Source organism: Paracoccaceae bacterium (genome assembly GCA_033344815.1).
GTDB lineage: Bacteria > Pseudomonadota > Alphaproteobacteria > Rhodobacterales > Rhodobacteraceae > Roseobacter.
On the sequence record JAWPMR010000001.1, the window covers coordinates 2880941 to 2996283 of the forward strand.

The 115343-nt window shown below is 54.7% G+C and carries 85 protein-coding genes and 3 pseudogenes (1 of these 88 cut by a window edge); 33 read left to right on the top strand and 55 right to left on the bottom strand.

Annotation, left to right across the window (positions count from 1 at the left end):
• Positions 1-457, bottom strand: partial view of a hypothetical protein gene (locus tag R8G34_13385; protein ID MDW3223857.1) — the 5' end (the start) only. Its footprint begins 725 nt before the window's first position; only the first 457 of its 1182 coding nucleotides appear in the window; the start codon lies at positions 455-457; the stop codon falls past the left edge of the window.
• A 147-nt stretch (positions 458-604) separates the two neighbouring features.
• Here R8G34_13385 and R8G34_13390 point away from each other — a divergent pair, with 147 nt between their 5' ends.
• Together R8G34_13390 and R8G34_13395 are read left to right on the top strand one after the other, a co-directional pair.
• Positions 605-1090: an Hsp20/alpha crystallin family protein gene (locus R8G34_13390; GenBank protein MDW3223858.1), complete on the top strand. Its 486-nt coding sequence runs from the start codon at positions 605-607 to the stop codon at positions 1088-1090.
• Positions 1091-1161: 71 nt separating this feature from the next.
• Positions 1162-2001, top strand: a complete 840-nt coding sequence (locus tag R8G34_13395; protein ID MDW3223859.1) for a universal stress protein — start codon at positions 1162-1164, stop codon at positions 1999-2001.
• 208 nt (positions 2002-2209) lie between these two features.
• Here the strand turns inward: R8G34_13395 and R8G34_13400 are convergent, their stop codons facing one another.
• Complete coding sequence (locus R8G34_13400; protein MDW3223860.1) at positions 2210-2584, bottom strand: hypothetical protein; 375 nt, start codon at positions 2582-2584, stop codon at positions 2210-2212.
• 635 nt (positions 2585-3219) lie between these two features.
• On the opposite strand from R8G34_13400, the gene arcC reads away from it, so the two are divergent.
• On the top strand, positions 3220-4131 hold the full coding sequence (gene arcC, locus R8G34_13405; GenBank protein ID MDW3223861.1) for a carbamate kinase: 912 nt from the start codon (positions 3220-3222) through the stop codon (positions 4129-4131).
• 104 nt (positions 4132-4235) lie between these two features.
• Here arcC and R8G34_13410 read toward each other — a convergent pair whose 3' ends face one another.
• The 3 genes from R8G34_13410 to R8G34_13420 all read right to left on the bottom strand — a co-directional run bounded on the left by R8G34_13410 (position 4236) and on the right by R8G34_13420 (position 6176).
• The gene (locus R8G34_13410; GenBank protein MDW3223862.1) at positions 4236-4568 is read right to left on the bottom strand and encodes a hypothetical protein; all 333 of its coding nucleotides are present in this window, start codon (positions 4566-4568) and stop codon (positions 4236-4238) included.
• 382 nt (positions 4569-4950) lie between these two features.
• Positions 4951-5247 carry a chaperone modulator CbpM gene (locus R8G34_13415; protein ID MDW3223863.1) on the bottom strand — a complete coding sequence of 99 codons (297 nt, stop codon included), beginning with the start codon at positions 5245-5247 and terminating at the stop codon, positions 4951-4953.
• 2 nt (positions 5248-5249) lie between these two features.
• Positions 5250-6176 carry a DnaJ C-terminal domain-containing protein gene (locus R8G34_13420; protein MDW3223864.1) on the bottom strand — a complete coding sequence of 309 codons (927 nt, stop codon included), beginning with the start codon at positions 6174-6176 and terminating at the stop codon, positions 5250-5252.
• 217 nt (positions 6177-6393) lie between these two features.
• On the opposite strand from R8G34_13420, the gene R8G34_13425 reads away from it, so the two are divergent.
• The 3 genes from R8G34_13425 to R8G34_13435 are packed head-to-tail and all read left to right on the top strand — an operon-like array spanning position 6394 to position 7973.
• On the top strand, positions 6394-7176 hold the full coding sequence (locus R8G34_13425; protein ID MDW3223865.1) for a universal stress protein: 783 nt from the start codon (positions 6394-6396) through the stop codon (positions 7174-7176).
• Positions 7177-7197: 21 nt separating this feature from the next.
• Entirely contained in the window at positions 7198-7689 is a 492-nt protein-coding gene (locus R8G34_13430) for a ClbS/DfsB family four-helix bundle protein (GenBank protein MDW3223866.1), read from the top strand.
• Positions 7689-7973, top strand: coding sequence for a hypothetical protein (locus tag R8G34_13435; GenBank protein MDW3223867.1), 285 nt, complete (start codon positions 7689-7691; stop codon positions 7971-7973). Before R8G34_13430 ends, R8G34_13435 begins: the two co-directional genes overlap by 1 nt.
• Positions 7974-8340: 367 nt before the next feature.
• On the opposite strand, the gene R8G34_13440 is transcribed toward R8G34_13435, so the two are convergent.
• The 5 genes and pseudogenes from R8G34_13440 to R8G34_13460 form a co-directional block, all read right to left on the bottom strand.
• The gene (locus tag R8G34_13440; GenBank protein MDW3223868.1) at positions 8341-9000 is read right to left on the bottom strand and encodes a hypothetical protein; all 660 of its coding nucleotides are present in this window, start codon (positions 8998-9000) and stop codon (positions 8341-8343) included.
• A gap of 190 nt (positions 9001-9190) precedes the next feature.
• On the bottom strand, positions 9191-9415 hold the full coding sequence (locus tag R8G34_13445; GenBank protein ID MDW3223869.1) for a hypothetical protein: 225 nt from the start codon (positions 9413-9415) through the stop codon (positions 9191-9193).
• Between the two features lie 122 nt (positions 9416-9537).
• Complete coding sequence (locus R8G34_13450) at positions 9538-9657, bottom strand: hypothetical protein (GenBank protein MDW3223870.1); 120 nt, start codon at positions 9655-9657, stop codon at positions 9538-9540.
• A 204-nt stretch (positions 9658-9861) separates the two neighbouring features.
• Positions 9862-10667 (bottom strand): annotated as a pseudogene (locus R8G34_13455) (MBL fold metallo-hydrolase).
• Positions 10668-10775: 108 nt separating this feature from the next.
• On the bottom strand, positions 10776-10931 hold the full coding sequence (locus R8G34_13460) for a hypothetical protein (GenBank protein ID MDW3223871.1): 156 nt from the start codon (positions 10929-10931) through the stop codon (positions 10776-10778).
• 832 nt (positions 10932-11763) lie between these two features.
• Here R8G34_13460 and R8G34_13465 point away from each other — a divergent pair.
• Positions 11764-12177: an STAS/SEC14 domain-containing protein gene (locus R8G34_13465; protein MDW3223872.1), complete on the top strand. Its 414-nt coding sequence runs from the start codon at positions 11764-11766 to the stop codon at positions 12175-12177.
• Positions 12178-12411: 234 nt separating this feature from the next.
• On the opposite strand, the gene R8G34_13470 is transcribed toward R8G34_13465, so the two are convergent.
• The gene (locus R8G34_13470) at positions 12412-12687 is read right to left on the bottom strand and encodes a hypothetical protein (GenBank protein MDW3223873.1); all 276 of its coding nucleotides are present in this window, start codon (positions 12685-12687) and stop codon (positions 12412-12414) included.
• A 135-nt stretch (positions 12688-12822) separates the two neighbouring features.
• On the opposite strand from R8G34_13470, the gene R8G34_13475 reads away from it, so the two are divergent.
• The gene (locus R8G34_13475; GenBank protein MDW3223874.1) at positions 12823-13251 is read left to right on the top strand and encodes a c-type cytochrome; all 429 of its coding nucleotides are present in this window, start codon (positions 12823-12825) and stop codon (positions 13249-13251) included.
• Between the two features lie 396 nt (positions 13252-13647).
• On the opposite strand, the gene R8G34_13480 is transcribed toward R8G34_13475, so the two are convergent.
• The 18 genes from R8G34_13480 to pncA all read right to left on the bottom strand — a co-directional run bounded on the left by R8G34_13480 (position 13648) and on the right by pncA (position 36397).
• Complete coding sequence (locus R8G34_13480; GenBank protein MDW3223875.1) at positions 13648-15174, bottom strand: glucan biosynthesis protein; 1527 nt, start codon at positions 15172-15174, stop codon at positions 13648-13650.
• 705 nt (positions 15175-15879) lie between these two features.
• Positions 15880-17823: a multiheme c-type cytochrome gene (locus tag R8G34_13485; protein MDW3223876.1), complete on the bottom strand. Its 1944-nt coding sequence runs from the start codon at positions 17821-17823 to the stop codon at positions 15880-15882.
• Between the two features lie 21 nt (positions 17824-17844).
• Positions 17845-19104: a hypothetical protein gene (locus tag R8G34_13490; protein ID MDW3223877.1), complete on the bottom strand. Its 1260-nt coding sequence runs from the start codon at positions 19102-19104 to the stop codon at positions 17845-17847.
• Positions 19101-20639: a VWA domain-containing protein gene (locus R8G34_13495; GenBank protein MDW3223878.1), complete on the bottom strand. Its 1539-nt coding sequence runs from the start codon at positions 20637-20639 to the stop codon at positions 19101-19103. Before R8G34_13495 ends, R8G34_13490 begins: the two co-directional genes overlap by 4 nt.
• Positions 20636-21523 carry a VWA domain-containing protein gene (locus tag R8G34_13500; protein ID MDW3223879.1) on the bottom strand — a complete coding sequence of 296 codons (888 nt, stop codon included), beginning with the start codon at positions 21521-21523 and terminating at the stop codon, positions 20636-20638. The genes R8G34_13495 and R8G34_13500 overlap by 4 nt, the downstream gene beginning before the upstream one ends.
• A 92-nt stretch (positions 21524-21615) precedes the next feature.
• Entirely contained in the window at positions 21616-22098 is a 483-nt protein-coding gene (locus R8G34_13505) for a DUF4381 domain-containing protein (GenBank protein ID MDW3223880.1), read from the bottom strand.
• The gene (locus tag R8G34_13510; protein MDW3223881.1) at positions 22095-23084 is read right to left on the bottom strand and encodes a DUF58 domain-containing protein; all 990 of its coding nucleotides are present in this window, start codon (positions 23082-23084) and stop codon (positions 22095-22097) included. The genes R8G34_13505 and R8G34_13510 overlap by 4 nt, the downstream gene beginning before the upstream one ends.
• Positions 23085-23094: 10 nt before the next feature.
• Positions 23095-24090: a MoxR family ATPase gene (locus R8G34_13515; protein MDW3223882.1), complete on the bottom strand. Its 996-nt coding sequence runs from the start codon at positions 24088-24090 to the stop codon at positions 23095-23097.
• A 15-nt stretch (positions 24091-24105) separates the two neighbouring features.
• Positions 24106-25806, bottom strand: a complete 1701-nt coding sequence (locus tag R8G34_13520; GenBank protein ID MDW3223883.1) for an alkaline phosphatase family protein — start codon at positions 25804-25806, stop codon at positions 24106-24108.
• A 211-nt stretch (positions 25807-26017) separates the two neighbouring features.
• Positions 26018-27562, bottom strand: coding sequence for an arylsulfatase (locus tag R8G34_13525; protein ID MDW3223884.1), 1545 nt, complete (start codon positions 27560-27562; stop codon positions 26018-26020).
• Positions 27563-27895: 333 nt separating this feature from the next.
• The gene (locus tag R8G34_13530) at positions 27896-28285 is read right to left on the bottom strand and encodes a Na+/H+ antiporter subunit G (protein ID MDW3223885.1); all 390 of its coding nucleotides are present in this window, start codon (positions 28283-28285) and stop codon (positions 27896-27898) included.
• On the bottom strand, positions 28282-28569 hold the full coding sequence (locus R8G34_13535) for a K+/H+ antiporter subunit F (protein MDW3223886.1): 288 nt from the start codon (positions 28567-28569) through the stop codon (positions 28282-28284). Before R8G34_13535 ends, R8G34_13530 begins: the two co-directional genes overlap by 4 nt.
• Entirely contained in the window at positions 28566-29066 is a 501-nt protein-coding gene (locus R8G34_13540) for a Na+/H+ antiporter subunit E (GenBank protein MDW3223887.1), read from the bottom strand. Before R8G34_13540 ends, R8G34_13535 begins: the two co-directional genes overlap by 4 nt.
• A gap of 1 nt (position 29067) precedes the next feature.
• The gene (locus R8G34_13545; GenBank protein MDW3223888.1) at positions 29068-30612 is read right to left on the bottom strand and encodes a monovalent cation/H+ antiporter subunit D; all 1545 of its coding nucleotides are present in this window, start codon (positions 30610-30612) and stop codon (positions 29068-29070) included.
• Positions 30609-30947 (bottom strand): Na+/H+ antiporter subunit C, encoded by a 339-nt coding sequence (locus tag R8G34_13550; GenBank protein ID MDW3223889.1) that lies wholly within the window; start codon positions 30945-30947, stop codon positions 30609-30611. Before R8G34_13550 ends, R8G34_13545 begins: the two co-directional genes overlap by 4 nt.
• 1 nt (position 30948) lies before the next feature.
• Positions 30949-33828, bottom strand: a complete 2880-nt coding sequence (locus tag R8G34_13555) for a monovalent cation/H+ antiporter subunit A (GenBank protein MDW3223890.1) — start codon at positions 33826-33828, stop codon at positions 30949-30951.
• Between the two features lie 675 nt (positions 33829-34503).
• Positions 34504-35796 (bottom strand): nicotinate phosphoribosyltransferase, encoded by a 1293-nt coding sequence (gene pncB, locus R8G34_13560; protein MDW3223891.1) that lies wholly within the window; start codon positions 35794-35796, stop codon positions 34504-34506.
• Positions 35789-36397, bottom strand: coding sequence for a bifunctional nicotinamidase/pyrazinamidase (gene pncA / locus R8G34_13565; GenBank protein MDW3223892.1), 609 nt, complete (start codon positions 36395-36397; stop codon positions 35789-35791). Before pncA ends, pncB begins: the two co-directional genes overlap by 8 nt.
• A 135-nt stretch (positions 36398-36532) precedes the next feature.
• On the opposite strand from pncA, the gene R8G34_13570 reads away from it, so the two are divergent.
• From R8G34_13570 to R8G34_13595, 6 genes are all read left to right on the top strand, one after another.
• Positions 36533-37423: a rhodanese-related sulfurtransferase gene (locus R8G34_13570; protein ID MDW3223893.1), complete on the top strand. Its 891-nt coding sequence runs from the start codon at positions 36533-36535 to the stop codon at positions 37421-37423.
• 741 nt (positions 37424-38164) lie between these two features.
• Positions 38165-39001: a flagellar motor protein MotB gene (locus tag R8G34_13575; GenBank protein MDW3223894.1), complete on the top strand. Its 837-nt coding sequence runs from the start codon at positions 38165-38167 to the stop codon at positions 38999-39001.
• A gap of 100 nt (positions 39002-39101) precedes the next feature.
• Positions 39102-40442, top strand: coding sequence for a flagellar hook-basal body complex protein (locus R8G34_13580; protein ID MDW3223895.1), 1341 nt, complete (start codon positions 39102-39104; stop codon positions 40440-40442).
• A gap of 40 nt (positions 40443-40482) precedes the next feature.
• A complete protein-coding gene (flgK, locus tag R8G34_13585; protein ID MDW3223896.1) occupies positions 40483-41928 on the top strand; it encodes a flagellar hook-associated protein FlgK in 1446 nt (481 codons plus the stop codon).
• A gap of 2 nt (positions 41929-41930) precedes the next feature.
• Positions 41931-42935, top strand: a complete 1005-nt coding sequence (locus tag R8G34_13590; protein ID MDW3223897.1) for a flagellin — start codon at positions 41931-41933, stop codon at positions 42933-42935.
• Positions 42932-44035, top strand: coding sequence for a flagellar basal body P-ring protein FlgI (locus R8G34_13595; protein ID MDW3223898.1), 1104 nt, complete (start codon positions 42932-42934; stop codon positions 44033-44035). The genes R8G34_13590 and R8G34_13595 overlap by 4 nt, the downstream gene beginning before the upstream one ends.
• Before the next feature lie 323 nt (positions 44036-44358).
• Here the strand turns inward: R8G34_13595 and R8G34_13600 are convergent.
• The 3 genes and pseudogenes from R8G34_13600 to R8G34_13610 form a co-directional block, all read right to left on the bottom strand.
• Positions 44359-44547: pseudogene (locus R8G34_13600) on the bottom strand (IS3 family transposase).
• Between the two features lie 372 nt (positions 44548-44919).
• Positions 44920-47640 carry an EAL domain-containing protein gene (locus R8G34_13605; GenBank protein ID MDW3223899.1) on the bottom strand — a complete coding sequence of 907 codons (2721 nt, stop codon included), beginning with the start codon at positions 47638-47640 and terminating at the stop codon, positions 44920-44922.
• Positions 47641-47666: 26 nt separating this feature from the next.
• Positions 47667-48644, bottom strand: a complete 978-nt coding sequence (locus tag R8G34_13610) for a FecR domain-containing protein (protein MDW3223900.1) — start codon at positions 48642-48644, stop codon at positions 47667-47669.
• Between the two features lie 400 nt (positions 48645-49044).
• Between R8G34_13610 and R8G34_13615 the strand changes: the two genes are divergently transcribed.
• From R8G34_13615 to R8G34_13625, 3 genes are all read left to right on the top strand, one after another.
• A complete protein-coding gene (locus R8G34_13615) occupies positions 49045-50757 on the top strand; it encodes an HTTM domain-containing protein (protein MDW3223901.1) in 1713 nt (570 codons plus the stop codon).
• Positions 50758-51689: 932 nt separating this feature from the next.
• Positions 51690-52892 (top strand): extracellular solute-binding protein, encoded by a 1203-nt coding sequence (locus R8G34_13620; protein MDW3223902.1) that lies wholly within the window; start codon positions 51690-51692, stop codon positions 52890-52892.
• A 21-nt stretch (positions 52893-52913) separates the two neighbouring features.
• Positions 52914-54866 (top strand): hybrid sensor histidine kinase/response regulator, encoded by a 1953-nt coding sequence (locus tag R8G34_13625; GenBank protein MDW3223903.1) that lies wholly within the window; start codon positions 52914-52916, stop codon positions 54864-54866.
• Here the strand turns inward: R8G34_13625 and R8G34_13630 are convergent.
• On the bottom strand, positions 54863-55507 hold the full coding sequence (locus R8G34_13630; GenBank protein MDW3223904.1) for a response regulator transcription factor: 645 nt from the start codon (positions 55505-55507) through the stop codon (positions 54863-54865). The genes R8G34_13625 and R8G34_13630 overlap by 4 nt on opposite strands.
• Positions 55508-55711: 204 nt before the next feature.
• Here R8G34_13630 and R8G34_13635 point away from each other — a divergent pair, with 204 nt between their 5' ends.
• Positions 55712-56197, top strand: coding sequence for a DUF6647 family protein (locus tag R8G34_13635; protein ID MDW3223905.1), 486 nt, complete (start codon positions 55712-55714; stop codon positions 56195-56197).
• A 172-nt stretch (positions 56198-56369) separates the two neighbouring features.
• On the opposite strand, the gene R8G34_13640 is transcribed toward R8G34_13635, so the two are convergent.
• The 8 genes and pseudogenes from R8G34_13640 to R8G34_13675 form a co-directional block, all read right to left on the bottom strand.
• Positions 56370-56510 carry a hypothetical protein gene (locus R8G34_13640; protein ID MDW3223906.1) on the bottom strand — a complete coding sequence of 47 codons (141 nt, stop codon included), beginning with the start codon at positions 56508-56510 and terminating at the stop codon, positions 56370-56372.
• A gap of 53 nt (positions 56511-56563) precedes the next feature.
• Positions 56564-56797, bottom strand: a pseudogene (locus tag R8G34_13645) (transposase).
• A gap of 60 nt (positions 56798-56857) precedes the next feature.
• Positions 56858-56998 (bottom strand): hypothetical protein, encoded by a 141-nt coding sequence (locus R8G34_13650; protein MDW3223907.1) that lies wholly within the window; start codon positions 56996-56998, stop codon positions 56858-56860.
• A gap of 108 nt (positions 56999-57106) precedes the next feature.
• Positions 57107-57175 (bottom strand): transposase, encoded by a 69-nt coding sequence (locus R8G34_13655; protein MDW3223908.1) that lies wholly within the window; start codon positions 57173-57175, stop codon positions 57107-57109.
• Positions 57176-57368: 193 nt separating this feature from the next.
• Positions 57369-58472, bottom strand: coding sequence for a cellulase family glycosylhydrolase (locus R8G34_13660; protein MDW3223909.1), 1104 nt, complete (start codon positions 58470-58472; stop codon positions 57369-57371).
• A 61-nt stretch (positions 58473-58533) separates the two neighbouring features.
• Positions 58534-59808 (bottom strand): extracellular solute-binding protein, encoded by a 1275-nt coding sequence (locus tag R8G34_13665; GenBank protein MDW3223910.1) that lies wholly within the window; start codon positions 59806-59808, stop codon positions 58534-58536.
• Between the two features lie 21 nt (positions 59809-59829).
• Complete coding sequence (locus R8G34_13670; protein ID MDW3223911.1) at positions 59830-60663, bottom strand: carbohydrate ABC transporter permease; 834 nt, start codon at positions 60661-60663, stop codon at positions 59830-59832.
• Entirely contained in the window at positions 60663-61745 is a 1083-nt protein-coding gene (locus R8G34_13675; protein MDW3223912.1) for a sugar ABC transporter permease, read from the bottom strand. Before R8G34_13675 ends, R8G34_13670 begins: the two co-directional genes overlap by 1 nt.
• Positions 61746-61835: 90 nt before the next feature.
• Here R8G34_13675 and R8G34_13680 point away from each other — a divergent pair, with 90 nt between their 5' ends.
• The 4 genes from R8G34_13680 to R8G34_13695 all read left to right on the top strand — a co-directional run bounded on the left by R8G34_13680 (position 61836) and on the right by R8G34_13695 (position 66496).
• Positions 61836-62858 (top strand): LacI family DNA-binding transcriptional regulator, encoded by a 1023-nt coding sequence (locus R8G34_13680; GenBank protein MDW3223913.1) that lies wholly within the window; start codon positions 61836-61838, stop codon positions 62856-62858.
• 845 nt (positions 62859-63703) lie between these two features.
• Positions 63704-64813: a hypothetical protein gene (locus R8G34_13685; protein MDW3223914.1), complete on the top strand. Its 1110-nt coding sequence runs from the start codon at positions 63704-63706 to the stop codon at positions 64811-64813.
• Positions 64814-65300: 487 nt separating this feature from the next.
• Positions 65301-65897: a HupE/UreJ family protein gene (locus R8G34_13690; protein ID MDW3223915.1), complete on the top strand. Its 597-nt coding sequence runs from the start codon at positions 65301-65303 to the stop codon at positions 65895-65897.
• Positions 65898-65917: 20 nt separating this feature from the next.
• Positions 65918-66496: a HupE/UreJ family protein gene (locus R8G34_13695; protein MDW3223916.1), complete on the top strand. Its 579-nt coding sequence runs from the start codon at positions 65918-65920 to the stop codon at positions 66494-66496.
• 48 nt (positions 66497-66544) lie between these two features.
• On the opposite strand, the gene R8G34_13700 is transcribed toward R8G34_13695, so the two are convergent.
• Positions 66545-66871, bottom strand: coding sequence for a hypothetical protein (locus tag R8G34_13700; GenBank protein MDW3223917.1), 327 nt, complete (start codon positions 66869-66871; stop codon positions 66545-66547).
• A gap of 247 nt (positions 66872-67118) precedes the next feature.
• On the opposite strand from R8G34_13700, the gene R8G34_13705 reads away from it, so the two are divergent.
• The 3 genes from R8G34_13705 to R8G34_13715 all read left to right on the top strand — a co-directional run bounded on the left by R8G34_13705 (position 67119) and on the right by R8G34_13715 (position 71319).
• Positions 67119-67295: a hypothetical protein gene (locus R8G34_13705; GenBank protein ID MDW3223918.1), complete on the top strand. Its 177-nt coding sequence runs from the start codon at positions 67119-67121 to the stop codon at positions 67293-67295.
• Between the two features lie 529 nt (positions 67296-67824).
• Positions 67825-69285: a hypothetical protein gene (locus tag R8G34_13710; protein ID MDW3223919.1), complete on the top strand. Its 1461-nt coding sequence runs from the start codon at positions 67825-67827 to the stop codon at positions 69283-69285.
• A gap of 9 nt (positions 69286-69294) precedes the next feature.
• Positions 69295-71319: a CHAT domain-containing protein gene (locus tag R8G34_13715; protein MDW3223920.1), complete on the top strand. Its 2025-nt coding sequence runs from the start codon at positions 69295-69297 to the stop codon at positions 71317-71319.
• A gap of 92 nt (positions 71320-71411) precedes the next feature.
• Here R8G34_13715 and R8G34_13720 read toward each other — a convergent pair whose 3' ends face one another.
• From R8G34_13720 to R8G34_13730, 3 genes are all read right to left on the bottom strand, one after another.
• Positions 71412-76484, bottom strand: coding sequence for a hypothetical protein (locus tag R8G34_13720; GenBank protein ID MDW3223921.1), 5073 nt, complete (start codon positions 76482-76484; stop codon positions 71412-71414).
• Between the two features lie 204 nt (positions 76485-76688).
• Complete coding sequence (locus R8G34_13725) at positions 76689-77243, bottom strand: hypothetical protein (GenBank protein ID MDW3223922.1); 555 nt, start codon at positions 77241-77243, stop codon at positions 76689-76691.
• 455 nt (positions 77244-77698) lie between these two features.
• Positions 77699-77884, bottom strand: a complete 186-nt coding sequence (locus R8G34_13730; protein ID MDW3223923.1) for a DUF899 family protein — start codon at positions 77882-77884, stop codon at positions 77699-77701.
• Between R8G34_13730 and R8G34_13735 the strand changes: the two genes are divergently transcribed.
• Positions 77861-78115 carry a hypothetical protein gene (locus R8G34_13735; GenBank protein ID MDW3223924.1) on the top strand — a complete coding sequence of 85 codons (255 nt, stop codon included), beginning with the start codon at positions 77861-77863 and terminating at the stop codon, positions 78113-78115. The two genes, R8G34_13730 and R8G34_13735, sit on opposite strands and share 24 nt — an antisense overlap.
• A gap of 49 nt (positions 78116-78164) precedes the next feature.
• On the opposite strand, the gene R8G34_13740 is transcribed toward R8G34_13735, so the two are convergent.
• The 4 genes from R8G34_13740 to R8G34_13755 form a co-directional block, all read right to left on the bottom strand.
• Positions 78165-78518, bottom strand: a complete 354-nt coding sequence (locus R8G34_13740; GenBank protein MDW3223925.1) for a DUF1428 domain-containing protein — start codon at positions 78516-78518, stop codon at positions 78165-78167.
• A gap of 499 nt (positions 78519-79017) precedes the next feature.
• On the bottom strand, positions 79018-79200 hold the full coding sequence (locus R8G34_13745; protein MDW3223926.1) for a hypothetical protein: 183 nt from the start codon (positions 79198-79200) through the stop codon (positions 79018-79020).
• 1017 nt (positions 79201-80217) lie between these two features.
• Positions 80218-84516 carry an ExeM/NucH family extracellular endonuclease gene (locus R8G34_13750; protein MDW3223927.1) on the bottom strand — a complete coding sequence of 1433 codons (4299 nt, stop codon included), beginning with the start codon at positions 84514-84516 and terminating at the stop codon, positions 80218-80220.
• A 383-nt stretch (positions 84517-84899) separates the two neighbouring features.
• A complete protein-coding gene (locus R8G34_13755) occupies positions 84900-85229 on the bottom strand; it encodes a hypothetical protein (protein ID MDW3223928.1) in 330 nt (109 codons plus the stop codon).
• A 179-nt stretch (positions 85230-85408) separates the two neighbouring features.
• Here R8G34_13755 and R8G34_13760 point away from each other — a divergent pair, with 179 nt between their 5' ends.
• Positions 85409-85732 carry a hypothetical protein gene (locus R8G34_13760; protein MDW3223929.1) on the top strand — a complete coding sequence of 108 codons (324 nt, stop codon included), beginning with the start codon at positions 85409-85411 and terminating at the stop codon, positions 85730-85732.
• A gap of 142 nt (positions 85733-85874) precedes the next feature.
• On the opposite strand, the gene R8G34_13765 is transcribed toward R8G34_13760, so the two are convergent.
• Entirely contained in the window at positions 85875-86078 is a 204-nt protein-coding gene (locus tag R8G34_13765; GenBank protein MDW3223930.1) for a hypothetical protein, read from the bottom strand.
• 951 nt (positions 86079-87029) lie between these two features.
• On the opposite strand from R8G34_13765, the gene R8G34_13770 reads away from it, so the two are divergent.
• The 5 genes from R8G34_13770 (at position 87030) to R8G34_13790 (ending at position 108078) form a co-directional block, all read left to right on the top strand.
• On the top strand, positions 87030-102770 hold the full coding sequence (locus R8G34_13770) for an Ig-like domain-containing protein (GenBank protein MDW3223931.1): 15741 nt from the start codon (positions 87030-87032) through the stop codon (positions 102768-102770).
• A 63-nt stretch (positions 102771-102833) separates the two neighbouring features.
• The gene (locus tag R8G34_13775; GenBank protein MDW3223932.1) at positions 102834-103436 is read left to right on the top strand and encodes a VPLPA-CTERM sorting domain-containing protein; all 603 of its coding nucleotides are present in this window, start codon (positions 102834-102836) and stop codon (positions 103434-103436) included.
• Between the two features lie 2088 nt (positions 103437-105524).
• The gene (locus R8G34_13780; GenBank protein ID MDW3223933.1) at positions 105525-106376 is read left to right on the top strand and encodes a peptidylprolyl isomerase; all 852 of its coding nucleotides are present in this window, start codon (positions 105525-105527) and stop codon (positions 106374-106376) included.
• Positions 106373-107383, top strand: coding sequence for a HupE/UreJ family protein (locus tag R8G34_13785; protein MDW3223934.1), 1011 nt, complete (start codon positions 106373-106375; stop codon positions 107381-107383). Before R8G34_13780 ends, R8G34_13785 begins: the two co-directional genes overlap by 4 nt.
• A gap of 533 nt (positions 107384-107916) precedes the next feature.
• A complete protein-coding gene (locus R8G34_13790; GenBank protein MDW3223935.1) occupies positions 107917-108078 on the top strand; it encodes a hypothetical protein in 162 nt (53 codons plus the stop codon).
• Positions 108079-108843: 765 nt separating this feature from the next.
• Here the strand turns inward: R8G34_13790 and R8G34_13795 are convergent.
• From R8G34_13795 to R8G34_13805, 3 genes are all read right to left on the bottom strand, one after another.
• A complete protein-coding gene (locus R8G34_13795; GenBank protein MDW3223936.1) occupies positions 108844-109449 on the bottom strand; it encodes an N-acetyltransferase in 606 nt (201 codons plus the stop codon).
• A gap of 76 nt (positions 109450-109525) precedes the next feature.
• Entirely contained in the window at positions 109526-110194 is a 669-nt protein-coding gene (locus tag R8G34_13800) for a hypothetical protein (protein ID MDW3223937.1), read from the bottom strand.
• 104 nt (positions 110195-110298) lie between these two features.
• Positions 110299-111237 carry a homocysteine S-methyltransferase family protein gene (locus R8G34_13805; protein ID MDW3223938.1) on the bottom strand — a complete coding sequence of 313 codons (939 nt, stop codon included), beginning with the start codon at positions 111235-111237 and terminating at the stop codon, positions 110299-110301.
• A 148-nt stretch (positions 111238-111385) separates the two neighbouring features.
• Here R8G34_13805 and R8G34_13810 point away from each other — a divergent pair, with 148 nt between their 5' ends.
• Complete coding sequence (locus R8G34_13810; GenBank protein ID MDW3223939.1) at positions 111386-112957, top strand: winged helix-turn-helix domain-containing protein; 1572 nt, start codon at positions 111386-111388, stop codon at positions 112955-112957.
• On the opposite strand, the gene R8G34_13815 is transcribed toward R8G34_13810, so the two are convergent.
• Together R8G34_13815 and R8G34_13820 are read right to left on the bottom strand one after the other, a co-directional pair.
• Positions 112914-113936: a hypothetical protein gene (locus R8G34_13815; GenBank protein ID MDW3223940.1), complete on the bottom strand. Its 1023-nt coding sequence runs from the start codon at positions 113934-113936 to the stop codon at positions 112914-112916. The genes R8G34_13810 and R8G34_13815 overlap by 44 nt on opposite strands.
• Positions 113937-114343: 407 nt before the next feature.
• Entirely contained in the window at positions 114344-115117 is a 774-nt protein-coding gene (locus R8G34_13820) for a class I SAM-dependent methyltransferase (GenBank protein MDW3223941.1), read from the bottom strand.
• Positions 115118-115343 lie beyond the last annotated feature (226 nt).

The window sequence follows — 115343 nt, forward strand, 5'->3', positions numbered from 1 at the left end:
CCCCCTCGATCACAGCATTCACGATCACATCGCGCGCAGTGACCATGAGGGCACCCTTAATCGGACCTTCGATGATTACGGAATTTCCAAACAGCCGGGCGTTTCCTTGCGTGAGAGACGTTTTTTCTGTTCGCAATGAAAAACCTGCGGCGGTCAGGTCTTGAGCAATTGCGCCGCGGATCACAACTGTGGCACCCGCAGCATATAGATCCTTGTCAGTGTCCGCGCTGATTGAGAGATCAAATCCAGAGACATGCAAATCCCCGCCCGCCGTACCGCGCGCCGCAATGGTGCGTGCGGCCAAAAAGGCATCACCATCGGCAGAGATTGCCTCATTGACCTGTGAACCGGCTATGAAGGTATCCCCTCCATGTGTGACCGATGCAGCATCGGCAAACGCTATACCGTTCAGGCCAAAAACGGCGGCAACAGCTATCTCGCGGGCGAATTTGAACATCTATCCGTTCCTTGCAGCATCTTTTGTCGCCCCAAGCTACGCCGGTTAGGAAGAGATCAATTGACGGGGATCAATCAGCACTGCGCGCGGTCGCGTAACTTGGCGAGGACACATTTGGGTGTCGATCATTCTGAAAGGAGAGATGATATGTCACGTCAACCCCTGCAGCGAACACGGGACAACACTGCCGGATCTGCCTTTTTCCCAACCTTCCAAAAAGAAATGAACCGGTTTCTGGATCAGTTCAGATCTGGATTTCCCATGATGGAAAACGACAGCCGCGCGATGTTTTCCGAACCGTCGTTCCCCGCAATTGATGTCGTCGAGACAGAAGACGCTTTTGAAATCAGCGCTGAGGTGCCTGGCGTCAGTGAAGGCGATCTGGATGTCACGGTCTCAGGAACAACCCTGATCCTCAAGGGGGAGAAAAGCGCTGAAGACGAGAAGACGGAAGACAGCTATCACCTGATTGAACGTCGTTACGGAAGTTTTTGTCGCCGCATACCGCTCGGGTTCACGCCCGAAGACGGTGCCGTGGATGCGCAATTTTCAAACGGGATCCTGAAACTACATATTTCCAAACCGGCGGCAAACAAATCCGACGTGCAAAAGATCGATATCCGGAAAATCTGAGACTGGTCTGGGCGTGCATGTGCGCCCTGATCCAACACGCGAGAAAAAAAGCTGCAAGAAGGAAATTTGCCATGAGTCCGAAAACCATTCTGGTCTGCCTGACCACACCAGACCATGTAGAAACGCTCTTGAATGTAGCTGTTCCCATGGCACGAAAACATGGTGCGCATCTGATCGGGCTGCATACCATCGAAGCGTTGTTGGTCTATCCCGGAATCGCCATGCATATTCCTGAGCCTGCCTTTTCAGCGTTCAATGAAAGCCAGCGAGAGGAAGCGGAAGCGATCAAACATGTTTTTTCCAAGCATACCGAAAATGAAGACTTCGTCAGCGAGTTTCGTCTTGTCCGCGCGGAGGCTCAATCCGCCACCGAGCGTATGATCGAAAGTGCCCGCGCGGCTGATCTGGTTATCATGGCACATGAAGACAAGAACAGTGATCGCTATGATCAGCGCCACGCGCAGACACAAGTCATACGTCAGAGCGGTCGACCGGTAATCGTTGTGCCGCTTGACTATGACGGCCCGGAAATCGGTCAAAGCATTGTACTGGGCTGGAGCGACACCAGAGAAGCGGCTCGCGCTGCACATGATATGCTGGGTCTTGCCGATCCAGGCGCCGATTTAACCGTTTTGCGTGTTGGGTCCACCCATCAAGACGCTCTCAAGGACGCCGATGCCATTGACATGTCCGAGATGTTTGCCCGACACGGGTTAAAACCAACTCTGGAACATCGGGATGCCATGGGGGACAGCATAGCTGAAGTATTGGGCTCGGTCGCTTTTGAAAAGGGTGCCGATCTGATCGTGACAGGCGCCTTCGGTCACTCCAAAGCATATGACTTCGTCCTTGGCGCAACCACCTATGCGCTGCTCAGAGACCAAAAGATCCCCGTTATGTTCAGTAAGTAGCGGCAGAGTCAGGAGGGGCAGACGAGACAGCAAGCGGTCCCGCGCTATCCTGAAAAGGGGGCCTTGTTTAACGCTGCAATCACGGGGCCTTGTGCCGTCGGTCAGTGCGCGGCGATCAAGCGCAGCACTCGGTTGTTTGGTATGACAGATCGTCCGGGCTGAAATTATAAGACCGGTCCGTCACAGGTTCAAACACACGATGAAACGTTCATTCGTTGAAACCATGCGCGATGACGTAGGTGTTAGTGTTCGCCGCGGCCTCTTTTGACACCGCCAGCGGGAATGTATTCGAATACAACATGGTTTTTTCGTTGTAGGTTGACCGTGCAGAAATCCGGGCCGGATAATAGGATGGGAGCGCTTGCGGTGCATCCAATTGCAGGGTTGATCGCACGTTCTCCCGGTTGTTGCTGCCCACGCCAAATGTTGCCAAGCCTATCGGAATGCGTTTTGTCTCAATCCAATCCAATCCAATCAACTCGGCGCAAGGCCGTATCGAAAATACAAGAAACGCCCAAGGAAATGAAGTAAACCAGACCCGCAATTGACCAATCTCAATTGTGTGACTTCCGTTCCAAGTCATGCTGGCACTCGAGACATCCAAGTACCAACGGAGAAAAAATTGCCAGCCATGGTCGCAAAATGCCCATCATGCCAGTGTGCTGATTTCTCAGAAGATGTAGGATGTTCTTTTTGTTGGTATCGTTGCAGCGTCTCACAGACTGATCGTCTTTTCCGGTGAATGAGCGGGGTAAATATGAGTATCGTGATTTCACAATTGCTACTTATTTCTGTGATCGTTGCTTTTGCGTTGGCCATCTGCGGACTATTGAAAAGCCCGCGTGGTCAGCGCGGGTGTGAAGGAGTGAAGAAGAACCGGGAGTTGAAAAAATGCAATGTCATGCGAAACCACGTTTGGGGTCTGATAGGTAGGCCAACACAAGATTGGGATGATAGGAGAGGACTGCGAATGCCCCGTCAGAAGCAGCTTGAAAAAACGACGGCAAATCGACATCCGCGAGCGGATTTTTGCCTCTGTGCGCCCGCATTCTGCGACGACGAAACCGGGGGCCATACAGACATCATTAAAACCTTGGCGTGGATATTTGGGAAGATACAAAGGCAATATTCGCAAACTCGACTACCACCGTCTTTAACCATGTGGAAAACCGGATACGCACGACGTGGGTCATTTTCGCGGCAACGCTGGGGTCTTTAATGCGTATCGTAGTCGCGCTGGGCGGAAATGCCCTTTCAAAGCGCGGAGAACAGCTCTCCGCCGACAGTCAGCGCGCCAGTATTCGCGTAGCCGCCAAATCGCTCGCGGGTCTCCTGGACGCAGGTCATGAAGTGGTCATCACACATGGTAACGGTCCCCAAGTGGGATATCTTGCACTGCAGGGCGGCCCATTCCCTCTGGACGTTCTTGGCGCAGAAACCGACGGTATGATAGGCTATGTCCTGCAACAAGAACTTGATAATGCTTACCTTCCTGACGCGCGGTATGCGACGCTTCTGACCCAAATTGAGGTCGATCCCGATGATACGGCATTTGAGCAACCAACCAAGTTCATTGGTTCGATCTATGCAGAAGATGAAGCGGCAAAATTGAGCGCAGAAAGAGGCTGGAGCATGGGAAAAGACGGGGCGCATTTCAGGCGAACCGTCCCTTCGCCACGCCCGAAGCGGATTTTGGAACTGGATGTCATAAAACTGCTGTTGGAACAGGGAGTTATCGTGATCTGTGCCGGGGGTGGCGGCATTCCAGTGTTTGAGAAAACCGACGGTACAATGATTGGAATCGAAGCGGTGATTGACAAAGATCATGCAAGCGGCTTGCTGGCACGCGAACTGCAGGCGGATGCCTTTTTAATGCTGACGGACGTGGCGGGTGTTTTTGAAAACTGGGGGACGCCGACACAACAGATTATCGGTCAAGTCACACCAGAAGAGATAAGCAAAACATCATTCCCGGCAGGCTCCATGGGCCCCAAGGTTGAAGCTGCCTGTGATTTTGCCCGCGCCACGCAAGGTTTTGCAGCTATTGGTCGATTGTCCGATTGTTTGGACCTGATCGCAGGCAAGACCGGCACACGCGTGGCTCAGATGCCCACACATCCAAGAGCGTAGCACAACCGAGAAAAGCGGATCGCCACAACGACAGTGGCAGTTCACACGCGTGGCCAAGACCCATGGCCCAGTCAGGACCAGAACCAGATGCCCCAGATAAAATCTCATTGTCCAGAGCGGCATTCTGTTTTGGGGTGAAGCTGATCCATCTCGGTCGTTGTGAAGCGAAGGCGGGAGTGTCCATTTTCGTATGGATGCCGGCAACGAGCCTCTTCAAAAATAAGTTTTCCGCTAACGGTCTGGGCAAAAGGTTGAAAGCCCACGCCTTCGCATGTAGCCGCGGCGCTCAAGAGGCGCGCGTCGGACGCGGATTTCGGTTGTTGGCAAATCGACTGGTTCGGTGCGGTCGCTTCAAACAAGGGCGTCACCGTTGCCTGAAACGCGATGTCGAATCCGAAAGTTTGCTTCGTCAGACATGTTTTCGAGTCGCCATCCATCCTGACGCCTTTACAGGAATGATCATGTTTTTGGCTGTGGACCCTGGCCAAAAAAGGTGATCGTGTGGGTTCAGGACTTTTGCGCCAACTTGTGTACGATAGAATAAAGGCGTGTTCTCGTCTCTGTTCTGCCGGACAGAAGCGCTCGTCACAGTGCCACGTCTTCCGCCTGTGCACCAAGCTTTGGCCAACAATCCTACCCGATACCACCGAGTACTGTGTTCGTTCGTGATGGCATCACTTTTCCTTTGACGACCGGCGTTTCTGTCTGGTCGGAAGGTCCCGGCGTAAACAGGCTGTTGTCACATCTTGCGCGCCAGAAAACTGGCTTTTGCCGCCGCCCAATCTTCATCGAAGCTTCAACTTCAAATGAACGGCGCGACTATGCTTCGTATTGCGCCAAACGGCGGAGCACGGTATCTCGCTCTTCAAGCAACTCAAGCACAAGGGCGACGCCCGCTGTGTTGATGCCCAGATCCCGATTCAGCCGGCGGGCCTTCTTTGCGCGCACGATGTTAGTGCCTACAAAACGCCAATTGACAGGCTGACCGCCGAGCGGGTCTAACACGCCGTGCTCAACCAGCTCGATGACCCATGCTTCATCAGCCTGACAAAACTGACATAGATCCCGCAGGGAAAGAGCATCTATGATCTCGCTCCTTTTCGTTGTCTTCTTCATAACTAGTCTCCTAGATGTGCGCGCGGATCAAAGGGCAACGTCTCTGCCATTTGTCGGAAAAAGGCGCGCGCTTCTTCTGTCTCAACTTTGGGATTGATAATCTTGAGCGTGGCATAGATATCCCCTGCAGGTTGCCCGGGAAGCCCTTTGCCCTTGAGGCGCATTTTCTGTCCGGTTCGTGCATTTTTGGGAATGCGCAGATCAACTTTGCCGTCCGGTGTTGGCATCACAACATGACCACCCAAAGCGGCTTCCCAAGGTGCAATGGGCAATTCCAGATAGAGGTCTTTGCCATCCGGGACGAAAACAGGATGAGGGGCAAAGGTGACTTCCAGAAAGAGATCACCGGCTCCGGCCTCGCCTGCCTGCCCCTGGCCAGCCAACCTGATGTGTTGACCCGCACCGATGCCCTTGGGCACGTGAACAGAAATGCTGCGGTCTTGCAGTGTGATTTGCCCATCCCGACCCAGAACAGGCGCGCGCAGGCTCAATGTGCGTTCAGCGCCGCGATAGGAATCTTCAATTGATATTTCAATGCGCCCGTGACTGTCTGCCCCCTGGCGGTGATGCATGCCTTCACCCGATCCCGCCCCGCGCCGGAACAGTGTTTCAAAAAAGTCGCTGAACGGCTCTTGTCCTTGTGCGCTTGCGTCTGAAAAGGCAAACTCTTCGCTCCAATCCGGGGGCGGTTGGTAGTGCCCCTGGCTATGTTGTTGTCCCGGACCAAGCTGGTCATAGGCGGCACGCCGTTCAGGGTCATTCAGAACCTCATAGGCTTCTGTTACGTCCTTGAATTTGGCCTCAGCCCCGGCATCAGTGTTGACATCGGGATGATATTTTCGCGCTGCCTTGCGAAACGCTTTCTTGATCGTGCTTGCATCGGCATCCTGGGTAACGTCAAGAATTCTGTAGTAGTCTTTAAAATCCATCCGCCTCTCGCTCACGCCATTTCGGTCGTTACAAAATGCCATGGACCAAACTGATGTCGGTTGATCTTTGTCAGTCGGGTGGCGGCCAGCCATGCAAAAATGCATGCCAGCGATCCGATTGGAACATCGGGACCACCTCGGACTGGAGAAACCTATGAAGCACCGCACAATTCTTTTTGTAATGAATTCAAAAACGCCTGATTCAGCAATATCTGACATGGCTGAAACGGCCGTAAGGCAGGATAATCATTTGATGTGTCTGCTTTTGGACGCTGCTCCAGCTTTGCCGGTTTATGCCTATGGCGTTCCTCCTTACGGAGGCATGAACATCCCCCATAACTGGGAAGAGGCAGTTCGCGAAGCGCAACGCGTGCAAGAGACGCGCGTAGACAGTGTAGAACAGCTTCTTGCAAAAACGGGCGCATCTGGCACGGTTCTGGCCATATTTACAGCAACAACTGATGCAAAGCACCACGTCGCTCGATGCGCATGCGTAAGCGATGAGGCGGTCATGGCGGACAACCTCCGTGATACACCAGAGTTTTTGCGCGAAACGGCCTCGGGTGTTCTCTTTCACTCGCCAATTGGGCTTCGGGTCAATGCCGCACTGCTCCAGAAACCGGAGTGTGTGTTTGTTGCGTGGGACAGCAGCAAGGCGGCATCCGCTGCGGTGCATGCCTCTTTGCCCTATCTGAAAGAAGCGCGCGATGTCGTGATTGGATGCATTGACCCGGTCATGACCACGGATCGCGATGGACAGGCTCCCGGAACTGACGTGGCAGCATGGCTCAGTCACCACGGCTGCCGCGTGACGGTGTCGCAATTCCCGAGTGGCGGACGACCGATATCAGATTGTATTCAGGACCATGCGAAAGAGGCAGGTGCCGATCTGGTGGTCATGGGAGCATACGGACATGCACGGATGATCCAGGCCGTGATGGGTGGCACAACCCGCTCCATGATCGAGCAAACGGCTCTTCCCGTATTTTTCGCGCACTAATTCAGAAAATTCAGAGACACAATGGCCTGCACAGACAAACAAGACTTGCTTGATCTTTCGCAAAAGGAATACGGAAAGCTCAACACGTTGATCTCGCCGTTAAGTGCCGCGCAAGCCAGCATGAGTTTGGAGCACAATTCGATCAAAGATACGATCGGGCACCGCGCGCATTGGATCAAACTGTTTTTGGGATGGTATGCTGACGGCATGGCGGGCAAGAAGGTATATTTTCCCGCCAAAGGCTACAAATGGAACGATCTCAAGCGCTATAATGCGGATCTTCGACGCAGGCAGGCTGATATGGATTGGTTGGCCGCATGCTCTCTGTTGCAACAGCGGCACGAACAGTTGATCGCTTTTGTAACGCAGGAGACAGATGAGACACTGTATGGGGGTACCATGCGCGGCGCCAACAACAAATGGACACCAGGCAGATGGGCAGAAGCCGCAGGACCCAGTCATTATCGTTCTGCCGCAAAATTTATCCGTTCAGTGCTGCGAAACCATGCCTAATGGATCTAGGTCAGATTGCCGAAGTACCTGCAATGATCTTACTGGGAGAGACAGACCGCGCCGGTCAAATGTTCGAGCAAATGGTCGCTGCCAAGCCTGTCCATTACTGGACCTTTGACTTCCGACAAGGACAGATCAATGCTAATCTCTGCGAGGAGAATATTGATGACTTCAAGTATTACGAGCGCACCAAGGTCTATTTCATTGCGCGCAAAGCACATCAGAATGACATTTCTGATTTCACTGTGGTCGATTACACGATTTTACACATACTCTTCCAATAAAACGCACGTTTGCGAAATAAAGGCTCTGACCAGTCCTCAGTCAAAGCACGGTCAGATTTGTTATCACCGTATGACTAAGAATACTGCGAAAGTACTGGGAGTCGGTCAGCGCCGACTTCGGCCACATGCGTACGCGATGCGTCAAAAGAAAGAGAAGGACCGAAAGGGCAACACCTACCGTGACGCCCACCTCGACGCCAAAGACAAGTGTGAGCAAAATCGTACCAGCGACGGCACGTTGATCCCGGTTTCGGATTCGATTGCGGCATTTTCAGCGAGCCGAGAGCTGTTCAGGCGCCGCAAGCCATCCCCGGCCCTTAAGCATCGCCGGCCAATAGACTGGTGGCAGCGTCTTTTCCTTCAATTACTAAGCCAGATGTCTCGGTTTCGGGTCATCGATCAGCCATCGTGGAAAACTTGCTTGCAACGTGCCGCCATAGCTGAACTCCGCCAGTATGACTTTGTCCCGCGCGTCGGTAAGTGGACAAGCTTCATAGCCGTCGTATTGTACAATTGGCGTACCATCTTGCATGTCGGTCACGGTGTTATCAGCCACAACAGGTGCTTGTTTGCGAGCAGCCGCTGCGGTCTTCGTAATTATGGCATTCATCATGCCACCCAGTGAACATGTGTTGTCAAAGATTTTGTGCCGCAACTTCGACGGGTCCACATTAACCCGATCCACCGCATCAGCAAGTGGACAAACGGCAATGAAATCGGGGGCGCCTTGCGGTGGCGTGACATGCATCATATCGAACTCAACCTCGATGCGTTCAACCGCAATTTCAGGTCGGGACACGTCGAACCACACTTTCCTGCCCGGACTATCAACAGCAACGAGGGTGTGAAAGAAGTTCAAGCCGATCTGATGTTTTTCAACATATTTTTCCAGAGTCGGGACAAAGTCTTCGACAGCGAACAGAGCGCCACCGGGGCTGTGAAACTTTAAATCGATATCTCTTGCGGTATTGCTGCGGATCCAGTGATCGGCGGACGGGTAAATCGCTTTTTTGGCGCACCAGCGCATTTAATTGGCATCGGAGGCTGGTGAAGACAGCACGGCTAAAATTCATTTCTGAGACAAGCAGCCACGCATAGGGTGCCATGTCATAGCGATAGTTCGACGTCACACCGTTTCGTCCCCGAGTATCGACAAGGCCCTCGACGCGTCCCCAGTCCAGCTTGAGATCCGGGACACGCCACCAAGCGATCGTATTTTACGACACGATATCCATCCAGAAGAACCGGATTCTGTTCCGCACGGAATCTTCCGCCGCAAAAACTCCTCCGCCCACTATGATCCAGCTTGGTTGGTAATAGTGCGCGTGGGCAGGATCAAATATGGCAGTTTCCAGCCCCGGCTTGCGCGTTTTCAGACTGGAGGCAACCACAATCCCGGACGCACCACCGCCAACAGTAACATTATCATAAGAGGCATCCACCTGTTTCGTAGAGGTTTTCCACGAATGACGATACGACGTACAACATCCTTCATGTCATAGTCAGCCTTTTTGGTCGCCCTCAAGATCTCAGCCAGAGGTAAAGACTTGGACTGCATGGATGATCAAAGTTTCGTCGAACGAGTACCCGCACGGCAAAAAGCGAGGATTGGCTCGGGCAATGTATCAAAAGCCTGCGCATTCGCGTTTTGTACAATCCCGCCTGAGACCGGGATGTACAGCATCTCCAGACCAAGCTTCTTCTCGGTTTGAACCAAGTCCTGAAACGTGGGCTAATAAGCACATTCGCCATTGGGACAATGCAAATGACAGATCCGATCCCCTTGTCAAGCGCGGTCGCGAGGTCCACGTTGGAGATCTGCGGCGCGACAAGGAACTGTTTGGTAATATGATGTATTTCCCTCATTTTTTCTCCTCCAGGGACGGGTTCAGATGCTGTTGACCGGGACTTTTAGCATTGGTTTGCCATCTTCGGTTTTTGGCACTTCACCAGCCCGCATATTGGCCTGCAAGGACAGTAGGATCAGTCTGGGCACATCCAGCGTCACGTCTCGTTCGACGCGGTTTTTTGAAGAACTTTTCACGGCTTTGACCGCTCCCAACATGTATGTTTTCAGCCCTTTCCTCCGCTACCGTTGTTTCCAACATGATGTCTCGGCCACCCGGCCCATCGTCGTGGCACATGAAGAGGCGCATCTTGTCTGGCAGTGACGGTACTTTCTGAATGCTATTGTAAAGCTCGCCCGCATCGCCGCGGGGAGAATCGGCACGGGCTGAACCGCCATCCGGCATGAAAAGTGTGTCTCCAACAAATGCGGCATCTCCGATCACATGCACCATACGCGCGGGTGTGATGCCGGGCGTGTGCATCGCAAATGCGGCAAGCCCACTGATGGAATAGGTATTAAGGTCCCTGAACAACACGTCGAGTTGCGAACCGTTTTGCTGAAGTACCGTCCCTTCATTAAGACTCTTCCAAAGATTTCCTGAACGACGGTGATCTGATCGTCTATCCCGATTATGCCGCCAAGCTTGGATTGTTTGCAGGGTGCAGCAGAAAGGTGATCCGACCAGCTGCGTAGTCCAGATCCATTGCAGAATCGATCATCGCACAAAAGCCACAACGCTAGTCCCCTACCACATAGTTGATCGTACTAGTTCTCGGATCGAAAAAAGTCTTTACTGTTGGGTGAACGTCCGTATTTATCGGGCAGTTTGAGACTTGGTTCTCCATTCCTGCCTTTTCCTTACAGCTATGGCCGCGCTGCAGAACCGTCTGTGACAAGGTCATACTGGCTTGCTGTTACTTACCGAAAATTGCGGCCGCTTTGGGATGTGTGGCTCAAACGGGGAGGTTTCCTTTCTTGAGCGGATCGGAATCGGGCTCCTCCGCAGGGATGTCAGGTTTCGGCACCTCCGGAATGGCGAGTGGTATTTCAGGGTCCATCGGTTCCGGCATTTCCGGCGACACATTCGGGTTTTCAGGGTCTACCGGCATGGGAACTTCTGACGGGGGTTTAGATCCACATGGATGTGGAGTTTGCCTGTGCATTTTCTGTCCTTTCCAAAGCTGACGAAATTGTGCGATTTCGAGCACCAAACAGATTGATCGGCATCAATCGGAAACTGCTTGAATGCGTGAAACTAGTTCCGCTCCAAGTCCCATGCCAGGCCTTTTTCGAAACAAGATTCCTCTGTGCAGCCAACCTGCGATCAGACACCCTCAGGGCTATTTGAATGCCGGACCAAGATTGCAGGTCGATTGCACAGATACCGGTGCGCACCGGCGGTATGGTCTGCTGTTTCCAAAATTGCGGGCGACGGGGTAATTCCAACCGTTTTCTTGCAGCTTTGGGGCTCACCGGTCTCGGCACTTTGCTGTCGGCGCTCGGGGCGGCCATCCTACCAAGACGGTATCCTTGTTCCGTTTGGTCTTCATATCCCCAGTAAAGAATTTGCCGGTTTTTACCCCGCGTGCACAGCGCTGTAACGGCCCGACTAACCAACGGGTTTTGCGCAATCAAAAGCATGACTATAGAAAAGCGGGCGCAAATCACCGGTGCTTTTCCTCACCGGTAAGACACGACAATTGCAAACCGGTCCAAACCCGGCTTGTTAGCAAATCGCTTGTGCATTCCAGTGCAAATGCTGCTCTTGCCTTTTGCAAAACTATCTGGGCAATCTTGCACCGCCAACAAAGCGGATCAAGCGCAAGTCAAGGCAAGTTCCCCGTATCAAAGACTCTGAACACTGGCGACGGTTGACTTACATCAATCGCGTTCGGACGGAAATCTGGCATGGTTTCAGATGTAATCCGGAGGAGCCTGGAAGTGTTTACCGTATCAAAGCCAAAAGCAAACCGTTTGGACCTTGTATTTTCAGGCACCTTGAACGAGGAGACGATGCGCGTCGCCATCGATACCTTGATTGAAGAGTCGCAAGGGATCACGAACGGCAAAATGCTTTATAAAATCGTGGATTTTCAGATGCCGACCGTCGCCGCGCTGGTCGTTGAATTTCAACAACTCCCCAAACTTCTGAGTCTGCTTGGCAAATTCGACAAATGCGCAGTTTTGTCAGATGACGCTTGGATCCGAACCGCGGCCGAAATCGAGAGCGCCATTGTTCCGTCCTGTGACATTAAGGCTTTTACACTATCCGCTGTCGACGATGCGGAGGACTGGCTCGAAGGGTCTGTTGATGGAAAAGACGACGATGAGGACGCAGGTAACTTTCCAGTTTAAGGGGCTAGCGACAAAAAGCTTCGGTATGGCTGTGGCAAATCTGTCGTCCGACGTCTCGATCTGGATTGAAAATTTGACTTGTTGTTTTGCAAGAAAGGACACAGGCCCAAAGCAACATCTTCGCAAACTTACAGCGGCCAAAGGACGCCAGGCGGTATACTGACATTGGCGCGGTCGCCGTCTGAGAACAGGCATAAAAAATATACCCATTTGCAGAAGCCTAGTTCAGTATCTTCAGCTTACGCCGCGCGCCGCTTCCGGGTGTTCTGTTATGAACCCGCGCAATACGGCAAACAATTCATGTGCGTGCACAGCATTGCCATCATGCAAAGCCGCGCGAATGTCATCACAAATCATTTCATTTATTTTCTGTGGGCCGTGATGCTGGTGCATCGTGTATTCACCCATCAGCGCCGCGTCATAAGTTGTCAGGTGTTCGTGCTCCGCCAGTGCATCAATCTCAGCGCGTGTAAGAGCAGACATATCTTCCACATCTTCCAACGTGATCATTTTCTGGACCTCCAAGATTTATGGTTGCGATAAGTTTAAGGGCGGCAAAGTGGATGCTTTTGATCAAGCTCAATTGGAGGGGCGCATCTTTGTGGTATCAGGGCAATGCACCGGTTCGTATCAGGAGGAATTGAAGTGGGCACAGCCATATCCAAAGCACTTGTTGCTGCGCCGTTGGTCTCGACGCTTATCTCGTGCACTGTTCAGACAAGGGGCGTCGAAGTCATGCCCTCTCAGGCAGACGGAGCGGCATTTTTTGCTCAAAATTGCGTGTCATGTCATGGCAGCGACGGCGGCGGCGCAGGCATCGCCGCAAACGGCTTGAGTCGATCACCAACTGATTTGACGACTTTGAGCATGGAAAACGGAGGCACCTTCCCAGCGGCGCGCGCATTAAGCTACATCTATGGTGATCCACAAAACAGCCATCTGGCACGTGTCATGCCCCAATTCGGGCCGGAAATGGCAGAAGATCTGGTACCTGTTGAAATTGATGGCGTACTAACGCCCACGCCCAGAGAATTAGCCGGGTTGTTGGTGTATCTCGAAGGCATCCAAAAATAAGACAGCTATGTGCGCTCCAAGAGGATATCTTGGAATAGCCTTCGTTTTTAGATGCTTTGACCTGTCGTTTTGCCAGCAAGGGAAATTACAAAAGGCAGGGTGATTTTGCGTCTTCGCCGGGTCTAGGATTGATGTGACCGCGGTCCTCAGCATCTCGCAAACTCTGAAAAATAGACCCAATCAACACCCCACTAGATTCAGAATGGCTGATGAGCCGCCTGTTTGTCGCTCATGAAGTCGATAAATCCACCCCAGTTGCTGCAGGCATACCAATGAAGAAACCAATTTTTATATGAACCAGCGGCATTTGTGAAAACTACCGGGACATAAAAGGATTTTGCTGCATTGTTTCGGTGTTTTCACTTACCTGACTGACGCAGTGGCTTCGGCATCCGATCAATTCGCCAGATCGCGGACCCATTGGAACAGCCAGATCTCGGATAGTTTGCGCTCGTCACTGGCAATATGCGCCATAAGCTCAATCAACGATGCATCTTGACCGTCCACGTCGAAGAAGAGCCTCCAACGGGTTGTAGCGTCCTCGATTTTGTGCAGGACCATGTTTGAGACTTCACCCGCCGAGGTCGTCACCACCGGGGTTACCGCGGCCTCTGGTCCCATGTCTCCCAATGCGCCGCCCTCAAAGTCGACTACGTATTTTCTCAGGTTCGGGTTCGTGAGCGGCACGCCTGACGGCCCGCCAACCCCGGAGCGCGTGGTATGAACATAAGCCAGTTCACCCGTTCCATCAGGAGGCAGTGCACCCCAGTGCATCTTGTAGCTGTAGCTGCGCGTCTCTCCTGCTTGCGGCGCTTCATCTGGCACCCAAAACATCACGATATTATCGTCGATCTCCAGATCCGCCGGGATTTCAACCAGTCGAATACTGCCCGACCCCCAATCGCCCATACGCTCGATCATCACGGAAGGTCGGTTATGATACTGCGCGCCCGCGTCCTGAAAGGTCTCGTAGTCACGATCCCGTTGGATCAGACCGAATTGAACGACATCTTCCCCGGAAAAATAGGAATTGGAAACGCGGTGCGGGTTGTTCAGGGGACGTAACAGTACATCGCCAGAACCACGGATGACGTGAAGCGCGTCGCTGTCATGAACTTGTGGGCGAAAATCGTCAAAACGCCGCTCCGAGTGTTCCGCGAAGTAAAACATTGACGTCAGTGGTGCCAGACCAAGCTGCTGCACGGGTGCGCGGAAATAGAGTTCTGAGTGTACCTCAATCACCGTGTCATCCCCCGGGGAAATCACGAAATGGTAAGCACCGGTGACAGACCTGCTGTCCATGGCGGCAAAAATTTCCAAAGATGAATCCTGGCTCTCAGGACGCACAACCCAAAATGCCGAGAAGCGGGGGAACTCTTCTGGACCACTGAGCCAAGTGTCAATGGACAGCCCGCGCGAGGAAAGCCCGTAACTGTTCCCAGCCCCCAAGGCGCGAAAGTAACTGGCCCCCAGGAATGTCACCAGCTCGTCGAACTTGGTGGTGGTGTTGAGCGGTGCGTTCACTTTCAGCCCGGCAACACCCGAGAGTTCCGCATGTTCCGGCACACGCTCTGCAACGTCATTGCGATATTCAAAATCATCCGTGTTGAAGATCAGCGGTCGCGCGAAACCCTCCACGACCTCAAACACCTGCACAGGGTCCTGAAACAGCCAGCCGGGATGGAATGCCTGCAGGTGAAACGGCAATTCCTGGTTTGCCCAGCGGGATTTTTTTGGTCGAAAATAGATGTTTCGATAATCATCATAGGTCAGATTTTCCAAAAAGTTTTCCAGCGGAGCCGGCAGTGTGTCAGGCAGCTGTGCCCGGTTCTTCATGCGGTCCTTTAGCCATTCGAAAGAGAATGGATCTGCAACACCAGTCGACTGTGCGATGACAGGTCCAGTGACAATGGTGCTGGCCAAGAGGGATCCCAGAATGCTTCGCCGCGTTATTTTATTCCGAAACTGCATCGGTTGTCCGGCTCCTTCACCCGGCACGACGCAGAGTACGTCGCCCTTAAATCGCCGATCGCAAGAGTCGACGTAGTCAACATTGAGATTTGGCTGATATTGCGTGCCCAGCCAGCCGACGATTTCCTATCTAACACCGGAAGTATGCGGATTATGATTACATATTATTCGGGTCGGTTTTCGGCAAGTGCTCGCTGTTTGTGTATTTTGCGATCTATTGCCTATCCGCAATTACCCGCTGCCTCACTGACGACGTAAGCGCCCGGCCGACGTGAAAAGATGTCTGGTAGCCCAAGCTGCTCTTGATCTGAGTATCGTCCGGATTGGTCATATGGTGTGCGGAAAGGAAACCCTGTTGAAAGCTCAGCGATTGAAGCGCAAGAACACTCTGCTCAAATGGCTTGGGAGTGAGTATTTTGCCGGGTCTCGTTTGGCGCACAGCGGATCTTTTGTACCGCGTCGTTATGGCATCGTATGTCCTTTGCAGGCGTGCTCGGAGAACGTGTCGCATGCCCCAGCTCTGCGTGGTTGCATTCCGCCGTTCTCAGTCACATGGGGCTTTTGGAAGCCAACACTTGGGCCTGCGCGCAGAATTGGGATCAATATGTCTTGTATCAAACGGTCAATGAACGAGAAAAACGCGTCAAACCAAGCGGTTCATTGCGCCGCTATCTCGGCTTTGAACCCTTGAAGGATTTCGCTTTCTGGGATGATATCCAATGCTTCGTCCAGCACATCCATCGTTGCATCCCTGCCTTCCACCGCGGCGGCGATCCGGGCGAGCATCACCCATGCCTCCTCGCGCTGAGGGTCCATGCGAACCACTTCGCGAAATGCGCCCTGCGCAGCCGGAATATTACGCATGGTCAAGGCCATCCCGCCCAAAACCATATGTGTTTCAGGAAAATCAGACCTCGCCTGCAGTGATGTGCGCCACTCTGCCATCGCCTGTTGCATCTGGGTTTCAATCTGAGCCGGGAGGCGTGCGACAGGCGCGTTGAGCATAGATTTGGCCGCTTCGATCCGTACCATTTTCACCGGATCGGCCAAAAGATCCACGATCCGTGGAACGCGTACCTGTGGGTCGATGCCATTTTGCGCACCAATCGCGGCAGCGCGAAGAAGTGGATCCGGATGTTCCAGCAACGGCGCTACTTCATCTGCCGCGCCTGCATCAGATCCCTGCGATAAAAGCCAAAGCGCCGTGGCGCGCGCCAAACCGGGACGCGCATCGTTCATCGCCAAGTCAACCAGGTCTTCTTGGGCCGTCATTGGATTGATCCGTCCCTGTGCAAGGGCCACACCGTAGTGCGCACTGCGGTTAGATGCATCCGGGTACCGTTCGGCGATTTCAGTCGCTGCCCAATCCGCAGACTGGTCGGTGTGGCAATCAGTACAGGCATCCGGAGCGCCGGTCTGTCCAGCCAGATCTGGCCGCGGGATTCGAAAACTGTGATCGCGACGGCCGTCGATCCCCATGTAGACCCGCTCGATCATGTGACAGCTGACACAGGCAGCACCTTCCGATCCGGTTGCATGAAAGTGATGCGATGGATCATCGTAGTTCTTTGGCGACAACGACGTGAAATCCGGGTTTCCTGCGGGCGAATGGCATTGCGTGCAAACTGCATTTCCATCGGCTTTCAACTCGCTGGTATGCGCATTGTGACAATTCAGGCAGCCGACACCTTTGGCATACATCTTGGATTGTAGGAACGAGCCATAAACATACACTTCGTCCAGAATCTGGCCATCGGCGTGGTATAATCCGGGTCGCAACTGAGCCAGACTATAGGCATCGTGAAACCCAGTTCCGGGCACTGGGCTTGCATCCCCCAATGGTTCGCGACGGGAGTGACACCCTGCGCATTGCTGCAGTGTTGCTTGCGTGCCCGCGTTGGCAAAATCCATAGTGAAACCATATCCGGCGGGTGGCGCAAGTGCATTTGAAACATTGCGCTCCGCCCAGTCTACGTGGCGTGATCCTGGACCATGACAAGCCTCGCAACCGACCCCTATTTCGGCTTGTGTTGAGGCATAGGATTGGGTCAGCGCGTTATAGTTTTTTTCAAATCCGGTGGCATGGCATTCTGCGCATCGCGCATTCCAGTTTTTGTACGGCCCGCTCCAGTGAAGACCGTCATCCGGTGGAAGTTTCTGATCAGCATAGAGATGATACCAACGCTTTTCGACCGTGTCCCAGACCACGTCAAAGCTTTGTAATCGCCCAGGTTCGATCTCCAGAATATACTGTTGCAGGGGCTCTATACCGGCCACGGAATGAACGGTGTATTCTGCTGCTGATCCATCGGCCTCGGTTACCCTTATGCGATATTCCGGATCGCTTCGAAAAAACTCGGTTAGCACCCCGTCATGGCGAAAAACGGTATTATTGAAGTCAGCAACCACCGTTTCAGGCGATGGCTCCGTCCATGCCAGCGCATGATGTGACGTTTCCCAATCCGCTTTCACATCCGCGTGGCAGGCGCTGCAAACTTCCGTTCCAACGTAGACGGGCTCTTGTTCCACGCTTTGCTGGGCAGTTGCAGGCAAGGATAAACAGGCCAGGATGATCAAGTATAACAGAGTGAAGCGAGTCATCAAAAGCTCCTGTGGCCGTATTCAGCGCGGATTAAGGGGCGCCAGCGCCGAGTTTGATGGCGCGATCTGAGTATCATTCAGGAAAGAACGGAGCGCGGCTTGCAATTGTTTCCAGCCATTTGCGTCGGATGCCTGTTCTTTACCGTAACGGGCCGAGCCAAGTGCGGTCAATGCTGATTGAATAGCCAAATTGCCGCGCGGTCTGACACTTGGATTGCGGGCTTCCCATAACGCCAAAGCGATCAGGCAAGCGGATAAATCCCGTTTCGCGATGGCATCTTGCAATCGGTCCTGGGCAAATTCCTCAGAAGCAAGATAGGTGTCACGTCGGACCTGTTTACGCCGCAGCCATATGGCTCGGAGCGAGGGACCTGCAAACAAAAGAAGTAATATGCATCCCGTCAAAACCGCAAGCGCAATGGCTAGTCTGCGCACTGATGCGTTGTAGACGCTTTGCGCGACGGGCGCATCAACGGTCAGGTCAAACCCGTCGAGCGAAACGGTTTCAATCTGGCCCGTCGATAGATTGAACCAGTCAAACGCGATCGGTTCTGCAGCGCCTTGTCCACCGCTTTGTGCCAGATAGGTGACGCTTTCGGCGCGCGTGCCTGACACCACGCCGCGTTCTGATTTCTCTGACAGAACCGGTTCGTCCGGGTATTGCGCGATCCCTTCGACCGGATCTTGCCGCAAGAGGGCAGGTAGGAACATTGGCGGCGTCCCTTTGATGTTTACCGTCACGGTGCGTCGGATACTGTCACCAGGTTGCAGCGGTGCTTCGTTCCCCTCAAGATCTTGGGACAGGGTAATCTCTTCTGCCGCGATGAAAGGATCGAGCCCTTCAGCACCGTCTGGCAAAACCCCGGACAGGGTGAAACCGTCAAGTGCAACGATATCCCGGCGTGCCTCATTGGTCTGAGGATCAGACCACGTGATGATCAAGTCATTTGGCGGGATGTTAAATACACCGGGCACCATGGGGCTCATCCGATAATTGCGCGATACCCCGGACCATGTATCCCCTTCAATGCGTTCGCTCACCGGAGTAGTGGAGCGTTCCGGCAACCGTACCATCAAATCCGGGGCCTCAAGGCTGGGAAAGACAACAGGCTCGGTCATCCATGTCGGCACCAGCACGGTCACCCGCAGGCTGAGGGGTTGTCCTGGGATTGCCTCATTGTCTTCAAGGTCTACCCGAACCAGTGGTTGCTCGGTGCTCTGGCCAAAAACCGGGCCGCATAACAGCAGTGACAGTATGACTATGATCGCACGCAGTTTCATTCTGCTGCCCTCGTGGCTTCAATGCGAAAGCGCAAACGCAGGAAGTCGCTGGTGCGCGTATCGACGGTATTCATCCACTGTTCGGTGGTGAGAATACCCTCTCCGCCTGTTGGTTGACTTTCGATCTGTGTTTCAGCGCCGCGATTGGCCTCATTGTCAAACACCTCGTCATCAGCCCCGATCCCTGCATCTTCTCCGGTATCTGATGCTTCGCGGGTCTCTTCGATATAATCGACGATTTCCTTTGCGGTCTGTAGGTTTTCGGCGGCTCCCGGAAAATCCGGGTCGCGTTCCAACACCGTCTCAAATGCGCGAACCCCATCGCGATATTGGCGGTTCTTGATATGCGCGAGCGCTTGTGTGAAGGCAGCATCTGCTGTTTCAAGACGGTCCAAAGTTTGCACCGCTGCATCGTATTGGCCCGAACGGTAGAGCGCGTGGCCTTTCCATTGCGGATCTGCGAACAGATCGGCGGCCCGTGCAAAGTCGTTCTTGCCATAGGCCAACCAACCCTGTTGATCCGGGGTCAGAAACCAATCCGCGACACCCTCGGCGCGGGCCGTGTTTGGAGAAGAAAGCATCAAAGCCAGTACGATCACAGCCCACCGCATTGTCCACCCCTGCCGGAACCAGATCAGGGACAGCAATGCCGCCGGCCAGGCCAGCCACCAGCCCCGATCTTCCCAGGGTTGATCCTGGTTCTGCAAGAGCGCACGGCGGTAATCTCTGTTCAGAATCCGGTCCAACTGGGTCACGTCCGCATTGTCGGCTTGGACCCGGACAACGGCTATATCAGACAGCATATCCATGCCGCGGTCCTGCTGACCATCCGGGAGCATTGCCAATACTGAAAGTGTGTTCCTCATTGCCTGACTAAGGGTTTCAACATCTGTTGCATCGAGTTTGTCGAGAACAAACAGTATCCCTCCCGGGGAAGCTTCCGCAGCGAGCAGTTCAGTTGCGATTGCAAAGGCGTCAGATGCGTTCGCGCCTTCCTTCGGCATGATTTCAGGCGTCAGACCCTCCAGATAGGGCAACATTACCTGCGCATCTTCTGTGAAGGGCAACACGGGATGCGCTGTGCCCGCATAGGCAATCAGCGCCGTTCTTGCGCCGGCCCTGAGGTCGAGCAGGTCGCGGATTTTGAATTTCGCACGTGTCAGACGGTCGGGTGCGATATCGGCCTCCATCATGGATGGGGTGACCTTCAGAATGATGACGAGCGGTCCGGTTTTTGCGAGAAATGGGTCGACCTGACGGGTCCATGTCGGACCTGACGCACCCAGAACGGCCAATAGTAAGGCCAATGCCACCCCATCGATTGGTTGAATACGGCTGTTTCGTCGATTGCCCACTGTCAGAGCCTGCTGCAAATGTGGGGCCAGTTTGTGGGAGGGTTCGTCGCTTTTTTGCAGCGCGCGTCGATTGACCCACCACAATGCCGCAACGGGCAGGGCGAGTAACAGCCATAGGGGGCGCAACAGGTGAAACGCTTCAATCCCGAGTAAGAGATCAGAGGGAAGCAATCCGTTCATACGCGGACCCGGTGCGTTTTGGTGTAGGTGAGAAAGGAAAGAGTCAAAACGCCCAGGATCACCGCCATACCAAGCACATAATGCGTCAGTTGCGTGCGCGGACGGTAGGAAAGCTGCTCGACCAAACGCGGCGTCATTTCATCAATCTGAGCATAGGTTTCGGACAGGCCCTCGAGATCGGTGGCAAAAAAACTGCGCCCACCTGTGCGGCTCGCGATGTCCTGAAGCGCGCGGGTATCCACCCGATTCTCGCCTTCCGCCTCTGGGTCGCCGACACCAATCGTATGGATTTCAACACCTTTGGAACGCGCAATTTCGGCTGCGTTCACCGGACTCATGCGGCTGCCGGTATCCGCCCCATCAGACAACAGGATCAACAAGCGCTGTTCGATCTCGCTGGCCTCAAAAGTTCGGATAGCAAGGCCAATTGCGTCGCCAATTGCTGTTTGCGGACCGGCCATGCCTACTTCTGTCTGGGTCAAAAGGGCGCTTATCGTGCTTAGGCTTTCAGTCAGCGGGGCCTGCAAAAACGCCTGTGATCCAAATACGATCAGGGCTACCCGGTCACCCTCACGGGCGGCCAGGAAATCATCGACTACCGTCTTGACCCCCTCCAGCCGTTGGACAGCCGCCCCATCCGGCGTCGCAAAATCGACTGCATCCATAGACCCTGAAATGTCGATTGCCAGCACAACATCGCGGGCAGATTTGGTGATTTCAATGGGTGCACCTAACCGCTCGGGCCGTGCCAGCGCGATGACCATCAAGACCCAGATCAAAACTGCTGCGATCATCTGCAGTCGCGTGCGGCGTATCACAATGGCACCCGGGCCAGCTATTGCATCCGCCGCAGATATGATGCGACGGAAGAAAGGGAAGCGCACTGCTGTTACCTGTTCGCGGCGCGGCGGTGAGAATCGCCATATGATCCATGGCAAGGGCAGTGCCAGGAGGGCGAATGGGAACGCCAGCGAAATCACTGATGCGCCTGATGGCGATGGTGCCGGATCCAGCTTTCGGCAATTCTGGTCAATTCGCGCGGGTCGCATTGTGTTTGCTGGTAAGGCACATAAGCGAGGATTTGTCCGGAGCCTTGGCGGAACGTGTCGCCCCCAGCGGTTTCATCGAGAAATGCCAGCCAGTCGGCGCCGCTCAAGCTGGCAACATCCGTTCTTGGAAATGCAACAAGTGCCGTTCTGCGCAAAATTCCCGCCACGGCCACCGGATCATTCCCGACAGTTTGCAAGGCGGAGAGCGCCGCGCGGCGATAGGCATTTTCGCCGCGTTTCTTGTGCCAATAGAGCAAGGCAACTACTATACTCATCGCAAGGAACACAGCCAAAGCGATCCACCCAACAGTTTGCGGGATCATCGAAACAGGCGCGGGTTCCGGGGGCAGAACCAATCTGTCGATCAGATCGACCAGGGTAATCGGATCCGGTGCGACGTCTTGGGTCATCGTGATGCAAGCCCCATAAGCCGTCGCATCTGTGCCAAGCTGTCTTCGGCTGAGCTCAGAGGCAAGACAGGCACGCCCAATGTGCGTTTCCAATCCAGAACTTGCGCCAAACGACCTTGCGACATTGCATGCAAATTGTGGCGCACGGCTTCGTCACCCGTGTCAATCTCCGCTTGCAACTCCCCGTTCGAGATGACCAACCGCATAGCTTTGGGGATTTCATCTGCCATCGGGTCAGACACCAGACCCAATACAAGATCATTGTGACGTGACAAGCTGCTGATCAGCTTTTGCGTCAAATCATCAATCACGTCGAAATCAGAAAAAACCACGATCAGATGGTTACGCGGGGCGATACGACTGACCGATTGCAACACGCGGTTCAATGACATGGGTGTTTGGTCTGGGGCGTCAGCGCGCAGTAATCCATTGGCACTTGATATGGCACTCAGGAATCGGTTGAGCGCGGCGCGGCTGCGTTGGGGTCGAATCTCGGCAAGTGTTTCATCACCGAAAACGATACCACCGACCCGGTCGCCCTGATCCAATATGCGAAACGCGGTCACGGCGGCGCATTCAGCAGCAGTCACTGATTTCATGTTCAAAACGGACCCAAAAAACATAGACATACGCTGATCTACAACAATCAGACTGGGGCGATCCCGTTCTTCAGTGAAAACACGGACATGCGGTTTGCCGGTGCGCGCGGTCACTTTCCAATCAATCGAGCGCACATCATCGGAGGGCAGATAGTCCCGCAATTCCTCAAAGTTCAATCCCCGCCCGCGCATCCGTGACGCATGCCGTCCATTCAAGGCACTACGCGCTGGTTGCCGCGGCAAGAAACTGAGCGATGTCGCGCGCCGCTCCAATCCACGCAGATGATTGAGGTCAACCGATATGCGCGGATCCAAAGTCGCGGCCTCATCGGGCAGGTCGCGCGCGGGTATCAAACCAGATCGAATACGAGCAGCCTTATCGAACATAAAATAGTCCTCAGGTCAGCGCTACCTGCGCAATCAATTCATCGACCACCTGATCAGGTGTGACGCCTTCGCCTTGGGCTTCATAGCTCAAGCCCAGACGATGTCGGAACACATTTGCCGCGATCGCGCGTACATCGAGGGGATCGACATAGTCGCGCCCATTGAGCCAAGCATGGGTGCGACCGCATTTATCAAGTGCAAGCGACGCGCGCGGGCTGGCTCCGATGTCGATCCAGCGGCCCAAATCTGACCCGAACTGCCCCGGAATACGTGTCGCATTGACCAGATCCGCCATGTATCGCTCCATGGCATCAGACACGTGAATGTCAACGATTTCACGACGTGCCTGAAAGACTGCGTCCTGCGGGATGGCAAGAACCAGGTCTTTCTTGGCTGTGTCTTTGGGAGCGTTCGCTGCGGCCTCTTCACCACGCACCAGACGGATTACTTTCACCTCATCTTCAACCGGCGGATAGGTGATCAAAACATGCATCAGGAAACGGTCCATCTGCGCTTCGGGGAGCGGATATGTCCCCTCCTGTTCGATAGGGTTCTGCGTGGCCATGACCATGAACAGCGGTGGTAAATCATGGGTGGTTCCGGCCACTGTAACCTGTCGTTCTTCCATGGCTTCCAGAAGGGCCGCCTGTACCTTGGCCGGCGCCCGGTTGATCTCATCCGCCAGAACTACATTGGCAAAAATTGGACCGGGATCGAAACGGAACTCTGAGCCGTTGTCGGTCTGATAATAAATCTCTGTACCCGTGACATCTGAGGGCAACAGGTCCGGCGTGAATTGGATGCGGCTGAAATCACACTCCAGATTCTTTGCCAACGCCTTGATCGCGCGTGTCTTTGCCAGCCCAGGCAATCCTTCGACAAGCAAGTTGCCATTGGCCAGAAGGCCGATGACGAGGCGTTCGACCACATCGCGTTGCCCTATAATGGATTTTCCCATACGGGCGATCAAGTCTTCTATCTGCACGCGAGCCTGACTGGTTTCCATAAGCTTCTAGTTTTCCTATTTCAAAGCTTCTAACAGCGGTTCACCGATCGCGCCGCTTGGAGGTTTCGTTCCCATATAGGCAGCAATTGTCGGCGCCACGTCTACAGTTTCAACCGCCCGCGCGACACGACCCGGAGTTATGCCGGGACCTGTGATAATGATTGGCACGTGGGTGTCATAGGTCCAGGGCGATCCATGCGCAGAGGCCACGCTCAACCCATCAAAATCTGCCACAAACCAGTGCGGTTCGAACACGACGTAAATGTCACCAGAGCGGTCCGGGTGAAAATTCGACAGCACAGCCTGTGTAATGCGGGTATCTGGAATGTCACCGACACGCAGCGCCTGGCTTTCGACAGCATAGGCGATACCGGCCATTTTCTGAAGCTCTTCTGCCACCGCAGCCTCAACCTCTTCCGCATCCAAACCGGCTTGGGCAATCGCTTTAGTGTTCAGATAAATATAGGGGTTGGTGAAGCTATCAATCAGCTCTTCGGAGAGACCAAACTTACTCTTTAGTCGTTCAAATCCCTCAGAGACCTCAGCAGCATCAAACAAAAAAGTCTTTGCTTGAATGCCAAGTGTCTTGAGATACCCCGGCGCTTCCGGTGCCCCGTGATCTGCCGAGAGCACAATCATCGTATTGTCCAGACCCACGGACTCATCCACAAAGCTCAGCAAATCCGCCAGCGTGCGATCCAACTGTTTGATGTTGTCCTCTGCTTCAAGGCTGGAAGGGCCAAAGATGTGGCCAACATAGTCCGTCGAGGACAGGCTCACGCTCATGAAATCGGGTACATCATCCTGCCCAACTTCTTCTGCAACCATCAGTGCTTTTGCAAAATCGACAGTAATCTCGTCGCCTGCCGGGCTCAGCGTCAAAAGCGTGGTGTAATATTTGCTATCAGCTTTCCCATAGCTGTGGGGGAACGTGCGACCGAAGCCCGGGAAATCAGTTTCCCACGGCTGGTTGTCGCGGTCCGCAAACATGTAGTTTGAGCGGTCCAGTGAAAGCGTCCAGTCGGTTTCTGCGTAGGACGCAACAATGCCTTTCTGCTCCCATGCCGCCATCCAATCAGGATAAGCGTCCCGATAAAAAGTGCTTGTTACAAACCGACCTTCGGCTTTGGAAAACCAATAGGCATCCCCCGCGTGACCGGCAAAAGAGATCGCACCGCGATCCTTGACGGAGACGCCAAAAACTTTGGCCTTTGGTCCAAAGTGCAACGCAATTTCATCGCCAATAGTAGACGTAAGGATGTTGCCCGGGGATCGGCCATCCGTGGTCGCGGCACGTTGTGTCGGATCAATTTCCGCGGATTGATCAATTCCTTTTGCGCCGACCAAAGGATAATCCGGGTCCTGCACGTTATAAAACTGTGTGTTGGTCTTGCGGTCAAACCAAACATTGGCGACCATACCATGGATCGCCGGATCAGTTCCGGTTGATAGGGTCGTATGCCCAACAATCGTTTCGGTATTGGCGTGGCGATGATGCGCGTTCACAAACACCGCTCCGTTTTCCAATAAATATGTGAACCCACCTTCCCCAAACCCAGCGCCAAAGCGATCGATCAGATCGCCGCGCAATTGATCCACCGTGATCTGTAACACCAAACGTGGTTTGTCGGCACCAGGTGCGGAAAATGCAGACCCCGTTACGCTCAAAAACAAAGCTGAGCATGCGAATACGGTGGACAATGTTTTGGGTATCATCTGGCGGTTATCCTCAAGTTCGGCGCTGCCCGGGAAATGCAGGTGCGCGGCTCAAGACATGAATTGAACTCGCAGACTGTTTTGGTGATCGCTGGATTTCCACCCGCGCCATCGATCAAACCGTGGGACTGGTCACAGAACGCACCAAACATAGTATGCAAAAGAAAATGGCGCCCTCCCCACAAGACGGGAGGACGCCATAATCCGTGTTTTACTTAGAACCGATTTGCGAGAAGATTTTGTCTTTCGCATCCCCGATTGTGAAGCTGCCGGGTTTCTGGCGCGGCGGGAATTCTTCGAATGTTTCGAGGAATTCGCCGACATAAACAGCGGCTGGCAACAGCAGGAAGACGTGGTTCAGATACCAATCCCAATAGGTGTTGGACGTAATGTTGGCACGTTCATAGGGATCGCGACGCAGGTTGAACAGCAGCGGAATGCGCAGTTCCGTCCAGGGCTCGGCCCATGCCCGCAGTGTCTGCGGATAGCGATGCTCCAGGAAGATCGCCTTCCAGTCGTTGTAGCGCAGCGCCGTCAAATCACCGTCATCGGAGAAGTAGAAGATCTCGTTGCGAGGCGTGGTTTCCTCTTCGCCCAGAAGATAGGGAAGCGTGTTGTAACCATCCAGATGAACTTTGTAATCACGGCCACCGCCAACTTCGGCGACGGTCACACCCTCGAGCAACTGCTCCTTGATGTCTGACACGCCTGCCATTGCGAGGAACGTGGGCAACCAGTCCATATGATGCATGATCTCGTTGGACACGGAACCGGGTTCAATTCGACCGGGCCACCGCACCATTGCAGGCACACGCCAGCCGCCTTCCCAGTTGGTGTTCTTCTCACCGCGGAAAGGTGTCATCGCCGCATCTGGCCAGCTGTTCATATGCGGACCATTGTCGGTGGAATAAAAGACAAAGGTGTTATCCGCAATTTCCAGCTCATCCAGTTTGTCGAGGAACAAACCGATGTGACGGTCATGCTCGACCATACCATCTGCATATTCATCCTGACCGGAAATACCGCGCAGCTCGTCTTTGACGTGCGTGCGGAAGTGCATCCGCGTACCGGACCACCAGACAAACCAGGGCGTGCCTTCGGCAGTTTTACGTTCAATGAAATCAAGAGCCGCAGCACTTGTTTCGTCGTCAACCGTTTCCATGCGCTTTTTGGTCAACGGGCCGGTGTCTTCGATCTCACCGTCGGCAGAGGATTTCACAACGCCACGCGGACCAAACCGCTCGCGGAACGCGGGATCGGTCGGATAGTCTTCAAGTTCAGGCTCTTCTTCCGCGTTCAGGTGGTAAAGATTGCCAAAGAATTCGTCGAAACCATTGTTGGTTGGCAGCATCTCATCGCGATCGCCAAGGTGGTTCTTGCCGAATTGACCGGTGTCATAGCCTTGGCCTTTCAGCAGACCCGCAATGGTCGGGTCTTCGATTTGCATGCCTTCAGCGGCACCTGGCATGCCCACTTTGGACAGGCCTGTGCGGAACACAGACTGGCCCATGATGAAACTGGAACGGCCAGCAGTACAGGACTGTTCGCCATAGTAGTCGGTAAAAATGAGGCCCTCATCGGCAATCTTGTCGATGTTTGGCGTTCGATATCCCATCACACCCATTGTGTAGGCGGAAATATTGGATTGGCCGATATCATCGCCCCAAATCACAAGAATGTTTGGCTTCTCTGTCTGTGCCGAGGCTTGCGTCGCAATAACAGCCGCCCCTAAAAGCGCGCAAGCCGACCCAAGCATTCGCCTCGTTAACCCGAAAACCGCATCCATACATACTCTCCCAGTCGCTCGTGTTTAGATTGTGCTAACAATTTCGTGATCCGACTTGAAAGTCAACAATCCGGGAAAAAAGTGATGATTGTCATCGGTTGTACCGGTAATCACGCGGACTGCGGCGCATATCGCCAATGCGGCCCCCTTTTTCAGGCGCTGGACAGGTGCACACTTGAAACAATTGCTTTTTTTGGGGTCAGGCGCGAAGATGAAAACAAACGCTGATGCGGCTATCGCTGGTCCATTTAAATAATTTGAGCGCGGTTGGCGCGTATGATGCACGCAACCAGGGATCGCGTCTCACTCTACCTTGGGGACTGCGATTTCCCGATCCGCTTCTGGTACATTCAGCGTTGACCAGGTTTCGTCATGCGCAGGGGCGGGCGGTGTATCACACGCACGTTTGTGGATGTTTACCTTGGCGATGAAGTTTGCCGAAATCGGTGCGGTCACAAAAAGAAATGCCATGATGAGGACTTCGTGCATGGACCCGTCGCCAAATGTATACGCATGAATCATGGAGGCCAGAAGCAAAGATCCGATCCCGACTGTACCAACCTTGGTGGGAGCATGTAGGCGGATCATCGAATCGTTGAATCTGAGCAATCCGATGGCGCCAACCAGAGCAAAAATCGAGCCGATGATCAGGGCGAGTGCAACAGCGTATGTTCCAATAATTTCAGTGGTCATTCGATGATGTCTCCTCGCAGGACGAAGCGTGCATAAGCAACGGTCGAAACAAATCCCAGCATGGCAATAATCATGGAGACTTCAAAATAAACACGTACGCCCTGCGCAATTCCCAAAAGCACGATCAGACCGATTGCATTCACGACCATCGTATCCAACGCAAGGATGCGATCCCCTGTGGTTGGTCCAAGTATCAGACGCACCATGGACATGACCTGTGCGACAGCGACGGCCACAAAAGCGATGATCAGCGCAAGGTTCATAAGATCTGTTGCAGCGCTCATGCAAAAATCTCCTTCAATCGGCGCTCATAGCGCTGTTTGATCTCGTCTCGTACAGCGTCCGGATCATCTGTATCCAGAACATGCACCAAGAGGCTGTGTCCCTCGTCAGAAAGATCGGCCGAAACCGTTCCGGGCGTCAAGGTAATGGTTCCCGCCAAAACCGTGATCGCTTCTGGTTCACGCAGATCCAATGGGATCACAATCCAAGCGGGCCGCAGTTTCGAGTTAGGACGCGTCAGCACGATCCAGGCGACCTGCACGTTCGCAACCATAATGTCCCAAATCACCATTATACTGTAGGTAATCATGCGGCCCATGTGAAAACCTTGCGGCGTATCAGGCCACCACACGGAGGTCCCCCAGGGGATGATGATGCCAAGGATCAGGCCAAAAACAACCATGCCCGCAGAGATGTCGTTCTGTAGGATTGTCCAGACAACGGCGAGCAAAAGCGTTATCAGCGGATGCGGCAAAAGCCAGCGGTATGCCTTCATCATGTTAATGTCCCTCCGTCGGTGTGCTGAGTTTACCCGGTGTGTCGAGCACAGTGGAGATATAAGGTTCCGGGTTGAACAATTGCTGCGAGATGCTCGCCATATAGGTTGTCGCGGGGCCGGCAAAAACCGTATGTGCCGCGAGCAGGAACAGCAGTCCACCAACCGCGCAGAAAGAAAGTGCCGTCGGCCCTTGTGCGACTTCGGTGGCCTGCTCGGCAGGTGGTATGGATTTGGCCTTCCAGAACAGCACGCTGCCTGCGCGCGAAAACCCAACCACCGCGATCAGGCTGGATATCAGAACGACAGCCCAGACCCACACGGCATGTGGTGTCGGAAAGGCTGCACTCAGGATCAGCAATTTGCCCACGAAGCCAGATAAGGGTGGTAGTCCGGCCATCGCAATTGCAGCGACCATAAAGAGAGCCGACGTCAGCGCCGCGCCGGGTATGATAGGTTGCGCGGTCAGGTCCAGGTTGGCGCGCCCGGTGCGCACCAGATCCACGATCAGGAACAATGCCGCAGCGGCCAGCGTTGAATGCACGATGTAATAAAGTGCAGCGGCGATACTGGTTTCGGTGAACAGGGAAATTGCCACCATCACCATGCCCATTGATCCGATCACGGCGAAGGCGACCAGTCGGTCCAGATGTTTGGCGGCTAGTATGCCGGCCATCCCAATAGCCAACGACAATAACGCCGCAGGCAGTAACCATGCGGTTTGCAGCCCCGCTGTGACGTCGAGGTCAGGATGAAAGATCATCGTGTAGACCCGAATGATCGCGTAAGCGCCAACTTTGGTCATGATCGCGAACAGCGCCGCGACTGGTGCCGGGGCCTCAGCATAGCTCGACGGGAGCCAGAAGTGCAGCGGGACGACAGCCGCCTTGATCGCAAAGACCAGCAAGAGCAGGACCGCCGCGAGGCGAATACCGACCGTCTCATCCGGATCGACCAGAGCGAGGCGTTGCGCCACATCCGCCATATTCAGCGTACCGGTTTCAGCATAAACAGCGCCCAGTGCAAAGAGGAACAGTGTAGAGCCCAGCAGGTTGAACAGCACGTATTGAACACCGGCCCGTAGACGGGCATTGCCGCCCGCGTGGATCATCAGGCCATAAGAGGCGATCAGCAGGACTTCGAAGAAGACGAAAAGGTTGAAGAGATCGCCCGTCAGGAACGCGCCCATGATCCCCATCAGTTGGAACTGGAACAGCGCATGGAAATGTCGGCCCCGATCATCCCATCCCGATCCAATGGCATAGAGCAGCACAAAGAGCGCCAGCACAGCTGTCAGCAGCACCATGAGCGTGGACAGCTTGTCCCCGACCAAAACGATCCCGAACGGTGCTGCCCAATCGCCAAGCTGGTAGAGCATGATTGTGCCATCAGAGGCTGTCCATGCCAGCCCGGCAGCAATGCCGATCATGGCCAGGACACCGGCCAGCGAAAACGTCCGCTGAATGCCGATGTGATACCGTGCTGCCAGCACGATGAAAGGTGCGAGGATCGCAGGCAGGATGACGGGCATAACGAGCCAGTGGGTCATTTCACGTCCTCCGACGCAGGATCATCCACGTGATCATCATCCGATCCGAGGTATGAGCCGAGCGCAATCATCACGACAACCGCCGTCATGCCGAACGAAATCACAATTGCGGTTAAAACCAGCGCTTGTGGGAGCGGATCTGAATAGCGTTCAATGCCATCCGTCAAAACCGGGGCGGCACCTATGGTCAGGCGACCAGAGGCAAACAGGAACACATTCACTGCATAGGTCAGCAGGGATATCCCCAAAATGACCGGGAAGGTACGCAGGCGCAGCGTCAAATAAATGCCGCCTGCCGTGAGTATTCCGATTGCGGATGCTACGAGCAATTCCATTTTACACGCCCTCCTTTGCCATCGGCGACGAAGGTTCAGGCGGGTCATCGCGTGACGGATCGATATCCATCGGATGCTCGGTTTCCGGGACATGGGCGCGACGTGCGAGCCGAGAGAAACTTTCCAACGACAGCATCACAGCACCGACCACTGCAAGGAAAACGCCCACATCAAATAGCGCCGCGGTTGCCAGCTCGAATTTCTCAAAGGGCGGAATGCGCACATAGGTGAAATCAGACGTCAGGAAGGGTTTGCTGACAAACCACGACCCGATACCGGTAAGTCCGGCGACCAGAACACCTGCGCCAATCACACCGTGATATGGGTATTTGAGGCGCGCGGAGGCCCAGCTGAAACCACTTGCCATATATTGCATGACGACGCCGATGGATACGACGAGACCAGCGATGAAACCACCGCCCGGTTCATTATGCCCGCGCAGGAATATGTAAAAGCCGACCATCATCACAACGGGCATCATCACGCGGGTCAGAACCACCATCATCATCGGATGCATGTCACCGGCACGCGCCTGATCCGGTTTACGATTCAACAAACGCGCGCGCACGGGACCAGACAGCAGGGTTTCTGTCAGCGCATAGATCAGCAGGGCGGCAATGCCCAAAACGATGATCTCACCAAATGTATCAAAACCCCGGAAATCCACGAGGATCACGTTGACCACGTTGGTCCCACCGCCGCCTTTGTACGAATTCGCGAGGTGGAACTCTGAGATCGGTGCGGTAATCGCGTCGCGCATCAGGAAATGATAGGCCATCGCCATTGTGGCCAGACCGCCAGCGATGGCGACCGTTGTGTCACGTACACGCCGCATCACCGTGCTTTCTACCGGGGTTTGGTTTGGCAGGAAGTTCAGCGCCAACAACAATAGAATGATCGTGACGACTTCGACGGTGATCTGGGTCATCGCAAGATCAGGTGCGCTGAAGAATACGAAACCAACCGATACCATCAGACCGGCAATCCCGATCAGGATCAAACATAGCAGGCGGTTGCGATGCAGGAACACCATGCCAATTGTTGTTGCCACCAGCATGACCCATCCGGCAACGACGACCGGTGTCACCGGTTGCATCGTTCTTGTCGCAGCGCCGATGGTGCCTGTGGTCCAGGCATAATATCCCGCAACGACAACGGTCAGGATCATAATTGCGCCGTAACGGGAAAATGCGCCGTTGTGCAACCCGTGTGTAAAGCCCTTGGTGACGTTGACAATGGATTCCACCAAACCCTCGAAAATGACCTTGGCCTCTGGACGCAGCGCCCCATCCCAAATCCGCAGCGCGGGTCGATAGACCGCCAGCAAGATCAGACCACCGATGGTGGCGACGATTGACATGTAAAGCGCCGGGACAAGCCCATGCCAGATTTTGAAGTAGGCTTTCGGGACTTCAGCCACATCCCCCAAAACGGAGGCGGTGACCATTTTTACGAAAGGTTCGGCCAGAAACGGTGCGATGCCGATAACAACGACCAGCACAACCAAAATAGCTGGCGGCAACCACAGGCCTGCACCCGGATCATGGGGTTTGGCCGGGTAGTCATCACGGACTTTTCCAAGGAATGTGTGGCCAATCAGACGAAAACAATAAGCCGCGGAAAAAACCGATCCAAAGACAGCGAGCGCCGGCACAAACCAGTGCGATTGGAACAGCACCGTGTGGTAGGTTTCTTCCAGCATCATCTCCTTGGACAAAAATCCGTTGAGCGGCGGAATACCGGCCATGGACAACGCAGCCAGCGTGGCAATTGTGAAGGTGATGGGCATCAAATGCCGCAGCCCCCCAAGCCGTCGTATGTCGCGCGTGTGGGTTTCGTGATCCACAATTCCCGCCGACATAAACAGCGCTGCCTTGAATGTCGCGTGGTTCAGAATGTGGAACATTGCGGCCATTGCGCCAAAGGCTGTCCCGGTTCCCAAAAGCATCGTGATCAGACCCAGATGGCTGACCGTTGAAAACGCAAGCAGTGCTTTGAGGTCATGCTTGAACAGGGCGATGATTGCCCCGAGGACCATGGTGATCAGGCCCGCCGTCGTGACAATCACAAACCATTCTGGCGTACCTGAAAGCACAGGCCACATGCGCGCCATCAAGAAGATTCCAGCTTTGACCATCGTTGCGGAGTGCAGATAGGCAGAGACGGGCGTAGGTGCCGCCATGGCGTGCGGCAGCCAGAAATGAAACGGAAATTGCGCAGATTTCGTAAAACAGCCCAACAGGATGAGGATCAGAGCAGGCAGGTACAACGGCGATGACTGTATGAGTTCGCGGTTTTGCAAAATGACGCTCAGGTCATAGCTTCCTGCGATTTGACCCAGGATCAGCATGCCACCGATCATGGCAAGGCCGCCCATGCCGGTGACAGTGAGCGCCATCCGCGCGCCTTGCCGCCCTTCGGGCAAGTGCTTCCAGTAGCCGATCAGTAGAAAGGACGACAGTGATGTCAGTTCCCAAAAAACCAGCAAAAGCAGGATATTATCGCTTAGAACAATCCCGACCATCGCGCCTTGAAACAGCAACAAATAAGTGAAGAATTCGCCCATATTGTCTTCGCGTGCCAGATAGGAACGCGCATAGGCGATGATCAACAGTCCGATGCCGAGGATCAGCAGGGCAAAAAAGAAACCAAGACCGTCCAGCATCAGTGTGAAATTGAGCCCCAACGCTGGTATCCAGTCAACGCGCGCCGTGACCAATTCGCCGGCCATCACAGCCGGAAGGTTGGTCAAAAGTCCAATAAACGCGGCGAGAGACACGGTGAAAGTGACCCCTGCACAGGCCTGTCTGCCAGCAGAATTCATGAGACCGGGTAGTAACGCGCCAAAGAACGGCAAAGCGACGATAAGGAAGAGGGACACGCGAACTCCTGATCTTGGGGTCTTTAAATTTCTCCCCTATCTGGGTCAGTTTGCGCGCATTCTCAAGCGAAACCGACAAAAACCGTCATAAACTTGGCCTGAAATCGAAAAGAACTGCGGTTTGTGGCATTGCAACGGCGTTCCACCCGACAAGCTTCAGCGTTCTTTCAATGGCAACATCTTTGACGCACGGAGCGTTTGATATTGGTGACCCTAAATCCAAAACGTTCACAGTCACACCACGGCCCCAAGCGGGTGAGCGCTTACATCCGCATCGAAACAGAACTGAGATGTCTACACCGTTGGATGAGTGGAAAATGCATGATCTGCGGTAAGGCGTACGACAGTCATAAGTAGCTTATCAAACGTTTCGGTGTTGGTGATCGGAAAAACAGAGCCTGAAACTCGTTCAGCCTGAAAATCCATGCGCGGCAAAGTAGGCACTCCTTGAAGCGCTCCAGCGTCAAATCTGATGCATTGATAGTCCAATTTGTTCAGTTTGATTTAGTGCTACTTTGGGCTTTCGTCGGATAAATCCCCGCGCCGGTATCTTTGCGCGTGCACGGCAAAACAGGTCTTTCGGTGAACGCGAACTTGAAGTCACAGTTGGTTCTGTCGCGGGGACGCAAGCGAAATTGTCTATCGTGAATTGTAAAAGAACCAGGGGCTCTACGATCAGACAATCACTTCTTGTGCGACCTGTTCGCCAACGCCAAAAACCCGTTTGTAGCGGTCTATCTCGGCTCTCGGTCCCATTGCTTTGTTTGGATTGTCAGAAAGCTTTACTGTTGGTGTTTGATTGGCCCTGACTGCCTTGCAGACAAGCGAAAAAGGCGCGAGCCGGTCATCGGGAACCAAATGCCTGAAATCATTTGTGAGCAAAGTGCCCCACCCAAAAGAAACATTTACTTTGTCGGAGAACTCAGAATGCAAGGTGCGAATTTTGTCGACGTCAAGACCATCGCTGAAAATGATCCGTTTGGTACTGGGGTCCTCACCACGTTGTTTCCACCAAGCGATCGCGGTTTGCGCAGCCGTTGCCGGATCACCACTGTCAATGCGGATCCCGGTCCAACCGGCCAGCCAATCCGGAGCTTTGTCGAGGAACCCTTGGGTGCCAAACGTATCGGGCAGGATGATGCGCAGATTGCCGTCGTGTTCATCATGCCAGTCGGACAGAACGTCATAAGGCGCTTGCGCCAGTTGCGCGTCCGTTTCGGCAAGCGCTGCGTAAACCATTGGCAATTCATGCGCATTCGTGCCAATCGCTTCCAACTCGCGGTTCATCGCGATCTTGCAGTTCGAAGTGCCAGTGAAGGCTGACCCAAGCCCCTCCTGCATTGCCTGAACACACCAGTCCTGCCAAAGGTAACTATGTCGCCTGCGCGTGCCAAAGTCAGCAATAGACAGATCCGGGATATCGCGCATGGCTTCGATTTTTTCCCAGACGCGGGTCATCGCGCGGGCATAGAGCACTTTGAGTTCGAATTTGCCCATCTGGTTAAGGACCGCGCGACCCCGCAGTTCCATGAGCACCGCAAGGGCCGGGATTTCCCAAAGCATCACCTCAGGCCAGGTGCCCTCGAAAGTCAGCTCGTACTGATCGCCTTTACGCTCAAGGTGATAAGGCGGCAAGGTCAGTTTTTCGAACCATTCCATGAAATCTGGACGGAACATCTGGCGTTTACCATAAAACGTGTTGCCGCGCAGCCAAGTGCTTTCGCCGCGCGACAGGGACAAAGATCTGATGTGATCCAGCTGTTCGCGCAATTCGCCCTCGTCGATCAGTTCAGCAAGCGGTATATCCTTTGATCGGTTGATCAGGCTAAAGGTCACCCGCGTGTTTGGTTTGTTGCGAAAAACCGACTGGCACATCAAAAGTTTGTAAAAGTCAGTGTCGATCAGGGATCGCACAATCGGATCGATTTTCCATTTGTGGTTCCAGACGCGGGTGGCGATATCAACCATTCTGTGTCTCCAGCCGAACCCCGGCGGCTTGCATGCCCGCGCGGGCAGCCTCCAGCGACCCATCAAGGTCAATCGCGCGACAAAGATCCTCGCGCACTGTTACTCCAAACCCCAGTTTTGCCGCATCAACCGCAGAAAAATTCACGCAGAAATCCAAAGCAAGCCCGACCAACACCAATTCGTCGATCCCGCGCGTCCGCAGATACCCTTCAAGACCTGTTGGTGTGGTCTGATCGTTTTCAAAGAACGCCGAATAACTGTCGATCTGCGGATTGTTGCCTTTGCGGATGATGAGATCGGCGTGATCGACCTGCAAGCCCGCATGAAAACGTGCGCCTTTGCGTCCTTGCACACAGTGATCCGGCCACAGGACTTGCGCGCCGTAGGGCATCTCGATCACATCGTAGGGCGATTTGCCCTCGTGAGATGATGCAAATGAAGAATGTCCCGCAGGGTGCCAATCCTGTGTCAGAATCACCGAATCGGCCTCTGCCATCAAGGCGTTGATGGGCCCTACGATCGTATCGCCTTGGGGCACGGCAAGCGCGCCGCCGGGGCAAAAATCCTTTTGCACATCAATTACGATCAACGCCTGGCTCATTTGCGCCCCTCCTGTTTTCATGCTGTGGGTAAGGTGCCGTACCGGGTGCGTCAATGCCATCTGCACGGCGCGCAGTGTATGCGCGGATCATCTACGCCCTTGCCTGCCGCGCTGCAGCGTCATATCTGACATCTCATGTACACGATCGCCGCCCTCTATCATTTCACGCGTTTCGAAGATCCCGAGGCGATCAAGCCTGAATTGCTGACGTTATGCATCGCACAGAATGTGCAAGGCACCCTGTTGCTGGCAACAGAAGGCATCAACGGAACCATCGCGGGTCCGCGTGCCGGAATTGACGCGGTAATCACGCACCTGCGTTCCCTGCCGGGCTGCGCCGATCTGGCGTGGAAAGAGGCCACAAGCGAAGAGGCCCCGTTTGCTCGGATGAAAGTCCGCCTGAAACGCGAAATTGTGACGATGGGCCAACCGGATGTCGATCCCCGTGCACGTGTTGGCCATTACATAGACCCGCAGGATTGGAATGCGTTGATCGCGGATCCGGACGTCGCATTGATCGATACCCGTAACGATTATGAAGTCGCCATAGGCACGTTTGAAGGCGCAGTTAATCCTCTGACCAAGAGTTTTGGGGATTTTCCGGCTTGGTGGGAAGCGAATAAAACGCGCTTTCACAACAAGAAGATTGCGATGTTCTGTACCGGCGGGATCCGGTGCGAGAAATCGACGAATTACCTGTTGGGTCAGGGTGTGGATGAAGTGTATCACCTCAAGGGCGGCATTCTGCAGTATTTGGAAGATGTCGCCGCAGAAGAGACCCGTTGGGAAGGTTCGTGTTTTGTGTTCGACAAGCGCGTTAGTGTGGAGCATGGATTGCGCGAAGGTCCGCATATGTTGTGTCATGGCTGCCGGCGACCGATCCTACCTGATGACACCGTGCGCCCTGAATATGAGGAAGGCGTAAGCTGCCACCACTGTGTGCTTGAGACCACGGAGGCGGACAAGGACCGGTTTCGCGAACGGCAAAAACAAATCGGGTTGAAAAAGGCTGGAAACGGCCTTTGAATTCAAACGGGCTTTGCCGAGGCGTTCCGGGCTATACTGCCGGTCGACGTCCGTAAAAGGATCGTGAGTTTCAAACTATTTCAGTGGGTTCCATCGCGAAACGCCAGTCGATACGGTTCGCTAGCGTTGTAAATCCACGCGGATGTCCAAATACCTAAGGTCGTTGCCAGCAACACAAAACCGACAAGGCCGCCTGACTTGAATTTTGGTATGCGTTCGGTTGCATTCAGAGCGAGTCAACACTCCATACCACACTGGCTGAGGCCAAAAGTCAGCCTTGCGATTTAAAGCAAGACCTAACCGCCCGACAGTAGCTAAAAGGGTAAGGTAAGGTTCTTCGGCCCCGAGACCCAAGACAATTCCAAAAGCCGTGCCAAAGTATCAAAACGGTCAATGAAACTATTTATGCCAATTCCAAAGCGCAAAACTTTTCATGATCAGGTTGTAGAGTATTCAAGCGGCAGCGCGGCGAGCCCTGGGTGCTGCCTGGAAGACAGGCATGGTGGCATGATCCCCCCAGTGCAGAAGTTTGTGATCAATACAATGGCGAGGGTCAGGGCAGGCCTGTTTCAAGCACATAGGTCATTTGTGACTGGCATTTTTCTCGATGCGCCCCCTTTGGCTGATACCTGCGTTTAATTTTCAGTCTGGCGCAAACAAACAATTCGCCCGTTCGTTAAGGGTGTGGAAAGACCTTTTGCGATATCCATTGTCTTGGGTGAATTTAAGAGTGGTGGAGATATGGGCGCGCAGAGCAATCTGGCACCAATCATCATCAAGAAGAAAAAAGTTATCGCAGGTGGTGGGCATCATGGTGGTGCCTGGAAGGTCGCGTACGCGGACTTCGTCACAGCGATGATGGCTTTTTTCATGATGATGTGGTTGCTGAACGCAACGACTGAGCAACAACTCGCGGGGTTGGCGGATTATTTCTCGCCGACTATTCCGGTAAACCGCGTTTCTGGCGGTGGGGACGGCGCGTTTGGCGGAGACAGTATCTTTTCGGAGGAAATGCTTCCGAAAAACGGTCGTGGTGCGACTTCAGAGAACGCTACTGAAAGCGATAAATCATCGGGTGAATCAGGCGTCAGCGAAGAGGGCGCGGAAATAAATCGGTCAGATGATGCGCTGGAAGCGGTCGAAGCAGAGCTCACGGCACGCAGCGGCGAGAGCACTGTCATGGATAACGTGCTCAAGCACATTGTGACCAGAATCACCGATGAAGGTCTTGTCATTGAACTCTTCGCGCTTGACGGTCTGCCCTTGTTCGAAGAAGGGACCGATCGTCCGACGCTGCTGATGGAAACACTTGTCGAGATTGTTGCCGATGTCAGCAAAACTCTTACAAACGGCATAGCAATAGGCGGCCATGTGCGCTCCGAACCCATCGTTGTGGCGGAAAATCCGGTTTGGGACAATTCAGCCGCACGTGCGACACGGACGCGTATGATGCTTCAGTCTCATGGGGTTGTGCCAGAAAGAATGCAGAGGGTTACGGGTCACGCAGACCGGGAACCGGTGCATCCAAACCCAATGGTTACGCGAAACAATAGGGTGGAAATCGTGCTGCTACGCTGAATTGCGGCTTAAATAGGGCGGATTTTATATGTTAGCGCGGTGTTAAGCCGGGGCGTCTATCTGATTGATCAACAAATGATCACATCAGAAAGGCGTGCCCATGACCATTTCATCTTCGCTCAACGCAGGCGTTGCAGGATTACAGACAAATGCCCAGCGGTTGGCGTCTATATCGGACAATATCGCAAATTCCTCAACTTTTGGCTACAAGCGAGTAGAAACGGATTTTGCGTCCATGGTCCTGTCAAGTGGTGGCGGTTCATATGCTGCCGGCGGCGTACGCGCGGACACGCAGCGCCTGATTGACCAGCGCGGGACACTCATCGGAACATCAAATGCAACTGATATTGCGGTAAGTGGCGCAGGATTAATTCCAGTGGCACAGGCGGCACAGGTGCAAACCTCCGGTGAAGATGCACCTATGTTCCTGGCGACAACCGGCTCTTTCCGTACCGACGAAAACGGGTATCTTAAATCGCAATCTGATCTGGTATTGATGGGTTTTCCGGCAAACGCGGACGGGACAATCCCGCAATTTCCACGTGATTCTGCCGATGGTTTGGAACCGATCCGGATCAACACTTCGGCCTTGCTGGGTAGCCCAACAACAAGCATCAGCCTGGGAATCAATTTGCCTGCCACAGAAACAGCGGTCGGGGCTACCGCGGCTACAGAACAAACGCCTGTGGAATACTTTGATAACCTGGGCACGTCGCAACGCTTGAACATTACTTTTGCACCGATTGCACCGACGCTTCCAACTGATCCTGCGACAAACCAATGGACAATGAGCATTTACGATCAGGCGGGTGATCCTTTGGTGCCCATTGCGGAATTGGCACTTGAGTTCAACAACAGTCGTACCGGAGGGGGGACTCTGGACGACGTCATGGTAAATGCGGCGGTTTTTCCGACGCCCCCGGGCACACCGCCTACATATGATTCGACAACTGGACTTCTGGTAATTGAAGCCGCATCGGGGCCTATCGAGGTTGATATCGGCGCTTATGGCGACACTGAGGGTTTGTCCCAGCTTGACTATGCCTTTGCGCCCGTTTCCGTGACCAAGGACGGATCACCCGTTGGAAACTTCATTGGTGTCGACATTGATGCAAATGGATATGTCAGGGCGTCGTTTGACACCGGCGAAATCAGAACGATCTATCAAGTGCCACTTGCGAATGTCGCCAACATGAACGGTTTGCAGGCATTGGACAACCAGACTTACCTCCCATCGAGAGAAAGTGGTGACTTTTACCTGTGGGATGCGGGCAGTGGCCCCACCGGAAACATCGCTTCTTTTGCCCGTGAAGAATCCACGACGGATGTGGCAGGAGAGCTGACTGACATGATCAAGACTCAACGCGCGTATTCTTCCAATGCCAAAGTCATCCAAACCGTGGATGAGATGCTGCAAGAGACGACGAATATTAAGCGATAACAAAACTTAAGAGCAGTGAACTTTAACTAGAGGGCCTGATATGACTATTTCCTCAGCGCTATCAAATGCGATGACCGGGTTGCGTGCGGCGGGACGCACGTCAGAGACGATTTCTGCCAATATCGCCAATGCAATGACGCCGGGGTATGGTGTGCGAACGGTCGACTTGTCATCGTCGCAAATTGGTGGAGTTCGCGTTGACGGCGTTACACGAAATGTCAATCCGGCCCTCTTGGCAGATCTTGGGCTCGCACAATCCGCTTTAAGCAATGCAAATGACAGAACGAGTTTCCTCAGAGGTTACGAGGACGTCCTGGGCACACCGGACAATGAGAATTCCCTCTCCGCACGCGTAGCTGAGCTAGAGAGAAGCCTGATTACGGCAAGCAGTCGTCCTGACGCACCTGAACGGTTAGAAAGCGTCGTAACGGCAGCACGTGATTTGACAACATTGATCGCTTCCGCCTCAGAAAGCATACAGGAATCTCGCAGCGAGGCTGATCGAAAAATCAGTTTGCAGGTTGAACAACTCAATACGGCGCTGGCCGGCGTTAAGGAGCTTAACTTACAAATAACTAGGACGGAGACTTTGGGCGGCGATACGTCCGCACTTCAAGACAACCGCCAAGTTCTGGTCGACGAAATCAGTGAGATTGTACCGATCAGACAAGTCGCCCGCGATCGAGGTCAGATAGCACTCTATTCAACGAATGGCGCGATCTTGATTGATGGCGGGGTGGCAGAAGTTGCGTTCTCGCCGGTCAATCAAGTCACACCCTATATGACACTGACAGGCGGGCAGCTATCCGGCCTGACGATAGACGGGTTTCCAGTGGCCACCGATAGCGTTCGAGGCAAACTGGGTGGTGGCTCGCTTGGGGCTCAGTTCGAAATCAGAGACGAACTTGGAGTAGATGCGCAGACGCAATTGGATGCTTTTGCCCGTGATCTCGTTGAGAGATTTCAAGACCCAGCCGTTGACCCGACCTTGGCAGTTGGTGATCCTGGGCTGTTCACCGATGCGGGCGTCGCTTTCGATCCATTGAATGAGGTTGGCTTGTCTGATCGTTTGAATGTGAACGTAGCTGTAGATAAAACCCAGGGCGGAGAAGCTTGGAGACTTCGTGACGGAATAAACGCTCTTGTCGAAGGCGATGTCGGCGACTCACGCCTGTTGCAAACGCTTTCCGACACGCTAACCGCGAAACGGATACCAGCGAGTGGTAGCTTCGGAAGCGGTGCGTTTTCATCAACCAATCTGGTTGCAACTCTCACCTCGCAACTGGGCGCAGACCGCTCTCAGGCCGAACAGCAACAGACATTCGCATCTACTCAGTTTAACGAACTTACGCAGTTGGTTTTGGCGGATGGTGTCGACACAGATGAAGAACTGCAAAGGCTCCTTTTGGTCGAGCAAACTTACGCCGCGAATGCGCGGATGATCTCGGCTGCCGATGAAATGATGCAAACAATATTGAGGCTATAATTATGACTTCCATCTCTCTGGGTGATTTGGCTCAATCCTTTATGCTTCAACGTCGCAGTGTATCATTGCGAGAGGACATAACCCGCCTCACAGACGAACTGTCCAGTGGTCAAGTCGCTGATGTGCGCGACGTCCTGTCAGGCAACCACAACTATCTGACTGGCTTGGAACGATCACTGGAAATTCTGGACGGTTATTCAGTTGCAAATGCGGAAGCCACATATTTCACAGGTGCCATGCAAGCGGCGCTTGAGCGTGCGCAAACCTTTGGTGGCGAATTGGGGCTTGACCTGATCTTGGCCGGTGGCGGTCCCATTGGTGTTGTGTCGGGCAACCCAGGGGACAATGCAAGAATCCAACTTCAGGGCATGATCAATTCAATCAATGGCGATATCGCGGGAAGAAGCCTATTTGCTGGTATCGCGACTGACCAGGATCCTCTGCCAAGTGCGGATGATTTGATGGCGCAAGTTCTAACAGTCATCACGGGTCAAACGACGCCGGAAGATATCGTTGCTGCTGCAGAAGCTTGGTTTGCTGATCCTGCTGGTTTCGACGCAACGGCTTACGCAGGGTCAAACACAGCGCTGGCACCTTTCGCACTTTCTGAAACCGAACGCGTCAATCTAGATGTCCGGGCAAATGAAGATGCCATAAAAAATCTTCTATTGCATACCACTGTCGCTGCGTTGGCAGATGATCCCACGCTGGGTCTCACGGTACCTGAAAAATCGGAGTTGTTTGGTATAACTGGGATTGGCCTACAATCAAATCAGGATCAAATGACAAGTTTGCGAGCCAAAATTGGCTTCACCGAGGAACGAATTGCGCTGATTTCTGCGCGAAACCAAGCGGAAGAAACCAGCATGGAATTTGCTCGGAATACCTTGCTCGAGGCGGATCCATTTGAGACCGCCACCGAGCTCGAAAGTGTCCAGTTTCACCTCCAAAGCCTCTATGCTGTTACAGTCCGCAGCTCGCAACTAGCATTGGTGAACTTCCTATGAGATCAGTTCTTGCAGCGGCACTCCTTATTTTGATATCTGTAAATATTGTATTGGCAGGTCCGGTTCGAATTAAAGACTTGGTTGAGTTTGATGGTGTGCGTGGAAACGACCTCGTTGGCTATGGCCTTGTCGTAGGCTTGAACGGTAGTGGTGATGGTCTGCGCAATTCCCCTTTTACTGAAGAAATCATGTCGAATATCCTGGAGCGCCTGGGGGTGAACGTTGCGGGGGAACAGTTCAGGCCCAAGAACGTTGCGGCTGTTTTGGTGACTGCTGCGTTACCGCCTTTCTCGCGTGGCGGAAGCCAAATAGACGTAACAGTATCAGCTATTGGCGATGCTACTAGCTTGCTGGGTGGAACACTTGTCATGACGCCTCTCAATGCAGCCGATGGTCAAATTTATGCGGTTGCTCAGGGGACAATCATTGCCGGTGGTGTCGTTGCAGATGGAGACGGTGCGAATGTCACGCAGGGTGTTCCAACAGCCGGCGTGATTCCGTCGGGTGCACGTGTGGAACGTGAAATCGAATTCGACTTATCTACTCTGACCAATCTTAGACTTGCGCTTAGAGACGCAGATTTTACGACGGCAAGCCGCATAGAGGTCGCGATTAACTCTGACTTTGGGAGGCCCGTAGCATTCATGCTGGACTCCGGAACAGTACAGTTAAATATACCCGAAACAAGGATGGCGTCTGTCGCTCATGCCTTGGGCAGAATTGAGAATATTTCTGTTTTGCCAGAACGCAAGGCGCGGGTTGTTGTGGACCAGCGCTCCGGCACCATTGTAATGGGTGAAGACGTTCGCATTTCACGCGTCGCGGTGTCGCAAGGAAATCTAACGTTACGAATACAGGAAGCGCCGATTGCCGTTCAACCCAACCCCTTCGCAGATGGCGAAACTGTCGTCGTGCCTAGAACAAATGCTGAGATCGAGGAAGAGCCGGGAATTGGCTTGGCGGAAGTTCCCGATGGCACATCGCTATCAGAAGTCATTGCAGGTCTCAACGCGCTTGGAGTTTCGCCGCGAGACATGATTGATATTCTCAAGAGTATAAAAGCCGCTGGTGCACTGCATGCAGAGTTTATCGTACGTTAGAAAGTCCCAGAAACGTCGATCCGAGTGCTGCGAACGATTGCAATTACTTGGTCCTTGACAAAGAACACTTCCCCAAAACGAACGCGCTATTGGACGTCTCAAGGCAAGTGCCCGTTTTAAGTCGCAACCGCACCACGACCCGCTTACAGTGAGATCCGTCATTTCTTTGGCTGTATTAGTAGTATTTCTAAACCCTTATATCCCTGAAAGACGCGCGATTGTCCGTTATCAGATAGCTTGACCGGCAGATGCGATTCTTCGAGCAATCTGTCGCGAGGGCTCGGGCATGCTTTTTTTTGGAGCAGGCGCAGTTCCATTGTCTACTCCGCAACAACTTCCTTAAAACTGCGCGCCTCAGCTTTCAAATTGCTGACTTCGCTGGACGTCGCCTGACGTGTAGTATCGCAAGCCAACCGCCTCTTCCCGGCTTCCATGAAGTCTTTCGACCAATTATTGTATAAGCTCTCCCCGCGAAGACTTTCAAGCACGATCTGGGTCTGCTCTTCTGTAGAGAGTTTTCGGCATGGTTTGCTTTTAATTTCAATGATATATCTGTCAGCCGCGCGTCACGGTTCGCGTTCTCATCTCGTGTCCCTTCACGGAATACGACGAGCCAGAAAGTCCTGTTAAGTAAAAACCAACTCTGTCTCAATGGCCTAGCCGGGCTGCAGTGGACTCAGAGAAACATCCCTTGACAATCGCGTGACCGAAAGGCTCTGGCGGTCTCTGAAGCATGAATGTGTTATCTCAATGCTTTTGAGACAGGTTCAGAAACGTGTTCTTGGATCAGTAAATGGCAGATCTATCAAAACTCCGAGACTCCGCGTGCGACGCATGGCTAATTACTCTCGCGAAGTATCCCGCTGGGCGCCGCAGTCTGGACTTCAAGGCCCAGTTCTTGCTCCGGTTGCATCGCCGGATCCTTCTCGCCCCACATATTTTGCGAACTCAGAAAACGGCATTGGCTTGCCGAAGAGGTAACCTTGGGCTTCAGCGCAACGGTGCTTTTTGAGAAAAGTCAGATGGTCTTCTGTTTCGACGCCCTCACACAAGAGCGTCATCCCCAGGCCTCGAGCCAGATCGCTGATCGCTACAAGAATGGGCGCGGCCGTTGGGTCAGTGCCAAGGCAAAGCGTAAAGGATTTGTCCACTTTCAGTTTGTCGATGGGCAGTTTAGATAGATACCCCATCGATGAGTAGCCCGTTCCAAAATCGTCCAAGGCCCAGTTCACGCCGCGAAACTGGATGTCGCGCATCTTTTCTACAAGGTCGTCTGTCCCGTCGAACAAAACGGTTTCGGTCAGTTCCAGGCATAAACGTGACGCAGGAAAACCAGTGTCGCGAATAACCTTGTTGACGTCACTGACGATAGTTTCACTGGTCATCTGAAGGCCAGACACATTAACCGCGACGTTCAGGTCACCAGGTAACTTAAGGGTGTCTTGCATCGACCTTTCCAACACCCACCCCCCGAGTTCGTTGATGAAGCCAGTCGACTCCGCGATCTGGATGAATTCATCCGGAAATACTTGGCCAAGATTTTCCGATTTCCAGCGTAAAAGTGCCTCTGAACCGATCAGTCTCAGATCGTCGAGACGGTGTTGCGGCTGATACCAAACCTCAAACTCTTCCTGATCCAGCGCCTGGCCCATCGCACGCTCGATCTCTCGTGAACGGAACTGCGTACGTGACAGCAACGGGTTGTGGGGGCGGGGTTCTGCGTCGCCCGCAAGCCGGGCTGCGTCGAGAGCTTCTTCTGCATTGGACAACGCACCCACAGCATCAAACTCAGTATCAGTAGAGATCGTGAAGTAACCAAGCTTAACCCCCACACGCGCCTTGGCGTTTTCCAGTGTATAAGGTTCCGAAATGCACTCGCATAGAAAGCGTGCCAACGCTGCAGCGTCTTTGTCATTCGTTGCAAATTCGGTAAAGCATGCAAATGTATCGCCGCCCAGTCGTGCTATGGCCGAGATGTTCAGTCCGGCCTGCTCCAAACGTTTCACCACTTGCTGAAGCAAAGCGTCTCCGACATCACGTCCCAGGACCACATTGATTGTCTTGAAACGGCTTAGGTTGAAGACGCACACTGTGAAGGGCTCGCCCGCTTCAGCGCGCAGGCTCATGAAGTCCAGTAGCACACTACGCCGCAAAGCGCCCGTCAGCTCGTCGTAACTGGACAGATAAGCGATTTTGCGCTCCTGTTCTTTGAGTTTCGTAACATCGCGCATCGCCAGGGTGGCGATCCTCAGTATGCGTTCTTTCGTGCCTTCAAATGAGATCGTCTCAGACGGTGTAACGCTGTATTCCAGGTGTAAAGAGGTGCCACCGACAAAAGTCTCATACTTGCGGACAACTCTGTTCCCGCCGCTGCGCATCATTGCCAGCGCCTCTTCTTTCAGACGGGCAGGCAACGCGAGCTGATCTTTTTCATTCACACCAAAGAGATTGGCTGCCGTGTCGCTATGCATCGGAACCGCACCGGTTTCATCCACGATGGCAATGGCGTCGAAACTGTCATCAAACACTTGTCGAAGCAACGCGGATGTGTTCGCAACCTCTTGGCGTTGGCGGTTGATGATCCAACCGCTCAGCTTCAGTCTGCGTAGCAGGGACCAACTGCAGAAGACGAGCAAACTTGGATAAAGGGGTCCGGTCGGGACGACAACCGCATTGCTTGCAAACACTACAAACGCTGCAGCTTCGCTGGCAACAATCGCAAAGCCCGCAGCTAAAATCAGGACGACAGGTCTGCGAAACAGGGGCGTTTGCAGGAGCAGTAAAAGCGCCAAGAGGGCCACCAGGACCCACTCAACGTTCAGGGTTGCCGGTACTACATCGGCAGCTAACGTTTCCGCTGCCATGATGTGAACCAGCGGCCCCGGAATAATCCCGTGTATGGGTACGGCGTAGAGATCACCCAATTCGATCGCCGAAGCCCCCACAATGACCGAGCGTCCCGCGATCAAATCTGGGTCGAACCGGCCAGTCGCCACATCAATGGCGGAAATGGTTGGTACGTTGTTCGGGCGAAAAGAGAAATTGATGGGAAAGCTGCCTGACCGCGCTGAGAACGTTCCAGTAAGCAGCGCAGCGGCAGAGGGAATGTAAATGCCCTCGATGGTTTCACCGAAAGGATAGAAACGCACCGCACCTTGTCTATCGCTGAATACGTTGACCAGCGCAGGCCAACTTCGTTCGGCAAAAAACGCCAGTGGCCAGTTTGTTGTTTGCTCGGCATTGCCAGTTCGTCCCGCTTGTTGAAACACAGGCAAATAGGCACTTCCGGATCGATCCAAGGCGTTAGCGAAGGCCGTGTCACCTGTCGGATCAGATGAAAATGCAAAATCAATGTCGAAGAAGACGTCAAGCGCATTGGCATCAGTCAGATTGTCGAGGATGTCCGCATGCACTTGACGTGACCAAGGCCATGCTCCGACAGACTGGATGGAAGTCGCATCAATGGCGACAAAGACGAAGTTACCAGAGGTTGCGCGCTCAGCGTGTGTGGTGCGAAAATCTTCGAGACGATCATTCAGACCTGAAAGAAAGCCACCGAGGTCAGCGAAAAAGACCGCGGTGACAATCAGATGTGCGATGAGCACATGGCGCAGGACGACAAAAGAAGACGTCAGTTTCCGCCTCCATTCCCATTCCCGTTGCCGTTTCCGTTTCCGTTGCCGTTTCCGTTTCCGTTTCCGTTTCCGTTTCCGTTTCCGTTGCCGTTTCCGTTTCCGTTTCCGTTTCCGTTTCCGTTTCCGTTGCCGTTTCCGTTTCCGTTGCCGTTTCCGTTGCCGTTTCCGTTTCCGTTCCCGTTGCCGTTTCCGTTTCCGTTTCCGTTCCCGTTCCCGTTCCCGTTTCCGTTTCCGTTCCCGTTTCCGTTACCGTTTCCGCCTCCATTTCCGTTGCCGCTTCCGTTACCGTCTTGGCTTCCGTTTCCGCTTCCGTTCCCGTTGCCGTCACCATTACCGTTGCCACTCACGTTTCCGTTCCTGTTACCATTCCCGTTGGCCCCCGGGACTCCACTAACATCGAGAGTGAATGTATTTGGTGCGCCCGGAACGCGACTTGTGACCGTAGCTGTGGACACGCTCAGCGACCGGCCATTGGACGTCGCCTCACGTCCGGCGGTCACGTCAACGCTGCGTCCATCACTGGTCACCTCGACGACACCTTTGTCCACCCGTACCGTAGCGCTCTCCTCGTCGGTGGTCACCTCCAGAACAGTCCCCTTGATCACGGCCGCAAGGTGAGGTGTCACAACACTGGTGCGTTTCCGCCTCTCGGTCGTGACGGATAGAAAAACCGACCCCCTTTGATGCGTGACCTGCGTGGTCTGACCCGTGGGCTGAGAAACCGACACAGCCGCCAGTGTATTAGCCCGGTAGACGATCCGTTCCTCATTTCGCCCTAGTATTGCTCGACTGCCCGCTCCCGTCCTGATCCAGGTACCACTTGCCAGGTCGGAGCCCTCCTTTGCGCGGTTCCACGTTTTTCCGTCGACCGAAACGCGAACATTGCCATTGGTGCTTTGCAACACCCAACCTTCCGCGGCGGCGGCGAAACCAAAGACAACAAAGGCCAAAGCAGCGAATAACAGTCGGAACATCTTGATTCATCCTTGTTCAAAAGCGTCCTTAGCCTGCTGCAAAATGGTAAAGAAATCCGGAACGGGGCCGCCACCGAGCTGCTTTGGTTAACGCAATCTTGCGGCGACCTATCGTACCCATAGCTCACTTTTCCAAAGCAAACCCATCCTGCCAACCCAGGATGATCACCCTCGCCATTTCGTCTCAGCTCCGTGAAGACCCCGCTTAACAGCCCGTTCACCAAGTTGCCTTAAGACGGAGGAATCTACGTCCGCAAAGGATCACAGTTTGGACACCGACGGATCGCAAGCTGCAGTACATCGCCCTTCGGGAAAAACCGACGCGAACTCTTGGCATCTCGTATCGCGGCAAGAGCTGTTTGGTGTTGATTTGCGTACTTTAGCGCTTTTCCGAGTGTTGATGGGGGCCTACCTATTCCTCGATCTCTGTTTGCGAAGCCGAGATCTCACGGCGCATTACACCGACTTTGGTATCTTGCCACGCGACATTGCCATATCGTATTTGTCGCCGTCATCGTTCTCTCTGCATCTGATGAATGGCAGTGCGGCTTTCCAGGCTTGCCTCTTTTTGCTCGCCGCTGTTTTCGCGCTGATGCTGGTCCTCGGATGGCGCACTCAGCTCGCAACTGTGGTGTGCTGGTTTCTTCTGCTTTCACTTCAAAATCGAAACACGCTTATTCTCTCCGGTGAAGACAATCTGGCTCTGTTACTGCTGTTCTGGGCGATGTTTCTGCCGACTGGCGCGCGCTATTCGGTCGATGCGGCGTTGAGCGAAAACAGGCAAGACAGGAACTACAATTACTACTCGATTGGAACAGCCGCGCTCCTCTTACAGGGTATGTCGATGTATTTCTTCAGTGCATTGCTGAAGACCGATGATATCTGGATGCCGGATGGCACAGCCGTCTACTACGCTCTGCACCTTGATTACTTCGCTACGCCGTTTGCGATTTGGTTCCGACAATTCGAAGGTGTTCTGAAGGGACTGACGTACTATGTCTGGATGCTGGAACTTGTTGGCCCGATCCTGATTTTCTCTCCGGTCCTGAACCGCCCACTGCGCGCGGCACTTATGCTTTGTTTCATGACCATGCATATCGGCTTTTGGATGTGTCTGGAAATTGGGTTGTTTCCGTTGATCTCAATCATAATGAATCTGACTTTCATGCCAGCTTGGATGTGGGACGCGATAGAGGAGAGGTTGCATTACAAAGATCAATCGCGCCTGACGATCTGGTATGATCGTGATTGCGGGTTTTGCCGCAGGATCTGCCACTTGATCACGACCTTTTTGTTCCTCCGGGACGTTTCGATTGAACCAGCTCAAAATGACAGAGTAATCGGTCCTCTTCTTGAAAAGGCGAACAGCTGGGTCATAACGGATGGTCAGTCGCACCATCTAAGGTGGAGGGCCATGTGCAGGCTTGTCGCTGCCTCACCTGTCTTCTGGTTTACGGTGCCGCTCCTGACTTTCAAACCTTCAGTGTGGGTCGGGGATCGAGCATACCGGTGGGTGGCGCGCAATCGACGGTGGCTTGCGACGGTCTCGCCAAGAGTCAGAGGGCAGCGTTTGGTGAAGCACAGTGCAAGTCGGACCACAAACCTGATTGCCGCCACGGCGCTAGTATTTGTGACAATTCAGAATATTTCCACCTTGCCCGCCGCAGGAATACGTTTGCCTGAGGAATTCCAAGCCATTCGACAGTTCTTCGGCCTCTATCAGCACTGGACTATGTTCGCGCCATATCCGGAAATGAACAGCCCTTGGCCTGTTATTCAGGGAGAGTTGACCGATGGAGCGGTTGTTGACGTTTACAACATGCGCATCGAACCAGTTGATACCAACCGACCGGCTGTTGTGTCAGATGTTTATGTCAACGCGAGATGGCGCAAGTACCTGTCCAATCTGGAAGACCAAAGTTACAATGACGAACCGCAGAGACTGGCGCTGAATTATTCGCGTTATCTATGCCGGAAATGGACCGCTAAGCATCCATCGACAGCACCGTTGTCCACTTTCGTCGTTACCTTCAACGTCGACTGGTCCCGTCCGCCCGGCCTTTCCAAAGAGACTGCGACAAGGATGGTTTGGGCACACAACTGCCTTGGATAATCATGACTGAAATGACTTTGACTGCGACATACCAGACGACACAGCGATCACTTCGGAAATGCTTTCAAAAGCTGCTTCCACATTGCTTGACCGTAGCGCAACACCTGCGGCGACGATCCAAAAGCTGAACCGGAGTGTCACTGACTGTTAATCTGGCGTGATCCGGGGCGTAGGGTTCAATTCGGTATCCGATAGCCAATTTCGGGCACGCACATGTCGAAACCGCCATACAAGCGGAGGTTACGTCGCAGGGCAAACGCGTGCAAACAGTGTTATTATCAAGCTGCGGGGGCGTGAGCCTTGTGATCAAACGCCAGACCTAGTCTGAGTATCTTTCACCACTTGCTAAAGCCCGATCGCGCGATGCGACAAAGCGGCCGTTCTGGGAAATGCCGGATACTTTCTTGCGGTGATTGTGATTATAGCCAACAATTCGCATGTGAACGAACTAGGTGGCTTGTGTCCGCATTAGTTGATTTCGCTACTCGCGCGTTTTTCACTCATGCGGCGACAGGCAGTTTTGAAGGGTTGCGCCGCAGTTTCTTGATAGATCGGCCAAATGCAGGATTGATCCGAAAGGATGCTGCGCCAGATCTGAAGGCCGCTGAGAGTCCGTTGTGACCGATGCTGCGACCAGTTCCCTTGGTAGCTTTTCGCTCATACTGGACGCGCCAAAAGGGGGTTTGGAAGGAAATGGGCAGATTGTAGACAGCTTGCCTAGCCTTGATTTAAGCTAAACACGTCTCTGTCGGTTTAAAAGCCAGAATTGCGGGACCGTGATGACGACCATATTTAAAGGAGCAGCATTGGGTGGCACGAGCACCATAGGAAGGCGACATTTACTTGCTGGAGCTGGAGCTTTTGGTGCTTCGCAAGTGTTCGCTCCGTCGATCGGTCGTGGCCAATCTACACGATCAAAGACACTTCGCATAATGCGATGGAAGAATTTCGTACCGGCCTATGAGATTTGGTTTAACGACATCTTTGTCAAAGACTGGGGTGAGGAAAACGACACAGATGTCATCGTTACAAATGTTGGCTTGGGAGAAATCCGGCAACGGGCAGTGGCGGAAATAGCAGCTGGCAAGGGGCATGATATGGTTCTGTTCCTATCGCCCAAACCTTCGTTTGAAGATCACGCGATCGATCACCGCGAAATTCATGAAGAATGCGAGTTACGCTTTGGCAAGGCACATGGCTTCGTCGGTCAAAGCAACGTCAATCCTCGCAGTGGCGTACATCACGGCTTTATTGAAAGCTTTGCGCCGACACTTCTGACCTATCGCAAGGACATTTGGGACGCGGTCGGCACATCTCCCTCGACTTGGGATGACATCCGGAAAGCAGGGCGTGCTGCAAAGTTGCTCCACAACGCCCCGGTCGGGATCAGTTTTGCTCCGGAACACAACGCCGAGCACAGCCTGCGCGCGTTGATGGCTACATTCGGCGCTTCGGTCCAGACCGTGGACGGCCGTTTGTCTCTGGCATCGCCAAACACATTGGAGGCGTTAAAATTTGGCAAGGCTCTGTTTGAAGAGACCATGTCGTCCAATGTTTTGAACTGGACATCCTCGTCCAACAATCTGGCCATCCTTTCTGGCGACATCAGTCTGACCATAGACACGATGTCAATCATCCGGGCGGCAGAGGCCAAGGCGCTTCCCATCGAAGCCGACCTGGCACTCGCATCGTTGCCCGAGGGCCCCTTTGGCGGCGGTGGTCCGGCGTACGCGACCAACACTTATGTCGTCTGGAAGTTTGCGCGGAACATTCAAGGCGCGCAAAAGTTCCTGCTGGACTACCTGTCAGCATTTGGCGAGGGGCTGATCCATAGCGGATTTCAAAACATGCCAAGTTACCCCGGAACCGTACCCGATCTGGCCGGATTGATCGGGGCGTCGAAGGACAAGAAGGGTCGCTATGACGTTTTACTCAAACTCGCCGATGGGCTGACCAACCTTGGCTACCCAGGCCATTCGAATGCCGCCACGGAAGAAGTGCTGAACCGGCGTATCATTTCCGCTATGTTCGCGCGGGTGGCCAGCGGTTCTGCAACGCCACAAGAAGCGATGGAACTTGCCCAAACCGAGGTGTTTCAGATTTTTCGGAAGTGGCGCGATGCGGGCAAGATCTAAGCCAGCCTGTGGACCTGTATCATGAAGATCCGAAACAAGCTGTTGCTGGCCATCACGGTACCTGTTGGGTTGCTGGTGCTGCAGATTGCTTTGGTCACCTACTTTGTCCGTGAGCTGCAAGAGGCCGTGACGTTCATCGCCGAGACCCATGAAACGATCGAAGACGCGTTCACTGCGAGCGATCTGGTCTCGGAACTCCGGGTTGAGGCAAAGCGATTGCCGCAGGGTTTTGTGTCGGACAGGGCTGCGGGTGACGAAGGGCTTGAGACCTTTCGCACCATTTTTAACGATCTGGAGTTGCGTATCCAGTCGATCATCTCAGCGGCCACGCGTGACGCTGCGAGACAAAACCTGTTGGCCCTTGAGCGGGCGTTTGACGGCTTGGCCGAAAAACTGGCGCGGACGGAAACAGTCTTTTTGGCCGATACGGTAGATATGGACACGTTGCTTGAACGCGCGATTTTTCTGGATACGTCTCTTCTAGATGTCGCCTCGGCGCTTGCCGATCTTTCCCGTGACCTGCGAGTGCAACTGCAGGCTGCAGTCGACCGCGAGCGGGAAATCCATAACCGACCTGTCATCGCCGGAATTGCCATTGGTGGTCTGAGCATCCTGATGCTTTTAATTTTCACCTGGCTGGTGGTTGACCGTAACTTCGTCATGCGGTTGACGGACCTCAGCAAGGCGATGCTGTCAATCGCCAGCGGTGATCTGCGCGCGGTTTTGCCTGACGCGAAGGGAGGCGACGAAGTAGATGAAATGACCCGCACCATTGAGACGTTTCGTGTCACCGCCGAGGAACGGAACAGGTTGCTTGAAGAACGCGCCGAAGCCGCCGAGCGGTTGGAACAGGAAGTCGCCGATCGCACCGCTGAGTTGGAAACCGCGAACCAGTTCAAGACCCGGTTCCTTGCGACAGCCAGCCACGATCTTCGCCAGCCACTTCACGCGCTCAACCTCTTCATCGGACAGTTGCGCGACGACCCCGCCGTCGATGAACGTCGCCACTTGGAAGAAAAAATCTCCGAGGCCGCCGCTTCGACCAATGAATTATTCGATGCTCTGCTAGACGTGTCAAAGCTGGAAGCCGGCGTCCTTGAAGCAGACGTGTCATCTTTCCCGGTGGCGACCGTTCTGGACCGTCTTGAGGCTACTTTTGCAACAGTGGCTGCCAACAAGGGCCTTCGGTTTCGCGTCGTTGCTTCTGATTGTTGGGTGCGAAGCGACGCGATCTTGTTGGAACGCATACTATTGAACCTTGTGTCAAACGCGATCACCGCGACCAGCGACGGCGGTGTCGTTGTCGGTTGCCGATTTCGCGGTGAAAGCACCCGGATCGATGTCTGCGATACCGGACCCGGTATCCCGTCCCAGATGCAGCATGTGATGTTTAAAGAGTTCGTCAGGTTGGCACCATCAAAACAAAAAAGTTCGGACAGCCTTGGCCTCGGTCTTTCGATCGTTGACGGGTTGGCGCAGCTTTTGGACCACAAAGTTGAGCTTGCATCTACCCCCGACCGCGGAACTCGGTTTTCCGTGAGCGTGCCTCTCGTTGATGCCGAAAACTTCCGGCCCGCGCCGCCCTTACCTTTCGAACCTCTCGAAGGGCAGCGCGTTCTCGTTATTGAAAACGACGTACTCGTGCGCGAAAGCATGGCGGGCACCTTTCGGTCCTGGGGTTGCGATGTGACCTTGGCCGAGGGTGTGCGCGATTGCGTTGAAGTCATCACAAGAAGAGGCGTGCCCGACCTTGTCGTCACAGACTATCGCCTGGAAGGTGGTCAAACCGGGTTAGACGCCATCATCGAGGTGCACCGGATCGCTGGTCGACATGTGCCTGCCTTTCTGGTCACCGCCGAAACAGAGGCCGAGCGATTGCGGGCCGCGGCAGAAAGCGGCTATCCGATCTTGCACAAACCCGTCACGCCCATGGCGTTAAGGGCATTGTCGTCGCAGCTTCTCAAAAATACCTAATCCCTCGGCGACAGTCCAAGCGAAGACGCCGCAACAACCGCCTCAGTCCGGTTCGTCGCACCAAGGGCGCGCAGAATGGCCGTGACGTGGTTCTTGACGGTTGGCTCAGCGATATCAAGCGCACGGCAAATCGCCTTGTTGCTCATCCCTTGCATCATCAACTGCAAGACGTCGATCTGGCGCTCGGTCAGGCCAAGCTTGGCAGCCGCGCGCAATGCATGCGGTGCAACGCGATTGGTAACAGGTCGGGCAAGGATTTCAGGCGGCACATATATCCCGCCGGAAAAGATCAGTTTCAATGCGCCCTGCATCACTTCTCGCGTGGCCGATTTGGGAATGAAGCCGGCAGCGCCACTTTCGAGGGCAGCACTCATCTGAGCACGGTCTTCACTTGCCGACAGCATGACAACTGACGTTCCGGGGTGTGCTTTGCGGATCGATTTCAGCAAGGACAACCCGTCTCGATCCGGCAACCAGAGATCAAGCAAAACCAACTCAATACCGGGTGTCTGGTTCAACGCATGTTCCGCCTCAGCCGCCGTCGCAGCCTCGAGGATGCCGCTTACGTCGTCTATGGCGTCAAGAACGCCGCGCAATGCATCTCGGATCAGGACGTGGTCGTCGATAATCAGGGCCAGCAAAAGGGTCTCTCCATCTTTATCCTTGGATCATACGTCAGTCTCAGGACCTTTGCACCATGCAGTGGCACTAAGTCATTTGAGAATTTAACGCACAAAATCAGGTCACTGCGAATGCTATTCCATTCAGGCGTGACTTTGGTTGCGCGCCTACTGGCTGATTGAGCGAAGTCCGAACACCCACAATGCTGATGGCACCGGTCACGCATGACCACGCATCACAATGAGGTTCTGATGGATACGTTTTTAACCGTTGTCGTAACCTGGCTTTCCATAAACTTAGGTCTGCCCGCCATTTACGAGCACCCGGAAGTGAAGTTGATCACCCACAACGAAATGATCGAAATGCAAGTGTCTGGACTAGAGGCAGAGGACGCCACGGATTTTCGCAAGACTGTCGAACAGGGGCACAGGATCGTTGCCTTCTATGACGACCAGAGCCGCACGATTTATCTGCCACGCAACTGGTCAGCCAGTTCGCCTGCGGATGTTTCGGTTGTGGTCCATGAAATGGTGCATCATCTTCAAAACGTCGGAAACATCCCGCAGGAATGCAAAGAAGGTCGCGAACGGCCTGCTTATGAAGCACAAGCACAATGGCTGGAACTGGTTGGCACGACATTGGAAGACGAATTCGAACTAGACGCTATAACGCTGCACTTATTGACCAGATGCTGGCATGGCCCGCCCTGAGTTGCGAAGAAATGCTGCGTCAGCGAACACTTCGAAAGCCCGGCTTTGTCTAAGGTTTAAGGCTGCTGTCAGCCTGCGTTGCAGCGGCGACAAATCCGACAAGGAGGAAAGCGCGTGCTGTTTTTGGAGCCATTGGGATTGTGGCTGCGCTGATCCCTGTGTGGGATGACCGTCAAAGTGACGATTTGCAGTGCAGGTATTTCGCTTCTGCCTGCCGGCTCTGGCGAATTGATTTCGCACCTTGCCGCCGCAGGTCTTTTGCCGTGAAGGTTTTGGTGATTTGGCCGCACAGGAAGGTCTCAACGATGACCATTGCGTCGCTGCATTTGGGGCAAGACTGTTGCCTGTGCGGGGCGTCGGGTGGCGTCAATGGGTTCCTTCACCAGGTATCTGCGCCAATTCTAGGCTCCGCATCCAGCAAGCGCCTGATTTTCGCGACCTATCACGGCGGATATCATTGGCGAGGAAGCCCGCGTGGCGGATGCGGAGGGAGCCCGAGAGCAGAACATGGATCACGAACTGGCGGATGAACTCATCCATCGGCAGGTGCATGGTTTTCATCCGATCTCCGCGTTTGATGCGAGAGCCCTTCCAACGGAACGCAACACTGTCGGCATTCGCGCTGACAAGGCGGTGGTTTGAGAGGGCGACCCGATGAGTTCATCGGCTCAGATACGCCAAGCCCGCCCCGGGTCCGCCACAGGGTGTCTTGGCATAAACGACCCAATCGGTTTTGCGCAGCAGCGCTAGAGGGATCGCGAAGGCATCGGCGTCTGCCAGCCTCACCAGATCCCCAAACAAGCGTAGCTTACCTGCTTTGTACCAACGGCTCAGCCCTTCGAGGACCAGACATCAAAACAGCCGCGACAAGACCTTCGCTGGTAGCACAAACCCCAAGCGGCAGACGATCTAAGGTGCCCCGTCCGATGACAATCCACCACCCGGTACAAAAACATGCAGGTGCGGGTGACAGGTCATCGCCGAGACCCAAAAGTGCAGCACAAAAGTCACGCCGATCCTTGCACCAAGCTGTTTTTGAGCGGCGCCGATGGTCAGCAGCGTTCGGGCTGACGCTTCGAACAAAAGCCCGTAAACCGTCGACTTAACTGATACGCGATGACCTATACGTCGCTTTACTTTTAGATCACGTTTGTCATTGCGACGCCTGACATCAGTTTGCCGTCCTTTCACTGCTTCTTACTTCGCGGGTAGTGAGCCGGCGGATGGTTTCGATTTCCCGCTTGTCATAGGGTTGCCCGTCCTCGTGAAGCAGGTCGTGAAACCAAAGACTGCTATCGGGGTTGCCGCCATGTGCACGCACCAGATCATCCGGCCACGGCAGGTGGGTTTGGGTGCGGCCCTTGACGAGGCCCCACTGAAAACTCCCAACAAGACGATCGTGAAATAGCTCCAGCTGGTCGCTGATTTGACTGTCGACCGCCCGCGCCATCCACTCGGTGCACAGGATTGGTCTGTCCAGGACGGAAAGGAAGTCGATGAACTCCGACACCCGGGCGCGGTTCCAATAGGCGTGAAATGTGATGATGTCCGAGTGCAGCAGGGCACTGCGGTCGATCTCAGTCTGATAGGGGTGGCTGTCATCTCCAGGCAGGGGTGTGGTCCAGGCGGCAACTGTTAAAGGTTGTATCGGCACTTCGGCGCGCGCCCATTCAAAGCAGCTTTCCATAAGCGTCAGGGCGCTTTGCTCAAGCGCTGACGCATAATGTTCATAGTCGCCGTCAGCAAAATTCATTCGGTTGCCAGGCTCATTGTAGAGGTCCCAGAACAAGATCCGCGGGTCGTTGCGAAAGTGATGCACGACTGTCCGGACATAGTCTTCCAACCTATGGCGCTCCGCGAGATCAAGAACGATCGCGCGGCCCGGCGAGGCAACCGCCCTGCTGTTATGAATGCCGGGCACAGGATCTGGTTGTGGCCCCCAGACCGGCTCTTCTCCGCCAAATCCGCAGTCATCGAACAGACACGGGATCGTGTCGATCCCGAGATTTTGCGCAATGGTCATCACCTGATCGAGACGCTCAAATGTCCCTTCAGGATCGTTGACCCATCCGAGGTAGGGCAGATTGATGCGAATGGCGTTGAAACCGATATCTGCAGCCCAGCCAAGCTCACGCGTGATGGTAGGCGTATCGAAGGTATTGGGATGCCACATCTCGATGAAGTTAACCGCCGTAGATGGCAGAAAATTGCAGCCACACACCCAAGGGCGCTCTGCCCACCAGTCCTTTGCCTTTTCGTTGGTCCAGCGGTCCATCAGATCATCCACCTTGCAGTCGATTGCCGTCCCGTCGCCATGCGGCGGAACGGCAGGTCGCTTAATGGTCCAGTAAGTCCTGAACTTCGATTTCAGCGTCGGCGAGCGCATCGCCCACTGGCTTGTCCGTCAGCCAGATCGCTTGCAGTTCACGGTTCAACACGTCTTGGATCGCGCCATACCGTTCGGATGGCGGCGTGTCGCGCGCAATGGCAGCGGTACCTGTGTATTCATCACGGTGTGGAAGCGACTGGTACGCTTCGCTTTCGACCACAGATGTGCGCACGGACATATGGCCTGTACGAGCCCAGTCGATGTTGTGGTCATTAATGAAGGCCAGCACCTTCAGCGCTGCTGCACGCTTGTCACCATCCAGCGACGAAGGGATCGCCCAAATGTGGCTGTCGGCCCAAGTTGCACCGGTGTCGAACAGCGTTGGGAAATCGGCAACATAGTAGTTGTCCAGCCCGACGTCTTCCTTGGCGGCCTCGGCCGTGTAGAAATCAACAACCCATGTGCCGTTGACCAGAATGCCAGCTTCACCGTTCAGAAAGGCCTGCTGGCTGTCTGCGTAGTTGAGCTGCGGATTGGCCAGCTCGGCATCGAATAACTGGGTGATCGCGGTGACTGCGTTCTGACCTGCGTCGGTGTTAATCGTGGCGCTGCCGTCATCGGTGAAGATATTGGCATTCTGCTGCCACATCAGTGCCAGCACGACGCGTACGCCGATCGGGAACTGCGCGAAGTCGGCAGCAAGGTAGTCCTGCCCGGTGGCATCCTTAAACTGCTGTGCCTGGGCCATCAGCTCTTGCGGGGAGGATGGCAGAACGGGTTTGCCATCCGCGACCAGACCGGCGGCAGCCATCAGGTCCATGTTCACGTGCCAAAGGTTGGCGTGAAAATCCATCGGCACGCCGTAGATGCCGCCGTTGAAGCTGACCGCGTCAAGTGCTGCGGACGACCAGTCTGAGGCATCAATGCCTGCGGCTTCCAACTCTCCTGATATCTCGGCCAGCGCGCCCAAGCCTGCGAACTCAGGGACTCGGTGACGGTGCATCACATGTACATCTGGTGGTGTACCACCCGCATAGGCCGCCTTGACCTGATCGTAGTAGTTGCCCCAGTCCGTCGGCAGCGTATTGATGCTGATCCCATCAAGCTCTGCGTCCGCTGCATTGATGATAGACTGGATGATGCATGCCTCACCGGCACTTGTCGTGGTGTCGGTGCCCGCGTCTTCACAGGCCCCAAAGAACCGGCCTAGTGTGATGTCTTGTGCGGGTGCCGTGGTGGCGATCCCGGCGGCCATAGCGGCCGTCAAAAGCACGTATTTCATAGTTTCCTCCCTTGAAATGATTTAGCCCTTCGATCCGCCGACCGTCATGGCTTGCACCACGTAACGCTGGAAAATCAGGAACAATAGGACAACCGGAAGCGAGGCTATGACGCCCGAGGCCATGACGCGGCCCAACCCTTCTGATTGCGCGAAATTGGATTGGATGGACGCAAGGCCCAAGGTGATCGTGAAGTATTCCCGCTGTTGCGCGCTGACCAGCGGCCAGAGGTAGTCATTCCATGCATAAAGAAACGTGAGGATCGCGAGTGTCATCATCGCCGGGCGCGCTAGTGGCAGCATAACGTACCAGAAAATCCTGAGCCATGTAACGCCATCCAGACGTGCGGCCTCTTCGATGTCATCGGGGATTGCCTTGAAGAATTGCATCATCAGGAATACACCAATGGGCACGGCCATACGCGGCAAGATCAACGCGTGATAACTATTGTGCCAGCCAAAATCAGCGAACATCGTGTACAGCGGAATGAAAACGGCCTGTTCGGGTACCATCAGCCCGATGAGACAGACCACCATAATTGTGCGTTTGAACGGAAAGTCCATTCTGGCCAGCACATAGCCCGCGGTTGTCGAGACAAACAGCACGCCCAACGTCATGCTGACAGCCACGATGATGGAATTCAGAAACCACCAAGGTGTCTGGCCGAATGAAAACAGCGCGGCGTAATTGTCCCAGGTGAAGGGCCGCGGGATCAGCCCGAAAAAGGTCGAGGAAGTGGTGCGGGCTAAAACCTCATTGGGTTGGAATGACAGCGACACCATCCACAGCGTCGGCACCAGCCAAATGAATGCCGGTATCGAAAGGCCTAAGACAAGCCAGTGGTAGCTGCGGTTCATCAATCCTTCTCCCGCCCTAGAACAAATTGGATGATCGAGAAGCAGCCCATGATGAGAAACAGGAAAACGGCCATAGCGCTGGCGCGGCCAAGTTCGCTATCGCGGAAACCGGTCTGATAGATATATCGCACCAGCACTTGTGTTGAATCGTTCGGGCCGCCTTGCGTCATCAGATGTGGCTGGCCAAAGACCTGAAAGTGCAGGATGATTTGCAGGATCACAACAACTGAGATTGTTCGGGTCAGGTTTGGCAAGGTAATGAACCAAAACGCTTTTACACCTTTTGCATTGTCGAGGGCAGCGGCTTCGTAGATGTCTTGTGAAATATCCTGAAGTCCGGCTAGAAACAGGATCATTGCAATTCCGAGCGACCACCAGATGGTCGCAATTACGATAGCTGCCATGGCGAACTGTTGGTCCGTCAACCAGTTGATCGGTGTGCCTCCAAAGGTTTCGGTAATATTTGCAATCAGACCTTGGCGCGGTGAAAACATGATTTGCCAAATCAAAGTAACTACCGTGACGGACAGCACCTGGCTGAGAAAGAACAGCGTCCGCAGAATACCCATCGTCCGGGTTTCGCGGTTCATTGCAGCCGCAAGCACAAGCGCGGAAATGGTGACCCCCGGGACGGCAAAGCCGACAAAGATCAGCGTGTTTCCAACCGTCGGCCAAAACCGTCGGTCATACCAACGACCTCCTTCGCCGGGATGAAAGCCGGGGAGGAGCACCAAGAGCCCTGACAGGACGCCAAGGGCAATCGCGTTAAATTGACTCAAGCGGTTCATCCGGCGAAGGAAAACCGAAAGCACCAGCCCTGTCAGTCCAAGGGTTTGCAGGACCGGTGCATTGAAAAGTGACCAAGTGATGCCCTTGCCCCACATCACACGCTCGTAGTTGCGAAAGCCGACGAATTCTTTGGCGTCCGGGTTAAAAGCGACTGCCAGCAAATTCCAGTCGTGCAGGCTGATCCAAACTCCCCGAAAAAATGGATACACAAGAAACAAAGTGTAGGTGGCCAGGAAGGGCACCAGCAAAAGCCACGCGGCCTGCGTTTGCGAAAGTTTGGACCGCGAAGCCATGCGACGTCTCCTCCCAAAGCACGCTGATTCTTCTTGTGCTAATATTATTAGCAATATTTATTAGCTGGGAGCAAGCGTTTTGAAAGTCCGATGAAAAACCCCAATGAAAATAGCGTATCCCGCGTCACGATGAAGGACGTGGCACTACACGCCGGTGTCTCTCAATCGACGGTGTCCTTTGTGCTGAACGGATTGGAAGACATGAGGATCAGCCGCGAAACCCGGAAGCGCGTAAAGGAGGCAGTCGAGGCTTTGGGCTACCGTGCACGCGGCGCCGGTCGCCCTCCAAAGGCAACAGGGCTTGGCGTGATCGGCCTGATGCTTGATGAAATCGCCACCAGTCCCTTCGCTGCGATCTCGATCGAAGGCGTTCAGGAAGAGGCGTGGAAAAACAACATTATCGTCGAAGTCGTCATGACCGGAGGTGATGCCCAATATGAGGCTGAAGTTCTTAAAAAGTGGGGGCATGACGGTGTCGTCGGTGTCATCTACAGTTCCATTCTGACCCGTGAAGTCGTGCCACCAGCCGCATTGGCGCGGCATCGTGCCGTGATGCTCAATTGCTATGATGCGGAAGGAAAATTTTCTTCCGTGGTGCCGGCAGAGCGGCGCGGCGGCGAAATGGCCACTCAGATGCTATTGGCAGCGGGCCACCGCCGCATCGCTTTTATTACAGGTGAAAACTGGATGGAGGCGTCGGATCAGCGGATGGAGGGGTATGAACGCGCCATCCGGGCTGCAGGTATTCCGGTTGAAGCGTCGTTGATTGCAGAAGGGAATTTTTTACCCAGTGGCGGGCGTGAGGCGACGCTTCAACTGATGAAGGGCAAAATCCGCCCCGATGCCATTTTCTGCGCCAACGACCTGATGGCAGTTGGCTGCTACGAAGCCCTTAAGGAGTTGGGCGAGACAATTGGTGAAACCATCGCGGTCATAGGATATGACGATCAGGAAATCGCGCAACACCTGTCCCCGGGGCTCAGCACAGTTCTACTTCCACATCGCGAAATGGGGCAATGGTCTGTAAGAGAGTTGCTCAAGACGAGCGGGGCGGTGTCGATTGATAGGTTGGAGTGCCCAGTCGTAATGCGCCAATCCCATCTGCTCAGCTGAAACAAGCGCTTCTAGCATTGCAGTTTTCCTTAAAGCGGCCGTTGAACTGCGGCTAGCGAAAGTTCGGATTTCCCCCGACTTGGTCATTCCCGACTTGGAAATGCTGCACGCAGCACGCAACACAATGGCCGCAATACCAAAGCTGCGCTATGGCGACGGTCAGCTTGATGAATGGCCGGTGTGGGGCGCTTGCACGCGTTTGGCTTATTTGTGCAGCACCGACGGCGCGTATGATATCCACGAGCTCCAGCTTAGGGCGGAGCATCGAGGTTCGATTTGACCAGGACCGGTCTGCCAGCTCACCATTAGATCAAGCGGACTGGTCACGTTTTGAATCGCTTCCCTTCTGGGGATACTGTTGCGCTAAACCCGCTTAGGAAATGGGTCGCAACCTTCGTGTAAATCGTTGCGTTTTCCAGATTGGCAATGCCCTAAAAAACTTGCCATGTCATCGATTGCTGTAGAATTGACTGTCGAGACATAAATGACGCGGGTTTTAGTCGCGCTCTGCGCTAGGTGCGTGACAGAGCTGTACCGCAAAAGTTGACGCCAAACTGCCTCTTTGCTCTGCGCCAAGTCGCAAGCCTCGGCTGCGGGTTTGAACTGCCGTGTGGGGATCAGGTCACGCCGGGTGCGGCCCGGGAACAGCCCACCTTTAGGCTGCGCTTTTCGGTGCCAGACGCGCAGCAGGCTCGTCAGGTCCGGCGACAACATGATCTGCTGGTGCTTATGGTATTTTCCGTCATCCCAAGCCTACCCGGAAGCCCGCATTGATGATAGGGTTCAAAGGGGAAAGGAATGCATTCAGGAGTGCGCCCCCGCGCGCGCGTTGAAAGGACGGCTAAGTGATCCACGACTACTCCAAGATCTGGTACCTGCACAGAGATCTGTCGCGCAGATCGATGCGTTTTGTGCTCGCCGCATCGATGTTTGTCCTGTCACCAGCAATCAAAGCTGACGCCTGTGCATTCGACATGCTCAAACCGGAACGCACTGTCATCGACTGGATCGTTGACGCCGATGCTTTGGTGCTGGCCCGTCCAATGCCCGGCAACTCATTTGCATTCGCACCAATTCAGATCTTGATTGGGCCTGAGACCACACCTGAAATCCAACAGCTTGTTGACAGTGGCGTGCGGCGACGGCTGGCAGCAAATCCTGATGACGCCGTGTTGTTTGCGCGCCTGACTGGCGGGCAATGGCGGCGTGTTGCCTATGTCGATGACAGTTTCGGGAGTATACTTGGCACTGCCTTATCAAACCGTGACACTTGGCGCACTGGCATGCCAGCCAGCCGTGTGCAGTTTGTTGACGCATTGCAACACAGCCCCAATCCGCGCCACAAGGCCATCGTTATCAGTGAACTAGACAAGGTACCCTATGAGCAGCTACGCGATTTTGATCTGCGCGTGCCTGTGGATGAATTGGTGGCCGACTTGTGGTCACGCGGTGGCTACCCTTACCAGGCCACGCGTGCGCTGTTGCTGGGCATCGGCCAGTCGGACAAAGCCCGGACCGTCATTGCATCTGTTGTTTCGCGTGCAACGGAAAGTGGTTCGCCGGACAATTTCGGGGCGTTTGCGGCAGCGTTCATAGAACTGGAAGGGGCCCTTGGTGTCACAACACTGGCTGACAGGTTTCTGGATGATCCACACCGGTCATTGGCTGATATCGAACAGGTGGTGATGGCCATGTCAGTACACCATGCACTTGCTGATGTGAGCGTAAAAGACGAAATCGACATGGTTCTCGCGCGCCTTGTCCGGTCGCGGCCCGCCGCCGGTGCCGTAGTTGCGCGCCAATTCTCGCTCAGAGAGGACTGGTCCCAGGTTGGAATACTGCAACCGCTGGTGCGCGACCGCAAGTTGACGACGATCCAAGACATGACGGTGGTCGCAGTTTACCTCGCACGCGCAGCGACGGTGAACACGAGCGCGCAAGCGAACGGCGGATGATTGGCTGCGCACCAGATGCCCCCTCGTCTGCGGTATTTTGCTTCTCTTCCTGAGCGAACCCACGCTCGCGCGTGTCATGCACTTGCTGGCGTGCCAAAACTGACCGATGCAGACCAAGGACAATGAAAGGGCTGAAAACCCTGAGGCAGCGGCAATCGCCGCTCTCAACCACCATCGCCTGACGTCTGGTCACTACCGTTGAATGTGATCCTGCGAGACGGTCGCTGAGGTCACTTTAACAGACAGCTCATCTGGGCCCGCACAAAGAGCGCCAATAATCCAAGTCAATGCGACCCGCATTAAGATAAAGCGAAGAACGGTCCCACAACTTTGGGCGAAGACAAAATAGTGGGCCTCAAAAGATACGCCAAAATCAAACGATGTTATCGACACAATCCACCTGACGCCTGCACTTGTACCATGTTGATTTCCTTGATGGCCTTGGACTAGGATTTTCCCATCTGGCAATGCCGCAAAGGAGCCCTCAATGCCGTATCGTGCAATTCACACGCTTCTTGCAGTCGTGCTCGTTCTCATTGCCGCAACCAACCCGGCGCTGGCTCACAGTGAAGAGGTCTACGGCGGAGGCTTCGTCGCTGGCTTCACCCATCCAATTCTCGGCTGGGATCACGTGGCGGCGATGGTTGCTGTGGGCCTCTGGGGCGCATTCCTTGGCGCTCCTGCGATCTGGATCCTGCCCGTGGTATTCCCGCTCGTCATGGCGCTGGGTGCTGTCGCGGGCATCGTTGGAATCCCTGTTCCGGCGGTCGAAACCGGTATTGCATTTTCTGCCGTGGTGCTCGGATTGATGATTGTCTTCGCCGCCAAGCCGCCGATCTGGGTCGCCGCCATCATTGTCGGCGCGTTCGCAATCTTTCACGGTTATGCCCATGGCACTGAACTTCCATCGACAGTCAACGCGTTTGCCTATGCTATTGGATTTGTGTTCTCGACCGGCCTGCTCCACCTATGTGGCATCGCTTTCGGCCTCCTGGTGAAGTGGCCAGCTGGGCGTATCGTTGTGCGGAGCGCGGGCGGGTTGATTTCTATTGCAGGGGTCGCGTTTCTCACCGGAATAGCCTGATAATGCACAGGCTTAGGCGATTGGCATGGGTTCCTCTCGCAGTGGGGCCTTCGCAAGCTTATGCGCACAGCCCGGTCCCGGGGATCGAAGGGTTCTATATCGGGTTGCTGCACCCCTTTTCGACACCGTCACAGTTTCTGTCGATGGTCGGTCTCGCGCTGCTGGTCAGTAGCTTTGAGTTGAAAATGGCGCGTTGGCTGCTGACCGTTTTCCTGACCGGAAGCCTCATGGGTCTGATGGTCGGGCAGCAACTCTCAGAACCTGATCCCGCACTTTTTGCGGTAGCGTGCGCGATATGCGTTTTGGCAGCACTTTCACCAGGCAGACTGGCACTCCTTGCGGTCGGGTTGGTGGGCATCGGTGGTTACCTGATCGGAGTAGCCTCCATCCCTGACGATGGGCCGACGCGGGACCGACTGTTTACCATGTCCGGCTCGTTTGTCGGAGCGAACCTTGGCCTGCTATACCTATTCGGGATTATTATTTTCATCCGGGAACGCTACATTTGGTCTTGGGTCGGCATCGCGTTTCGGGTCGTTGCAGCGTGGGTGGGAACGATCGCGCTCCTCATGCTGGCACTTGCATTTACCAGGGTTTAGGAATGGATATCCGGAAATAACCACGGCTCTCACCATAACTGAACCGACCTAATCGGACTTGTCATTTGCGCCTGCGTGACGCGCAGATCGGTTCATCGCACTAATTCCAGCCTTTTGTATGACGCCGACGATGGGCAAGCCGCCATAGCTTACGCCGTCGCGCGCGCGTTTGGGCCGCTGCGCGTTGCGCAACCACACCCCAGTATCCGTTTCATTCAGGCGGTTCTTCGTCGGTATAGCCATTACGCTTGAGCTTTCATAAACCGTTAAAACATGGCTGCCGATCTCTGTTGCGATCTTACGCACCGCGATCTTTGCATTCAGCACATCCGCAATCGTGAGCCGTTCGTATAAGTTCAGTTCAGTATGAGCCATCTTTCATTCTCCATGTTTTCCAGCAAGATAGGGGAAAATTCGCAACCCTGTTTAGAACGTGCCGAAAGACAATATACGTGCCTTAAAAACACTTCTTTAGCTTCGACCGGGTTCCAGCAGTCGGGCAGGACATGGTGGAACATGGGCCAGCAAAATACTAGAAAGAGTCAGAAAAAGTGAATGCTGAATATCGCCTTCAATCCTGAAACTGGCGGTATTGCTGGCTCTGAGTTGACGAAAGTGAATCTTGGCGGTGCATCAGCGCTTCTGGAATGGATCCAACGGGCGTCAGGCTTTTGCGGGCGGCGCCTATGACGAACAAGGCGTTTCGGTGCGTCTGACAGCCAAGTTCGGGCTTGAAGTCGAGATCCTTGAACTGCAACCGAGGAGCGCCACTCTCGGCAACAAACTCCAAAAGTATTGACACATTGATGACACTCCCGAGCATGGCAGGATATAGTGGCAAAAACGTTCGGCTGTACTCAAAGATCACTTGCCGAAGTACAAGTCGGAAGACGGTAAGAAGTCATTAGAGTACCCTTCCAAGCTTCGAAATCTCGAAAATCCGATCACTGAAATACGCATTAAAGCCAAGGCGCAGATGCTCGTGCATGCGATCGGTTCAGCTACGTTCGTTCGCCGCGTTCAACCTTATCTGTTTAACAAGCTCAAGACGGTGCACTTCACCAAAACGAAGCCGGGGGACGCAACGAAATCATCCTCGTCGTTGGTCTCTTCAGAAAGGCATCACTTTATGCCAGTCCAGCAAAGCTTCTCTGCTTCAGATCAAATAGTGTGACAGAACCCTCTCGACCAACACATGTCGCAAAATCCGCTCCACCACATGATAAGTGGTCTCAACACACGCAGCAAATCCATTCAGATGTTCTGTGAACCTTGATTTTTGATCCGGTTGGCACGACTATCAGATCATTAATCCGAAGGAATTTGCTATGCACGCGTCTGTTTTAACGGATGAGCTGTTTGTCATTTCCGATTTGCATATTGGCGGCGAACCGGGCTTTCAGATATTCAACTCTACCGATGAACTGGTCTGGCTGATAGATCATTTGGCGCAGCGCGCAAAATCCCGCAAAGTCTCTTTGCTTATCAACGGCGACATCGTTGACTTTCTGGCGGAACCAATGCCCACCTATTTTGATGCCGAGGGGGCGACAGACCGACTGGATCGGATGTTCCTGCGCGACAAGACGTTCAAGCCGATCATGGCAGCACTGCGCCGCTTTGCCGCCACACCTAACCGGCGGCTGGATCTCAACCTTGGCAATCACGATCTTGAACTGGCCCTGCCATGGGTCGGATCGCATTTTGTCGAGATGATCGCCAACGGCACCGATGCTGCACGCGGACGCATAACGCTTCACACTTCGGGCGCAGGCGTGACGTACCGCGTAGGCACGGCCCGCATATATTGCGCCCACGGCAATGAGATCGACGAATGGAACCTCACCGATTACGAGGCAATTCGCCAGATCGGGCGCGACATCATGCAAGGTAAACCCTATGTCGATTGGGTGCCAAATGCGGGCACGCAATTGGTGATTGATGCAATGAATGACGTCAAGCGCCGCTATCCGTTTGTCGATCTTCTTAAACCCGAACAGGGGGCGGTTGTGCCGTTTCTTGTGGCGCTCAAACCTGCGCTGGGTGCGAAACTATCACACGCGCCCCGGGTGGTGGGCAGACGAATGTATGACACCGCAAGGCGAAACTTCGGGTTCCTTGGCGAGGACAGCGTCATGCCCGACGCGCCGCAGGACCATGTCTCGGCCCTGGCGGTCAGCGCCCATCAAGCACAATCCGATGCGATCTCTAAATCGCTACTGGCTGACATCGATGCCCTGTATAAGAAGGACAGCGCGCCGATGGATTTGATCAGCGATGAACAGGAGGGCCGCCACTTGGGGGTCTGGAGCGGGATTTGGCGTGGCATTAGCGGCGGCACCACCGCCGAAATCCTGCGCGAGATGTTGGAGAAGCTTAAAGAAGACCAGTCCTTTAATCCCAAACACAAAGATCAGGCTTTCCTTGAGTATGACGAAATGATCGGGTCCGCCTCCGATATCATCGTAACAGGCCACACGCATCAGCAACGCGCCATCGAACGAGATGTCGGCTTGGGGTTGTATTTCAATACCGGCACCTGGGCGCGGCTGATCCAGCTGGACCCCGCCACGCTTGACGACCAGACCAGATTTCAAGAGATCTACGACGCGTTCGAAGCAGGGACAATGGACGCCCTCGAAGCGGTGCCAGATCTGATCAAGCGCAAGAATACCGTCTTGTCGGTTGTGGCACGCGGTGGCGTAATCACGGCGCAGCTGAACAGCATCGACGATCCGGCAAGCCGCGACCCGATGCAGCCCGTCCCCAATACACAATTCAAACTGTAGGGGGCGCAAATGCGAACCATTACCCTTGAACTTCTGCGCCACGGCCCGGCTAATAACCAGCTGCTTTCGCCGCTAACGCAATACCTTGCTTTGTGTGAAAATCACGGCGCAGTGACGGTTCAGGTGCCGTTTGAACACAACCAGTTTCTGCACCGGCTCAGTGCCCTTTCCTACCGCTATGGTGCCGACCCGCGTTCTTTTTACCTGCACGATACCGCTCGCGTGCTAAGCGATCTTCTGTCGAACATTCCGGGGCTTACCGCAGAAATCAATCGTGATACCGGTATTAAAGACAGGTTCACCCATCTGCGCCTGATCGTGTCGTCGTCTGAACTCGCACTGCTTCCATTTGAGCTCGCACTGTCTCCCAACGGCTTTCCGGGTGCGGGACAATCGGCGTTGCTGCAATCGCAAACACCGATTTGCATCACCCGCGAGATACGCCGGGTGCCAGAGCTTAATGATGGCACGCCGCGCAGCCCTAAAATCCTGTTCGTTGCCGCTGCTCCGCCCGGCCAACAAGAGATTCCCTTGCAGGCGCATCTGCTGGCCCTACGCGGCGCGCTTGACCCTTGGGTACGGCAGACTGATACCAACCGCGACCTCGACAATCACATTGTCCTGCTGCCACAAGCCACCGCCCCCCAGGTCGAGGCCGCCTGCGCTGCGCATGACTTTACCCACATCCATATCCTCGCCCATGGCATTCAGTATCAGGAAGGTTATGATGTGCGCTTTGGTCTGGCACTACACCACCCGCGCAATCCTGATGGTCCAGCCGAGGTTGTCAGCGGCGCGCGGCTTGCCACGATCTTGCGCCCCACTCAGCAACCCGATGTAACGGACCTGTCGCGCCCTAGCGTTGTGACGCTGGCCAGCTGCAACTCCGGGGCGCAAGGTAGTGTGGGTGGCGCCGGGGCAAGCATTGCGCACGCCCTGCATGACGCGGGTATCCCTATCGTCGTCGCCAGTCAGTTTCCGCTGTCATTCGAAGGCTCAGTCCGCATGGTCGAAACGTTGTACCACGGGTTCCTGTGGGGTGAAGATCCTCGCGCGCTGCTGATCGACCTGCGCCGCAAACTGCATTCGCAATTTCCCCAAAACCATGATTGGGCCAGCCTCACCGCCTATGCTTCCCTGCCCACAACATTGGCACAAGACCTGGCGACGTTGAAACTCGCACAGGCCAGCCGCAGTATAGAAGTTGCGATGGCACTTGCCGACAAACTGACCGGCGGTATTTATGCTGCCACGCTGCAAATCAGCAACCCCGACATCACCGACAACGGCCCCAGCAAAGAAGACGCCATGCGCCGAATCGAGTTTGCAAAGGCCAAATTGGCCTCGCTCCTGGACAGCACGTCTGCCCCGTCCGCGCAGATCTACGGCCTTCTGGCCAGCACCGAAAAACGCCAGGCCGAATTGGTTGCCGCGAAAATCGTACTGGAAACCAGCACCAATGTGTATGAACTGGCCTCCGGTGAACATTTGCAAGGCAAGGATCGCACCGTCGGCCTGCTGCGCACGTCGCGCGATAATTATCTACGGGCGTATCAGATCGATCGTGCCAACAGCTGGGGCATGGTACAACACCTCTCGCTTGTCGTGATCCTGTCGCGGCTCAGTTACAAGGACACGGATGAGGCGCGGCTTTACGACTACAAGGAAACCGATCTTTGGCAGTTGGCATATGCCATCTCGCACCGCGACCGCAACTCTTCGGATGATCAGAAATTCGCATGTGCCATGGCCAACCTGATCGAGCTTTATCTGCTCTCCCTCGCGATGGGAAATTGGGACGGGAAACCAACACCAAGCGATGCCAAGAAAGAGGCTCTGTCTTGCGCGCATGGGCTTGTGAACCGCATCGGCGCACATAAGTTCACGATCTATTCTACCCGACGACAAATGGCGCGCTACGCCGAATGGTACCCCAAAATTGCGGAACTTGGCATTGTAGAGGACGTCGCCGAAGCGCTTGTCCGCGCCCTGCCAAGCACATGGGAAGAATCCTTTGGTACAGAAGATTTCTGACGACCCATCATCGCCCGACTGCAAATTCGCAAATGGACTGTCACATTGGCTGATTATTCCTGGGTCTTCAACCACAGGCCTTGAGACGTGCATCAGGCGATGTCGTAAAGGGTCAGGCCAATATCATTTCCGTCTCCTGAAAAATAGTCGATCTGGAAACGATACAGATCTCCATCAAATTCACTTTCAATCGTTTCATCCTGAGCAAGATTTTCGAACGTGCCAACAATTGCGTCTACACCATCGTTTTCCAGAATCAGTAAGCTCTCTCCAATACCCAAGCCAGCGGTCAAACTGAGATCCAGCGATGCGCCCGTTCCAAAATCAGAATTGAGGTTCACGCCACCACCTTGCACCGAAATCGAGTCAGCCTCCAAGCCGGATGCCCCGTTGGCAACCGTGATCAAGATACTCCCGGCGGAAGAAACAGAATAGTTTCCGAAAATCGCCATCTCTCCAACGTCAACTCCAGAATCGAGCACTCCGCCAGTCTGATTTAGATCACCGGTAAACGAATTTACACTCAGCGTTCCGCCGGTGAAATTGAAAGTCCCGGAAGTCGCATCGATCACGAGAGCGTCGCCAGTGATTTTGCCGCCCGCAAAATTTAGCGTTTCGAAGTGAACGGTGCCTGTATCGCCAATAATGATCTCACCTTCGCCAAAGTCTATGATACCTTCACCGCGCACCAAGGTTCCCACAGTCGCGGTTACCACTGAAATATCGACCCCAAGCCCAATGAAAAAGGTTCCTTGTGCGACGCTGCTGGACGCGGCTGTACCAATGTTTAGGGTTGTCAGATCAGCAGTAAGCGAGCCTTCGGACGCATCCAGAATGCCTGTGCCGGTGGCGCCGCCGAAGCCGGTATTTCCTGCCACCCCGACGTAGAGCCCTGCCGGCGCTCCGGCTGCACCCAGCGTCAAGGATGTGTTGGCCCCCAGAGCCAGCCTCCCCTCCGCCGCCCAACCGCTCTGAGCGTTCACAAACGTCGCAACACCGATCGAAAGTTCGCTGGCCACCGTGAGCGTGGCATCCGTTGTCTGCGTGGCGAAGTCGATGTCGGCCATCCCGGTGCCTGCGCCGGAATTGTTGTAGGCAAGCCTCAGGATATCGGCTTCAAGGTTAAGCTCTCCTCCTGTGGGCACCTCCAGGATGCCCTGGCCGCGGCCGTTTCCGAAGGTGATGGTGTCCGCTGCCAGGGTCTCGCTCTGGTCCCAGATCAGCGTGCCGGTTGCCGTCCCGCCGGAGGCGGAACTGCCGATTAAGATCTCGCTCAGCGTCCAGTCGAGCACCGCTGAGCGCTCGGACGCATCCAGAATGCCTGTGCCGGTGGCGCCGCCGAAGCCGGTGTTTCCTGCCACCCCGACGTAGAGCCCTGCCGGCGCTCCGGCTGCACCCAGCGTCAAGGATGTGTTGGCCCCCAGAGCCAGCCTCCCCTCCGCCGCCCAACCGCTCTGAGCGTTCACAAACGTCGCAACACCGATCGAAAGTTCGCTGGCCACCGTGAGCGTGGCATCCGTTGTCTGCGTGGCGAAGTCGATGTCGGCCATCCCGGTGCCTGCGCCGGAATTGTTGTAGGCAAGCCTCAGGATATCGGCTTCAAGGTTAAGCTCTCCTCCTGTGGGCACCTCCAGGATGCCCTGGCCGCGGCCGTTTCCGAAGGTGATGGTGTCCGCTGCCAGGGTCTCGCTCTGGTCCCAGATCAGCGTGCCGGTTGCCGTCCCGCCGGAGGCGGAACTGCCGATTAAGATCTCGCTCAGCGTCCAGTCGAGCACCGCTGAGCGCTCGGACGCATCCAGAACGCCTGTGCCGGTGGCACCGCCGAAGCCGGTGTTTCCTGCCACTCCGACGTAGAGCCCTGCCGGCGCTCCGGCTGCACCCAGCGTCAAGGATGTGTTGGCGCCCAGAGCCAGCCTCCCCTCCGCCGCCCATCCGCTCTGAGCGTTCACAAACGTCGCAACACCGATCGAAAGTTCGCTGGCCACCGTGAGCGTGGCATCCGTTGTCTGCGTGGCGAAGTCGATGTCGGCCATCCCCGTGCCTGCGCCGGAATTGTTGTAGGCAAGCCTCAGGATATCGGCCTCAAGGTTAAGCTCTCCTCCTGTGGGCACCTCCAGGATGCCCTGGCCGCGGCCGTTTCCGAAGGTGATGGTGTCCGCTGCCAGGGTCTCGCTCTGGTCCCAGATCAGCGTGCCGGTTGCCGTCCCGCCGGAGGCGGAACTGCCGATTAAGATCTCGCTCAGCGTCCAGTCGAGCACCGCTGAGCGCTCGGACGCATCCAGAACGCCTGTGCCGGTGGCACCGCCGAAGCCGGTGTTTCCTGCCACTCCGACGTAGAGCCCTGCCGGCGCTCCGGCTGCACCCAGCGTCAAGGATGTGTTGGCGCCCAGAGCCAGCCTCCCCTCCGCCGCCCATCCGCTCTGAGCGTTCACAAACGTCGCAACACCGATCGAAAGTTCGCTGGCCATGGCAGCGTCCAATGACGCGCCTGTTGTCAGTTTGAGGACACCCGAGGCAGTACCGCTGCCCGAGGCGTTTATTCCAACTCGAATGGGGGCATTGGCCACGACATGTGTGCCGTTTTCTACGCCCAGCATGTGCGGGCTAGATCCGTTGGCCAATAGCAGCACATCGTTGGTGATCTCGAGTTCATTCCCGTTTGCGAAGTCTATAGTTTGGTCAGCCTGGCCCGTGTACCGGAGCGCTGATATTACATAGTTGGCGTCTACAAAGCTTCGGTCGCCTGATCCCGCGGTACCGAACAATACTGTGTCGGACACGCTTGGGGGCGCACCGAGACTCCAGTTCGCTGGATCGCTCCAATTGCCTGTAGGGCCTGCATCGATCCAGCTATTGTTCCCGGGTGCTGTGCCAAAAGCTCCGATACTGAAACTCGCAGGCGACACCGCCGACCCAATCGTGACCTGACCGCCATTGCGCCAGATCGTGCAAATGCCTGTCTCGTCATCCATGATCACGCCGCGACCCGTTGAATCCGCAAGTACCGCATTCGCAGACGGGTTCGAGAGTACGACCCGAAATGCCTCGTCGCACTCGAACAGGGTGTCATCAATAGTTGGCAACACGATTTCGACCGAGGTCGTACCAGGATCGATGGTCACTGAGCCGGAGAGCGACGCACCGCCCTGCAGGTCACTTGCATTGGCAGAGCCAAATAGTACTTGGTAGTCAGCGCCAACCTGCTCCAGATCCGTACGATCAAGACTGACCGTGAAGACAAGATCGCCTCCCTCCAAAACTCTTGCATCCGATATCGATATCTGGGGTGGCAAAGGCGCATCCAGAATGGTGCCGATGCCGGTGTGGTCTCCCAACTGAGTTCCGCCGCGCGGATTGACAAGCCGTATCTCGAACGTCTCGTCGCCCTCTATCAAAAGGTCCGTCGCAGCACTGATCGAGATGGCGGCGACCGAGTCGCCTTCGCTAATCTTTACCGATCCGATCAGGGCTGTGCTTTGCTCGATATCTTCCGACCCCGCCTGGCCCGCGCCGGGTATCGCTGGTAAAAGGACCTCGTAATTTAAATTTATGTCCGTTTTCGCCAGTTTGTCCAAAGTGACCGTAAACTCAAGATCCGATCCCTCCGGCGCGATCGCATCTGAGATTGATAGGGTCGAAAAAACGAAATCATCCACAGCGTAGTCCGCAGCAGAGATTCCCGCGCCATCATTCACACGGATCGCGAAGTCAACAGATGCATTCCCGTCAACGTTCCCGAAGATCCGGGTCTGGCTGCCGACGTCTTCAACCCAAAGCGTGCCCGCACCCGCCGCGATCCCCTGCGCTGTTGTTGCCTGACCGAGGAAGTTGAAGGCCTGGAGGCCCCCGACCGTCTCGTCCGCGTCGATGGCTGAAAGGTCGATAATGTCGCCACCCTGAGCGCCCACGCCATCGATCCCGTCAATCAGATCCGCAAACCCGAAGGCTGACTCCGCAACGGTTGAAAAGATGAATGTGTCGTTGTTTGCGAGCCCGCGCAGAATGTCCTGGCCGGCACCGCCGTTCAGTGCGTCGTTACCGTTCTCGCCCACGAGAATGTCGTTCCCCGCGCCGCCATCTAGCATGTCAAAGCCGTCGCCGCCGCGCAGTCGGTCATTGCCAGCTTCGCCGAAGAGCAGGTCTGCCTGCTGATTGCCCTCCATTACGTCGTCACCGTCGCCGCCAAAAAGGATGTCTTCGCCTGACGCGCCGAACATCAAGTCTGCGCCAGCGTCGCCGTACATCAGATCGTTGCCGCCTCCGCCGCGTAACGTATCTGCGCCAATGCCGCCCTCCAGCGTGTCAGCGCCAGTGCCGCCCGCGAGAATGTCGTTTCCCGCGCCTCCGAGCACACTGTCATCGCCGCTGCCGCCGTCCAGCAAATCTTGGCCTGCACCGCCGATCAGGGTGTCATTCCCGCTGCCACCGTAGACTGTATCACTGCCGTCGCCGCCATTCAGAAAATCGCCCCCAGGACCACCCCGAAGAATATCGTTTCCGTCATTTCCCTCCAGGTGATCGGCACCATTATTGCCTGCAATTTCGTCGTCGCCAGATCCTCCAAGGATCGTATCGTCGCCGTCCCCTCCAAAGATCGTGTCATTGTCATCACCACCGGCAACGTGATCATTTCCGCTACCTGCTCGTATAAGATCCTCTCCCGCATCCCCCAAAAGCGTATCATCGTCACCGCGTCCTACGATCAGGTCATCTCCAGCACCACCTGCAATGAAGTCCTTAAATTCAGTGCCAAAAAGAGCATCGCTGGTTGCTGCACCTGGCCAGATTATCACCCCATTTGCCAGTAAACCAATTTCCTGCGCAGACTCCTCAAAGGTGATCTTGGCGATTTGCGGCAAAGCGGGGCTTGAGGGACTCGCAGCCATAAAATGATTTTCTATACGGATCTGGTTGGGGCCAATCTGAATAATCAGATCCTGAGCAATCGCAGGGTCGCGGAAGAATGTGATGTCGTTCGGTAGAATACCGGCACCAAAGTGGATTCTGTCTGGAGAAAGCGGATCGTCATCCTCAACGATGACATCCGAACCAAAGCCTTGCTCAAAGAAATAGAGGTCAGTCCCAGCTCCTCCCAATATGGTCTCATCCGCGCTGGTGCTCAGAAGCGTGTCGTCTCCGGACGTCCCATTGATGATCGTAGGCATAAAGCCCTCCTATATTTTTTGGTTAGAGCAGGAGTGGAAATTCATGGACACGGACCCGGGCCAAAAGAGTGGATACGGGCTCCAGGCCCGAATGGGAGATCGAAGAACAGCAAGCCCATTTCTCATGGACAACGTGCAAAACACCTCTCAAACGGCCCTCAAGTTTGAGCAAAGAACATTGGAAAACAGGGACGTTTCTGTCTCTCACGGAACTGGTTCCTCGAGGTTTTTGTCTTGGATTTGACCAAACCGAATTGGGAACCGGTAGACTTTGCCGGACGCACAGGTATTTGATTTACGGATTTCCGGATCTGCTCCAGACGTGATGCTGAAGTGTGTTCGATCATTTGTTGCCGCCATTGAAGGATTGCTCACACGATCCTTTGCCACCCGGGACAATACGCCGAGCAAGGGAGTAAGAATGGGCTTGTGGATCAGATCGCCGTTGACCTCAGAATTCCCGGAAATGCGCTTATCGCTTGATCGCACTGAGCCATACTGAAGGGGTGTCCAATTTTCTGGTTGGTGGGGACTACAAACCATTTGCGCAAATTCCTCATTCACGCAAATCGATACCGCATCACTTGGGTAAGATTCCTGTTGTTGTACGTGACCTTTTGATGAGTCCAGCCGTGTCAAACTGGCTTTGTTGCCCAACCTTTCATGAGCGACGAATAACGTCGCCGCAGTTCGGGCGCGGCGCCATTGCATGCCCGCGTGAATATCTCGGTCTCTCGCGAGTGAAACTGCCTTGCTCACGCAATCACAGGTTTTGAGGATGATGGTATCAAAGATTGGGATGCTGGTGCTTCGCCACCTGAGAAACACACACTTAATCGTCCATTTGCCTGATCGACGCTCTAGATGCGCTCTCCTGTGATCACGCTCATTTCTATTCACGAAACCAAAGGTTGCGTACCCCAAGACGCCTCTCCCCCGTTAATCTTAGAGCAGCGCCACAGAAAAAGTTTAAAAAAAGTACTAAAAATTAAGCAGTTGTGCTCAAAAGTTATGCAATCATATCAGATTTCCGGAAAACCGTCAACGTTGCGGGACCAATCTGATCTGCCGCGTTCAGTGTTTCGAGAGGGCGGTCAGCCTTATTCTTACAGCTCCGGAAGTTGCGGGAATTGGTACGGATACGATGCTGTGGGCGTGACAGGATACACAATTGCCGTTCGGGTCAGAGCTACGTTTTCGTTGGTTCTGCCCCTTTATCCTGAGGTCCGCTCGCCGCGGTAGGCAGTCGTAACGAACATCGTTTTCCCGACCCAAGGCATCGTCCAGCTCATGCGTGACGTGACGGCTTTGATCGCGGCAAGAGGCGCGTGGGAGGCCATGACGAGTGTGGTATTTCGCTCGTGCAGGTGGGCAAGATGCAGCAGGCCGTCGGCGAACATGGAGAGATCTTAGGGCGGATCAGCATCAAACGGCCTGAGCACGTGATAGTAGACGCTCGGTTGGCTGCGCCCCTCGAACAGGCCGGACGACCGTGGCAGACCGTGCTGTGTGATACACTGATCGCGATCTTCGAAGAGCGCTCTTGGAAGTCAGCGGCGGGCGGCAGCCACTTTATCCTACGCGACGGTTATCGCATTTTCCCAAGCCAGAGAATGGGCGTGAGCCTTTAGTCGAACTTCGCTCGCGACCTTCGCAGGCAGATTTCACGAAGACGGAACCTCATGCCTCGTGCACGACATCGAATCCTCCCATGATCAGTCGTTTGCCGTCGAATGGCATCGGCATCGCATCCGGGGCCATGCGAGGATCCTGCATTATAGCTGCCCAGCCGGCGTCGCGCACAGCTTTGTCTGGCCAAGCAACCCATGAAAAAACAACTGTCTCTCCGGGTTCGCATTTCACGGCCATCGGCATGGAGGTCACCTCACCATCGGGAATATCATCGCCCCAACAATCGACGACCGAGCTCGCGCCGTTTTCCTTGAAAACTTCGGTCATTGTACGCGAGAAGGCGAGAAACGCCTCCTTTTTTTCCTCGTGCACGGCGCAAAGCATCCCATCAATATAACTCATGTCTTTCTCCCTTTGGTTGGTTGAATGTCATTACAGTCCAGTAGTCCAAGTCCGAGAATTCCCTGAATTCCTCAATGATGCAAACCTGGGCTCGTGCACCACGATGCTCAAAAAAAATATGCGCTCGCGCTCGGCATGGTGATTTCAAGCGTTTGTTGCAAATTTTCGGCCACCATGATGCAGAATACGCTGATTGACTCTGGTGTTTTTTGCAGAAGGTCCGTTTCGCCCCTTGGAGTCACACTGCGAACTGAGAATGCAGCGTACATCTTGCGGATTTGGCAGTATTGCGACGCACCTGCGCCAGTTGTCGCCTCGCAGCGCCTCATCGCGTGGAGCGTAGAGTGCGGCGAATTCCACGTCGGTCTTCTCGTCGATTGCCTTGAATTTCTTTCGTCTCATCGTAGCGAGTACTCGGGGAATCCATTGTTCAGCTCCCTTGGACTTTTCGTTACGGCCCTCAGGCGACTCTAGTTTTAGGCGCGATAATTAAGTTTGCCTACTCCACGGCGCGCCGTTTGTCTGCGCGCTCAAGAGCCGCGATGTCGATCTTGGTCATCGTTTTCATCGAGTCGAAAATCTGCTTGGCTGCGTTGCCGTTTGGATCGATGGTGAGGCCCGGAAAGACGTGTTGATTGGTCTGCCAGACGTGACGCCAGCGATCTTTACACCAGCCGCACACGCTCTCGGTACCGCCGTTGCCGCAACGCCAGTCCAGTCGCGGTCGGTCTCGTTTTGGTCTTCGGTTACAACCCTAATACTGACGAGCTCGTTTTAACGTGAGTTGCGACCCAAAATTGAAACACATGAAGCGGCATCCCAGACGTGCGGGGCCTGCGGCGCATTTGTGCGAATGCTCACTTTAGATATTCCGGGTGATGCTGTCACGGCAATCATCATCGGTGCGCTACGCAACCACGGTCTGCAGCACGACCCTTACTGTTGCAGAATACACCGCATCTTTTCTGATTTTTCGCTAGGAACCCTGTGCTGGCCAATGAGTTCTTTTTGGTCTTCGGTCCCATCGGCATCAGAGCATTCACAAAAGACCGTGGAATGCACCAGAACGGTCTTATTTCCTCTGATCGTTGTACCGCCAGCGGTTGCTGCCTATGCGATCCAAAACAATACTGTCCATATTTACTGGACACTAGGCTAACTCAGCCAGTTCTTGGAGGATTTCGCAATCAATCCGATTTCTTTGGTGCTGAGCAGCGCACTCTTGCTCTTTATCCTTTCAAAGACATCTGCGCTCAAATGGGTAGGAAGTTTGAGAAGGCGCAGCTGTCGGCGCCGGGCGGGTTGCTGCGTTGAATGTCATTGCCACATTTTTCCTGAAATTGGACTGCGAGACCGGGACAAGCGTCCAGAAGACGGATTTCGCCTTCAACATCGTCCGGCTCTCGCCGGTGGCACCATTCGATCGAACGAACCGTATTGACTCTTTTTCAAGTCGCCTTTGCCAGCCTGATCAACCGCTCGCGAGAGAAACCCAGACTTGCCATCAACGTGGGAGTAAATTTCGTACGTGGCCCGTAAGGTAATCCACCAATGATCTGCAGAGAGGGGACTTGTCATTCAAGACCCGCGCCGACATTCTCTGTCGCAAGAAGAGATGACATCCACAAGCGTTTTGCCAATTTTGATCCAACGCCCGGCAATGGTGCATCGCCGGGCGTCGTGGACAGGTCAAGGCAGATCAGGCAATCGCAAAATCATCTGTGAACTGGATGTTCAGATTCTCTGCCGTCACACCCTCGCCGCGTACGTAGATGGCGTCCCGGTCCCCATCAAGGAACAAAACAACAGAGCTGGACAACTCGCGGACTGAGTCAATCGAGACATCACCCTCAAAGACAATCACATCGATCCCCACCTCGTAATCCGTAATGATATCGCGTTCCCGCAAACCATTGCTGGTTTCTGCGCCAAAGACGAACGTATCCGCGCCGTCCCCGCCGGTCATCTGATCCAGTGATCCTGCGAGACTGCGGATTTCATCATCTCCATCCGTGCCAACCAGCCTGTCACGCCCTTCAGTCCCCAACACTAGGTTTGGCTCAGGCGGTGCTTCAAAAGTAAAGCCGGCAATGATCGGATCATGATCGGAATTGCGCGCAGCCGTATCGCCATTGTAAAGATCCGGATCACGCCCGAAATCCAGGTTGTAATCAATCGCGTCCGGTTCATCTGCGTTGATGTGCCATTCCGTTGCACTCTCGAAATTATCCGCCAGCGCCTCGTTGATGAGGATATAATCCAGTGTTCCGATCTGACCGTCAAAAACAAAGGAATAGTCAGTCTCACTGGCCACATTTGTGAAGCCTGCGGCCTCCAGAGTGGTGATCGGATCTTCCTGCGCATAAGCATTCAGATCGCCAAGGATCATCTGCTGCACAGCTCCGGACCCTGTGGGATCAGACGCCAGCCATTCGGCTAGAATATCAACGGCCTCGGTCCGCGTGGCATTGTTATTGCCCTGACCGTCACCCTGGGCGTTGTCCGCCTGGAGCCCCGAGAGAGACCCCTTGGACTTGAGGTGGTTGACCGCCACGGTAAAGGTCTCACCGGTGTCCGCATCCTCAAATGTCTGTGCCACGGCGGGACGGTTCAACCCCCTGCCTGCGTCCAGCGGATCCACAAAATTACGTCCGTTGAACGTCTCCAGGATCGCATGATCGCCCACAAGATTCACGCTATCAACCTTGTAAATGATCCCATTGGTGATCGCATCACCGCCGACAATCCCGGTATTCACAAACCCATAAACGTCATTGCCTAGCTCAGCATTGACGGCTTCTACCAGCGCCGCGACGGCGGTACTTTCCGTTGCGTTCTCGACCTCGACAAGGCCCAGAACATCGGCGTCAATTTCCACGATCGCGGCGACTGCTTTCTCAAGTTGCCGCTGGAACTCCGCATCCGGAACGGTGTTGGCAAGCTCAGAGCCATCATCAAACCGCGTCAGATCATCCGCACCGCGTGGTTCGTTATTCGTATCCGTCTCAGTCGACCCATCATCCAGCGTGGTAAAGAAGTTCAACACATTGAGGCTGGCCACCTTGAAATTGCCACCCACATCCTCTGGCGTCTCGGGCCTTGCGTTGGTCTGAGTATAGGTGCCTTCCGGATTGTGGATGCGGAATTCGTCAAAACCATAGGCCACAACGCCCGTCACCGCCTCCAGAGTATCGCCCATCCGGAAACTGTCATTTGCGTCCAGCACCCCGTTGTTACCGTCCAGTATCTGCAGCGCATCGGGGTTCTGTTCCGTCAGTCCATCATCCAGAACGATGGATTTCGCAGCGACCTCCTGCTGGTGCGCCGCGAACCCTGTCACATCAGGCGCGTTGTCTTGCGTGAATTGTGTAGGTCGTCCGTCAGCGGAAACACTGTATTGACCAAATCGATCCAGGTTGAACATCTCCGAGATCGTCAGCGCACTAGTGAATTGCACCAACATGCCCTCGTAGGCTTCGATGTTCGTGACGTAATCAAGATCATCATTGTCCGTCTCGATCGCTCCCATCGCGCCGAGGTCTACGAATGTCACGCTGGGCGCGTCATTGTCGCTGGAAATCACGCCAATATTAGTGGCCACCACCCGCGTTTCGCCAAAGAATTCGTCAACCGTGCCGGTGACCGAAACCAGATCCCCAACGGTCAGACCTTCGGGCGCACCTGTGCTGAAAGTGCTCACAAAAAGCCCTTCGGACGTGCTCACATCCGCGTCCGTGTCTGCGTCTTCTTCCTGCACGAAGAAACCATTCAAGCCGCCGGTCAGAAACTCCGCCGTCACAATGGCTTCAATCGTGACCACTTGCCCTTCCAGGGCAGAGCCGTCATCAAGCCCGACCTTGGTCACGCCCGCAGACGACCCTTGGATGTTATGGATGAATGTCACCACAGGCTCAGGCGGATCAACCTCAATCACATTAGTTTCACCCGGGGTCGCTTCCTGGGCCACAAAATCGCCTGACCCATCAGGACTGCGTGAATTGGACTGGGTATCTTTCAGCCCGTTCGCGTCCTCATTGTATTGCACCGTCTGGCCCAGTGCCGTCAGGAGCCCTGTGTCATCCGAGTCATTTGTATCATAAACGACAGCGTCGATCAGGTTTGTGGTGGTCGGCAGACCATCGACCAGATCGGCCGGGCTACCGGAATAAAGCGCGACGGCATCAGCACCGTTTTGCAAACCATTGGACGTGAAGGCCTCAAGATCCACATTGGGCACATCTGCGGATCCGATCACGAAAAACCCGTTCTCATCCGTCGTCAGACCATCCAGAACAATCGTGTCATAAACGGTGTCATTGCTGCCATTGAAGAGCGCCACAAACAGACCATCCAGCGACGCGTTCCCCACACCGCCATCATAAAGCTCAATGAATTCAGCAGTGTCCGTGCCGGGCGTATCCGCATCCACCTCATTGATGGTGAACACCGGGTCTGGGCCGACAAAACCCGTGCCATCAGCTTGTGTTCCCGGCGAGAACAAGGCCCCCGCCGCACCGGTGGCATCCGTGTGCGGAACAAAACCGCCGCTTGTGTCGGGGTCCCGCGTCAAAGACTGGTTGTTGCCCCCCTCACCGCCATAGCTGACCTCTGCGATCAGCGTGCCATCAGTGGCCGCAACAGTGATGGTATCACCGCCATTGTTGAGACCGAGCGCTCCGCTGGACGCCGTGAAGACCTGCGCGCCGCCGAAATCGCCCGTGGGTGTGCCGCCTCCAAAAACGACAAGCGCTGCGCCGGCCGCCAACATGGTGCCTTCTGCAAAGGTATGGCGCACCGTGAACCCATCGGAGATTGTGACACCGGATAGATCGGCATCGAAACCGCCCGTGTTCACAATCTCAACAAACTCATCTTGCGTCGCATCGCGCGTCCCGTCCCCATTGGCATCGCCGGTCAAATCGCCAGCGGGGTCCGCATTGATTTCGTTTATTGTCAAAACAGGGGTCGCAGTGGGCGGTGCCAAGAACGGATCTCCATTCACCTGCGTGCCCGGCGAGAAAACGGCGCCCGCGGCACCGGTTGCACCGGTGTGCTGCACAAAAGCTCCGGTGGAATCGGGATCGCGCGTCAGGGATTGGTCTGTACCGCCCTCACTGCCATAGGTAAATTCGGCGAGCGCATCGCCGTCAGCCGTCGCAAGCGTCACGCTATCCCCGCCATTGTTCAGCCCAAGCGCTCCCGTGGATGCCGTAAAGACCTGTGCGCCGCCAAAATCGCCCGTGGGCGTGCCGCCGCCAAAGACCACAAGTGCCGCGCCCGCCGCCAAGGTTGTCCCTTCTGCGAAGGTGTGGCGCACCCCGAACCCGTCAGAAATCGTCATGCCGGAAAGGTCGGCTTCTGTGTCGCCCGTGTTCACAATTTCGATGAACTCGTCTTGGGTTGCATCGCGCGCGCCATCACCGTTGGCATCGCCCAACGCCACCGAGGCATCAGGATCCGCAAGGACCTCGTTGATGACAAGAGATGGCAGGACCGGCACAACCGTTCCAAACGATTGGCCTTCGTTCACCGCACCAGGCGTTGCGCCGAGGGGTCCCGCAAAGACGAAGTCACCCGCTTCTGATCCTGTCCCTTGCCGTTGCAAAGACTGACCTACGGGTGTGTCGCCCGGCTCGGAAAAACCCACATCCGTCGATGTCAGCCCGACGGCAGGTCCATCTGTGGCCGTAACGATACCTTCGTAGCTTAGAAATTCGACGACGGCCCCGGTGTTGTTTACCAATGCCATGCCGTCGGGCGACCCGTTTTGCAACCCGTTTGTCGGGAGCGATACCGTGACAAATCCGACACCCGCACCGGCATCCACAACGGTGAATGGGGACAGATCGATCGTTCTGTAGGTCGCACCGTTGCTGCCGTTGTAAAGCGTGATAGACCACCCCGTCAGATCAAAACCCGCGGGCGCTGCTATTTCAATGAATTCGCCAACATCCGCACCCGCGTTGTCATAATGGAATTCGTTAATAAAAACTGACATTCAGATATCCCCACACTCGTTGATTGTTTGATGCGACGTGACCAGTTCAGACGCAAAGGCGCGCAGTTTTTCAACAATCGTATGTTCCAAAATGCCCCCTTGTCGCGTTTCCGTTTTTTAATATTCATTAACATTAACGCCAGAATCCAAGACTGCTACAGAAAGTTTTGTAAAAATGCTTTGTGCCGGGGGACTTGCCTTTTCGGCTCCGGATTCGAACAGAAATGTAACAAGAGCGCCATTTCTTGATCTGGTACCTCATCATGGATTTGGCGGTGTCGACCAGCAAATTTTCAACATTATTGTCTCCGGGAAGGGCTTTTCGGATATTCACCGGATAACCCCGAGCGCCCTTCCGGGTGGTCATGGGAGTACCACGCACGTCATAGGCTTGTGATTGTTCGCTGGTGAGCGCGGCAGGCAATGATGGTTCCAGAGGTGCGCCGCGTTTGATTTTCGCGAGGTTTGATCGGTATTGCTGCTTTGGTGTCGCCGCTCAAATTCACTTCTGCTATGTTCGCATCGCGATGTATACGACAGACCAGCCCAACAGAAAAATCCCCTAGCGGCACATCCCGATGCCCGGCAAGTTCCTCTTGCGCCTGGCGTTGTAGACCCATGACCAATGCGCTGATGCGGAGCAACTCCTCGACAGCGTTAAGCGCTCGCCAAATGGCGATTTCTTGGAGCCGGTTCTCCAGATCAACCTGCAATGCGTCCGCGTCCTAGGTGGTAAAGATCGCAAGCACTGGCTGTCTGCGGACAGGACAGACTTCGAGTCGCCTTCTGCCTGATGACATTCTTTGAATTATCAAATATTTTGAAAACTGGACGCTCTTGAGGTCCAATCGGCGCCGCTTGAACCTCCTCGAATGGGTGAGATTTGTCTGCGGTGCTCAATGCTGGCAACCAACTGCTGGAAATCGTCTTCCTGCTGCCAGCCCGCCAGCCTGTCGCTGGCGATAGCATCCTTGATCTGCGCCGGCTGAAGTTCCAGCGCACCCGTACCAGTGAGAATGCCCTGCGCTGGCGTGCCATGCGCGTCCTCGATGCGTTGCACCAAAGCGTCATTTACCGCATTGGTGATTGCATCATGGCGGCTGTATCAGACCTGCATAACCCCACGGCGCGCCTATCGATCGAGGTCGGCAATCTGTTCAGTGCCCTGTGTCATGTGCGCATAAATCATCTTCGGAACGGTCATTTCATCCCATGACCGATCACAATAATGGCTTGAAAAAAATGAAGAATTCCAGTAGCCCGCCAATGCTAGAGACATATCTGGTCTCGATCGCCAGATCGATCCCATTCATGGAATGTGGAGAGAAAAGAATATCCGAGGCGCTCAAAACGTTCAACTACAACAGGGTGAAAGAAGGTTGGCGGTCGATCATGATCACCTCCTCCGTCTTATTCAAGATTGCCTCGAATGCATCCACGCTCGATTTACGCAATGCATCCCGCAGAACCTCAGCACCCGTCTTCGAAATATGCCACGCGCGCCACTTGATGTTCCCAACCCTCAAAACATGGTGTAACGGCACCCGCGATCTTTGCGACATGAAATAGAGATTGTTGTCTCCGTTTTGGATGTTTCCATAGCGTGGATTTTCGGGTGGCCTTTTGCCCTGTAAATAACGTGCTTGGTCACAATACGCGGGCTATTCTTCCAAGGTGTTTTCGACCTCTTGTGATCTTGTGGTGACCGTCCCGGCATCGCGCAGCGCGAGAACTTAGCAAAAGTCGAAGATTTCGAGTATTCCGATTGGTAGAATTACGGAGCAATTCTCCCGATCGAAATATCCCTGATTTCCGCAAAGCTTTTGGTCACGATTTTTTTCGTATCAATGACTTGGGACCCAAAAGAGAAATAGGTATTTTGTGAAGTTCAAGACCGCCGAGTGGTAGCAGCCGCTTGTTTTTTGTCCTGACGTTTGCCTTGTCCTGCTTGATGACCTGTACCCTGCATGGGTGTGCATTTGGTGCGCGACGGAGGTCAGCTGACGGGTTCAAATTCACGGTGCATCACCGCTTGTATGTGCTTTTCTGACAGTCGTGAGGCGAAACACTAGAGACTGTGGCACGAAAAAATGTCCTGTGAATAGGCGCTAATCCAGGGGTTGAACCAATCCATTGTTTTTGCATGAAAATGTCGAGAACGGCCCAAATCAGGCACGTCTACGCTACCGAGCGCAAATTTGGCGAAATAAATGAAACCTTTACGATTCGATTCCTGCGACTGCCGTTGAATGATGCATATCTGCAGTTGAAATTGCAATTAAGCGGTGTTTTGCGCCGCACCGGTGTGGCCGCATATGCGTCAATAATCGCAAGCAAAAAATGGCTGTGTCTCAAGGTGATACGGTTGTGGACGCGAAATAATTGTAAAAAATTCTTGCCTAATTTGTTCTAAAATTTTTACTATCACCAGATAGAAAACTCGAATTAGGGGCTTTTGCCCTGGGCTCATTGCAGCTCGACATTTTGATTATTTATTTTGCTGGGGGGCACCAATGGTTGTTGCGCGCACGGACTCTGAATCTGTAAATGTTTTTGTTGAGGGGGATCAAACTAGGGTCCAGTTGCAGAGCCTGGATGGCGGAGGTTACGTCGCCGTATGGATGTCAACAGGTGAAAACGGCTTTGGCTTCAGCCTCTACAGTCAAGAGTACAACGATTTTGGCGAACGCATTGGGACACCGGCCGTTCTGAGATCGACAACTGTTGCAAACAGCGACAGTACCTCCGTTACAGGATTACAGTCAGGCGACTTTGCCGTGTCATGGCTAGAGGGTAGTGCGGTTTATTCAGGCGTGTTTGCGGCGGATGGGACGCCTCTGGTGGAGCCGGTCGTTGTGGCGAGCGGTATTTCAACCGGCTACAGCACTTCAACGCAGATTTTGCCCGACGGCTCCTTTCTGGTGACCTACAGCGGTTTCAACGCAGCGACGAGCACGTGGGACGTCAGCGCGCAGCGTTTGAATGCCGATGGAACGTTGAACGGTTCATCTTATGAATTGTCGCCCGCAGGCGCGACGCAGGAGTATTTGCCGGCCACGACGGTGCTGAACAATGGCGACGTAGCAACGGCTTATTACGACGCCGATGCGCGCGTAAGCGTGGTGACGTCCAACGCCGATGGCTCAAGCATCAGCGCGCCAGTTCAGATCGCCCGCGTAAATTCGGTTTCTTTCGAGGCTCTTGATATCGTTGCGCTCGCAGGAGGCGGATATGTGGTCGTCTGGACGGAAAGCAACTCTGACGGGAGTGGCGTTGGCATTGTGGCGCAGCTCTTTGATGCAGCGGGCAACACGGATGGCGCGCCCATCGACATCAATGAGGCGACGATCGGTTCACAAAACCAACCCGATGTGATTGCCACACCGGACGGTGGTTTTTTCGTGGTCTGGAGCAGTGTTTACAATGTAGCGGGGCAAGCGCCTTATGACATCGTGGGCCGCGGTTTTGGCGCCGATGGGATTGCGAAATCCGGTGATATTGTTCTGAACGAAGGAGAGGCGGATTTTTCCGAATTCCCGTCGGTCACATTGCTCTCTAACGGCGCATATGTGGTGGCGTGGAATGTCGGCGGCGTGGCTGGTGATGGCTCGGGCGAGGGCGTTAAGCAACGTATCTTCTCGGAGGATGGCGTCATATTGAATATCCCGGAGTCCCCGGTGGTTGAAGGGCTGGCGCTGGAGCAAACCGTCTCTGAGGATGACGTGAATGGCGCAGGCGTTCTGTTGGATACCAACGGGGCGGCTGCGGTTTCCGGCCCGGCAGATTTCGATGGCGGGCGTCTTCTAGTGATGCGCAACGATCCTGATGATCCGGTGGGTGTGAACGACAATCAGGTGTTTAGCCGCGATCAGGATCAGGTCACAGTCAACAATCAAGGCACCGGAGCTGGCCAGATTGGAGTGTCTGGCACTGCAGTGACTTTTGGCGGCACCCAGATCGGGACCATCACAGGCGACGGCATTGCTGGTGCAAATCTGGAAATACAACTCAATGCCAACGCAACGCCGCAAGCGGTCGAGGCCTTGGTCGAAAACCTGCTTTATCGCAACGGGTCGGATGATCCCGAAGAAAGCCTTGAGCTCTCCATTTTCCTTGAGTCTGGCGATGGCGCGTCATCTGCGCCGGTAACGATCACGATCAATGTGGAACCCGTCGTGGATGCGCCGGAACCCATTGGGGTGGACCGTCAGGTCAACAGCTTTTTCAATAGCACGCAGGATGAAGTTGATATTGCCGCTCTCAATGATGGGGGATGGGTTGCGGTTTGGACGTCCGTGGGTCAGGACAGTATCCAAGGCTCCAACGATGGCATCATCCAGCAGCGTTTCAACGCCGATGGCGTGCCGATCGGACCAGAGGTTGTCGTCAACACGCAAACAGTGGGTGTGCAAAACGATCCCGCAGTCGCAGCGTTGACAGGCGGTGGCTGGGCGGTCAGTTGGTATGATCAGAACGACAGCCCAAACGGCTTTGTCAAAGCACAGATCTATGGGTCGGATGGCGCGCCGGTTGGCGGCGAAATCAATGTCCCTACCACGCTGTTTTCAACGCAATTCCAACCCGATATCAGTTCTGATGGGGCAGGCGGGTTCTACGTAACCTGGTATGCGCAGTCCCAGACCACGGGGTCGACCGACATTCGCGTGCAGCGCTTTGATGACACGGGTGCCAAGCAGGGCAATGAAATCACCGTAAACGCGGAAACCGACGGGACGCAGACCCAGCCCACCGTCGCTGCGCTTTCAGGCGGAGGTTTCGTTCTCAGCTGGTCTGATTTCAACAGTAACCTGGGCCCATCAACCAATATCACGGCGCGTGTTTTCGACAACAGCGGCAACCCCGTGTCCGGCGATATTGCGGTCAACACCAATCGCCCCAACGAGGAAACAGACAGTCAGATCACCGCCCTGACAGGGGGCGGATTCGTTGTGACGTGGACGGCGGCCTCGGCACAGGATGGCAGCAGCAACGGTATTTTTGGCCAGATCTTTGACTCAAGCGGCGCGCCACAGGGCGGCGAGTTCCAGGTCAATGAATTCACCAGCAGCGACCAGAGTCAAAGTACGATTACTGCGCTTGATACCGGTGGGTTTGCAGTGGCCTGGCAGAGTTTCCAGAACAACAGCACCTATAATGTGTTTGTGCAGTTTTTCGGGGCTTCAGGCGAACGCATCGACAGCCAGATTTTGGTGAACAGCAATGTCGCCGGCAGTCAGACGGCGCCCACGATTTCGACACTGGCCAATGGCGATCTGGTTGTCGGCTGGGTGGATACGGGTGGACAGGATGGCAGCGGTTCAGGTGTATTCCAGCGCATCGTCGGCAACCCTGCGAACTATGCTACGGTGGAGTCCGCGCCGCAGTTGGCTATTGCAGAACTGCAACGTGAATTTGCTGAATCAGATGTGAACGGGGGCACCCAGAAACTGATGCCCGCCGTTGCGGTCGGGGATACAGACAGCGCAGATTTTGATGGTGGCACATTCGTTGTGCTGCGTCTTGTCGACAATAACGTCGAGAACCAGTTTTCCAGCCCGGATGATGGCACGCAGGACCAGCTTGGCATCGCCAGTGAGGGCGGGATTTCCACGTCTGGCACGGCGGTTTCGTTCAACGGCACGCAGATCGGCGTGATCACCTCGGACGGGGCGGCGGGCGATCTCGCGGTCGATCTGAACCAGAACGCCACACCGGCAGCGGTCGAGGCTCTGGCGCAGGCGGTCACGTACAGCAATCTGTCTGATGATCCGGCCGCACTGCGCGATTTCCGGGTGGTGCTGTCGGATGGCGATGGCGGTGTATCGATCCAGCAGATCGTACAGGTCACCGTGATCCCCGAAGCGGACGGCGCGGTACCGGTTGCGGACGAGGTTCAGAACAACACCTTTACAAATTCAACACAGCAGTTTTCCGACATCGCCGTTCTGAATGACGGTGGCTGGGTTGTGGTCTGGGAAAGCACGGGCCAGCAGAGCTCTGGCACCAGTGTGTACGCGCAGCGCTACAGCGCGGATGGCAGTGCTGTGGGCGAGGAATTCCTTGTGGATTCCAATCCGATCAATTCCCAGTCTGAATCGGCCGTGACCGGCCTGAGCGACGGTGGTTTTGCGATCACTTGGTACGATTCCAATCAATCCGGCGTGCGGGTGCAACTGTACAATACGGACGGCAGCACGCGCGGCGGCGAGACCGTAGTAGAAACGCAAATCAGTTCGACGCAGTCTCAACCTGCCATTGCGTCCTATGATGGTGGCTTTGCCATTGTCTGGGCCGACTTCGGATCGGTCAGTGGTGATATCAAACTGCAGCGTTTCGACAATAGCGGCAGCACGGTTGGTAGTGAAACACAGATCAACGACATCACTGTATCCCGGCAGGACACCCCGCAGTTGGCAGCGGAAAGCGATGGATCCCTGCGCGTGGTCTGGACGGACCAGGGCGGCTCGGATGGCAATTTTTATGGCGTATATGCCCGTGACGTGGCCGCGGACAACACCCTTGGCGGTGCGCAGGAAGATCTCGTCAACACGTTCACGGCCAGCTTCCAATATGAACCCACAATCGCGATCCTGAATGACGGTCGCAGTGTTGCGATCTGGCGCGACGATGCCGGGCTTGATGGGTCCGGATCTTCGATACAAGGGCAGGCTTTTGACGCCAGCGGTGCGCCCATTGGCGGCCAGTTTCTGGTCAATGAATTTGGTTTCAGCACGCAAAGTGCACCGGACATTGTAGCGCTTGCTGACGGTGGATTTGCCGTTGTCTACCAAAGCGCCGGCAGTCTGGATGGCAGCGGGACCGGTATCTTTGTGCAGGAGTACAAAGCAGATCTGTCGCGCCGGGACGGCGAGCAGCAGGTCAATGTGGAATTCAGTGGTACGCAGTATGCGCCAAGCATTGCCGCCACGGCGACGGGCTATGTGGTGACATGGTCTTCGCAGACGTCCCTCACCGCGGGCGATGGGTCAGGGATCGGCGTATTTTCACGCGTCTTTGGTGATAACACGACGCCGGTTCCGGCCAACGCATTGCCAGAACTGAGCGATCTTGAGGCCTCTGTGAGCGTCGCTTCGGACAACGCGGCAACACCAACGACCATACCTGCCCAGATCATCGACGATTCGATCCAGATCACCGATGCGGACAGCGGTTTCGCCAATGGCTCTCTCGAGGTGATGCACGATGGCGATGGCACATCTGCCAGCGACCAACTGAGCATTCTGGATGGCAAGGGGATCACAACCTCCGGCAGCAATGTGCTCTTTGACGGGGTAGTGTTCGGCACGGTGCCAGGCAGCGAAGATGGCGTTAATGGTGCCGATCTGCGCATCAATTTCAATGCCAATGCAACACAGGATGCGGTGCAGGCATTGGCCGAGCAGATCGGTTACAGTTCAACAAGTTATGCGTCATCCTCTTTGCGGGAAGTCACATTCCAGGTCACGGATGCAGGCGGTGCCACGAGCGCAGGGCAGACGATTTCCATTCGCCACCTGTCGTCCGTTTTCCCGGCTGCGATTGTCTTGACGGACAATACCAATGTCACCTTCGATGAGAGCGCTCTCAAGTCAGCGCCACAGATATTCGATGGTGCCTTTGATTTCGATTACTCAGAAAGTGACGGCTTTGATGGCGGGCTGGTTTCGGTCACAGCGATTTCTTTCCGGGCTGATTTTGGGCGCTTTGAAACCCTGTCTGTTGTTGATCAGGGTTCCGGGGCAGGTCAGATATCAGTCAGTGGCAATCAGGTCAGTTTTGAAGGTACCGTGATCGGCACGATTGATGGCACGCTGAACGGTGAGGCTGGCGCTGCGCTGCAAGTCAACCTTGGGACAGGCGCCACTGAGGATGCGGTTGATGCATTGCTCGAAGCGCTTGCACTGCAGTACGCGTCGAATGAGCCGAGAGAGGCCAATGTGTACCGCTTCCGGGTCGAGGATGCTACCGGGCGACCGGCGACTGCAGATGTGACCGTGACTGTTGTTCTTGAAGATGACGGGTCATTGCAACCTCTGGGCGATGAAGAGCAGGTCAACAGCTTTGTGGAAGGCGGGCAGGAACAGCCTGACGTCGCGGCCCTGACAGATGGGGGATATGTGGCCGTCTGGCAATCCAACAATCAGGACGGCACCTTCGAGTTTGATATTTATGCTCAGCGCTATGACGCGGATGGATCCCCCGTCGGTGGGGAGTTCCGGGTCAATGTTGCCGATCAGGGTTTTGGAACAAACAGTAACCCGACAGTATCAGGGTTGGAAAACGGTGGTTTCGCGGTTGCCTGGCAGAACAACAATGGCGAAATTTATGCGCGGACCTATGATTCCAGCGGTGCATCTTCGGGGGAGTTCATTGCCAATGATCAGACCTCCTCGACGCAGAGCTTGCCGGACATTCAGGGCCTGTCGAACGGCAATATCCTGATCTCATGGCAGAGCGTGACCAGCGCAGGTGCCGGGGATGGCAGCAGCAACGGGGTTATTGGCCGCTTGTTCACGGCAGATGGCACGCCCGTGTCCGACACACCCGGCTCGGATGACATCATTCTCAATACGACCACAACCGGGTCACAGGTGAATGTGTCGATCTCCGCGCTTGGCGCCGGGGGGTTTGTGGCGGTCTGGGAAGATGATGCCAATGGCGATCTGAAATTCCAGCGCTTCGATCAGAATGGTGCGACACTTGGATCCGAAACTGTTGTCAGGACCTTGATCACAACCTCCTATGGTGATCCAGTCGTCACCGAGCTGGCAGGCGGCGGCTTCGTCGTGGTGTTCACTGATTTTGACGGCAGCGGCGAGGGCATTTTCCAACAGCTCTATACTGCGGCGGGGGTTGCGGATGGCGGCCCGGAATTGGTCAACCCGGTTGTCCAGTCGACGCAAAACGCGCCGGATGTTACGGCGGCCGCAGATGGCGGTTGGCTGGTAACATGGCAGTCCAATCAGGCTGAAGACGGTTCTGGTTTGAGCGTTCTGGCGCAAAGCTTTGCCGCAGATGGCTCGCGCATCGGTGAGAGCTTCATCGTTAATGAGAAAACAACCAGCTCGCAGTTTAATCCGGCCGTGACAACACTGGCGGACGGGCGCGTAGCGGCAGTTTGGGTGTCGATCACCAGCGGAGGAAATGCCGGCGATGGCTCCGGCAATGGTGTCTTTACCCGCCTCTTTGGCTCTGACACGGATACGGCAGCGAGTGCAGATCCCATCGTTGGCGGATTGACCGAAATCACGCTGAGCGAAGATGACGTGGACGGGGCGCCGGTGTCCCTTACTGGACCGGGCACGGTTGTGGTCAGTGATGCCGACAGCGCTGATTTCGACGGGGGCCGGTTGTTGATCGGCGTTGTGGACGAAACAGATGTGCGCACGCAGTTCACGGGTGTGGACGGGGCTGCGCAGGACAACCTGACGGTTGCATCCGCTTCCGTGGCGTTGAATGGCAATGATGTCGAAGTCGACGGTACAGTGGTGGGCACATTGCTCAGCGATGGTCAGTCTGGTGCGCCATTTGAGATCCTGTTCAACAACAATGCCACCGTTGAAGTCATCGAGGAAATTTTTGATGCGATGCGGTATTCGAATTCCTCTGATGATCCGGAGGCCAGCCGCACGTATCAGGTGGTTCTGACCGACGGGGACGGCGGTTCATCCGAACAGTCCAAGTTTGTGGTCAACATCACGCCGACCTCCGACACAGACGGGCCGATCGATAGTGAAGCCCAGGTTAACTCCGCAACGGCAGGCACGCAGGACGAGCCCGAAGCGGCGGGCCTGACCGGGGGCGGTCATGTGGTCGTCTGGGAATCCACAAATCAGGATAATCCCGGCGACAATAATACCGGCGTCTTTGGCCAGTTGTATGACGCCAACGGTCAGCCGAATGGCGTAGAGTTTCAAATCAACACAACATTCGAAGGGGCGCAGAACCGTCCCGATGTGGTGGGCCTTTCCAATGGCGGGTTTGCGGTCATTTGGGATGGTGCGGGCGCGCAGGGCACAGGCATTTATGCGCAGCTTTTCGACGCGACAGCTCAGCCGGTTGGCAATGAATTCCGGGTCAATGACAGCGATCAAAGCGAAGTTTCCCCGCGCATCGCGGCCAGTGACACCGGATTTGCGGTGGTCTGGGCCGGATCCAGCGATGTCTTGATCAAAACCTATGACAATGACGGAAACGCCGTAACCACCGCGACCAATGTCACAGGCGGCCAATCCAACAGTGAGTCTGAAACCGAGATCGTGGCACTGGCGGACGGACGCTATGTTGTGTCTTACACCTACAGCAGCACCAACCAGCCAGACACCAGCAGCAATGGCGTTTTTGCCCAGATCATCAATGCAGACGGGTCTGTCGCGGTGTCTGAGTTCCTGGTCAACACGGATACGCTCAACAGCGAATCTGATTCCAGCAGCGGTGCGTTAAGCGATGGTGGCTTTGTCATCGCCTGGACTGCAGGCAGTGCGCAGGACAGCTCTTCACAGGGAGTCTACGCGCAGATTTTCAACGCAGATGGCAGCAAGCGTGGCGAAGAATTCCTCGTCAATGAGCTCGTCGCCAATACCCAGGCCGATGCATCGGTAACAGGTCTGGCCGATGGCGGTTTTGCCATCAGCTTTACCAGCAACGATTTCGTGCTGGACGGATCAGGCAACGGTGTCTTGGTTCAGCAATATGACGCGGGCGGCAACCGTCTGGACGGGGCGCGTCTCGTCAATGAAGAAACCAGCGGCAATCAGTCACAAAGCACGATTGCGGCCCTGTCCAACGGCGGCTTCGTCGTGGGCTGGACATCGGTCACGTCCGGGTCTGCCGGAGATGGTAACAGCAATGGCGTCTTCCAGCGGATCTTTGGTGATGCGGGCGATTACAACGTCGCCGGGCGCCCCGTGATCGAGGGGGTGAATGACACGCGCACCTTCGTCGAAGACGACATCAACGGGGCACCACAGCTGATTGATGCAAACGCCGCCGTGGCCCTGTCGGATATGGACAGTACCGACTTTGATGGTGGCTTCGTCCGGGTGGACGTGGTTGTCGCGGAACGTGGGTATACCGATCAGTTCAGCCCGCCGGATGATTTGACACAGGATCAGCTCAGCCTGTCACAGACCGGGGGCGTGACCCTATCGGGCAACGCTGTGTCGGTTGATGGTGTGCTGGTGGGTGCAATTGTGTCCACCGGTGTCGGCGGGCAACCGCTGCAGATCGATCTGAACGCCAATGCGACGGTCGAAGCCGTCGAGCGCCTGATCGAAAACCTTGCCTATCGCAACGCTTCTGATGATCCATCCGAAAACCGGACGCTTCAGATACAGGTCGCGGACGGTGATGGTGGTGTGTCCGATGCCGTGCGTGTGGAACTGGTCATCGAGCCCAGCGTGGATGGTGTTTTGCGCGAGTTCCCGGAACGTCAAGCCAATACGACCACGCTCAGCGATCAGAGTGATTCCTCTATTGCAGCCACGGACGAGGGCTTTGTCATAATCTGGCGTAGTTTCGACAACGAACCCAATGTGGCATCTACATACGGCATCTTTGGTCAACGGTTCGACACGACAGGAAATCCCATTGGTGATGAATTCCTGATCAATACAACAGAGGCTGGAAGTCAGTTGGATCCGCAGGTCACAGGCCTCACCGGTGGCGGTTTCGTGGTCGCTTGGGGTGATCCGGGTACGCCGGATGGGCAGGATATTTTCATCCAACGCTATGATGGCAATGGCGATCCTGTGGGTGGCGAAACACAGATCAACACCTTTGTCAGCAGCACCCAACAAGATGTTGAAATCATCGAATTGGCCAATGGCGATTTGCTGGCGGTCTGGGACAGCTTTGGGGTATCTACCGGAACGGGAATTGGTTGGGATGTCGTTGGCCAGATCATTGACGGCGGCACCGGCGCACTTGTGGGCTCTGAGTTCCTGATTAATCAGACAACGGCGACCACACAACAGGACGTGTCGGTTGAAGCAACCGCAGGAGGTGGTTTTGTCGCCACGTGGCGGACGGATGACGGGAGCATTGACGGGGCGTCTTCGGCGGTCCTTGCAAGGATCTTTGATGACTCCGCTTCGGGATATGCCCCGGCGGATGACGAGTTCCTCGTCAACACCACCACCAGTGGTGCACAACAGGACAGCGCGGTCGCAGTTCTGAACGACGGCAATTTTGTTATCGTCTGGGAAGAACCAAGCGCGGACGGCAGTACCACTGGCATCTTTGGTCAGATTTACGCGTCTGACGGGGCGCTGGTTGGTGGCGAATTCCGTGTGAATGACAACCGGCTCTTCGCGCAGTCTGATCCCGGAATTACAGCGCTCGACAACGGCGGTTTTGCAGTTGTCTATTCCGACAACTCAGGGTTGGACGGTTCAGGCACAGGTGTCTTCCTGCAACAGTTCAATGCGCAGGGGAACCGGATTGACGGTGCCGTTCAGGTGAATACCGAAAACTCCAGCACCCAGAGCCAGGCGGAGATTGCCAACATCGGCGGCGGCCGGATTGCGGTCACCTTCACTTCCAACACAAGTGCGACAGCCGGTGACGGTTCCAGCAATGGTGTTTTCTATCAACTGTTCAACCAAGTGGAACCGCCGATCAGCGATCTGGCCGTGTCACTGGATGAAGACACAACCTATACTTTCTCCATCGCGGATTTTGACAACGCACTTGAGGGGCCGCTGGCTTTGATCCGTCTGGATGTTGTGCCAAGCTCGGGCGAGTTACTGCTTGACGGATTGCGTGTATCAGGGGGCGAAACCGTCACGGCGCAACAGCTGATTGACGGCGATCTGGTTTATGATCCGGCACCGGATTTCAACGGGTTCGACAGCTTCTTCTGGTCCGGCAGCACCGATGGTGTGACCTTTACACTGATCCAGACGGAAGGTTCTGTTTCTGTCGCACCGATCAATGACGCGGTGGATCTGCAGGCGCAGCCCGATTTGGTTCTGCCTGAATCCGCAGGCTTCAACCTGTCCATTCCTCTGACAATCGGCGATCCGGACAACAGTGACACCTACACAGTCACCGTGGATTACGGTGAAGGCGATGCGCCGCAGGTGTTCAACACCACGTCCAAGTCACCCTTTATCCAGAACCGCTATGAGGATGAAGGCACCTATGCGGTGTCGGTCACGGTGGATGACAACAACGGCTCGTCCGAGACGATCAATTTCGATGTGACCATTGAAAACGTCGCTCCAAATGCGGGCAGCAATTTCTACGGCACGGATGAGGATACGGCACTGTCGGGTCCGAACATCTTGAGCAATGATTCCGATCCAGGGCTGGACCTGTTCACGATCACGGCGATCAACGGGGTGGCCTATACTCCCGGTGATACGGTGGTCCTGCCAAGCGGGGCTACGGTTTCGGTGGCCGTCAACGGTGCGCTGTCCTATGATCCGACGACGTCTACTAGCCTGCAGAACCAATCAGACGGTGATTTCACCGACGATACCTTCAGCTATACGATCACAGATGATGGCGGTCTGTCCGATACGGCGGATGTCACCGTCCGGGTGACTGGTAGCGATGATTTCGCTGCGCAGGATGATGTGCTGACGGTGGATGAGGATTCCTCGATTACCGGTTCGCTGCTCGATGACAATGGCAATGGCGCGGATACCGATCCAGAGGGTGATACAATCACCATCACCGAGATCAACAACCAGCCCGCACTTGTTGGCGCTCCTGTGGTGCTTTCGGGCGGCGGTGTCCTGACGGTTCAATCCGATGGCAGCTTCATTTTTGACGCCTCCGGCCAGTACGAAGAGTTGGGCGTCGGGGAAACGCGTCTCGTGACCTTTACCTATGATGCGATTGAAGCGGGCGAGGGCGATACCGCCAACGCGCAGGTCGAGATCACCGTTACCGGTGTGAATGATGACCCGACCGCGAACAATGATCTGGTGAACATCGATTTCGAGACGGAATCCGGCATCATCAGCCCCTTGCTCAATGACTTTGACATAGACGGTGATACGTTGACGCTGACTGATGTGAGTGATCCTGCGAATGGGTCGGTTGATATTGTGGGCAACACCTTCACCTTTACGCCGGATGAGGGTTTCTCTGGCGATGAGATCGTGACTTATACGCTCTCTGACGGGAATGGCGGCACAACCACGGCTGACGTCACCCTGCGCGTTGCCCCACCAGACAACCGCGACCCGAATGCGGTGAATGACACCTTTACGATCAATGAGGACACGCAGACCACATTTGATGTGGTGCTGAATGATACTGATCCTGATGGTGATACGGTCACGATTTCAAGCGTCACACAGCCGTTGAACGGGTCCGTCTTTGTTTCTGGCAATCAGGTGGTGTTTACACCTGATCAGGATTTCAATGGCGCGACGAGCTTCACCTACACGGTGATTGACGGCAACGGAGGCACTGACTCTGCCGAGGTTACTGTGACGGTGGATGCGGTCAATGATGATCCAATCGCGGTACCAGATACGATTGTAACTACAGAGGATGACGTCGAAACCGGTAACATCCTTACCAATGACACGGATGTTGATCTCGATACGCTGAGCGTAAGTCAGATCAACGGCATTGATCTGGGACTGGTGGACAGCGATCCGGGTACAGCCGGCATCCAGTTTGACCTTGCCGGAGGCGGGGTCGTCACGATTGATGCAAACGGTGATTACAGCCTTGATACAAATGGGGCCTATGACGCGCTGGCGGTCGGGGATTCTGCGGCTGAAAGCTTTACGTATGAAGTGAGCGACGGGGCAGGGGGCACGGATACCGAAACGGTTTCCATCACCATCAGCGGGGTAAATGATGACCCTGATGCGGTGAATGATACGCTCAACGTGGCTGTGGACACGGACCTGAACGGCAATGTTCTGGACAACAACGGCAACGGTCCAGACAGCGACGTGGACGCGGGTGACATCCTTGCAGTGACTGAGTTGCAGGGCAATCCGTTCAGCAACGGCGATGCCGCGACCTTAGCCTCTGGCGCAGTGGTCAGCTTAAACTCAGACGGGACATTCACCTATGAGCAAAATGGGGCTTTTGCCGGTCTCGGCGCCGGTGAAACCGCAACAGACAGCTTCACCTATGGCATCAGCGACGGCAACGGCGGCACGGATACGGCGACGGTGACGATCACCATTGGCGGTTCCAATCAGGCGCCAACAGCCGTGGATGACGGGTTCAGCACGGATGAGGACAGCTCCTTTACCACTGGTTCTGTTCTGAGCAACGACACCGATCCGAATGGTGACACGCTGAATGTTATTGGTCTCGATGACACCGGAACAATTGGCAACGTCACTGATAACGGGGATGGTACCTTTGACTATGACACCAACGGTCAGTTTGAATCGCTGGCGGTGGGTCAATCCACGACGGATAGCTTTGAGTACACCATCAACGATGGCAATGGCGGCACTGATACGGCCACCGTCACGGTCACCGTCAATGGAGTGAATGACGCTCCTGATGCGCAGGACGATGGGTTCAGCACGGATGAGGACAGCGCCACAAGCGGAAATGTCTTTGACGACAACGGCAATGGCGCAGACGCTGACATCGACACAGGTGACAGTTTTACGGTCAGCGCGGTTGAAGGATCGGGCGCGGATGTGGGTCAGGAAATTACCCTGGCCTCCGGTGCACTTGTGACGCTTAACGCAAATGGTACGTTTGATTATGATCCAAACGGTCAGTTCGAAACACTGGCGGTGGGTCAGTCCACGACAGATAGCTTCAGCTACACCATCGATGACGGCAACGGCGGTACGGATACGGCCACTGTTACGATCAATATCGACGGTGTGAATGACGCACCGGTCGCGCAGGACGATGGGTTCAGCACGGATGAGGACACAGCCACAAGCGGCAATGTTCTGAGTGACAACGGCGCTGGCGCAGACAGCGATATCGACGACGGTGACACGGTGACCGTCAGCGCGGTTGAAGGATCGGACGCGGATGTGGGCCAGGAAATTACCTTGGCCTCCGGTGCACTTCTGACGCTCAATGCGGATGGCACGTTTGATTACGATCCAAACGGTCAGTTCGAAGCACTGGCGGTGGGCCAATCCACCACAGACAGCTTCACCTACACCATCGATGACGGGAATGGCGGTATGGATACGGCCACTGTTACGATCAATATCGACGGCGTGAATGACCCGGTCTTGGCCGTTGATGACAGTTTCTCGATGCGCGAAGACGATGTGCTGACCGCTACGGTTGCAGCCAATGATATTGATCCGGACGGGCCGTCTGCTGTCTACTCCCTTGTCGATACCTCGGGATTGGGCGCGGCAAGTGGCGCGCTCGAATTTAATGATGACGGCACATTCGCATTTGATCCGTTTGGGTTCTTCCCGGAGTTTGACGATGGAGAGTTCTTTGACCTGTCGTTCGAGTATCAAGTCAATGATGGGGCGGGCGGCATTGATACGGCCACTGTCGAGATCGAAGTCGAAGGCGTCACCGATCCCGAGATCATCCCGACAATTGTCACGGTGGATGCACCGGAAGTTGTCGAAGGCGATAGTGGCACAACCCAGCTGGTGTTCACCTTCACCAGGTCAAATGCTGATCCGGGCTATTTCCCGCCGGAATCATTCTTCACTGCTGAAACGGCAGATGGCACAGCGACGCTCGCCGATGGGGACTATGTGTTCAACCAGAACACCGTTACTTTTCTCGCTGGAGAGTTTACGGCAACCTTTGCAGTCACGATAAACGGGGATCTGGACATTGAACCGGACGAATTCCTGCAACTGCAGCTATCGCAGGGCCCGGCAGAGCAATACGTCTTCCCAGGCGCGGTAACGGGTACCATACTCACCGACGACTTCCCTGTTGTGAATGAAGCACCTGATGCCGTTGACGATGATGTTGAGACGGATGAGGACACGTCCGTGTCCTTCAATATCCTCGACAATGACAGCGATCCAAATGGTGATCCAATCCTGCTGAATGAGGTGTTTGACAGTGCAGGGGCGTTGATCCCGTTCAACGTTGAAACGGATCTGCCAGAAGGTGGCACGGTGCTCATCGATGTTGATGGGTCGGTGGTCTTTAACCCGAATGGCGATTACGAGGCGGTAGGCTTCAACCCGCAACCGGAACCGCCGGCAATCACCTTGGAGCTGAGCTACACTGTTGTCGAAGACACGGACGCAGGTTTGATCAGCGATCCGGCGACAGTTTTCATTGAGATTCGGGGCGTCAACGACGCACCTGATGCGCAGGATTTGGTTGGTTCTGTGGATGAGGGAGCGTTGTTTACCGGCAATTTGCTAGCCGGTGCGACGGATGTGGACGGCGGGCCGCTGACGGTCACCAGCCTGAATGGCACGCCCGTTGGCACAACGTTTAATGTGACCTCAACCGGTGGGAGAGAGGGCGCGGTGATTGCTGCCGCGACGGGCCTGGTGAACATCGCTTTTGATCAGATAGGCAATTTCGAGGATCTGGGCGAAGGCGAGACGGACACAGTCCTTTTCACCTATGAGATCAGCGACGGCAATGGCGGCACGGATACCGCAAGCTTCACGCTGACCATCAACGGTGAAAACGACGCGCCAACTTTCGACGGTCAGAGCAGTTTCACCATCGACGAGAACACCACGCTGGTGGGCGATATTCTTGGCGATGACGTGGAGGGCGACCAGATCATCTATGCCATCGACGGCGGCGCGGATGCAGCACTGTTCGAGATCGACGAGGACACCGGCAGCCTGTCATTCATCAATGCGCCCGACTTTGAAGCGCCCGGAGATGCGGGCGGTGACAACCAATACGATGTTACCGTGTCCCTTTCGGATGGATTGGCTGAAACCACTGTCGATGTCATCGTGAATGTTGAAGACGTCGAAGAGGGGACAGGTCCGCTGGTGATCATGGGCACCGAAGGGCGGGACCGGTTGGTCGGGACAGAGGAGGATGAAGTCTTCTATGCTCTTGGCGGATCGCTGGACCAGATGAGCGGGAACGGTGGTTCGGATACCTTTGTCTTTGGTGCGGAACTGACCAACGGCAGACGTGAAAGGGATGTCATCCGGGATTTCGATGCAACAGACGATTTGTTGATCCTGGCCGATGACAATTATACGGTGAGAGAGCTGAGTTCGGGGCTCGTGATTTCCCACGGCGGGGATCGCGATCTCATCTATGTTCTTGGCGACAATCTCACCGTTGACAACGTTCAAATCGGAATAGGCACGTTTGAAGATTATCTGGTATAACTGGTCTGCGGGCCAAAGGGGTTTTTTGATATGCACACTGTGACGCGTAAAAGAGGAAGCAACATGCGCCAGAAAATAGTCGGGTTTGCTGCTGCCTGTGGTCTGGGCCTGATGGCAGCGGGCGCACAGGCCGCCAGCATCGGTGATTTTACATTTGGCTCTAATATCCTGCCGGCAGCAGCTCTGCTCGACGTCAGTGTTTCGACCGGCTCGGGGGGCAATGCGATCGTTGAAGGCGCTGATCTTTCCTTCATTGATCTCGATGCGGTTTTTGCGTCGGTTGAAGTCGATTCAGATGGTAATTTTGTATCCGACGCGGCGCCTGGTCTGGATATCACTTCATTTGATCTCACGCAGAGCATATTTGGCGTGGGAATGGACACCGCTGTGGATGTTGCGGCCTCCACCTTCAGCATTCTTTACGATGTGACTGGCACAAACGATTTCAGTAGCGATGACTTCGTGCTGGCAGTGTTGGATTTTGGTGCAGGTTCGTTTTTCGACCCCTTTGATGTTTCGCTAATGGATTTAGGATTCGCCGAGTTACAAGTCCTTTCCGCTTCTCGCATAAACCCGATTCCACTGCCTGCGGGCCTACCGTTGATGATTGTGGGTTTGGGCGGTTTCGCTGTCCTGTCCCGCCGCCGCAAACGCAAGGTTTCTTGACCAAAACTCTCGTCACGGGGTGAATGTGCCCGGTGTTTGGTGTAGCTGGACAGAAAATCGTGGACCATTTTTTCGGTATGGGTAGTGGATAAGCTTGTCCACGCTTGCAAATTGAGGTCGCAGTCGGCTGAACATGGCGTGATGGACTCCGCAAGGTGCCCAGCCCAAGGATAAAGACCGGCATCCAAGCAGTGGGTGCAGTTGAAATTGCAAGGTAGTGTGAGACTGGGTGACGCTGCCGAGGCTATGTCATCGCTTTGCGATCTGCGAAGAGCCCGCCAATCTGGCTCGTCAAAGCCAAATCGTTTTGGGCAACGAGGACTGGCTTTCGGCCTGTTATTCTTCGTCGGTTTCCCAAAAATCGAAGGCATCGGCTCCAGAAGCGCCAGACAGTTCGCCTACGCTCCAGACGTTCCATGCTGCAGGTAACTATTTACAACACACTCTCGAAAAACGCTTGTGTTGTGAGAGGCTCGCATGGGGCGTATAAAAGTAAACCTGACACTGGATGCGGATGCTGTGACATCGGTTTGATCGCTTAGCCTGACTATGTCACGTCTTACGGAGGCTGTGAGTGCCAAACCGTCCAATGTCGAACGAATCCGTCTGTGATGCCAAGAGAACAGGGCTGCGACAGAGGCCTATGAAGAAGAAGCGACGCGCCAAGAGTTGCCTCTGCAGTAGCTCACACGCGCCTATTCGCTCCGGGGAATGATGGAGTATGCATTGACTTCAAAAAGAGTGAGCTTCAAAGCACATTCGTCTCAGACCCTGAAGTCAAAGCGCAAAGCGTTCGGTATGAGAAGATTGATGTCTTATCGGTTTCCGGAGTGCTAGCATCAGATTTGCCTTTTGTGAAACGCTTGCCTTACAAAGACGAAAATGAGTGGCGCGTTGTTATTACGTCGATGGTACTTCCAAGTGATTTTCTAGACTACGATGTCAAACTCCCGTGGATCAATAACGTTTACCTCAGCCTTTGGATGCCGAAGTCTCTGGTGGTCAGTGTGAAAAAGACGCTGAGAGGAATTCCGGATTGTAGCAAGTTGAGTGTTTTTCAAACTACTTTGTTGGATAATCAAAAATGGAAACGTGTCGCAGACAAATCGAGTTCCTAGATTCGATCATATCTGAAAGGTGAGACAGTAGCCGACGGCAAGTGGATCTGTCCAACAGGTGCTGATTTCAGACATTGCAACATCTAAAACAAGCAGCATAATCAATCACACAAACGAACCAAACCTTCCAATGCTCAAGCCGCTGCGATGTCCAACTTTATATGACGACGGACACCTTCGATAGCAATACGGGAAGATGTTAAGGGAGGGGTAGTTTGCACCGCTTACCAAATAAACTTACTATGGGTCACAATGCCGTCTTGGCCTTCAAAAGTGTGTCTCGACGCGTGTCCCATCTTGAGCTGCTATTTCGCATGTCAGGCCATGTCAGGTGATAGTGTATTTTCACCTCCGTTTTCTTCCCCCAGTTTGGGGTCATGACCGAATTCTTACGGAGGACCATGAAAATGGCATACGAACTGAACGCACCGCCCGTCGTAGCGGATCTGCCGGCCCACGTCCAAGCCGTCACAGCCCAAGCTTTTAAGGTTTCGCACCGAACTCTGGCCGAGTGGCCGATTGAGATGCCTATCGCGAATGGTAAGCGCCAGCCAGAGACACCAGAGGTAACTGCAGCAGTGCGGCTGAGGAGTTTGGCGGGACGCATTAGCCTAGTCCCATAAATCTCAATCTTGACCCGGTCTGATTTCAGACCGGTCTTCTTGTGGAAGTGAGCTATTCGAAGGACAAGAATCTTGACTCTAGTTTTCATTTACGTGACTTAGGATAGATAAAGGTATAATAAAAACTGGGACTTACAAAACCTCAGAGGCCAAATCGTGCGACTCCTCACAGAAAGATACGCCGTCCAGCGCCTTATCCCAATGTTCGGGACGGCGGAGTTACGGATACTCGTCTCATTCGCCAGAGCACCTATGTTTTGAACGCATTCCGTGTTGTAACTGTCTGCCGGAAGTGGTCAGCTTTGATTGAGTAAACTTCATTGACATGGTCACAAGGGAGGCAATCCGTGACGATCATAGTGCGCGTCCTGAACGAACCGCTTGTTCATTTTCTTGCCATTGGCGTAGCAATTTTCCTGATTTACGCTGCCTTGAATGGACCGGGGCCCGATACAGCCTCTGGCAAAACGGTTGATGTCACGGCTGCAGATGTAAACCAGATGGCGGCTCAATTTGAGAGCACCTGGCGGCGCGCGCCGACGCGCGAGGAGATGGACAAGCTGATTGACGCGCATGTGCGGGACAGCATCTTGGTGCAAGAGGCGATTTTACTGTCCATGGACAAGGGCGACGCGATCATTGAACGGCGGCTGTCCCAGAAGATGGCATTTCTGATGGAATCTGCGGCCGTTGCGATGACACCCGCGGAAGAAGTGTTGAAAGCGTTTTTCGAGGAGAACAAGCTCTCTTACGCAACCGCGCCACAGATTGCATTCGAACAGGTCTATTTCGGCGAAGCGCCTGAACAATCGGAACTGTATAAAGGCCTGGCTGCGCTGTTGCGTGGAGCAAACCCGACCTCGGTTGGGCGGCGGACGCTGCTACCGCCTTCCGTTGTACCATCGTCAGAAACAACAATTGATGGCGCCTTTGGACGTGGGTTCTTTGACGCCCTTATGAAAATGGAGGTCGGCGACTGGGTGGCGCCCGTTCGGTCCGGTTTTGGGGTACATGCCCTGCGCATAACCCGGCGTGATCCCGGCGTGATCCCCGAATTTGATGCGGTACGCGATCGGGTAGTTGCTGAGTTTACGGCATCTCGGGCTAAAATGCTGTCCGAAGCGATGTATATGGAGTTTCGTGAAGGGTATGATGTAACGCTGCCCGAGGCCTCGGAGATCGAAAGCGTTCTGCAGTGAAATTGCTGCGCGCGATATTTCTGTTGCTTGCTGTGGTGTTGCTTAAACCAAACGTCACAGGCGCACATGCCCTTCAACCCGGATACCTCGAAGTGACGCTGTTGGCGGGCGACTCTTACCGGGTATTTTGGCGGCGACCCGATGTGCGGGGCGCGCCAATGGCCATCGATGTGCGCCTTCCTGACCTGTGTGATCCGGCCAAAGGGCCTACTCCGCGTTCGGACGGATCGGCATGGGTTTCGGTCTGGGTTGCGTCCTGTCCCGGTGGGCTGCCAGGTGGTACGATCACCATCGAAGGGCTGGAGATGCAGAAGACCGATGTGCTTGTCCGCTATGAAACCGAGCAGGATGTGGTCCGATCCGAGCGCCTGACACCGGAAAGGATGGCCTTCACAGTGCCCGAACGGCCGGATGAGTTCGATGTGATCCGAACTTATCTGTCGCTAGGGGTCGATCATATCCTGGCGGGGATTGACCACCTTTTATTCGTCTTTGCCCTGCTGTTGCTGATCCCGGATCGATGGCGTCTGATTGGCGCAATCACGGCCTTCACTGTTGCGCATTCTATCACGATGGCGGTGGCAACTTTTGGCTGGATCACGTTGCCAGGTCCGCCGGTCGAGGCCATCATCGCGTTGTCGATCATGTTCGTGGCGTCCGAACTGGTGCAGCGGGATGGGACCAACCGACGTCTGTCAGAACGTTATCCATGGACGGTATCCTTCACATTCGGATTGCTACACGGCTTTGGATTTGCTGGCGCATTGCAGGAGATCGGGTTGCCGCAAGCCGAGGTGCCACTGGCGCTTTTGTCATTCAACATCGGTGTCGAGATCGGCCAGCTCTTGTTCGTATTTGCGGTTCTCATTACCAGCGTGATCTTGCGCCGGGTGCTAGCGGACGCATCATCCATGATTGCGGCCAGCAGACTGGGCGGAATTGTCGGCGCTTATGCAATCGGGGGCGTCTCCGCTTATTGGTTCGTTGATCGTTTGTCCGGGTTTTAGAGGCAACCAACTTGAAATGTGACACGTGTCTGCAAGCGGTAGCCATACTTGATCCCGAAACTGCTGACCTCAATGTCATTCAACAGCACGCCCGGTTCAAAGCTCAACAAATGTGACGATAGCCAAAGACCAAGTTGGTGCGTTCGACGTTGTAACAGATCCCGGAGAAAACCTGCCATGTGAAGTCGGACTCGCCTGCGCCCGCACCAAAATGGAACGGCACGACGAAATTCCTCGCTGAGATTGGCGCGATTTGGAAACTGGCAAACGACGCGCAAACGCTTGGGATTCCATTGCTTGATATCCTAGTAGGGTTTAGAGTCTGCGGTCTCGCTTTTGCGCTGGCGATCCGGTGGACGCTAGAAAATTCATAAGCGGTTTCGTTCTCTGCACGGAGAAACCGATCAAATCGGGCGACTACTGTTCGTTTGGCACGTGGGACCGTACAATGGAGTGCATTCGCGCCGGAACCACGCGTATTTGCACAATCGACCACACGTAAAGCTCTGTTCCGAACCCGAGGATTTTGGACCTTGAATTGGTCAATCGGGAGTGCCCAGATCACACGCATGATGCACTATTACCCACGTATCAATACCGATACCGTAAGGGTCCGCTGTGTCGGGTATGACGCCTCTTCTTTGGTATTCGAAAGTCGCGTCTGTATCATCACGCGCGAGTGGAACGATCTCTAAGCAATTCAGCACGACGTGCTCTTCCGTACCAAAGTCATAACTAAGACATCGGGGAGCGGAGGCGCCGACGGCACGAACTAAGCCGTCCGAGTTTTTCACCAGATGGGCGCCAGCGCGCTGAGGGTCTGTTGATGTACCTCCCACACCGGTTTCAACCGATGCATCGCGTGACGCAGAAAGGCCGATACCAATAAAAGAGCCTCTGTCGTTGGGTAAGCCCTTGTCCTTTGGGGCCCTGAACCCGAGGCGTCTGAAACGGCGGAAGACGAAGAAATGGGTGACAATACGGCGGGCGGGATTAATGCTACGGGTAAGGCAGACAAGCCAGATTGACGTCCATTCAACGTCCGCTCCCAAAGATCACCCCGCCAAAGTCGGCTAAGTTCTGGGAGAGACGGTTATTGCCTTGGATCAGTATGCGTACCTGCAGAACTAAAACTGCAATCCGAGGATCGTTGCGCCGCCTAGGCGGGCGATGCGAAGATCGGCGCTTAATGTTGATTGAAAGAGCCAACATGTGCTGTAAGCCCTTCAAGGGAAACCGTTTCCAGGACAGTTGCATTGACCGGATCTCTGACAATCCATCTTGGTTTCTCTCCTACACTTTGTTGTCATACAACGTTCAACGTAGGCTCGCTGTTTTCGAGCAAGGTTCTCAACAAGGGATTGTCCAGTTCCCGGACCCAGTGAAACAGTCCTATTCAATACCTAACCGTCAGAACAGATGGAAAATGTACGTCTCTTGATGACTTGCTCCATTTGAACTCAGACTGTGGATGACAACACTTTCTCAAGTAAGAGAACGTCTCCTGTATAGTAAGGCTGGCATGGATGATGGCGCACTGGAGCACGCTCGGTCACTGAATAGCCTAACCTTTCGTACAAGCGCACAGCACCGATATTTTGCTCGTAGACCTGTATGCTCACTCTATCATACCCGTGTTGGCGTGCGGAATTCTCTGCTTCTTCCATCAGTGAATTTCCGATCCCGATCCCTTGGAACGCCGGAAATACGGCCAGCGCGTTTATGTACCACGTTCCCACGGCACTTTTTTCCAACTCCAAAAAGGGCGCGATCGGCAGCGGCAAATCATCGGGGTTTTCTTTCGGCAATTTGTCGATGGGATAAGAAAGCACCATACCGGCGATCTCACTGTAACTCTGGGCCAAAGTTGCATTTCGGTGAGAAAAGCCGCCAGTACGCCTCAGAGCACGGTTCACACCAACTTCGAGAGGGGATTGACCGCGTTCCAACGATTTTGCCCACAACCAGGTGGGAATTCCTTCACCGGCGATGTCAATCAATTTGGCAAGATGTTCCGCATCGCCCGCATGCGCTGGACGAAAGTTCAATTCGAAAAAGTCTTTCATTTCTTTGTACCTGTATGAAACATGTCATGAAGTTTCGTGCCCTCGCCCGTTTCCCGAGCGAGGGGTATTCTCCACTTCAGAAGAGATTTTGGTTGCGGGGCTCTAGTGGACCCACAGGTGCACCGGAGTCCCATTCAAGCTGGTCTTCCTGATAAGCAGAGTCGCGCAAGACATCGCTTTTTGCACCGCTTTGGTAATCGGCCTGATCTTTTGCACCAGCCTCGAATTCAAAGGTGGCACTGATGGCCATGAATTCGTTGAACCCCAGAGTGGTCTGCACAAGAGCGCCCTCAATATGCGCATAATCGCCGGTTGCTCCAGTGATCGGGCGCTGATTCTGCTGTCCGATATCCGCGATCTCCGTCCCTTGGGTGACAATTTGGTCGCCGTCATTGAGGGCAAAGACCTGACGAGAAATAACCCAGACGCCGGTGGTTGCATTACCAGCCTCGCCGACAAAGTACCCATCGCAGGTCCAGGTGCCCAAGACGAGTTCCGGGAAGGCCGGGGCGCCGTCCTTGAGAACACCGACGATACCGTCTTTCAGTGTTCCCGCTGGATAGATGTAGCCCTGGCTCAGAAATGCATTGCCATGGGCGGGCATTCCGTTTTCATGCAGCGGCTGGGCAGACATGAAGATGCGCGTATGGTCTTCTGCGACATCGAAAGCCATCGGGGCACCTTCTGCGATGGCAAAACCTGTGGTTGCCAGCAGGGCAATGGCAGAGAGAGTAGATTTAAGCATTTTTAAGTTCCTTTGAGGTTGAGGTGTTAACGCTGGTGACAGGGCGCGCGGCAATTCCGCGCGCAGCTGTTGGGGAAAGGGGCAGAGCGGTTTTTCGCAAGATGTCATGCGGCGCGTGTTGACTGACACATCGCAGCGACATGACGATGATCTGTGCCGCAACACCCACCGATGACTGTCAAATTCGGCAATAGCTGCGAAAGACTGGCATAGAGTTCGCCAAGCTCTTGTGGATCGCCGTCATCGAGTGTCTCAGCGGCGTCTAACTCTGCATGACTGAGACGCGAGGCATTTGCGCGAAGACCCATGATCCGTTTGGTCCAGCCGCCTTTCAGTATATGCGCAAAATGATCCGGGTGCGCACAGTTGATCATGAAGTATGCGACGTAACTTTCCGTGGCCAGATCTACGGCCTTAATGGCGTCTTCAAGGCGCTCACCAGAGGGCAGCTTTCCATCCGTTTCGACTGTGAAAGCGACGGCAACCGGCATGTTGTGAGCCTTTGCGGCGCGGGTGATCCCAATCGCCTCTGCGGCATAGGTCATGGTGATCCCTGAGACCATATCCGCCCCAAATTCCTCGAACCAACCGACTTGCGCGCGGTGGTAGGCTTCGGCTTGATCAGATGTCAGAACGCGCGTTGGGGCATAGCCATCATCTTGCGGTCCGATGACCCCGTTCACGACGAACGGAGATCTGTCAGACTGCTCATGTGTTTTCCTTAAACGGATCAGGGTGCAAACCGTTTCCTGGTGTATTGAGCGAAGTGTTTCCTGCGTCATGGCAAGCTCTGCCGCCCAGCGGGCGCTGGCACGCCAGGTCGGCGTATCCATGATGAAACCACGCTGCTCGCGAATGGCAATATCCGCAAACCTGCTCATGTATCGGTCGATTGCAGAAATGCCCTGTTCAGTTTCAAGAGCCTTGAAGGCTGCAAAAAGCGGAAGGTCGAGACCTTCTTGAAAGATGAGTGTCGTTTCCAACCCACCGTCTGTTATCATGGGGGTGCCGTCGAGTTGCGGCAGCGCATTGCGGTACTTCATCGTGGATCCTTTCCCTGGCTTTATTGTGTGCCGGTGTCGTGGCAGACAGGTAGTCGGGGCAACAGAACAAAGCTTGAGAAGTATCTGAGAAGTATCTGAGAAACTCTGAGCAGCACTCTTTGGGCGCATTCAGATGGGGGAACGCAACATGAAGGTCCGAATTGTCGATGCCGAGATTGACTTTGAAAATAGGACGGTGCGTGCAGGTGACTCCGTCCGAAAACCCAGCCGTCAACCGCTCGACATTCTGCGAGCGCTTGTTGATGCGGATGGGGAGATCGTCAGCAAGGATCAATTGATCGATGATGTCTGGGATGGGAGAATTGTTACTGATGCCACGTTGTCGACCGCCATCAAGGAAGCCCGTCGCGCGGTTGGTGATACCGGCTCCGCGCAACGCGTCATTGAGACGGTTCATGGCGTGGGTTTTCGACTGGCGTCGCCCTTAGAAAGCATCATTCCTGACCAGAAGCCGCAAGTCAGTTTGCCCTGCCTGCTGGTACTCCCGTTTCGCAACACAAGCCGTGATCCGGATGCGCAATTCATTTGTGAAGGTCTGACGGATGAGATCATTGCCAGCCTGTCGCGTTTCCCTGACTTCAGAGTGCTTTCAAGAATGACCTCCGATGTAATTCGAACCGCCTGTTTGGAGCCGGCAGAGATCGGCAGCCGTTATGGCGCCGGTTTCGTTGTTGAAGGGAGCGTTCGAATGACCGCGTCGCGCATTCGTGTCTCCATGCAGCTGATCTCGACCGACACTGGCGTAATCATGGTGACCGAGCAATTTGATCGCGAAGCAACGATTTCGTCGCTGTTTGATGTGCAGGACCAGATCGCACAGATGTGCGCCGGTCGCCTTGCGGGTCCGCATGGGCCCGTCGCACACGTCACAGACCAGACAGCGCGGGAATACGCACAAGTGGCCAGTTGGCAGATGTTTCGCCTGACTGCCGAGTTCCGACGATTTTACCGAACCTATGATCCTGAGCTACATGCTGAGTTGAGAGCCGCCTTTCCAATTGCCCTGAAGACGGATCCGAGTGCGGCCAGTGGATGGGCAGCCTATTCGGTCTTGCTACTTGAAGAGCACCGTTACCACGTCAATGAAAGAGTAGGCGTGGATGCGTTGGGACTGGCGACGACGGCAGCTGAGAATGCGGTAAAGGCAGACAGCAGACACGCGTTTGCGCAGGTTGCACTGGCCATGTGTCGGTTGTTCGCGTCGGATGTTGCAGGCTTCGACCGCGCCGCCGATCGTGCGCTTGAATTGAATCCCGGAAACTCCGACGTTTTGTCCGAGATAGGTCATTGCTACGCGTTTCTTGGACGCGAGGAGGAGGCAATAAGGCTATTGGACAAAGCCATGACAATCAGTCCCGAGCATCCCGGCTGGTATCATTTTGCCAAGACATGGCGATATGCACGCCTTGGTATGTTCGAAGCGGCCTTGCTTGAGGTCCAATTGGTGCCCATGCCGGGGTTTTACTGGTATCACGCTCATTTGGTTTGGCTGCATTCAGCGCTCGGACAAGCAGAATTTGCGGCGGCCGAAGTCGCCAGTTTGCGGAACGTATTCCCCGGTTTCGAAAGCCGTGTTCTGGATGAGCTGACAATGTGGGACGCCAACAAGGATCTTGTGGAGTCCGCGTTGAAGCATTGGCGCGCTGCGGGGATGTCTATTGAAGAAACGAGCGCCGAGAGCGCGGTATCAGGGCAATGAAACCAGATAGCAATAAAGCCAATGCCATCAATTGGTATCCGCCGATTTTCACTAGGACCGCACCCGCAAGACCTCCCGCGGCGAAGCCAACAAGATAGCCGGCCATGGCTTGGGGCATCCTTTCCCCCGCAGTCTGCAGATAAATCGGAAAGAAAAGGAATAATGCAAAAGCGTTCACCAAGATCGTGATCCCAAACACGGAAATGTCCTGAGCGACATAACTCGCAGCGCCGCTTGCGGCAGCAAGTGATAGCCCGACCTTTTGTGCTTTGCTTTGCCATGTTCCGGGGAGTCGCGCGGCCAAAATCGATCCGCATGCGCCTGATACAAGGCTGGCTAGCAACCAAAGCGCAACCGCATCGCCATTGTTGAAACGCGCGCCATAGAGTTCAAGAAAAGTCCAATACGCGCCCATCATCACGAAAAAACCGATAAACTTGGTCGGTGCTCGAATTGAGCCTGTCGACACATGGCCTGCGCCGTCGGTGACAAATGGCGTGCCGCGCAGCGCAACAATCGGTAGCGACAGCAAAAACAAAAACCAGAAAGGGGATAAATCAAACAGTGGCAACATAAGATAGAAGACGAGTGACACGACCAGACCAATCGACATTGCCAGTCCGATAGATGTCAAACTCTTTTCTGAACGCCTTATAGCGTGCAAAGCTTCTTGTGTCAGACTGCCCATGGATACGCCGAGACCGATACACGTGCCAGCCAAGATCGTCACGTGCCAATGCTCCCCAAAGGCGAGCGCGGCAAAAGCAAGCGGCAGCGCGTACCGGGCTATGTAGGAAACTGCGTTCTGGAATAGCCCAGCACAGGTCAGCGCCGCAGAAAACAAAACGAGACTGGCGAAAGCGCCTGCCAAGCCATCTCCGACTTCGGGATTGCGGGATAGATTGCCTACCCAAACTGGCATTGTGTTGATAATCACTGACCCTAGACACAATATGCCAATGCCAAAACCGAGTTTCATTGCTGTTCCTTGCCATGAGGGCTGCATTGAGCATTAACGTTACTGCATTCACCGCGTGCCTCAAGCTTGCAGAATGCATTTTCGACGACCTGCAAGCACTTCTTTTTCGGTGTCCAAGCGCGTTCGGGATGAACCAGCGCACTGCGTACTCGACTGGTCTCGGCGATACAGCGCTGCGGCCGACGTTTAGTGCCCCTCGTCGCATTGCGTAGAAACAGATGAGGCAACGGCATAAATGGGCTTTTACTGTTCGCCTGATGGAGCAAATAAGCTTCGGCCTTGCGACGGTGCAAGGCGCAATCATTGTTGCGAATTTTCGTTGCGATCACAAAGTATGATACCGGACGGCGTCAGCCTTGTCCGGTGTTGTTTCTTGTAACTGTCTGCCAAAATTGGTGTTGCGGCATTCACTTGCCTGGTTTGCAGAGGTGCCAAACCTGTTCAACCGGGAACGACTTCGCCCATTCGGCTGGAACACCAGCTCTCACATGGCGTGCTCCGTCAGGCGCGTAGATCTCCTGATAATTTTTCACGGTGAACCCAATTTCAGTGAAAAGCTTGAACCAATCCGCTATTGTCAGATTGAAACTAATCCCGCTGGGATCAAATTCGACTTCTGTCCAGTCGGCACCCCACATGCCGCGATAAGGCCGATGTATGGAATCATCACAGGGCGCTCCGTTCCATGGCGAACAGATGAGAGACAAAGGATGGTTTCCAAGAAAGACGAGCTCACCACCAGGACGCAACAATCGCCACGCCTCGGTCAACCAGCGGTCAGGGCGGCACCAAATTGCGGCTCCATACTCGGAAACTGCGAAATCGAAAGAGCCGTTTGAAAGCCCTGTAGCCTCAGCGTCACCCTCTATAAAAGTGATTGTCGCATTGTGACGTTTCGCAAGGTGCCGCGCAGTTGAAAGTTGAGCTGGAGAGATGTCGATGGCCGTGACATGAGCGCCACGACGGGCCATCCATCCTGCCACATACGCCGTGCCGCACCCTAGTTCCACCGCGTCAATGCCCGAAAGCTCCTTCGGAAGAAGGTTGATCTCCGCTTCCGGTACGCCCCAATTACCCCATTCCGGTTCCTTTGCTGTCCAAAGCCGTTCGCCGACATCGACCCAATTGGTGGCGTCATCGTTCCAAACGTCCCGATTTATTGCAATGTAGTCGCGCGTCATTGGCTTGGTTCCAGTATACCGGGAGTATTCTAGCAGATGACGGGCGCACTTGGCAAAAATGCCCACGGAGCTACCTTCGATCCCTCAGGTCATTTGACTGTCGCGCAGTTCCGTGACCCTAAGTTCATGATTGGACATCGGTCTTAAGAGGGCGTTCTGGTGGCCCGACTTTGCAAGAAACGACCCAAACTAAACGCGCTGGCCAATGTGATGAGCAGTAAAGCCG

Excerpts from the sequence above, each read along its gene's own strand:
- R8G34_13390 (MDW3223858.1), top strand. The coding sequence starts at position 605 with ATGTCACGTCAACCCCTGCAGCGAACACGGGACAACACTGCCGGATCT.
- R8G34_13395 (MDW3223859.1), top strand. The coding sequence starts at position 1,162 with ATGAGTCCGAAAACCATTCTGGTCTGCCTGACCACACCAGACCATGTA.
- R8G34_13400 (MDW3223860.1), bottom strand. The coding sequence starts at position 2,584 with ATGACTTGGAACGGAAGTCACACAATTGAGATTGGTCAATTGCGGGTC.
- arcC (MDW3223861.1), top strand. The coding sequence starts at position 3,220 with ATGCGTATCGTAGTCGCGCTGGGCGGAAATGCCCTTTCAAAGCGCGGA.
- R8G34_13410 (MDW3223862.1), bottom strand. The coding sequence starts at position 4,568 with ATGGATGGCGACTCGAAAACATGTCTGACGAAGCAAACTTTCGGATTC.
- R8G34_13415 (MDW3223863.1), bottom strand. The coding sequence starts at position 5,247 with ATGAAGAAGACAACGAAAAGGAGCGAGATCATAGATGCTCTTTCCCTG.
- R8G34_13420 (MDW3223864.1), bottom strand. The coding sequence starts at position 6,176 with ATGGATTTTAAAGACTACTACAGAATTCTTGACGTTACCCAGGATGCC.
- R8G34_13425 (MDW3223865.1), top strand. The coding sequence starts at position 6,394 with ATGGCTGAAACGGCCGTAAGGCAGGATAATCATTTGATGTGTCTGCTT.
- R8G34_13430 (MDW3223866.1), top strand. The coding sequence starts at position 7,198 with ATGGCCTGCACAGACAAACAAGACTTGCTTGATCTTTCGCAAAAGGAA.
- R8G34_13435 (MDW3223867.1), top strand. The coding sequence starts at position 7,689 with ATGGATCTAGGTCAGATTGCCGAAGTACCTGCAATGATCTTACTGGGA.
- R8G34_13440 (MDW3223868.1), bottom strand. The coding sequence starts at position 9,000 with ATGCGCTGGTGCGCCAAAAAAGCGATTTACCCGTCCGCCGATCACTGG.
- R8G34_13450 (MDW3223870.1), bottom strand. The coding sequence starts at position 9,657 with ATGCTGTACATCCCGGTCTCAGGCGGGATTGTACAAAACGCGAATGCG.
- R8G34_13460 (MDW3223871.1), bottom strand. The coding sequence starts at position 10,931 with ATGCCGGTAGACCCTGAAAACCCGAATGTGTCGCCGGAAATGCCGGAA.
- R8G34_13470 (MDW3223873.1), bottom strand. The coding sequence starts at position 12,687 with ATGATCACGTTGGAAGATGTGGAAGATATGTCTGCTCTTACACGCGCT.
- R8G34_13485 (MDW3223876.1), bottom strand. The coding sequence starts at position 17,823 with ATGACTCGCTTCACTCTGTTATACTTGATCATCCTGGCCTGTTTATCC.
- R8G34_13490 (MDW3223877.1), bottom strand. The coding sequence starts at position 19,104 with ATGAAACTGCGTGCGATCATAGTCATACTGTCACTGCTGTTATGCGGC.
- R8G34_13495 (MDW3223878.1), bottom strand. The coding sequence starts at position 20,639 with ATGAACGGATTGCTTCCCTCTGATCTCTTACTCGGGATTGAAGCGTTT.
- R8G34_13505 (MDW3223880.1), bottom strand. The coding sequence starts at position 22,098 with ATGACCCAAGACGTCGCACCGGATCCGATTACCCTGGTCGATCTGATC.
- R8G34_13510 (MDW3223881.1), bottom strand. The coding sequence starts at position 23,084 with ATGTTCGATAAGGCTGCTCGTATTCGATCTGGTTTGATACCCGCGCGC.
- R8G34_13515 (MDW3223882.1), bottom strand. The coding sequence starts at position 24,090 with ATGGAAACCAGTCAGGCTCGCGTGCAGATAGAAGACTTGATCGCCCGT.
- R8G34_13520 (MDW3223883.1), bottom strand. The coding sequence starts at position 25,806 with ATGATACCCAAAACATTGTCCACCGTATTCGCATGCTCAGCTTTGTTT.
- R8G34_13525 (MDW3223884.1), bottom strand. The coding sequence starts at position 27,562 with ATGCTTGGGTCGGCTTGCGCGCTTTTAGGGGCGGCTGTTATTGCGACG.
- R8G34_13530 (MDW3223885.1), bottom strand. The coding sequence starts at position 28,285 with ATGACCACTGAAATTATTGGAACATACGCTGTTGCACTCGCCCTGATC.
- R8G34_13535 (MDW3223886.1), bottom strand. The coding sequence starts at position 28,569 with ATGAGCGCTGCAACAGATCTTATGAACCTTGCGCTGATCATCGCTTTT.
- R8G34_13540 (MDW3223887.1), bottom strand. The coding sequence starts at position 29,066 with ATGATGAAGGCATACCGCTGGCTTTTGCCGCATCCGCTGATAACGCTT.
- R8G34_13545 (MDW3223888.1), bottom strand. The coding sequence starts at position 30,612 with ATGACCCACTGGCTCGTTATGCCCGTCATCCTGCCTGCGATCCTCGCA.
- R8G34_13550 (MDW3223889.1), bottom strand. The coding sequence starts at position 30,947 with ATGGAATTGCTCGTAGCATCCGCAATCGGAATACTCACGGCAGGCGGC.
- pncB (MDW3223891.1), bottom strand. The coding sequence starts at position 35,796 with ATGGTTGATATCGCCACCCGCGTCTGGAACCACAAATGGAAAATCGAT.
- pncA (MDW3223892.1), bottom strand. The coding sequence starts at position 36,397 with ATGAGCCAGGCGTTGATCGTAATTGATGTGCAAAAGGATTTTTGCCCC.
- R8G34_13570 (MDW3223893.1), top strand. The coding sequence starts at position 36,533 with ATGTACACGATCGCCGCCCTCTATCATTTCACGCGTTTCGAAGATCCC.
- R8G34_13575 (MDW3223894.1), top strand. The coding sequence starts at position 38,165 with ATGGGCGCGCAGAGCAATCTGGCACCAATCATCATCAAGAAGAAAAAA.
- R8G34_13580 (MDW3223895.1), top strand. The coding sequence starts at position 39,102 with ATGACCATTTCATCTTCGCTCAACGCAGGCGTTGCAGGATTACAGACA.
- flgK (MDW3223896.1), top strand. The coding sequence starts at position 40,483 with ATGACTATTTCCTCAGCGCTATCAAATGCGATGACCGGGTTGCGTGCG.
- R8G34_13590 (MDW3223897.1), top strand. The coding sequence starts at position 41,931 with ATGACTTCCATCTCTCTGGGTGATTTGGCTCAATCCTTTATGCTTCAA.
- R8G34_13595 (MDW3223898.1), top strand. The coding sequence starts at position 42,932 with ATGAGATCAGTTCTTGCAGCGGCACTCCTTATTTTGATATCTGTAAAT.
- R8G34_13610 (MDW3223900.1), bottom strand. The coding sequence starts at position 48,644 with ATGTTCCGACTGTTATTCGCTGCTTTGGCCTTTGTTGTCTTTGGTTTC.
- R8G34_13615 (MDW3223901.1), top strand. The coding sequence starts at position 49,045 with ATGGGGGCCTACCTATTCCTCGATCTCTGTTTGCGAAGCCGAGATCTC.
- R8G34_13620 (MDW3223902.1), top strand. The coding sequence starts at position 51,690 with ATGCGATGGAAGAATTTCGTACCGGCCTATGAGATTTGGTTTAACGAC.
- R8G34_13625 (MDW3223903.1), top strand. The coding sequence starts at position 52,914 with ATGAAGATCCGAAACAAGCTGTTGCTGGCCATCACGGTACCTGTTGGG.
- R8G34_13635 (MDW3223905.1), top strand. The coding sequence starts at position 55,712 with ATGACCACGCATCACAATGAGGTTCTGATGGATACGTTTTTAACCGTT.
- R8G34_13640 (MDW3223906.1), bottom strand. The coding sequence starts at position 56,510 with ATGGTCATCGTTGAGACCTTCCTGTGCGGCCAAATCACCAAAACCTTC.
- R8G34_13660 (MDW3223909.1), bottom strand. The coding sequence starts at position 58,472 with ATGGACCGCTGGACCAACGAAAAGGCAAAGGACTGGTGGGCAGAGCGC.
- R8G34_13665 (MDW3223910.1), bottom strand. The coding sequence starts at position 59,808 with ATGAAATACGTGCTTTTGACGGCCGCTATGGCCGCCGGGATCGCCACC.
- R8G34_13670 (MDW3223911.1), bottom strand. The coding sequence starts at position 60,663 with ATGAACCGCAGCTACCACTGGCTTGTCTTAGGCCTTTCGATACCGGCA.
- R8G34_13675 (MDW3223912.1), bottom strand. The coding sequence starts at position 61,745 with ATGGCTTCGCGGTCCAAACTTTCGCAAACGCAGGCCGCGTGGCTTTTG.
- R8G34_13680 (MDW3223913.1), top strand. The coding sequence starts at position 61,836 with ATGAAAAACCCCAATGAAAATAGCGTATCCCGCGTCACGATGAAGGAC.
- R8G34_13690 (MDW3223915.1), top strand. The coding sequence starts at position 65,301 with ATGCCGTATCGTGCAATTCACACGCTTCTTGCAGTCGTGCTCGTTCTC.
- R8G34_13700 (MDW3223917.1), bottom strand. The coding sequence starts at position 66,871 with ATGGCTCATACTGAACTGAACTTATACGAACGGCTCACGATTGCGGAT.
- R8G34_13710 (MDW3223919.1), top strand. The coding sequence starts at position 67,825 with ATGCACGCGTCTGTTTTAACGGATGAGCTGTTTGTCATTTCCGATTTG.
- R8G34_13715 (MDW3223920.1), top strand. The coding sequence starts at position 69,295 with ATGCGAACCATTACCCTTGAACTTCTGCGCCACGGCCCGGCTAATAAC.
- R8G34_13720 (MDW3223921.1), bottom strand. The coding sequence starts at position 76,484 with ATGCCTACGATCATCAATGGGACGTCCGGAGACGACACGCTTCTGAGC.
- R8G34_13735 (MDW3223924.1), top strand. The coding sequence starts at position 77,861 with ATGCAGCAGGCCGTCGGCGAACATGGAGAGATCTTAGGGCGGATCAGC.
- R8G34_13730 (MDW3223923.1), bottom strand. The coding sequence starts at position 77,884 with ATGTTCGCCGACGGCCTGCTGCATCTTGCCCACCTGCACGAGCGAAAT.
- R8G34_13740 (MDW3223925.1), bottom strand. The coding sequence starts at position 78,518 with ATGAGTTATATTGATGGGATGCTTTGCGCCGTGCACGAGGAAAAAAAG.
- R8G34_13750 (MDW3223927.1), bottom strand. The coding sequence starts at position 84,516 with ATGTCAGTTTTTATTAACGAATTCCATTATGACAACGCGGGTGCGGAT.
- R8G34_13765 (MDW3223930.1), bottom strand. The coding sequence starts at position 86,078 with ATGTCGCAAAGATCGCGGGTGCCGTTACACCATGTTTTGAGGGTTGGG.
- R8G34_13770 (MDW3223931.1), top strand. The coding sequence starts at position 87,030 with ATGGTTGTTGCGCGCACGGACTCTGAATCTGTAAATGTTTTTGTTGAG.
- R8G34_13775 (MDW3223932.1), top strand. The coding sequence starts at position 102,834 with ATGCGCCAGAAAATAGTCGGGTTTGCTGCTGCCTGTGGTCTGGGCCTG.
- R8G34_13795 (MDW3223936.1), bottom strand. The coding sequence starts at position 109,449 with ATGAAAGACTTTTTCGAATTGAACTTTCGTCCAGCGCATGCGGGCGAT.
- R8G34_13800 (MDW3223937.1), bottom strand. The coding sequence starts at position 110,194 with ATGCTTAAATCTACTCTCTCTGCCATTGCCCTGCTGGCAACCACAGGT.
- R8G34_13805 (MDW3223938.1), bottom strand. The coding sequence starts at position 111,237 with ATGAAGTACCGCAATGCGCTGCCGCAACTCGACGGCACCCCCATGATA.
- R8G34_13810 (MDW3223939.1), top strand. The coding sequence starts at position 111,386 with ATGAAGGTCCGAATTGTCGATGCCGAGATTGACTTTGAAAATAGGACG.
- R8G34_13815 (MDW3223940.1), bottom strand. The coding sequence starts at position 113,936 with ATGAAACTCGGTTTTGGCATTGGCATATTGTGTCTAGGGTCAGTGATT.
- R8G34_13820 (MDW3223941.1), bottom strand. The coding sequence starts at position 115,117 with ATGACGCGCGACTACATTGCAATAAATCGGGACGTTTGGAACGATGAC.